The organism is Gordonia araii NBRC 100433, assembly GCF_000241265.1.
Lineage (GTDB): Bacteria > Actinomycetota > Actinomycetes > Mycobacteriales > Mycobacteriaceae > Gordonia > Gordonia araii.
In genome coordinates this window covers 113,875-203,878 of sequence record NZ_BAEE01000063.1, presented here as the reverse complement: position 1 = coordinate 203,878, position 90,004 = coordinate 113,875, and the positions used below count along the sequence as shown (strand labels likewise).

Here is a 90,004-nt window from a genome sequence, read left to right as displayed (position 1 = left end):
GGCTACACCCAGGAGACAGATGTCCTCGACACCTGGTTCTCCTCGGGTCTGTGGCCGTTCTCGACGATGGGCTGGCCCGACGACACCGACGATCTGCGCAAGTTCTATCCGACGTCGGTCCTCGTCACCGGTTACGACATCCTGTTCTTCTGGGTCGCCCGGATGATGATGTTCGGCACCTTCGTCGGTGAGAAGGACACCGCGGGACTCGCGGAGCGCGAGGCGAAAGTGCCGTTCACTGACCTGTTCCTGCACGGTCTCGTCCGCGACGAGCACGGCCGCAAGATGAGCAAATCGCGTGGCAACGGCATCGACCCGCTCGACTGGGTGGAACGCTTCGGCGCCGACGCACTGCGGTTCACGCTGGCGAGGGGCGCCAACCCGGGCAGCGACATCTCCGTCGGTGAGGACCATGCGCAGAGTTCGCGGAACTTCGCCACCAAACTGTTCAACGCCACCAAGTTCGCGTTGATGAACTCGGCCACCTGCGAGGGTGAGTTGCCGCCGCGCGAGCAGCTCACCGATGCCGACCGATGGATCCTGGACCGTCTCGACGAGGTGCTGGCCGTCGTTGACGAGGGATTCGAGGCTTTCGAGTTCTCCAAGGCCTGCGAGGCGCTCTACCACTTCGCCTGGGACGAAGTCTGTGACTGGTACCTGGAGCTGGCGAAGGTCCAGCTGGCCGACGACGCGCGGAAGGCTGCGACGGCCCGCGTCCTCGGTGCGGTTCTGGAACCACTGTTGCGTGCGTTGTCGCCGGTGATGCCGTTCGTCACCGAAACCCTGTGGAAGGCGCTGACCGGAGGCGACTCGGTAGTGATCGCACCGTGGCCGAAGCCGTCCGCCGCGCCTCGTGACGTCGAGGCCGCCACCCGAATCGAAGATCTGCAGAAACTGATCACCGAGGTCCGGCGATTCCGCAGCGACCAGGGACTGCGTCCGAGTCAGCGTGTCGCCGCCCAGCTCACCCGCATCGACGAGGCGGGTCTGGCGTCGTCGCGGCACTATCTCGACTCGCTGGCGCGGCTGGATCCCGCCGACGACGGGTTCACCGCGACGGCATCTATCGAGGTTCGGCTCAGCTCCGCGACCGTGCAGGTCGATCTGGACACGTCGGGAACCGTGGACGTCGAGGCCGAGAAGCGCCGAGTCGCAAAGGATCTCGCGGTGGCCGAGAAGGAGATGGCGACGACGACGGCCAAGCTGGGCAACGAACAGTTCCTCGCCAAGGCACCGGACGATGTTGTCGCGAAGATCCGGGCGCGCCAGGAAGTCGCGCGGGATGAAATCGCCCGTCTGGGGGCCAAGCTGGCTGCGTTGGGCGGCGCGTGAGCATCCCCGGCTCGGCCGCCTCCGATCCTGGCGATCTCGCCGAGCTTGCCGAGGTCGAGGCCGAACTCGACACGCGCTGGCCGGAGACGAAGATAGAACCGTCGTTGGCCCGGATCAGCGCGCTGCTCGATCTCCTCGGGTCCCCGCAGGAGGCATACCCGTCGATTCACGTCGCCGGAACCAATGGCAAGACGTCGGTGACGAGGATGATCGACGCGCTGCTGACCGCGTTGCACCGCCGGACCGGTCGCATCACCAGCCCGCATCTGCAGTTGGCCACCGAGCGAATCTCGATCGACAACGCGCCGATCTCGCCGCGCATGTACGTCGACGCCTACCGCGAACTGGAACCGTTCATCACCATGGTCGACGACTCGTCGACGGCGGCGGGCGGACCGAGAATGAGCAAGTTCGAGGTGCTCACCGCCATGGCCTACGCGGTGTTCGCCGAGGCTCCGGTCGACGTCGCGGTGGTGGAGACCGGCATGGGCGGGCGCTGGGATGCGACGAACGTGATCTCGTCGCAGGTCGCCGTCATCACACCGATCGCGATGGACCACGCCGACTATCTCGGTGACACGCTCGCCGCGGTCGCGGGGGAGAAGGCAGGGATCATCAAGGGGGCTGCACCCGACCAGTTGGTCCCGCTCGACCCGGTGACGATCGTCGCGCCACAGGTTCCGGAAGTGGCCGAGGTGCTGCTGCGGGCCACCGTCGAGGCGGGAACCATCGTCGCCCGGCAGGACTCCGAGTTCGCCGTTCTCGACGCGCGTACCGCCGTCGGCGGACAGCTACTCGAATTGCAGGGCCTCGGTGGCGTCTACTCCGAAGTCTTCCTACCGCTGCACGGTGCACACCAGGCGGCGAATGCGGCACTCGCACTGGCGGCCGTCGAGGCGTTCTTCGGCGCCGGACCCGACCGTCAACTAGACGTCGAGGCGGTGCGCACCGGATTCGCTTCGGTGATCAATCCCGGGCGGCTGGAGCGCGTGCGCAGCGCGCCGACGGTGTACTTGGACGCGGCCCACAACCCGCACGGTGCGCAGGCGCTCGCGGCGGCGCTCGCCGAAGAATTCGACTTCCAGCGCCTCGTCGGCGTCATCTCGGTACTCGGGGACAAGGATGTCGTCGGCCTGCTCGAAGCACTCGAACCGGTACTCGACAAGGTGGTGATCACCAACAACGGCTCCCCTCGCGCGCTGGACACCGGCGTGCTGGCCGATGCCGCAGAGGCCGTCTTCGGGGAGGACCGCGTCGTCGTGGAGCCGTTCCTGCCGGATGCCGTCGAGCAGGCCATCGCGCTTGCCGAAGAGGACGACGGAGCACCGTTGTCGGGGACCGGGGTCGTTATCACCGGTTCGGTGGTCACCGCGGGCGCCGCCCGGTCGCTGTTCGGAAAGGAACCCGCATGACCAGCGAGCACCCGAGATTCACCGCCCCGGCCACCGATCCGTGGAAGGGGCTGCGCGGAGTGATGTCCGGGCTGCTGATTCTGCAGGCGATCGTCGTCGGACTGGCGTTTCCGGTCGTCGCGAAGATCGGCGACGGACTGACCGTGTACTCGATCGCCTACTTGAGCCTGCTGATCGTCGCAATGATCCTGGCGTGCGGCCTGCAATCGCGCGCGTGGGCGCTGCAGATGAACTGCGCCCTGACATTGCTCACGATTGTGGGCGGAGTCTTCCACTGGTCGATCGCCGTCATCGGGCTGATCTTCGCGCTGGTATGGGCCTACGTCGTCTACATCAAGCGCGACGTCGAGCAGCGGATCGCTCATGGGCAACTCCCGGGCCAGGAGCCGATCGAGGGTTAATCGCCCAGGCGGTCCAGGACGAGATCGAGCTTTCCGCCCATCTCTTCGACCTGGGTTCCCAACCGGTCGACTTTGATATCGATGTGGTCGACCTTGGTGTCCAGCTGGTCGACCTTGGTGTCGAGTGTGTCGACTCTGGTGCTGAGGTCGTCGACTTTGGTGTCCAACTGGTCGACTCTGGTGCCGAGGTGGTCGACCTTGGTGTCCAGCTGATCGACCTTCGTGTCGAGCTGGTCGACCTTGGTTTCCAGCGTATCGAGTCGCACGGTGTGCTGACCGAGGACTTTGCCGTGATCGGTGAGGATCTCGTAGATCGCGCTGATGTCGTTGTCGATCCGGTTGAACTTCCGGTCCTGCTCGGCCGCTTCCATGGGGTCAGCGTACGCGTGCGAGGCGCGGCCGAATACCGCCCGGATTCACATTGTGGATAAGTGCCTCAGTACTATCGTCGCGTGACCGAACGCACCCTGGTACTCATCAAGCCCGACGGCGTGGCCCGCGGCCTCGTCGGCGAAGTCATCCGGCGCATCGAGGCGAAGGGCCTCGCCCTTGTCGCCTTGGATCTGCGCACCGCCGAGCGCGAGGTGGCCGCCGGTCACTACGCCGAGCACGAAGGCAAACCGTTCTACGGCGACCTGCTCGAGTTCATCACGTCCGGCCCGTTGATCGCGGCCGTTGTCGAAGGTCCGCGCGCGATCGCGGCCTGGCGACAGATCGCGGGCGGCACGGATCCGGTGGAGAAGGCTACGCCGGGCACGATCCGCGGTGACTTCGCGCTGGAGACTCAGAACAACCTCGTGCACGGATCCGATTCGCCGGAGTCGGCGCAGCGCGAGATCGCCCTCTGGTTCCCGGAGCTGGCCGACGCCTGACCGCTGGAAGCCGCGCCCGTCGGCGCGGGATTCTCCTTATCCCATCCCCATGTGGGATACTGGCCTGTGTTGCCGCCGACACACACGTGTCGGCTCCGCAACACATGGTGACGGTTCACCGCCCGCGACTGAGATTTCATCTGCGTCGCGTGCAGGCCCTCCCCACGGCGTTTGAATCCTCTTGAAGGGTTCGCCGCGGCGTCGAGGTCTGTGACCGACGCTCACCACGAGGAGCGCATCGCCTGTCTCGTCCGGGATTCCGGTCAGACACCGATCGCACCGAAAGACCAGCTCACGCGGTCGCAACCGGTGAACCCGGCGCGACCCACAACCACATACCGCATGAGCCCCCGAGTGGCCGCGTTGATGTTCGACGCGCCCGGGGGTGCAAGGAGAATACGTGACCGAGAACGGGTCGCCGACCGACGCCAACGCGTCGGGACCGGCAGCAGAACTTCCCGACAAGATGCGCGTCCACGCTCTTGCCCGCCTGATGGGGGCGACGAGCCGTGACGTGCTTGAGCACCTCGAAGCACTGGGATCGGCGGTGCGCAGCGCTTCTGCGACGATCGACCGCGACGTCGCTGAGCGAGTCATCGACCGAGCCGGCGGACTCCCGTCAGCCGAGACGCCCGAGACAGCCGAGGCGGCCCCGGCGCCCCCTGTTGCGGAGACGTTGTTCTCGGCAGCGGCAGAAGTTTCCGATGCCCCGATCACGACGGCGGCGCCGGAAGCCGTGAACCCGCTGTTTCTGCCCCCTCAGGCTCCGGAGCCGGCGCCGCGGGCCGACGACGATGCCGACATCGAACAGGCGGACGCGGATCGCGACGCGAGCGAGACCGAATCGTCCGACGACGAGTCCGACGATCAAGCCGGTCGATCCCGCCGCCGGCGTCGTGGTCGGCGCGGTCGTGGCCGCGGGCGCGGCGAGGGCAACGGCGAGGATACGAACGCCGACGACACCAACGGTGACGCCGACGACAACGCCACCGTCGACGCCGACAAGACGGCGGAGTCGTCGACGACCGACACGGCGACGTCGGATAGTGAGAAGCCCGAAGGCGAACAATCTGAGAACGGTGACGGCGAGGAGTCGGACGGGGAGGGCTCCGGCGCGACCGCCACGTCGAAGCGCCGCCGTCGTCGGCGCCGCCGCAAGGGCGGCGCGGACGGAGGCGAGGAGGCATCGCCGGACGATCCGCCGAACACCGTGGTGCATGAGCGGGAGCCGCGCAGCAAGCGCGCGCGCGACGAGGTGCAGGGCATCTCGGGTTCGACGCGCCTGGAGGCCAAGCGCCAGCGTCGTCGCGACGGTCGTGACGCGGGTCGCCGACGGCCGCCGATTCTGAGCGAGTCGGAATTCCTGGCCCGACGCGAAGCGGTGGAACGGGTGATGGTGGTGCGCGAGAAGGTGCACACCAGCGCCGAGCGTGACGCGGGCGCCCACGAGGATTACACGCAGGTGGCAGTCCTTGAGGACGGCGTACTCGTCGAGCACTTCGTGACGACGGCCAACTCGACATCGCTGGTCGGCAACATCTACCTCGGTCGCGTGCAGAACGTGCTGCCCGGCATGGAGGCGGCTTTCGTCGACATCGGTCGCGGCCGCAACGGCGTCTTGTACGCCGGCGAGGTCAACTGGGAAGCCGCGGGCCTCGACGGCGGTTCCCGCAAGATCGAGCAGGCGCTCAAACCCGGCGACAACGTGCTGGTGCAGGTGTCCAAGGACCCGGTGGGTCACAAGGGTGCCCGCCTGACCACACAGGTCTCGCTGGCCGGCCGCTACCTCGTATACGTGCCGGGCGGATCGTCGACGGGGATCAGCCGCAAGCTCCCCGACGTGGAACGCAAGCGTCTGAAATCGATTCTGGCCAAGATCGTCCCCGACGGTGCCGGCGTCATCATTCGAACCGCGTCCGAGGGGATCAGCGCCGACGATCTCGAAGCCGATATCAAGCGCCTGGAGGCGCAGTGGCGCAAGATCGACGCCGACGCACAAGGAGCGACGGGCAAGTCCGGCAAGTCGGTATCGCCCAAGGCGCTCTACGAGGAGCCCGACCTGCTGGTCCGGGTGGTTCGCGACCTGTTCAATGAGGACTTCCGCAAGCTGGTCGTCGAGGGGCAGACGGCGTGGAGCCTCGTCGAGCGCTACATCACCGACGTCGCCCCCGATCTGATGGACCGCGTTGAGAAGTTCGAGAAGCCCGGGCCCGACGCGCCGGACTCCTTTGTCGTGCACCGCATCGACGAGCAGTTGGCCAAAGCGCTCGATCGCAAGGTGTGGCTGCCCTCGGGCGGCACGCTGATCATCGAGCACACCGAGGCGATGACGGTGGTCGACGTCAACACCGGCAAGTTCACCGGGTCCGGCGGCAACCTCGAGGAAACCGTTACGCGCAACAACCTGGAGGCGGCCGAGGAGATCGTCCGTCAGATGCGGCTGCGCGACCTCGGCGGCATGATCGTCGTCGACTTCATCGACATGGTTCTCGAATCGAACCGCGACCTGGTGCTGCGTCGCCTCACCGAGGCACTGGCCCGCGACCGTACGCGTCACCAGGTGTCGGAGGTGACCTCGCTCGGCCTGGTCCAGATGACGCGCAAGCGGTTGGGCACCGGGCTGTTGGAGGCGTTCTCGACGACGTGCACGCACTGCGCGGGCCGAGGCGTGATCGTCCACGCCGACCCGGTGGAAGTCCGTGGTTCCGAGGATTCCGGCCGTGAGGGCGGATCGTCGAAGCGGTCGAGGCGCAAGGGGCGCAAGTCGGAGCCGGTGGCCGAGTCGAAGGCGCCAGCCCACAATCCGGCCGAACACCCGTTGTTCCGGGCCATGCACGCGCATATCCACGAGAACGACGAGATCGAGACGGTCGACGCAGACGAGGCCGACCTAGACATCGCCGCGACTGGGACGTCCGAGTCCACGGCACCGCCGGAGTTCGATGACGAAACGGCGTCGGAGTCCGTTGCGACCCCGGTGTCCGAGCCCATCGCGACGACGGCGGAACCCGAACTCGAAGTCGCGCCGGTCGAACCGGAACTCGAAGTCGCGCCGGTCGAACCGGAGCCCGAGGTCGCCGAGCCGGCCTCCGAGTCGGAACGGGAGCCGGTGGACCAGCCGGTCCGGAAGCCGCGCCACCGGCGTGTGCGGCGGGCACCGGTGTCGACCGGTTCGGGTACCACGATCGTGATCGGATCGGACGAACACGACGAGACGCCGGCGGTGAGCAGGACGACCGCGGGACCGATCGCGGAGCAATCCGACGTGGAGGCCGTGGCCGTCGTCCGACGCCCGCGTCGCCGGGCCGCGAGTCGGCCGTCAGGGGCTCCGCAGCACGAAGCGTGAGCGTGCTCACGTGGGTCGACCGGCATGCCGGTTTGACCCGCGACGAGGCACTCCCGTAACCTTGGAAAGTCGCCTACCTGCAGCGCAACGCGGGCAGGCATTTTATTTGTGACAACGAAGATTGAGGAACAATCCGATGGCTACGTACGCGATCGTCAAGACCGGCGGTAAGCAGTACAAGGTCGCCGAGGGCGACGTGGTGAAGGTCGAGAAGCTCGAGGGCGAGCCCGGCAGCACCGTCAAGCTCCCGGTCGCCCTGGTCGTGGACGGGGCCAAGCTCACCACCGAGGCCGACAAGCTGGCCAAGGTGTCGGTGAACGCCGAGGTCGTCGAGCACGTCAAGGGTCCGAAGATCCGGATCCACAAGTTCAAGAACAAGACCGGCTACCACAAGCGCCAGGGCCACCGTCAGCAGCTGACGGTGCTCAAGGTCACCGGCATCAAGTAATCAGACCAACAGCTTCCGCAGGAGGACGACAGACATGGCACATAAGAAGGGCGCATCGAGCTCTCGCAACGGTCGCGATTCCAACGCCAAGCGCCTCGGCGTGAAGCGGTTCGGCGGCCAGAAGGTCAACGCCGGAGAGATCCTGGTCCGCCAGCGCGGCACGCACATCCACCCGGGTGTAAACGTGGGCCGCGGCGGCGACGACACCTTGTTCGCACTTGAGGCGGGCGCGGTCGAGTTCGGCAGCAAGCGCGGACGCAAGACCGTCAACATCGTCCCGGACACCGCTTCGGTCTGATCCGGCGGCACTAAGCTCTTCACAGGGCGGGCGGGGATCACCGAGATCCCTCAGCCCGCCCTGTTTGTATTCGAAGTCGATTCAGGAGGCACCGATGTCGCGTTTCGTCGACCGGGTGACGATCCACGTGACCGCCGGCAACGGCGGCCACGGGTGCTCGTCGGTGCACCGGGAGAAGTTCAAGCCGCTGGGCGGACCCGACGGCGGCAACGGCGGCCGCGGCGGCGACGTGCGGCTCGTCGTCGATTCGCAGGTCCACACGCTGCTCGACTTCCATTTCCGCCCGCATGCCCGCGGTGGCAACGGTAAACCCGGCCAGGGGGACAACCGCAACGGTGCGCAGGGAGAAGACCTGGAGCTCGCGGTACCCGACGGCACGGTGATCCTCGACAAGCAGGGCCGCATCCTCGCCGACATGGTCGGCGCCGGCACGACCTTCGTCGCCGCCCAGGGCGGCCGCGGTGGTCTGGGCAACGCCGCCCTCGCCTCCAAGGCGCGCAAAGCGCCCGGCTTCGCGTTGCTCGGGGAACCGGGCCAGGAGCGCGAACTCGTCCTGGAGCTGAAGTCGGTGGCCGACGTGGGGCTCGTCGGGTTCCCGTCGGCGGGTAAGTCGTCGCTGGTGTCGGTGTTGTCGGCGGCCAAGCCGAAGATCGCCGACTACCCCTTCACGACGCTGGCACCGAACCTCGGCGTGGTGCAGGCGGCACCCGGGCGCGGCGGAGAACGCTCAAGTGCGATCGACACGTTCACCATCGCCGACGTCCCCGGTCTGATCCCTGGCGCGTCGGATGGCCGGGGTTTGGGGCTGGATTTCCTGCGCCACCTGGAACGCTGTGCGGTGCTGGCCCACGTCGTCGACTGCGCCACGCTGGAATCCGATCGCGATCCGGTCTCCGACATCGAGGCGCTGGAGGCGGAACTCGCCGCCTATCAGCCCGCGCTCGATGCCGACCACGGGCTCGGAGATCTCGCCGAGCGTCCCCGCATCATCATTCTCAACAAGATCGACATCCCCGAGGCCGCCGAGCTCGCCGACATCGTCGAGCCGGATCTGGAGCGGTTCGGCTGGCCGATCTACCGGGTATCCGCGGTGAGCCACGAGGGACTGCGGGAGCTGGCCTTCGCGTTGGCCAAGCTGGTGCGCGAGTACCGCGAGGCGAATCCGAAGGAAGAGGCGCGGCGCCCCATCATTAGGCCCCGGGCCGTCGATGAAGCCGACTTCACCGTCGAGCCCGACCCGCAGATCGACGGTGGGTTCGTCGTGCGCGGCTCGCGGCCGGAGCGCTGGATCCGCCAAACCCAGTTCGACAACGACGAGGCGGTCGGTTACCTCGCCGACCGGTTGAACCGTCTGGGTGTCGAGGAAGAACTGGTGCGCCTGGGCGCCGAGGCAGGTGCGCCCGTCACGATCGGCGACGTCACCTTCGACTGGGAACCGACCACCCCGACGGGCGACGACGTGCCGGTGACCGGCCGCGGAACCGACATCCGGCTCGACCGCACCGATCGCATCGGCGCCGCCGAACGCAAGGCGGCGCGAAAGCTCCGCCGGGAACACCATGAGGAGTGGGATCACCTCGACGTCGTCGAGGAGGACGACGAATGAGTGCACCGTCAGCGTTGTCGTCGCCGACCCGCGATGCGATCGCGGGGGCGCGCAGTGTCGTCGTGAAGATCGGATCGGCGGCCCTCACCGACCTCGACGACGGCCTCGACACCGCACGGCTGGACAAGCTCGCCGATGCCCTCGAGCACCGGATGCGGTCGGGCAGCGACGTGATCGTCGTGTCGTCCGGCGCGATCGGCGCCGGTCTCGCGCCACTGCGGCTGCGCAAACGGCCGGCCGACCTCGCCACCAAGCAGGCGGCCGCCAGCGTCGGGCAGCTCGCGCTCGCCCACGCCTGGGGGACGTCGTTCGCGCGTTACGACCGGGTCGTCGGCCAGGTTCTGCTCACCGCGCACGACATCTCGCGCCGCTCGCACCATGCCAACGCCCAGCGCACACTGGACCGGCTGCGCTCCCTCGGCGCGGTGGCGGTCGTCAACGAGAACGACACCGTGGCGACCAACGAGATCCGCTTCGGCGACAACGACCGGCTGGCCGCGCTCGTCGCCCATCTGGCCGGCGCGGAGGCCCTCGTGCTGCTCTCGGACATCGACGGTCTCTACGACGGTGATCCGCGCAAGCGGCCCGCGCACGACCCGGCCCGGTTCATCCCGGAGGTCGCCGGCCCCGACGACTTGGACGGAGTGATCGCCGGCTCCGGTGGTTCGCTGGGAACGGGCGGTATGGCGTCGAAGCTCGCCGCGGCGCGGTTGGCCGCGGACGGCGGGGTACCGGTGCTGCTCGCCGCGGCGGCCGACGCCGATGTGGCGTTGCGCGACGCGTCGGTGGGAACGGTGTTCGCGCCGCGCGCCGAGCGGATGTCGGCCAGGCGTTTCTGGGTGCGTCACGCCGCCGAGACCCATGGGCGCGTCGTCCTCGACGACGGCGCCGTCGCGGCCGTGCGCCGACGCCGATCGCTGCTGCCGGCCGGTGTCCTCGAAGCCCACGGAGGGTTCTCGGCCGGTGATGTCGTCGAACTCGTCGACCAGCACGGGGAACCATGCGCGCGTGGCGTGGCCGGATACAGCGCCGAAGAGGTGGTGCAGATGCTGGGCCGCCGGACGTCGACGCTCCCCGCTCAGCTGCAGGGTCCACTCGTCCACGCCGACGACCTCGCGCTGCTCTGATGCCGAGGATCATCGCCGGCGCCTACGGCGGGCGGCGTCTCGTGGTCGCCTCGGATGCGACGCGCCCGACATCTGATCGGGTGCGCGAGGCGCTGTTCGCGGCCCTCGACGCGCGCGTCGACCTCACCGGCATGACCGTCCTCGACCTGTTCGCGGGTACGGGCGCGCTGGGCCTGGAGGCGCTCTCGCGCGGCGCCGCGTCGGCGACCTTCGTGGACGAGGACCGGCGCGCGGTCGGCGGCCTGCGGGCCAACATCGCGGCGTGCGGCGCGGGGGAGAAGTCCACGGTGGCCCGCCGCGACGCGACGGAGTTTCTGCGCTCGGCGCCCGGCCAGAGGTACGACATGATCTTTTGCGACCCGCCCTACGATCTGCCCGACCCGGCCCTGACCGACATCCTGGCACTGGCCGGGCCCATGCTCGGCGACGGCTACTTCGTGCTGGAGCGCGCGAAGCGCTCGAAGCCGCCGTCCTGGCCGCCGACGCTGAGTCCCGTGCTGGACAAGGTGTACGGCGACACACGCGTGGCGTGGGCCCAGCCGTCCCAGACGAAGCCGTAGCCTGACCGCATGCGCGACTATTCCAGGCCTCTTCTCATACCGTTCGCCGGACTCGGAGATCCGTGGGGTGTGGCGGTGGATGCGGCGGGCGATCTCGTGGTGACCGACTTCGAGCGCGATCCGAACGCGCCGCCGGGGCTCGGTGTCACCAAGTGGGCGCGGGCGCGCCGGGTGCCGGCCGACGGTAGCGCACCGGTGCCGCTCCCGATCGGTGGGCTCGCCAGTCCTTTCGGGGTGGCCGTCAACGCCGGCGGCGACGTCTACGTCGCCGACAACAACTTCGCTACCGTCGTGGTCCTGGCGGCGGGGACCACCGCACCGACGTTGCTGCCCGGCATCGGCGACGACCGCAAGCTCGCCGACGTCGCTGTCGGTCCCGACGGCGCGGTCTACGTCGCCTACCAGCCGGGATTCATCCGCGGCGAAGGGAAGGGCGGGGTACTGAAAGTGGATGAGCGGAATCGACGGTTCGGCAAACCCAAACACATCGTCCTCCCGTTCGACGTTCGGTTTCCCAGCGGCCTCGCCGTGGACGGCCGTGGCTCGGTCTATGTCGTCGACGGCACCACGGTGTGGGAATGGACACCGGGGGAGCAGTCCGCGAAGGCACTACCGTTCCTCGGTGTGCACCGGCCGTCGCACGTGGCCGTGGACGCGGCCGGCGCGGTGTACGTCACCGAGGGCGCGGATCGCGGCCGCGTTGTCGTGCTCGAATCGGGATCTGGGGAAACGCAGGTGTTGCCGGTGGACGGCCTGCGTCAGCCACGTGGTGTGGCCGTCGATGCGACGGGCAACGTCTATATCGCCGACCTGGGGAACCGGCGTCTCGTGCGGGTGCCAGTGGCATGATCGTCGACGACCGCGTGGTGGGTACCCGCCCCGATCCCGACCGGCTGCTCCCGCCATCGGTGTTGCGGATGTGGACCGAGCGGGTGGCCGGGGCGGCTGGCGAGCAGTGCGCGACGTTGTTCGCGGCGGCGATGCGGCGGACACTGGCCCGGACCCTGTACCGCCTCGACGACGGCACCGTTTTCGTCATCACCGGCGATATTCCCGCGATGTGGCTGCGAGACGCCTCGACTCAGATGCGACCGTACGTGCGGTTGCTGGCCGCTGACGACAGCGGTCATCTGGATCTTCTCGCCGAGATGATCGGCGGGGTGGTGCGTCGCCAGTTCGCCTTTGTCGCTCACGATCCGTACGCCAACGCGTTCAACGCCGCCCCCAACGGGAACTGCCACGAGCCGCGCGACCTGGGCGACGATCCGTGGCTGTGGGAACGCAAGTACGAGATCGACTCGCTGTGTTTCGGGTTCCAGCTCGCCGACGACCTCGTCGCGGCCACCGGGCGCACCGATCACCTGGACGAGGCGTTCCGGCGCGCGGCACGCGCCGCGGTCGAGACGTTGACGACCGAACTCGACCACGAGAACGCCTCGCCGTACCGGTTCATCCGCCCCGACACCGGCGCGCAGGACGCCCTGGCCCGCGACGGGCGCGGGACACCGGTCGCGGTCACCGGGATGACCTGGTCCGGTTTCCGGCCCTCCGACGACGCCTGCGAGTTCGGCTATCTCGTACCCGCCAACCTGATGGCGGCGCACACGCTCGAGCGGATGGCGGTGTTGCTCCGGTTGGCCGAGGGCGCGGGTGGCCGGGCATCGGATGTAGCGAGTACTGAGGACGCGCTCGCCGACAAGGCGACTGCCCTCGCGAGCCGGTTGCGGGTCGGTGTCGCCGAGCATGGAGTCGTCGAGCATCCGCGCCACGGGGAGATCTGGGCGTACGAGGTCGACGGGCTCGGCGGCGTCCTGCTGGCCGACGACGCCAACATGCCCAGTCTGCTGTCGCTGCCGTTGGTCGCCGGGGTCAGCGCAGTGGATCCGCGGTACCGGCGCACCCGTGGCTTCGTGCTGTCGCCGGACAACCCGTACTTCTACGCGGGCACGACGGCCGCGGGACCGGGCAGTCCGCACACGCCCGTCGATCACGTCTGGCCGATCGCGCTGGCCGTCGCCGGGCTCACCACGCCGGATCGTGCCGAGTCGTTGGCCGCGTTGCGGACGATCGCGGCCACGACCGCGGGCACCGGGCACGTCCACGAGAGCTTTCACGTCGACGACGATTCGCGCTACACCCGGGACTGGTTCAGTTGGGCCGACTCGATGTTCTGCGAGCTGGCCATGCACGTGGCCGATGCGCACACGGTAGGTTCGTGCCCATGACCATCGCACTGTGCCCGGGTTCTTTCGATCCGTTCACTCTCGGCCACCGCTTCGTCGTCGAGCGTGCGGCCGCCCGATTCGACGAGGTGATCGTCACCGTCGTGGTCAACCCGAACAAACAGGGGATGTTCACCGTCGACGAGCGCATCGACCTGATTGCCGCGACGTGCTCCGATCTGCCCAACGTGCGTGTGGACCGCTGGCGCGGACTCCTCGTCGACTACATGCGCAATGAGGGCGTGACGACGATGATCAAGGGCCTGCGCTCGAGCACCGACTTCGAATACGAGGTGCCGATGGCGCAGATGAACCGCGAGCTCGCCGACGTCGAGACGCTGTTCATGTGGGCGGACCCGCGTTATACCCACGTGTCGAGTTCTCTAGTCAAAGAGGTGGCCAAACTCGGAGGCGATGTCGAACCCTTCCTCCCGCCGGTCGTCTATCGCGCGGTGATGGCGAAGGTCAACGGCGAGATGTCGGTCTAGGACCTTCGGCGACACGCCGACCACGTACTACCTCCCAAATCACATGAGCAACATTCGGCACAATGATCACAGAAGCCACATCGGTGGCATCGAGCCACTGTGAGATAGGGGTGTTGCTGTGTACCGCGTATTCGAAGCCCTCGATGAGCTGGTCGCCATCGTCGAAGAGGCACGTGCCGTGCCGATGACCGCGGGCTGCATGGTTCCGCGCGGCGACGTGCTCGAGCTGCTCGACGACATCAAAGACTCCATCCCGTCCGAGCTCGACGACGCGCAGGACGTGCTCGACCAGCGGGACTCGCTGGTCGGCAACGCCCGGCAGAACGCCGAGACGACCGTGTCGCAGGCCAAGGCCGACGCCGACGCGATGGTCGCGGCGGCACAGGCGGAGGCCGACCGGCTCGTCGCCGAGGCGCAGACGGCCGCCGACCGGATGGTCGACGACGCGTCCAACCACAGCAGGACGTTGATCGAGGACGCGACCGAGGAAGCGCACCGTCTGACGACCAGCGCTGCCCGCGAGCACGAGTCGCTGACCGGCCGCGCGCGGTCGGAGGCGGCCCGGATCATCGAGAACGCCAACGCGCACTACGAGCGCTCGGTTGCCGACGGCATCGCCGAGCAGCAGCGCCTCGTCGCCGAGGACGAGGTGGTCGCCGCGGCGAAATCGGAGGCGCAGCGCATCATCGACGCTGCTCACGCGGAGGCCGACCGGCTGCGCGGCGAGTGCGACATCTACGTCGACAAGAAGCTCGCCGACTTCGAGGAGATCCTCACCGGCACGCTGCGCTCGGTCGGGCGCGGACGTCAGCAGCTGCGCACCGGTGCGGGTACGCACGACTATGTCGAGTACCCCCGCGCGGTTGACGAAAAGGAGCGAGAGGCTCCGCTCGCCGGCTGACATGCTGGCGTATCGTGACGGACGTGGCCCAAGCAGTTGACACTCCGTTCGTATTCGACGTCCGTTCGTTGGGACGCCGGCCGGGTTCCATGATCGAGGCGCACCGCACCATCGTCACCCCGATCCGGATCGGCACCGAGATGGTGGCGATCGAGCCGGAGACCGAGATGGATCTCGACCTGCGCCTGGAGGCGGTCTCCGAAGGGGTGCTCGTGACCGGCACGGCCTGCGGTGAAACCGCAGGGCAGTGTTCGCGCTGCCTGGAGCCGTTGGAGGGCACGGTCACGGTCTTTCTCACCGAACTGTTCGCCTATCCGGACAGCGAAACCGACAAGACGACCTCCGACGAGGAGGTCCACCGCGTCGCCGACGACCAGATCGACCTGGAGCAGGCCTTGATCGACGCGATCGGGCTGGAGCTGCCGATGTCGCCGTTGTGCCGCGATGACTGCCCCGGACTCTGCCCGGACTGCGGCGTCGTGCTGGCCGTCGCCGAGCCAGGCCACGCGCACGAGAAGATCGACCCCCGCTGGGCGGGGTTGACCGACAAACTCGGCGCCCTGCGGGACGAGACTCCCGACAATGGCTGACGACCGCGACGCCGAGGCGCTGCTCGCCGCGCTCGGCACCACGATCGACGACGAGCTGCTCACCTTGGCGCTCACGCACCGTTCCTACGCCTATGAGAACGGCGGCCTGCCGACCAACGAGCGGCTGGAGTTCCTCGGCGACTCGGTCCTCGGCGTGGTGATCACCGAAAAGCTTTACCGCGACTATCCGGACCGCCCGGAGGGTGAGCTGGCCAAGATCCGGGCCAGCGTCGTCAACGGCCAGGCGCTCGCGAGGCTGGCGCGGACCCTGAGTCCGGGCGGGCTCGGCCGCCATCTGTACCTGGGCCGCGGCGAGGAGATGACCGGGGGCCGAGACAAGGACAGCATTCTCGCGGACGGGATGGAGGCCCTCCTGGGTGCCGTCTATCTGGAGCATGGGTTCGAGCCGACCGAGGCGGTGATCCTAGGCCTGTTCAGCGACGCCGTCGCCGATGCCGGACGCCTTGGTGCCGGACTGGATTGGAAGACCTCGCTGCAGGAGTTGTCCGCGGCGCGGTCACTGGGCCCCCCGGCCTACCTGATCAGCTCCACCGGCCCCGACCACGACAAGGAGTTCACCGCGACCGCGGTCGTCGGCGGCGAGGAGTTGGGCACCGGAATCGGCCGCTCCAAGAAGGAAGCCGAACAGGTGGCGGCCCAAGAGGCGTGGCGGGCCCTCGATGCCCGGTCGGGCGCGGGAGCGGGCGAGGAGACGAGTGCCTGAACTCCCCGAGGTCGAGACCGTCCGTCTCGGCGTCGAGAAACATGTCGTCGGCCAGACCTTCACCGACGTCGCCGTGCGCCACGACCGGGCGGTGCGGCGGCAGACCGGCGGCGCGCCGGAGCTGATCGGGCGTCTGCGTGGCAAGACTGCGGTAGCTGCCCGCCGGCGCGGCAAGTATCTGTGGCTCGATCTCGCCGACGCGACCGGCGCCGTCGACGAAGCGCTCGTCATCCATCTCGGCATGAGCGGGCAGTTGCGGATCGTCGACGACGACGAATCGTCCGACGGGAAGCATCTGCGGATTGCTGCTCGGCTGAGCGACCGCGGGTTCCTGTTCGTCGACCAGCGCACCTTCGGCGGCTGGCAGGTCGATGACCTGGTGCCCGATGTCCACGACACCGCTCGATCCGTGCCATCGGTTGTCGCGCACATCGCCCCCGACCCGTTCGACGAGGTATACGACGCGGGCCTTGTCGCGGCCGTGATGCGGCGCAAGCACACCGAAGTCAAGCGGGTGCTGCTCGACCAGACCGTCGTGTCGGGGATCGGCAACATCTACGCCGACGAGGCGCTGTGGCGTGCCCGCCTGCGCGGAACGCGCCTCACCGACTCGATCAGTCGGGCCAAGCTGGTCGAGTTGTTGCAGCATGCTCGTGACGTGATGGATGCTGCGCTCGCAGTCGGCGGAACGTCCTTCGACGAGCTGTACGTCAATGTCAACGGCGAATCGGGCTATTTCGCGCGCGCCCTGAACGCGTACGGACGCGAGGGCCAGCCGTGTTATCGCTGTGGTTCGCTGCTGCGGCGGGAATCGTTTATGAACCGCAGCTCCTTCTACTGCCCGAAGTGCCAGCGTCCGCCACACCGGGGCACTCGAAGCCGCGCCCCTTCGCTTGCTTGACCGCTTCGTGCTGCGTCACCTCGCCGACCCGGCTTGCCTGGGAGTGTCCGGGGAACGGTGTAACTGGCCCGACACGCCGGTGAGGATCGGCGGGGAAGGTCATGATGGCCGAGAAACTGACGGGCATGGGTTCGTCGATGAAGAAGTCCAGCCAGCAGAACGACGATCTGGCGGCGGTTGGTGCTGCCGATCAGGAGGCGGCACTGCGTCAGCTCGTGGCCGCTGCGCGGGCCCGCGGGGATGATGTGACCGGCCCGGACGGGCTCCTCAAGCAACTCACCAAGACGGTGCTGGAGACGGCGTTGGATGAGGAGATGACCGAGCATCTCGGTTATGACAAACATTCTGTGGCCGGCCGTAACGGTGGTAACTCGCGCAACGGCACGCGATCGAAGACGGTGCTCACTGACAATGCCGGTCCGGTGAGCATTGAGGTGCCCCGCGATCGGGACGGTTCGTTTGCCCCGCAGATCGTCAAGAAGCGTCAACGCCGCCTGGGCGAGGTCGACACGATCGTGTTGTCGCTGTATGCCAAGGGCCTGTCGACCGGGGAGATCTCGGCGCACTTCGCCGAGGTCTACGGTGCCTCGCTGTCTAAGGACCGCATCAGTGTGATCACCGACCGGGTCGTGGCGGAGATGGCTGACTGGACCAGCCGGCCACTGCTGCCGGTGTATGCGGCGATCTTCATCGACGCCATCTACATCAAGGTGCGTGACGGGCAGGTCGGGAACCGGCCGTTCTACGCCGCGATCGGGGTCGACCTGACTGGTCGGCGCGACGTGCTGGGTATCTGGGCCGGTACCGATGGGCACGGCGAGTCAGCGAAGTACTGGATGAGTGTGCTGGCCGAGATCAAGAACCGTGGCGTGGCCGATGTGTTCTTCCTGGTGTGCGATGGTCTCACAGGGCTCCCCGATTCGGCGAACGCGGTGTTCCCCCTGGCGAAGGTGCAAACCTGCATCATTCACCTGATCCGGGGCACGTTCCGGTATGCCTCCCGCAAGTACTGGGACCACATCGCCCGGGACCTCAAACCGATCTACACCGCCCCCAGTGCGGCGGCGGCGTGGGCGGCGTTTGAGGAGTTCGAAGAGAAATGGGGCAAACCCTATCCGGCGATACCACGGCTGTGGCGCGATGCTTGGGAGCAGTTCATCCCGTTCCTGGACTACGACGTCGAGATCCGCCGAGTGCTGTGTTCGACCAACGCGATCGAATCGCTCAACGCCCGGTTCCGCCGCGCGGTCACCGCCAAGGGCCACTTCCCGACCGAGCAGGCGGCGATGAAAACGCTCTACCTCGTCGTGAGGTCCCTAGACCCCAAAGGCACCGGCCAGGCACGATGGACGATGCGGTGGAAACCCGCGCTCAACGCATTCGCCGTCACCTTCGCCGACCGCATGCCCGCCGCCGAGAACATCTGAAAATTTCACCAAATGCCAGTTACACCGAAATCCGGACAGTCCCCACTTAGGAACGTATTCGCCACATCCTTCACAGCCCTTACATGGACGCGTATTCGCGGCGGCGGACAACCCGGAGTGGTGGACTACAACACGATGTCCTGCGGGCCGACTTCCTCGACCACTTCGTTGACGATCCAGCGGCATGGGACGCGGTGTAACCAAATTTGGCTAGCCCAGAGGTTCGGAGTAGGCTTTCGTGCAGTAGCCAAATTTGGCTACTGCACGCGGAGGGGGTTCGATGAAGCCGGTACGACTTCTGGTCCTGGGAGCGCTGCGCAGGCGCGGTCGCGCACACGGCTACCAGATCCGCGCGGATTTGGAGTCCTGGGGCGCACACGAGTGGTCCACCGCCACATCGGGTTCGGTGTATCACGCGCTCAAGAGCATGGCCGGACAGGGCCTGCTGGCGGCGACGTCCGATGCGGACCCTTCAGTCGCCGGGGGCCCGCCGAGGATCGAATACGAGCTGACGGACCAGGGGGAGCAGGAATACCTCAGCCTTCTGCGCGAGGCTTTGGCCGACCGCGAGCCGCGGCTGGACGTCCTGTGTGCTGCGGTGGGCCTGATCGAAGACTTGCCTCGTGGACAGGCCCTGCAGGTCCTGCGTACCCGAGCCGACGCAATGCGCGACTGGCGCACCAGTATCACTGCACACCTGCCCGCGGACACGGAGCTGGACGCCTGGGGTCCGGTGGGCGAAGTCATCTCGCTGTGGCTGGCGACCGCTGACACCGGCGCCCAGTGGACTAGGCGGCTGATCAACCGCTTGGAAGAGGGCGCATTTTGCATGGCCGGTGAGCCCGGTTCCCCCACCCGCAGCCCCGCACAGCAGGCCGAGTAGCGACCGCGGCATCCGCGAAACCTTCCCCTTCGAGACGGAGCAATGTCATGGCCAACGAGATAACCGTTCCGCTGCTTCCGTGTGGATCCATCGACGAGATCGTCGAGTTCTACACCATGCTCGGCTTCACCCGGACCTACCACCAGGTTCGTCCGAACCCGTGCGTGGGCCTGCAGCGAGAAGACCTCCAGCTGCAGTTCTTCGGCATGCCGGACTTCAGGCCCGAGGACTCCTACGGCAGCTGTGTGGTCCTTGTGCCCGACACCAAGCAGCTCTTCGAGGCGTTCGCCGCGGGCATGCGCGCGGTCCACGGCAAGCTCCTGATCTCCGGCATCCCGCGAATGACCCGCCCACGGAAACGCAAGAATGCCGACAACCACTCCGGGTTCACGGTCATCGACCCCGGCGGGAACTGGATCCGGATCTTCTCGTCCCCGGGTATGGGCGGTGCCGGTGCACCCACGGTCGGCATGCTGGCCAGGGCACTGGACAATGCCGTCGTGCTTGGCGACTCCAAGGGCGACAATCAGCAGGCGGCGAAGATCCTGGACGCCACGCTGGCCCGAGAGCGTGATCGCGCACCGGCCGCCGAGTTGGTCGAGGCGTTGGCCTACCGCGCCGAACTCGCCATGCGTACCGACGACACCACCGCCGCGGTCGATGCCCTTACCCGCGCCCGCGCTGTACCTATTACCGAAGCCGAACGCAGCGAACTAGCCGCGCACTTGGCCGGACTTGAAGACCTGGAGGCCGTCGTCGGGCTTGCGCCCTGATGTCGACGGGCGCGAGGTATACCGCTTCGGCGTGCACGAGAGGCTCTCGCCGAAACTTCCGAGATTTGGTCGGCCGGGGTCCGTGTATCCCTCGCTTCTCGTATTCGTGCAGCCAGGCGTCGCCGCCCTCGTGCCTGCCGTTGTACGGCGCAGCCAGGAACCCGAACTCCGGCGTGGACAGGTCGACGCGCCGTCCGACGGCTCGCCACGACTGACGGCTCAACGGTCCAACACGTGCAGCACAACCATGCGTTTCTCTGTAGCGACCGTCGGGTGATACCGAATGGCCGCGATGTCAAGCGCTTCCGCGGCTGCGGAATCAACGGGCACGTCGACCGTGTTGAATGGAACCATGACTGAACTGTGGGTGCAGCGGACCGGATCCCGGCGCTATGTGGGGCAGAGCTCGCGCGGGGCGAGTGTGCAGATCGGGTCGGACGACGTCGAGGGCGTGTTTACGCCGGGCGAGCTGCTCAAGATCGCCCTGGCCGCGTGCTCGGGCATGGCGTCGGACGTGCCGCTGGCACGGCGTCTCGGCGACAACTACGACGCGACCGTGCGCGTCAGCGGCGACGCCGACCGGGAGTCGGAGACCTATCCGGTGCTCGACGAGGTCCTCGAACTCGACCTGTCCGAACTCGACGCCGACGCGGCCAAGCGCCTGCTCGTCGTCGCCCAGCGAGCGATCGACCGGACGTGCACGGTCGGCCGCACCTTGAAGGCCGGCACCCAGGTCAACCTCGCGATCGAGACGGACTGACGACCACGATGACCGACGCGCCGGTACAGCGGCTCAGCGCCTTCGTGCACGGGCACGTCCAGGGCGTCGGATTTCGCTGGTCAACCCGGTCGCGCGCACTCGAACTCGGACTCGACGGCTATGCCGCGAACCTCGCCGACGGCCGGGTGCACGTGGTCGCCGAGGGGCCGCGCGGCGACCTCGAACAGCTGCTGGCCTTCCTGCGGGGTCCCGATACGCCGGGGCGCGTCGACACCGTCGTCGAAAGATTCGAAGCGGCGCGCGGCGAACTGCGCGGATTTGTCGAGCGGTAGATAGGTAGTCTGTACCGTCGTGCATCTGAAATCCCTCACCCTGAAAGGGTTCAAGTCGTTCGCGTCGGCCACGACGCTGCGCTTCGAGCCCGGGATCACCTGTGTGGTGGGCCCCAACGGGTCGGGGAAATCGAACGTCGTCGACGCGCTGGCGTGGGTGATGGGCGAGCAGGGTGCGAAGACGTTGCGCGGCGGGAAGATGGAAGACGTCATCTTCGCCGGAACCTCGGGTCGGCCGCCGCTCGGCCGCGCCGAGGTCACCCTCACGATCGACAACTCCGACGGCGCGTTGCCCATCGACTACTCCGAAGTCTCCATCACCCGGCGCATGTTCCGCGACGGCGCGGGGGAGTACGAGATCAACGGCGAGTCCTGCCGGCTGATGGATGTGCAAGAACTGCTCAGCGACTCCGGCATCGGACGCGAGATGCACGTGATCGTCGGTCAGGGACGACTCGCCGCGATCCTCGAATCGCGCCCGGAGGACCGCCGCGCGTTCATCGAAGAGGCCGCCGGTGTGCTCAAGCACCGCAAGCGCAAGGAAAAGGCCGTCCGCAAACTGGATTCGATGCAGGCGAATCTGGCGCGCCTGACCGACCTCACCGGCGAGTTGCGCCGCCAGCTCAAGCCGCTGGGCAGGCAGGCCGAGGTCGCGCGCCGCGCCGCGACTGTCCAGGCCGACCTGCGCGATGCGCGTCTGCGCCTGGCTGCCGACGATCTCGTCGCGCGGCGCGCCGAGATGGCCGAGCAGACCGCCCTTGAGGACACCATCCGCCGCCAGCAAGCAGAAGTCACCACCGCCCTGGACGCCGCGACCGCGAAGCTGGCCGGCCACGAGGCGCAGCTCGCCGAGATCGAACCGGCGGCGCAGACCGCGGGGCAGGGATGGTTCCGGCTGTCGGCCCTGGCCGAGCGCGTCGACGCGACGATTCGCGTCGCCTCCGAACGCAGCAAGCACCTCGCGACCCCGACGACGGTCGCGAGCGGACCCGACCCCGACGAGTTGGAAGCCCAGGCTGCCCGGGCCGCGGAACAAGAGCAGGAACTCGCCGCCCAGGTCGAACAAGCCGGCGCCACCCTCGACGAGGTGAAGGCCCGCCTGGCCGCGGCCGAGGAGCATGCCAGCGCCGTGGAACGCGCGCACGCCGCGGCCGTGGCCGCCGTCGCCGACCGTCGCGAAGGCCTCGCGCGCCTGGAGGGCGAAGTCGCCAACCTGACTACGCGCGCCGACTCCGTCGACGCGGAAACGGCACGCCTGTCGGCGGCGATCGCCTCGGCCGCCGAACGTGCGGCCAAGGCGCAGGCCGAGATGGACACCGTGTCGGCGTCGGTAGCCGAACTGGAGTCCGCGGAGCAGGGGCTCGACGAACATCACGAGCGGTGCACGGCCGCCGCGACCGCCGCCGACGAGCGGGTCGACTCGCTGCGCGCCCAAGAACGCGAAGCCGAGCAGAAGATCGCCTCGCTCACCGCGCGCATCGACGCCCTCGCCGTCGGTCTCGAACGCAACGACGGCGGCGCCTGGCTGCTGGAGCAGGCGACCGACGGCCTCTTGGCGCCGGTCTCCGACCTGCTCACCGTGGAGACCGGATTCGAGAGCGCCGTCGCGGGTGCGCTCGGGTCCGCCGTCGACGCGATCGCCACCGTGGACGGACTGGCGGCCGCGCGCGCACTGCATTCCCTGAAAGCGGGCGACGGCGGACGGGCCGCCCTGCTCGTCGGCGGGCTGCGCGCACTGCCCGCGCCAAGCGGAGCGAAACTGCCGTCTGGTGCCAGGTGGGCGCGCGAGGTGGTCACCTGCCCGTCGTCCATCCGCGGCGCGGTCGACACGCTACTCGACGGCGTGGTGGTGCTCGGTGCCGACGTGGCGGACGCCGCGGACGTCGCGACCCGGCTGGTGACCGAACACCCGCAGCTCGTCGTCGCGACAGCCGAAGGCGACCGGATCTCGGCCGCCGCCGTCGAGGGTGGAACGGCGCACCGGACGTCGAGCCTGGAGGTCCAGGCGGCCATCGACGCCGCCACCGCCGAACTGGCCCGCGCGAACCGTACGGCCGAAGAACTCGGCGCGGCGCTGGCCGGTGCGCTGACCGAACAGTCCGACCGCGGTGAAGCCGCCGAGGAGGCCCTCGCCGCCCTGCACGAGTCGGACTCGTCGTTGGGCGCAGCCTACGAGCAGCTCGCCCGGCTCGGCCAAGACATCCGCGCCGCGCAGGACGAGGCCGACCGGTTGACGCGCCAGCGCCAGCTCGCCGAGAGCGGCCACGCCGAGACGGTCGCCAAGCTCGCCGAACTGTCCGAGCGATTGCGGATCGCGCGCGAGGAGCCCGCGGCGGACGGCGACATGGCCGTCGTCGACGACGGGAAGCGCGACCAAGCGGCCACGGCTGTCTCCGAGGCCCGCTCGGCCGAAGTGGAGGCCCGCCTGGCGCTGCGCACCGCCGAGGAACGGCTGGCATCGGCCCGCGGCCGGGCCGATGCTCTGCGTCGCACCGCGCGGCAGGAGCGCGAATCCCGCGAACGGGCTCGTCGCGCCGATGCCGCCCGTCGCCATGCCGCGACGGTGGCCACCGCGGTCGCCGAGTCCGGCGCGCTCGTCGCTGCCCGCCTGACCGAAGCCGTCGCCAACGCGCAATCCGCCCGCGACCATCTCGATCAGGTGCGCGCCAGCCACAGCGAGACCGTTGTCGAGCTGAAGACCCAGGTCGCCCAGCTGACTACGCAGTTCGACGGTTTGCGCGACGCCGTCCATCGCGACGAGATGGCCAAGGCACAGGCACAGATGCGCATCGAGCAGCTCGAGGAGCAGATCGCCGACCAGTTCGCGATCACGCCCGAGGACCTCATCGCCGAGTACGGCCCCGAGGTACCGATGCCGCCGTCGTCGCTCGAGATCGCCGAATACGAGGAGGCCAAGGCGCGGGGCGAACTCGTCGTCGCCCCGGCGCCGATGCCCTACGACCGCGCCACCCAGGAACGCCGCGCCAAGCAGGCACAGAAGGACCTCAACACGCTCGGCAAGGTCAACCCCCTCGCGCTGGAGGAGTTCGCCGCGCTGGAGGAGAGGTACAACTTCCTCTCCGCCCAGCTGGAGGATGTGAAAGCCGCGCGTGCCGACCTGCTGCAGGTCGTCGAAGACGTCGATGCCCGCATCCTGGAGGTGTTCGCGCAGGCCTATGCCGACGTCGAGCGCGAATTCTCCGAGGTGTTCGGCAAGCTGTTCCCCGGCGGCGAGGGCCGGCTCGTGCTCACCGATCCGTCGGACATGCTGACCACCGGCGTCGAGGTCGAGGCGCGCCCGCCGGGCAAGAAGGTCAAGCGGTTGTCGCTCCTGTCGGGCGGCGAGAAGTCCTTGACCGCCGTCGCGATGCTCGTCGCGATCTTCCGCGCCCGCCCGTCACCGTTCTACGTGATGGACGAGGTCGAGGCCGCGCTCGACGACACCAATCTGCAACGGCTGATCGGGCTGTTCGAGCAGCTGCGCGAACGCTCGCAACTGATCGTCATCACGCACCAGAAGCCGACGATGGAGGTCGCTGACGCCCTCTACGGTGTCAGTATGCGCGGCGACGGGATCACCACGGTGATCTCGCAGCGGTTGCGCGGTCAGAACCTGGTCAGCACCGGCTCGGTCACCGCCGAATAGGGGAGCACTGTTGAACACTCCGGTCATCATCGGAATCGTCGTCGCCGTAATCGCGGTGCTGGCGCTCGTCACGCTCGGATTGGTGCTCGCGCGACGTCGCCGGGTGTCGCTCGGGTCCGCGCAGGACAAGGCTGTGGAAGGGGCACCCGAGAAGGGCGGCTACGAGACCCAGTCGGGATTCAGCTTCAGCCAAGGCAACGAGACAGCGGTCCTGGAGCCGGTCGACGAAACACCCGACGCCGAAGCGCCCGTGGTCGTCGAGCCGGACACGCGGGCAACAGCAGAGCCCGGTCCCGACGTGGAGGCCGGTGTCGAGGCCGAACCCGCCCCTGCCGAGCCGCAGCTCGACGAAATCGCCCCGACCGCCGGTCGACTCGGACGTCTACGGGGTCGGCTGGCACGTTCGCAGGGGGCGATCGGCAAGAGCATGCTCGGCCTGCTCGGCGGCGGAGACCTCGACGAGTCTTCGTGGGAGGAGATCGAGGACACGCTGTTGATGGCCGACGTCGGCACCTCGGCCACCACCGCGATCACCGACAAGTTGCGCGCCGAACTGGCGGCGCGCAGCGTGCGCGACACCGAGGAGGCGCGCACGCTGCTCAAGCGGGTCCTGACCGAGCAGTTGCATCCCGAACTCGACCGGTCGGTCAAGGCGTTGCCGCACGACGGCCGGCCCGCCGTCGTCCTCGTCGTCGGCGTCAACGGCACCGGCAAGACCACGACGACCGGCAAGCTGGCAAGAGTTCTCGTGGCCGACGGCCGACGGGTGCTGCTCGGCGCGGCCGACACCTTCCGCGCGGCGGCCGCCGACCAGCTGCAAACCTGGGGCGAACGTGTCGGCGCCGACACCGTCCGCGGCAACGAAGGCGCCGATCCCGCTTCGGTGGCCTTCGACGCCGTCGCGACGGGAATCGACCATGGTGTCGACGTCGTCATCGTCGACACCGCCGGACGCCTGCACACCAAAACCGGTCTGATGGACGAGCTGGGCAAGGTCAAGCGCGTCGTGGAGAAGAAGGCCGACGTCGACGAGGTGCTGCTGGTTCTCGATGCGACCATCGGACAGAACGGGCTCGCCCAGGCCAAGGTCTTCGCCGAGGTCGTCGACATCACCGGCGTCGTATTGACCAAGCTCGACGGCACGGCCAAGGGCGGCATCGTGTTCGCGGTGCAAGAGGAACTCGGTGTGCCAGTCAAGCTCGTGGGGCTCGGCGAAGGCGCCGACGACCTCGCACCGTTCGACCCGGGCGCCTTCGTCGACGCACTGCTGTAGGCAACCGGTCGTCCACAAGCGGATGAGCGACAAGGTCGATTTCAAGAAGAGCCTGGACTGCTACCGTGCGCAGGCCGGTCGCTTCCGGATCGTCGACGTGCCGCCGATGCGGTATCTGATGGTCGACGGGCACGGCGATCCCAACACCGCGCCGGAGTATGTCGCCGCACTCGAAGCGCTGTATCCGGTGGCCTACAAGCTCAAATTCGCCAGCAAGCGCGAAGTCGGGCGCGACTACGTCGTCCCACCGCTCGAGGGTTTGTGGTGGGCCGCGGACATGGCGGCCTTCACCGTGTCGCGCGACAAGACGCGGTGGGACTGGACGATGATGCTGATGGTCCCCGACTGGGTCGGCACCGACATGGTCGACGGAGCGGTAGCGCAGGTCGGCGCCAAGAATCCGCCGGCTCGACTGGGTGACGTGCGACTGCAGACGTTGAGCGAGGGCCGGTGCGTCCAGACTCTTCACCTCGGCTCCTTCGACGACGAGGGGCCGGTCTTGGATCGGATGCACCACGAGTTCCTCCCCGAACACGGGCTAGTTCCCGACGGAAAACACCACGAGATCTACTTCAGCGACTTTCGCAAGGTCGCCCCCGAGAAGCTGCGGACGCTGCTGCGGCAACCGGTCGGAGAAGCGCGCGGTCGCGGGAGCACTTGACCTTGACACCGTGTCAAGCTGTTGGGTGGGCGGTGAAGGAGGTGGTTGACGATGACCACGACGACACCGATCATTGCCGCGCTCGCCGGACGGGACTCATCGACGCGGCTGCGGGCGGCACTGGAGGCCGGCCGTTCCGCCGACGAACGGCTGACCGAAACGCTGGTGACGCGCTGCGCTGTCGAACCCGATTTCTTCGTCCGCGACATGTTGACGTGGGCGCTGTGCCGACTGCCACCGGCGATGGTGGTGCCGCGGCTGATCGCCGAGCTCTCCTCGCCGGTGCCGCAAGCACGCGCGCAGGCGCTGCACACGCTGTCGAAGATCGGCGACGCGTCGTCCTGGCCGGCAGTGTCGGAGCTGCTGGCCGACGGCGACGACGAAGTGGCGCGCAGCGCCTGGCGGGCCGCCGTCGCGACGGTGCCGGCCGGCGAGGAGGAACGATTGGCTGACGCGTTCGCGACGCAGCTCGGGCGGGGCGACCTCGATATGCACCGCAGCCTGAGCCGGGCACTTGCCGAACTCGGCGAATCGGCCATACCGGCGCTACGCGCGGCGGCGGCCAACGGCGATCCGCGCGTGCGGGACCACGCCGAGGCCACCGAGCGGCTGCGTCTCGACCCCGACAGCGGGTTCACCCCCTCGGTCGAACTTGCCCGCCGGATCGCCGCGGCCGGTGCCGACCTCGAATCCGCCCCGGGGCCAGAGGAGGACGAATGCTGATCGGTGAAGTGTCGCGCCGCTCGGGAGTCAGCACGCGCATGCTGCGCCACTACGACGCGCTCGGGCTGGTGCGGCCCTCCGGCCGCGCCAGCTCCGGGTACCGGGAGTACTCGGCAGCCGATTTCCGGCGGCTGTTCCACGTCGAATGCCTGCGAAGCCTCGGATTGTCGTTGCAGGACGCGAAACGCGCACTGGACGACCCGGCATTCGAACCGACGGCCGTGGTGTCGGCGCTCATCGACCACACCAGGGCGCGAATGGCCGAACAGCAGCGCGTCCTGGATCGCCTGGCCCAGATCGAGGCGGCCGCTCCAGGGCAGTGGGAGGACGTCATCGATACCGTCGGGCTGCTGCGGGCGCTGGAATCCGGGTCGGGCTCGCACCGCCAGCAGGCGGTTCTCGCCCAGCGCGAGGGAGGCATGCCCACCGAGGCGCTGGTCGAGGCCGTACTCGCCGAGGAGGACCTCAACGTTGCCGGTGCGCTGCGCTGGTCGTTGGCCCGCGCCGGTGACGACGCCGTTCCGGGGCTCGCTCGCGGCATGGCATCGGCGGATGCCGAGGTCCGCCGGCGAGCCGTCGTCGCGACCGCCGCGATCCCGACACCACCGGCCACGGAACTCTTGCTGGCCGCACTCGACGACGTGGACGCGGGAGTACGCGACCGGGCCGCGCTCGAACTGGGGCAGCGGCTGGTCCCCGCGGCCACCGATCTCCTCGCCGCGATGGTCGTCGCCGGGCGGCGCGACGTCGAGGCCGCCGAGGCGCTCGGGAAGCTCGGGGAAGCGACGGTGCCCACCGAAGCCGTTGTGGCCGCGCTGGAGGAGGCACTCGGCCCGTCGGATTCGCCGCCGGCCCGCCTGCGGGTGGCGCAGGCGCTGGCCGAGATCCCCGGGGCGAGTAGCGACGGCGCGCTGGCACGTCTGGCGGCTGACGACGACTCCACGATCGCGGCGACGGCGGCCGCGATCCTCGCCGATCGTGGCCGATAGCCGTCGAGCGGGCGGTGGTGTTACGCGTCTGAAACACCAGCCTCGTCAGCGTTCACCTCACCGAAACGCGGCGGGCACCGTCGGGGTAACAGCGGCCGAGCAGTCTTTGTCACATCACTGGAGCACCCAGGTGTGTGAGAGCAAGGAGGACGGCCCGTGGTGGGACAAACCGTGATGGCACTGCCGGACAATGTGTTCGGCGTTCCCGATAGCGGAGATACGGCTTGGATCTTGATCAGCGCGTCGTTGGTGTTGTTGATGACACCGGCGCTGGCATTCTTCTACGGCGGACTTTCGCGTGGGAAATCTGTGCTGAACATGATGATGATGTCGTTCGCGACGATGGGCGTGGTCGGCATCATCTACGTGCTGTGGGGCTTCTCGATGTCCTTCGGCAACCTGATCGACGGCGGATCGGACATCGCGGGCCTGTTCGCGAACCCGTTCTCGCTCTTCGGCTCGGATCAACTGGCGGCGACCAAGGAAGTCGGCGACGCCACGCATATCGTGCTGGCCGGCGAGGGCAGCACCATCCCTGCGATCGTGTTCCTCGCTTTCCAGCTGACCTTCGCGGTGATTTCCGTCGCGCTGATCAGCGGTGCGCTGGCCGAACGCGTGTCCTTCGGCACCTGGCTGGTGTTCGCCGGACTGTGGGCCACGGTGGTCTACTTCCCCTTGGCCCACATGGTGTGGGGCGGCGGACTGCTGTCGGGCTCGACCGACGGCATCGCGGCCAAGATGTTCGGCCTGAACGACGAGGGTGACGCCGCGGCGGTGGCACCGATCGACTTCGCCGGCGGCACCGTCGTCCACATCAACGCCGGTATGGCGGCCCTGATCCTGGCGATCATGGTCGGCGCCCGCAGCGGCTTCGGCAAGGTGGCCTACCGGCCCCACAACATTCCGTTCGTCATGCTCGGCGCAGCACTGCTGTGGTTCGGCTGGTTCGGGTTCAACGCCGGCTCGGCGTTGGGCGCCAACGGTTCCGCGGGCCTGGTCTGGGTCAACACCACCGTTGCTACCGCAGCCGCGATGATGGGCTGGCTCGGGGTTGAGTGGATCCGCGACCGTCACCCCACCAGCGTGGGTGCCGCATCGGGTGTCGTGGCCGGCCTGGTCGCCATCACGCCGGCCTGTGGCGCTCTTACCCCGGTCGGGTCGATCGCCCTGGGCGTGGTCGCGGGCATCCTGTCCGCGCTGGCCATCTCGCTGAAGACGAAGCTGGGCTACGACGACTCGCTCGACGTGGTCGGCGTCCACCTCGTCGCGGGACTGTGGGGCACTGTCGGGATCGGTCTGCTGGCCAAGGAGTCGGGCCTGTTCTACGGCCACGACCTCAAGCAGCTGGCGGTTCAGATCGTCATCGCGTTGGTGGCGGTCGTCTTCACCGGCGTGTTGACCGCGCTGATCGCCTTCGTGCTGAAGCCGCTGGGCTGGCGGATCAGTGCCGAGGAAGAGATGACCGGTATCGACGAGTCGGCACACGCTGAGACCGCCTACGACTTGGCGTGATCAGAAACTAGGCTGAAAACGGACCGAGAGGGACTAACACAGATGAAACTGATCACCGCAATCGTGAAACCGTTCACGTTGGAGGACATCAAGGCGGGGCTGGAACAGTCCGGGATCGTCGGCATGACCGTCAGCGAAGTCCAGGGCTACGGCAGGCAGAAGGGCCACACCGAGGTCTACCGTGGCGCGGAGTACTCCGTCGACTTCGTGCCGAAGGTGCGCATCGAGGTCGTCGTCGACGACGCGATCGCCGACCAGGTGGTGGACACCATCGTCGACGCCGCCCGCACCGGCAAGATCGGTGACGGGAAGGTCTGGGTGTCGCCGGTCGACTCGGTGGTGCGCGTGCGCACCGGCGAACGCGGACCGGAGGCACTCTAGGCCTCGGCAGGGGTCGGCGGGGGAGGCGCGAGCAAATGAGTGTGGGACCGGCTACCAATCCGGCGACCGATCTCGTCAGGGCCCGCGCCGCCCTCATCGGCAACCCCCGGCTCACCCCGGACAAACGTCCAGTGCCCGACGCGGCCGCGCTGCGCCGGGCACTCGGCGATCTCTTCGAACTCTGGCTCAGCGGGGCCGCCGGCCGCGCCGGGCTGACCAAGGGCAGCGGCTTCGCGCTCCTCGCCGTCGGCGGTCTGGCGCGTGGCGAGATGCTGCCGTACTCCGACCTCGATCTGGTGTTGCTGCACGACGGCGACCGCCCCGACCGCGTGCAGGCCGTCGCCGACGAACTCTGGTACCCGATCTGGGATGCCAATATCGGGCTCGACCACAGCGTGCGCACCGTGCCCGATGCGCTGCGGGTCGCCGGGGAAGACCTGTCGGCGGCGCTCGGGCTCCTCGAGGCGCGGCACATCGCGGGCGACGAGGATCTGTCCGACCTGTTGATCGGCGAGATCAGGCAGCAGTGGCGCATGCAGGCGCCGCGACGCCTGCCGAAGCTGATCGAGCACGCCGAACAGCGGTGGGTCCGGTCGGGCGAGGTCGCCCATCGCAGCGAACCGGACGTGAAGAACGGCCGGGGCGGGCTGCGTGACGTGCAGTTGCTCAACGCGCTCGCGCTGGCACAGCTGACCGACGGGCTCCGCCTCGCCGCCGACGACGCGCCAGGCGGAGGTCTGGGCACCGCGTACCGCCGGCTGCTCGACGTGCGTACCGAGCTGCACCGCGTCGCCGGACGCGGCCGCGAACAGTTGCGCGCGCAGGACGCCGACGAAATAGCCGCCGCATTGCACCTGGGCGACCGCTTCGCTTTGTCCCGGCTCATCTCCGATGAAGCGCGCACCATCAGCTATGCCGTCGAGGTGGGCCTGCGGACGGCCCGTGGTGCCGCTCCGCGGCGCGGCCTGTCGATGCGCGGATTGCTCCCCGTCCGGCGACCGTTAGACGAAGGCGTCGTCGAGCACGGCGGCGAGGTCGTGCTGGCGCGCGACGCGATCCCCAGCCACGACCCGGGGCTCGTGCTGCGGGCGGCGAACGCGGCCGCGCGATCGGGCCTGCCCATCTCCAGCTCCACCCTGCACCGTCTCGCCGACTACTCCCCGGAAATCCGCGGAACGTGGCCGGGAGCCATCCGCGACAGTCTGCTCGACCTGCTGTCGACCGGACCGGCGATGCTGGAGCCGATCGAGGCCCTCGACCGGATGGGGCTGTGGGGCAGGTTGTTCCCGGAATGGGATTTCGTGCGCGACCTGCCACCGCGCGACGCGATGCATGCCTGGACGGTCGACCGGCACCTGCTCGAGGCGGTCGCCCACGCCGCTCCGCTCACGACTCAGGTCTCCCGACCCGACCTCCTGCTGCTCGGTGCCCTCGTCCACGACATCGGCAAGGGGCGCGGAGGTGACCACAGCGAGATCGGAGCCAGGATGGCCCGGGTGATCGGGACCCGTCTCGGCTTATGGCCCGGCGATGTGGACGTGCTGGCCGAGATCGTCGCCCAGCATCTGCTGTTGGCGCAGACCATCGCCCGGCGCGACGTCGACGACCCGGAGACCGCGGAGTACGTCGCCACCAAGGTGGGAGGCAGTGCGGTACTGCTCGAGATCCTCGGCGCGCTCGCCGAGGCCGATGCCAAGGCGACCGGGCCGGGCGTGTGGAGCGATTGGAAGCAGACCCTCACCTCTAAGCTCGTCGCCAACACGACCAAGCTGATCACCGGGGAAGGGGTGGCCGAACCCGTGCCCCTCTCCGCCGAGGAGGTGGCCAGGTTCCGCGCCGACGAGGTGGTCGTCGAGATCGCGCCGACCGACCAGGCGCACCGATTCGAGGTGACGATGAGCGCACCGGACTCCGCCGGCATGCTCGCGAAGATGGCCGGGGTGCTCGCGTTCTCCGATCTGCGGGTGCTGCGGGCCACGGTGCGGTCCGAGGAGGGCACCGCCATCAACAGCTTCACGGTGGCGCCCTTCTACGGGGATCCTCCCGAGCCCGGATTGCTGCGCCAGCGCCTGATGGGTGCGCGCAGCGGATCGGTCGACGTCGCGGCCCGGCTGGCGGCGATGCGGACCATGTCGGTGCCGCGCACCCCGATCGAAGGCGTGCCGGGACAAGCGGTACTCGCCCCGCCGGTTGCGCGCTGGGTGCATGACGACGTCGCGACCCTCGAGGTGCGCGCCACCGATCGGCCGGGCCTTCTGTCCGCGGTGGCCTCGGTGATCGAGCGCAACAACGGGTCGATCCGCTGGGCGGCGGTCACCACGATGGGCGGCACCGTCGTCGACACGTTCGCGTTGACCTGGGAATCGTCGGTCGACGATCGCCGGCGCGATCGCATCCTCGACCAGGTGCGGGAGGCCTGCGCCAGCGTGTGATAGGCGGTGCCCCGTCCGCGCGGCGACGATCGGCGGATATGGAACACTGGACGCCATGTTCGACTCCCTGTCTGACCGGTTGACCGGTGCCCTCAAAGACCTGCGCGGCAAGGGGCGTTTGACCGACGCCGATATCGATGCGACCGCGCGAGAGATCCGCCTCGCGCTGCTCGAAGCCGACGTCTCGCTGCCGGTCGTCCGCACGTTCATCGAACGGATCAAGTCGCGCGCCAAGGGCGCGGAGGTCTCCGGCGCGCTCAACCCCGCGCAACAGGTCGTGAAGATCGTCAACGAGGAGCTCGTCGGGATCCTCGGCGGCGAGACCCGCCGAATCGCGCTGGCCAAGACGCCGCCGACGGTCATCATGCTCGCCGGCTTGCAGGGTGCGGGTAAGACGACGCTCGCCGGCAAGCTCGCGTCATGGCTGGAGAAGCAAGGACACACTCCCATCCTGGTGGCCTGCGACCTGCAGCGCCCCGGTGCCGTCAGCCAGCTCCAGATCGTCGGCGAGCGTGCCGGCGTTCCGGTGTACGCGCCCCATCCGGGCACCAGCGTCGGCGGCGAAGGCGAGATGGGCGTCTCCGCCGGCGACCCGGTCGAGGTCGCGCGGGGCGGCGTCGCGCACGCCCGGGACAACCATTTCGACACGGTCATCATCGATACCGCCGGACGCCTGGGCGTCGACGACGAGTTGATGCAGCAGGCCTCAGACGTGCGCGCCGCGACCGATCCCGACGAGGTCCTGTTCGTCGTCGACGCGATGATCGGTCAGGATGCGGTGACGACCGCACAGGCCTTCGCCGACGGCGTCGGATTCACCGGCGTCGTCCTCACCAAGCTCGACGGCGATGCTCGCGGCGGTGCGGCACTGAGCGTGCGCGAAGTGACGGGCAAGCCGATCCTGTTCGCTTCGACGGGTGAGAAACTGGAGGACTTCGACGTCTTCCACCCCGACCGAATGGCCAGCCGGATCCTCGGCATGGGCGATGTGCTCTCGCTCATCGAGCAGGCCGAGCAGCATTGGGACGCCAAGGAGGCCGAGCAGGCCGCCACCAAGATCATGGATGGCGAGCTGACGCTGGAGGACTTCCTCCAGCAGATGCTGATGATCCGCAAGATGGGTCCCATCGGGAACCTGCTGGGGATGCTTCCCGGCGCGGGTCAGATGAAAGAGGCACTCGCCCAGGTCGACGATTCGCAACTCGACCGCGTCCAGGCGATCATCCGGGGCATGACGCCCGCCGAGCGGGCCGATCCGAAGATCATCAACGGTTCGCGCCGCCTGCGCATCGCCAACGGCTCCGGTGTGGCCGTGTCGGAGGTCAATCAGCTGGTCGACCGGTTCTTCGAGGCGCGCAAACAGATGGCCGCGATGTCGGGTCGCATGGCCGGCCCCGGCGGGGGGCGCAAGAACACCAGGAAGAAGGGCAAGAAGGGAAAGAAGGGTCGCGGGCGGGGCCCGACGCCGCCGAAGATGCGCGGCGGCTTCCCCGGTATGCCGCCCGGTGCATTCCCCGGTATGCCGCCCGGCGGAATGCCGGACCTGTCCTCGATGCCGCCCGGCCTCGACGAGTTGCCGCCCGGACTGGCCGACCTCGACTTCTCGCAGTTCGATCCGAACGGCAAGGACAAGAAGTAGGGGCCGGCCGTGGGCGAGATGGCCGGTGCACTGCACGTCGGCGGGCGCGACGCGCTGACCGGCGAGCGGATCGATCGCTGGATCGTCGACGGCAGGTTCGTCACCGAGAAGGTGGCGGGGGCCGTCACCGTTGTCGACGACGGTTGGCTGGTGCCGGGCCTCGTCGACGCCCACAATCACGTCGGCATCGCGCCCGGACTGGGCGTCACCATCGAGCAGGCCCGCGCGTTCGCGTACGCCGACGTCGCCGCGGGGACGACCCTCATCCGAGAGGTCGGCTCGCCGGTGGACACCCATCCGCTCGATGCCGATCCGCGTTGCCCGCAGTTCGTCCGCGCGGGCAAACACATCGCCAGGCCGAAGCGCTATCTCCGCGACTACGGCGTCGATCTGGAGAATCCCGACGACTTGGCCGCCGAAGTGACCCGTCAGGCGCACGCGGGCGACGGCTGGGTGCAGGTCGTCGGCGACTGGATCGACCGCGACGTGGGCGACCTGGCGCCGCTGTGGACGAGGCCGCAGCTCGATGCCGCGGTCGTCGCGGCACACGATGCGGGCGCCAAGATCACCGCGCACGTATTCGGCTACGACGCGCTGCCCGACCTCATCGGCGCCGGCTTCGATTGCATCGAGCACGGCACCGGTCTGACGGCGGATCTGCTCGACGAGATGGTCCGGCGCGATATCGCGCTGGTGCCGACGATGATCCAGATCGAGAACTTCCTCTCCATCGCCGACGGGGCCGATCGGTTTCCCGACTACCAGGCCAACATGCGGAAGCTGCACGCACAGGCGGGCGGGGTGATGTCCGCCGCCCGGGAAGCCGGTGTCCGGATCTTCGCGGGTACCGATGCCGGCGGATTCGTCGGTCACGGCCGGATCGTCGACGAGATCGAGGCCCTCGTCGCGATGGGCATGCCTGTGAGGGATGCGCTCGATGCGGCCAGCGTGGGCGCGCGCCGATGGCTGGGAGCCGGTGTCTTCGACGACGGTGATCGTGCCGATGTCCTTGTCCTCGACGCCGACCCGCGCGAGGACCTCACGACGCTGCGCCGCCCGCGCGAGATCCTCTGCTCGGGCATTCCCATCGTCACGGGCTGACTTCCCGCCGACCGTGCCCAGATTTCCGTCGACCGTGCCCACATTTCCGCCGAGCGTGCCCACATTTTCGCCGACCGTGCCCAGTTTCTCGCCGAGCGTGCCCAGATTTCCGCCGACTGTGCCCGGTAGTTTGGGTACGGACGCCACGAGTGGCACAATGGATCCTCGGTTCGCCGGACCCGGTTACGCACCGACCGGCGGTCACACCGAAATCAATCGCAAAACCGGACTCGCACAATCGGTGCGCGTCGCTGAATTGCGCAGTGACCACTTGAAGGAAACATGGCTGTCAAGATCAAGCTTGCCCGTCTCGGCAAGATCCGCCACCCGCAGTACCGCATCGTCGTCGCCGACTCGCGCACCCGTCGCAACGGCCGCGTCATCGAGACCATCGGCAAGTACCACCCCAAGGAAGACCCCTCGTTCATCGAGGTGGATTCCGAGCGCGCCCAGTACTGGCTGAGCGTCGGCGCGCAGCCGACCGAGCCTGTCGCGGCGATCCTCAAGATCACCGGCGACTGGCAGAAGTTCAAGGGGCTGCCGGGCGCCGAGGGCACCCTGAAGGTCGCCGAGCCGAAGCCGAGCAAGCAGGACCTGTTCAACGCGGCGCTTGCCGCGGCCGACAACGAGCCCGCCGCCGAGGCCACGACGCCGAAGAAGAAGGCCACCAAGAAGAAGGCCGAGAAGGCTGAGGCCGAGCAGGAAGCTCAGGACGAGGCCACCGCGTCGGCGGCCCCGGAGACCGCCGAGCCGGAGACCGAGGCCGTCAAGGAGGATCTGGCCGCCGACGGTGAGACGGTGCCGGAGGTGCTCGCCGAGACCGAAGAGAAGGCGTGAGCGCCGTCGTCGCAGATGCCGTCGAACACCTCGTTCGCGGCATCGTCGCCAACCCCGACGACGTCCGCGTCGAACTGCTTTCCGGCGGTCGCGGCGGACGGTTGATCGAGGTGCACGTTCACCCCGACGATCTGGGCAAGGTCATCGGCCGCAACGGCCGCACCGCGACCGCGCTGCGCACCCTGGTCTCCGGAATCGGCGGCCGCGGATTGCGCGTCGACATCGTCGACACCGACCGCTGATAGGCAGGGGCCACCCACCGTGGACCTGGTGATCGGCCGCGTGATCAAACCCCACGGCGTCCGCGGGGAACTCGTCGTCGACATCCGCACGGATGCTCCGGACGAGCGGTTCGCTGCCGGAGCCGTCGTGCGCGGCCTGCTGCCGCGGGCGAAGGGGGCCCATCGGTCGAAGGAACAAGAGTTCACCATCACAGCCGCCCGGAACCATTCCGGGCGGCTGTTGGTGTCCCTCGACGGAGTCGCCGACCGCACTGCGGCGGACGAACTGCGCGGCGTGTTGTTCGTCATCGACGCGGCCGAGGTCGACTCCGGGGACGATCCGGACGAGTTCTACGACCACGAATTGATCGGGCTACCGGTTCGCACCGTGACCGGTGCCGACGTCGGGCAGGTGGCCGACGTGATCCACCTGCCGAGTTCGGACCTGCTCGCGGTGACCGCCGCAGACGACGGCCGCGAGATCCTCATCCCGTTCGTCACCGCCATCGTGCCGACGGTGTCGCGAGCTGAGGGCATCGTCATCGACCCGCCGGACGGCTTGCTGGAGGCGGACTGATGCGGCTCAGCATCATCACGATCTTCCCGGACTATGTCGCGCCGTTGCGCGGCGCGCTGCTCGGCAAGGCGATCGAGAAGGGAATCGTCTCCCTCGACGTCCACGACCTGAGGGACTGGACCCACGACGTCCACCGCAGCGTCGACGACGCGCCGTACGGCGGCGGTCCCGGCATGGTGATGAAGCCGCAGGTGTGGGGCGAGGCGCTCGACGAGGTGTGCGGCACCGACGTCGCCCACGACGGTGGCCTGATCCTCGTCGTGCCCACCCCGGCCGGTGTCCCGTTCACCCAAGCCACGGCGCAGCGCTGGAGCCGCGAGGAGCACCTCGTCTTCGCCTGCGGACGTTATGAGGGAATCGATCAGCGCGTCGTCGACGACGCGTCGAAACGGATGCGGGTCGAAGAAGTCTCAATCGGCGACTTCGTCCTCATCGGCGGGGAGGTCGCGACGATGGCCATGGTCGAGGCGACGACCCGCCTCATCGACGGGGTGCTGGGCAACCCGGTCTCGCACCAGGAAGATTCCTTCTCCGACGGATTGCTCGAAGGACCCAGCTATACACGCCCGGTCAGCTGGCGCGGACTCGACGTTCCCGAGGTGCTGCTTTCCGGCGATCATGCGAAAGTGGCCGCCTGGCGGCACGAGCAGGCGCTGCGCCGCACCGCGCAACGGCGGCCCGATTTGCTGCCACCCGATCACTCCTGACACAATAGAGCGGTTGCCACGCGGCAGGTCACGGCATGAGCCGGCCCCGCGTGGACACCAAAACGCTCGGAGTACGAACCGGTTGATCCAGCCCGATAGCGGGCCAGACGCCAGGTTCCTCTACTCACGCACACGCCAGATTGGAAAACGACCATGAACACCCTGGACTTCCTCGACAAGCAGTCCCTCCGCGACGACCTGCCCGACTTCGGCCCCGGCGACACCCTTGACGTGCACGTCAAGGTCATCGAGGGCGCCAAAGAGCGCGTCCAGGTCTTCAAGGGCGTCGTGATCCGCCGTCAGGGTGGCGGTGTGCGTGAGACCTTCACCGTTCGCAAGGTGTCCTTCGGCGTCGGCGTGGAGCGCACGTTCCCCGTGCACAGCCCCAACATCGCCAAGATCGACGTCGTGACCCGCGGTGATGTCCGTCGCGCCAAGCTCTACTACCTGCGCGACCTCCGCGGCAAGGCTGCCAAGATCAAAGAGAAGCGCTGACCCGCTAGGCTTTGGAGTCGTGTCCGACGATAACGATCCCGAAGACCGTCCCTGGCACTCCAAGGACGACGAACCCGAGGACAAGAAGTCCTTTTTCCGCGAGCTGGCGATCATTGTCAGCATCGTCCTGGTGATCAGCTGGGTCGGACAGACCTTCCTCTTCCGTCAGTACGTTGTGCCGTCGGAATCGATGGAGTCGACGCTGACGGGATGCGCGGGCTGCTCCAACGATCGCATCGTCATCGACAAGCTCGCCTACCGGTTCGGCGACCCCAGCCCGGGCGACGTCATCGTCTTCAAGGCGCCGAGCGAGTCGTGGGACGGTGGCGCGCCGCCGCGCGACTCCAGCACCATCGGGGGCAAGTTCCTCAACGTGCTGTCGTGGTTCGGCTATGCGCCGCCGAACGAGTACAGCTTGGTCAAGCGCGTCATCGCGACGGGCGGCCAGACCGTCGAGTGCCGCAACGACGAGAATGTCGGCGTCAAGGTCAACGGCAAACCGTTGACCGAGCCGTATATCGACCGGGCGATTCAGGTGCCCGATTCGGGTTCGTGTTTCGGCGAAGACTTCGGGCCGGTCACGGTTCCGGCGGGCAACGTCTGGGTGATGGGCGACAACCGCACCAATTCGGCCGACTCGCGCGCCCACATCTCCGACGAATTCCAGGGAACGATTCCGCGCGCCGACATCCGCGGCAAGGTCCGGTTCATCATGTGGCCGGTCTCGCGCATCGGCGGGGTCGGATCGGAGAACCCGCAGAAGTAGGGGCGGGCACGTGTCAGCCTCGTTGCGTTGGCCGCCGCGCCCACCGGTGCGGCGGGCCGCGGCGCTGCGCACCTACGAGTTCGCCCTGCATAACAGCGGGCTGGGCCCGGTGGCCGGGGTCGACGAGGCGGGCCGCGGCGCATGCGCCGGCCCCCTGGTGGTCGCGGCGTGCGTCCTCAAGCCAAACCAGCTGCGGTCGCTGGCCGATCTGAACGATTCCAAGAAGGTACCGCCGCCGACCCGTCGTCGCCTCTATGGCGCGATCCGCAAGCACGCGCTCGCGCATTCGGTGGTCGTCATCGAAGCCGAGGAGATCGACCGGATCGGCATCCACGTCGCCAACATCGAGGGGATGCGCCGCGCCGTTGCCGCACTCGCGACGGCCCCCGGGTACGTCCTCTCCGACGGATTCGCCGTTCCCGGGCTCCCCGTTCCGTCGCTGCCCATCATCGCCGGTGACGCCAACGCGGCATGCATCGCGGCGGCGAGCATTCTCGCGAAGGTGACTCGCGACGACATCATGGCGAGGCTCGACGACGAGCTGCCCGGCTATGACTTCGCCGTGCACAAGGGCTACTCGACCAGCCATCACATGGCCCGCATCGCCGACCTCGGCCCGTCGCCGCAACATCGCATGTCCTATCGCAACGTCGCCGCGCACATCGTGCGCGATACTCTGAACCCATGAGTGCCGAGGATCTCGAGAAGTACGAAGCAGAGATGGAGCTGTCCCTGTACCGCGAGTACAAGGACATCGTCGGCCAGTTCACGTACGCGGTCGAGACCGATCGCCGCTTCTACCTGGCGAACGGGGTCGAACTCGCGCCCCGCAACGTCGACGGCGAGGTCTATTTCGAGCTGCGCCTCGCCGATGCGTGGGTGTGGGATCTCTACCGGCCGGCGCGTTTCGTCAAGCAGGTCCGCGTGATCACGTTCAAAGACGTCAACATCGAGGAACTTGAGCAGCCCGAGCTGCGCTTACCGGAGTAATCCACATCTTCTCGCCGTCCCCAGGATGGTGTGCCGGGCACGGTCGCCGACGCTGATCCGTCGTCGTGGTCGAGCACGATGTCCGGCATGGGGGAGACACGGCAGCAGATCGGGGCGCTCGGCGAGGACATCGCCGTCGACTATCTGACGACACTCGGATGGCGCGTCTGCGCGCGTAACTGGCGCACCAGGTACGGAGAGCTCGACGTCATCGCACGGGAGCCCAACCCGAGCGGCCTCGCGGACAATCTGGTCATCGTCGAGGTGAAGACCCGTCGAGACGGCGCCGTGTACGACGATCCTGTCGCCGCGGTCACGGGCGACAAGCTGGCGCGCATGGCGAAGCTGGCGTGGATGTGGATAGCGGAACGACGCGAAGACGACAGCCTCGACTACTTCGACGCCCTGCGCTTCGACGTGATCTCCATCCGGCTCGACGGCCGCCGCGGTGCCCCGATCCTGCGCCATCACCGCGGGTTGGTGGAGTAGTGGCGCTGGGACGGGCGTTCGCCGCCGGCCTCAACGCGTTCTCGGCGCGGGTCGTGGAGGTCCAGGCCAACACGAGCCGCGGAACGCCCGGCTTCTGGATCACCGGACTGGCCGATACCGCGCTGCGCGAGGCGCGCGACCGTGTGCGGCCCGCGATCGTGAACTCCGGCAAGTCCTTTCCCGACCTGAAGGTGGTCGTCGCGCTGGCGCCGGCGAACATGCCCAAGTCGGGTGCCGCCTACGACCTGGCGATGGCGGTGAGCATCGTAACGGCCACCGGCGACGTGTCCGACGCCTTGGTGGGCGAGACCGTGTTCCTCGGTGAACTCGGTCTCGACGGCGCGATCCGGCCGGTACGCGGTGTTCTCCCGAGTCTGATCGAGGCGCGACGCGCCGGGTTCACCCGAGCGGTGGTTCCACTGGCCAACATCGCGGAAGCCGGACTGGTGGGTGATACCGAGGTCGTTGGCGCTTCCACGTTCGACGAGGTCTGTCGCTGGCTGGACGGGGCGATCGTGCTCGATACCCCGGTTCAGCAGATCGACGACATACCCAGTCTCACCCCCGACATGGCCGACGTCGTCGGCCAGGCGCAGGCGCGCAGTGCGCTGGAGATCGCCGCGGCGGGGATGCACCACCTCCTGATGACCGGTCCACCCGGGATTGGCAAGACGATGCTGGCGCGCCGCCTCCCGGGGATTCTGCCGTCACTCGACGAGAACGAGGCGCTGGAGGTGACCGCGGTCCACTCGATCGCCGGGACACTGCCGAGATCGCGGCCACTCATCGTCGAGCCGCCGTTCATCGCGCCGCACCACTCGGTGTCGATAACCGCGCTGCTCGGCGGAGGTACGGGCATCGCGGGGCCGGGCGCGGTGTCGCTGGCCCATCGTGGAGTGCTGTTCCTCGACGAATGCGCGGAGATGGGTGCGAAGGCGCTCGACGCCTTGCGACAACCGTTGGAGGAGGGCGAGGTGCGGATATCGCGGCGCGACGGGGTCGCGACCTACCCGGCCCGCATCCAGCTGGTGCTGGCGGCCAACCCCTGCCCGTGCGCTCCCGCACACGACGTCGACTGCGTCTGCTCGGTCGTCGCGCGCCGCCGCTATCTGGGCAAGCTTTCCGGACCGCTGATGGACCGCATCGACATCCGCGTCCGGATGAACCCGCCCGGCAATACCGCGCTGCTCACCGAATCGGGGGAGTCGAGTGCCGCGGTGCGCGCCCGGGTCGTCGCCGCGCGTGAGGCTGCGGTAGATCGCTGGTCCGAACACGGTTGGCGTACCAACGGCGAAGTGCCCGGTTCGGCGTTGCGCGGCGAGTTCCGGCTGGAGCCCGAAGCGATGCGACCAGTTGAACTGTTCCTGCGCGACGGCCGGGTGACCGCTCGTGGCGCTGATCGGGCGCTGCGACTCGCCTGGACGCTGAACGATCTGCGCGGCGGCGACGTGCCGACACAGGACGACGTCGCGCAGGCGTTGCTCTACCGCGACCGGGGAGGCTTCGCGTGACGCGGCCGGACGAAACGACGTTGCGGGCGTGGGCCTACCTCGGGCGAGTGGCCGAACCGCCGCATACGGCGCTGCGAGAGCTCGTCGAAGCGGTGGGTCCCCGTGAAGCGGCCGCCGCCATCCGGTCGCGGAGGGTGCCGGACGGTCACGCCGAGGTGCTCGGTGCGACGGCGGCGCGCGCCCACCTCGACTCGGCAGCCGAAGACCTCGAACGAGCGGCGCAGGTCGGCGCTCGGCTCGTCACTCCCGACGACGAGGAGTGGCCGGGATGGCAGCTGTGGTCCCTGCGCGCCGCGGACACGGTCGAGCGAGGGGGTCCGCCGCTGGCGCTGTGGGTGCGCGGCTCGAAAGACCTCGCAGCCGAGGTCACCGCCGGCATGGGCGTGATCGGTGCGCGCGGTTCGACGTCGTACGGGGAGTACGTCACCGGCCAACTGGTCGGCGGCCTCGCGGCCGAGGGGTGGACGGTGATTTCCGGTGGCGCGTTCGGAATCGACGGAACCGCGCACCGTGCGGCACTCGGCTGTGGCGGAAGCACCGTCGCGGTAATGGCATGCGGCATCGACGTCGACTACCCGGCGTCCCATGCGGCGCTGTTCTCCGCGATCGCGCGCGACGGGCTGATCGTCAGCGAATATCCGCCGGGTACGACGGCGGCTCGACATCGGTTCCTGACGCGCAACCGGCTCGTGGCGGCGCTGTCGACCGCGGTTGTGGTCGTGGAGGCCGGGCGGCGCAGTGGCGCCGCCAACACGGCGGCCTGGGCCCGCAAACTAGGACGGCCGCTCGCCGCCGTCCCGGGTCCGGTCACGTCGGCGATGTCGGTCGGCTGCAACCGGATGATCGCCGACGAGCAGGCGGCGCTCGTCACCGATGCGAAGTCGCTGATCTCCTTCGCGGCCCCCGATGGCGAGGGAGGTCCCGACAGGGGACCGGCGCGGAGCACCGACACGCTCGCCGGCGACCGTCAGCGGGTCTATGAGGCGATCCCGAGGCGAGGCGCCGTCACCGTCGACGAGATCGCCGTCAGTTCGGGCATCGTCGCCGGCGCGGTGCTGTCGGCACTGGCAACGCTGGAGATCGACGGCTTCGTGACCGCCGTCGGCGACGGCTGGGCGCTGTCGACGGGCTAGTTGAGTCGGCGCCCCGGCATCTCGGCTCGCCGGGTGCCGATTCCGCCGAGTGGGCACCTCACCTGCGCCGACTGGGCACCCGAGATACGCCGACTGGGCACCTCACCAGCGCCGAGTGGGCACCTCACGTGCACCGAGTGGGCACTCGCGTCAGCGCGGCGGGAGCGGTACCGGTGCACGCCCGCCGACGACGAGTGCGATCTCGGCAGCGCTCAACTCGATGGGTGTGCCGTGGCCGATGCGCAGGCCGGCGTCGGTGGCCTGCAAGGAGATGCCGTCGACGTGAACCCCGAAGTAGGCGAGCTGGCGGTCATCGGGATCGCCGATCGCGAGCGCGATGCGGTCCGGCGGCGCGCTCGGCAGCCCGAGCGGCTCGGTGATGTCGAGGCCGTGCAGCACGTCGTGCGCCAGGGCGCCGGCCTGTCCACCGCGCGGCGGCTTCCACGGGTGCTCGACGTTGACGCGCAGCGATCCTGGTAGCTCGGCGTCCGACGTCGCCGCCGTGTCCTTGCGGGCGATGCGATCGGCGAAGCGGTTGAAGTTGCCGCGCGCTGCGACGATCCCGGCGATCACCCGCGGCCCGGAATGCCGGTAGGCCAGCGTGATGTGTGCGACGACCTCCCGTACCCGCCAGCCCTCACACAGCGAGGGGTGCGCCCACTGCTCGGGCGTGAGGTCGGCGAGTAGGCCTGCCAAACGTCGGCGCTCGGCGAACGTCTCCTGTCGCAGGTGGTCTTCGATCATCGTCATCGCATGCCCTTTCAGTTCGGTGATCACGTGCTCATCACTTGTACGAAGGGGCGGCCCCAGAATCATCGCGATGCGTCAAAGCTGGTCGGGAAGACCGAATTCGGCGAACCGGGCCTCGGTGCCGAAGAATGTCGTCGAATGGCCGATCCGTCCATCGCGGAACTCGAGTGCGATCAGCGCGAACGGTCGCAGCACGCCGTCGTCATCCGGCCGGAACTGCCCGAAGCCCGGCTGCCCGTTGACGTCGATGCCGATAAGCCGGTCGTGTGCACACGCCTCGGATCGCCCCATGAGGGTGGCGATCGTTACTCCACCTCGCAGCCACCAGCGGAACGGCGGCATCGACGTCGTGGCGTCCTCGTGCAGCACCGCGATCAGACCGTCGACGTCGTGGGTCTCGAAAGCTCGGGCATAGCGGTCGGCCAGTGATGCGATCTCCTCGTCGGACAGGCCGCGCGAGGACGTCGACGTCGCGGCGAGTTCCGCCCTTGCGCGTTGGAGCGCGCTGTTGACCGACGCGGTGCTCACGTCGAGGATCTGCGCCGTTTCGAGCGCACTGAACGCCAGGACGTCGCGCAGGATGAGCACCGCGCGCTGCCTCGGCGTAAGGGTCTGCAGCGCGGCGACGAACGCGAGGCGAATCGATTCCTTTGCGACGACGCGCGCGGCGGGATCGGAGCCGGTGAGCAGCCGCGCGCTCGGCATGGGGTCGACGAACGTCCCGGGCGGGACAGGATCATCGAAGGCGTTGGCGGACGCTCCTTCGCCCAGCACGCTCAGATCCATCGGTGACGCCCGGCGTTGAGCGGACCGCAGGATATCGACGCATACGTTGTGCGCGATGCGGTGGATCCACGTCGTGAGCCGTGCTCGGTCAGCGTCGTAGGAATCGAATTGCCGAAACGCACGGAGCAGTGTCTCCTGCACCGCGTCTTCGGTCTCGCCAGCACCGCCCAGCATCCGGTAGCAGTATCCGGTGAGCGGGATACGCAGCGATTCGAGGCGCTCCGCGATAGGGGCGTCGTCAGCGGGCTGCACCGAGTCGATCATCATCGGCAGCGTAGCCCGGTTCCAGGCCTTGATGTGACCCCGCCTAGATTCGGAGGGCATGGACGACCAGCGGCCCGTCAGACCACCCGTGCTGAGTAGACGTCGAGCCGAAACACGCGAGCGGCTGTTGGACGCGGCGATGACGGTCTTCGTGGCAAAGGGATTCGGCCGCACCCGGATCGACGATGTCTGTCGGGCAGCCGGATACACGAAAGGCGCCTTCTACTCGAACTTCTCGACGCTGGAGGAGTTGTTCTTCGCGCTCTACGACCGTCAGTCCGAGTACGCCGCGACGACGACGTTGGCGGCGGTGACCCCCGGTGCGGCGGTTGGTGACTCTGCCGCGGAATCGGCACCCGACATCGTCGACGTGATCTCGTCGTGGGCGGCCACCGTTCGGATCGATCGCGACTGGCTGCTGATCAACACCGACTTCGTCTCCTATGCAGCGCGCTACCCGGATGTGGCCGCCGAACTCGCCGAGCATCGCCGACAGCTCCGCGAGGAGGTCGTCGACGCCCTGACGACGTTCATCGCGGCGACCGACGTGGCGCTGCCCGGATCGCTGCCGACACCGGCGCAGCTCGCGCGCGCCGTCGTGACGGTCTACGACGGCGTGATCTACCAGCTGCTGCTCGACATGGACGAGGGTGAAGTGCGGCGCCACTTCGTCGCGATCCTGACCGCGCTGGTCGACCGATAGCGCGAGAGTGCCTATAGCAACCCGGTCTGATACCTTTTGGTATCGAACTATGGAGGGGTGGGAATGCTGAGGAAGACTTCAGTCGTCGCGGCCACGTTCGCGATGGTGCTGTCGGCGATGGCCGGTTCGGCCGACGCGGCGCCGAGAACGGTCGATCGCGCGACGGGAACGATCGTGACCAAGACGTTGACCAACGCCGCGGGGACACGCGCGTATCAGGTGTACACCCCGAAGCGGCACGCTCCCGGACGACCGCTGATCGCATGGGTCCACGGGACCAGCAAGGTGCGCAACGGCGACCCGATGGAGTTGCGCCGGACGAACACCTTGCTCACCGAAGCCGACCGGCTCGGCTTCTCGGTGGTAGCACCGATGCAATCCTTGCGGGCCGACCAGGCCGGGATGTGGCACTTCTTCGAACCCGCCGGGCTGACTCGCGGGCAGGGCGAGATTTCCATCCTGGCCGACATCGTTCGGAAGACGGCCCGCGAACAGCGCGCGGATGCCCGACGGGTATTCGCCGTCGGACACTCCGCGGGCGGCGGCGCGGTTCACGTGCTCGGCGCGGTGTACTCGGATGTCTTCGCGGCGATCGCCGTGTCCGCCGGGTTTCCCTTCGTCGGTGACCCGAGCGGTTCAGCGGTACGGACCGCGCGCGACGGCCGACCGGTTCCGACCTTCCTGATCCACGGCGACCGCGACGACACCGCGGTGCCGGTCGTGGGTGCCGCGGAACTGTCGGCGGCGCGGACCGCCAACGGGATCGCAGGAGCGGCTCCGCGCGGCGCGATCGTCGTGCCACCGAGCCGCGACGACAAGTTCCCGACGCGAATCAGCCGTTTCGGCGCTGGACGCTCGGAGATCGTGCGCGCCGAGGTGCTGGGTGCTGGCCACGCCACCGGCCCGGGAGGAGTCACACTCAACGGCCCGGCGCTCGACCGGCGGGTCGTCGCCTTCTTGCTGTCGCACCGTCGACCCTAGGAATCGACGTGAGATCGGGCCGATCGCGTCCGATCCGGCCGGGCGATGTCGAGAATCGAGTTATGGCTCCGTCCCAGGGATGAGCGACTGACTAGGGTCGCCGACGAAGGGAGAATGTCATGGCCAAGTATCTGCTGCTCAAGCATTACCGAGGTGCACCGGCGTCGGTCAACGACGTGCCGATGGACCGGTGGACGGCGGCCGAGGTGGAAGCGCACATGAAGTACATGGACGATTTCGCAGCGCGTCTCCAGGAGAACGGCGAGTTCGTCGACAGCAACGCCCTGCCGCCGGAGGGTGCATGGGTACGGTCCGATGGGCCGGGCAAGCCGCCGGTCACCGACGGGCCGTTCGCCGAGACCAAGGACCTGATCGCCGGATTCATGATCATCGACGTCGACACCTACGACCGGGCACTCGAACTCGCCGGGGAACTGTCCGCCGCGCCCGGGGCCGGCGGCGATCCGGTCGGCGAGTGGCTCGAGGTGCGACCGGTGATGTCGTACCAACCGACCGTGCTCGACTGATGGCCGGCCACGCGGTGGACGGGGCGGCGCTGCGGGAACTGATCCCCGGCGTGATCGCCGTACTCGTCCACCGCGGAGCCGACTTCGCCTCCGCCGAGGATGCGGTGCAAGACGCTCTGGTGCGCGCGGTGCAGAAGTGGCCCGCGGATCCTCCAGCCGACGCGAAAGGCTGGATGATCACCACGTCGTGGCGATGCTTCCTCGATCAAGTCCGCTCCGACTCGGCACGACGGGCGCGCGAGGATCTCATCGACGCGGAGCCCACCCCCGAACCGGTCCCGGCCGGCGACGACACCTTGTGGCTCTACTTCCTGTGCGCTCACCCGAGTCTCTCGCCGGCGTCGGCGGTGGCCCTGACGCTGCGCGCGGTCGGCGGGCTGACCACCAAACAGATCGCTCAGGCGTATCTGGTGCCGAAATCCACGATGGCCCAGCGGATCTCGCGTGCCAAGCGGACCGTCGGCCAGGTGCGCCTCGATCAGCCAGGAGATCTGGGCACGGTGCTGCGCGTGCTCTACCTGGTGTTCAACGAGGGCTACGGCGGTGACGTCGACCTCGCGGCCGAAGCGATCAGGCTCGCGCGCCAGCTCGCCGCCGCCAACGACGATCCGGAGGTGTTGGGACTGCTCGTGCTGTTCCTGCTCCATCACGCGCGTCGGGACGCCCGCACGCGGCCCGACGGTGCGTTGGTACCGCTCGCCGACCAGGATCGCGGTAAGTGGCGCACAGACATGATCGCCGAAGGCGTCAGCATTCTGCAGGCAGCGTTGTCGCGGGACCGGCTGGGGGAGTATCAGGCTCAGGCCGCTATCGCGGCGTTGCACGCCGATGCCCGGTCCGCCGAGGAGACCGACTGGGTGCAGATCGTCGAGTGGTACGACGAGCTGGTCCGACTCACCGACAGCCCCATCGCGCGGCTCAACCGGGCGGTCGCCGTCGGGGAAGCGGATGGCCCGCGAGCCGGACTTGCCGAACTCGACCGACTGGATCCGACGCTGCCTCGGTATGCGGCGGTGTCGGCGCACCTCTACGAACGGTCCGGAGACCTTGCGGCGGCGGCACGGTTGTTCGCCGAGGCCGCCGAGCGGGCCGATAACGTGGCGGAGCGCAACCATCTCGCGTTGCGCGGCGCAGGTCCGCGAACGGATGTGACCCGATCTAGGCGGGCATCACGAACATCTCGTCGATCGCGACCGAGCCCGCACTTCGGCACCACAGCAAGATCGAACCGTCGCCGAGTGGGAAAACGCGATTCGCCGAGCCGGTCTCCTGCCGGCACGGACTCGCGATCAGCGAGACCCGACCTGGGCGAGGGCCGCGAATGCCGTCGCGGTAGACAGGGCCGCCTATGACTGTCGTTGGAGAGCGTTGCGGGTCGGCACGGCCGATCGTGGTCTTCGTGGGAAGTCGATAGCTGCCCGCGGTGACCGCGGCCGCACCGAATGTCTGTGGAATCGGTGCCCACGCGCCGGTGAGTCCGGACGGCGTAGATCGGGTGGGTGTGACGAGCGTCGTCACCGCCGCCTTTTCGTCCGTGGTGCGATACACGATGACCTGGAGTCCTTGGCCGTCCACCGCAGCGAAGGTGACGGATGCGCTCTCCAGGCTGAGGATCTGCCGAATCTGGAGTCCGTCCGGCGGGGACACGTCGGAAAGCGACACGTGGTAGTCGGGTGGCACCAAGGCGGCGGTCCCGCTGAGTCGTCCTGGGCTCTCCAGTGCCGCGGCAATCAGTATGGGCGTCGATGCGTCGAGGATGTCCACCTGCTCGGTGATGTTCCCGCCCAGCGCTTGCGCTGCGTAGTGCTCGTCGGCGAAGCCGGACTCTGGATCGAAGACGCTGATCCGTGGACCGGTGAACGAGCAGTGCTCGACGATCGCTAGTCTCTTGGCGAAGGCGGCCAACCGGTCCGGTGCAGCACATGTTTTGGGCCGGAATCGCCACAGGACTACGGCCTTTCCGTCGGCGCCGACACGCACCAGATCGCTTGTGGTGGCTTGGACCTCGCGGACATCGGTGCTTGCGGAGAGGGACTGACCGGTGTCCGATATGCGCAGGTCTTTGTCGCGGGAAGTCAATAGGAATGCGGAGCCGTCCACGAAAGCCGTATCGAGCACGTGTCCAAACCCAGCGCTCGTCCATAAGACCCGCCCAGTGGCCCCATCGAGTCCGTAGACGATGCGCTTCGCCGTGGCCTCGTCGTGGACCTGCGTGACGAGAGGGACTTGTTTCGCATCGTGGTCGAGAACGGGGGCCCACAACCCGTCGATGCTCGAGTGGAAGTCGACGGTCCAGTGTCGCTTAAGGCCCGTGTCGTACGCCGTGAGGACGGAGCCGTCGGCTACGGCCAATCCAGACATCACCGGAACTGCTCGTCGATGCGAGCCGGATTGTCGCGAGCTGTCTTCCTCATCAGCGGTCGGTCGAGGTGGGTCTGGAACGCGAAGTGCTCCCGCGCCGATGGCGTTGCCCACGTGATGTGGCTGCTGGAGGCTGCCGTAGGTGGTGACATTCGGGCTGTGTCGGTGTGACGGGGCAACCACGAGGGCACCGCCGGCCGCGACGACGATGGCCGCCACGACCGTCACGAAGGTGCCCGGACGTCCGATCCAGCGGTCGATGCGCGTACGGCTGAGGACGGCAAGCAGCACGATGGCTCCGACCGCTGCGGTGTAAGCGAGTCCGCGATCCAGGCTCGCTACTCCGGGCAGGGTATCGAACAGTCGCCGCTCGGCCCGACCGTTGGTTCCGGCACGCCACAGCAGGAACAGCGAGCTTCCAGCCGCCAGAGCGGCCGCAGCCGCGGCCAGGAGAACCCACCCGACGAATCGAGGTCTCCAGAAACCGGTCACGAGCAGAAGTAACACGGGCACCATCACGGCGCTGGCCATCAGCAATGCGTCGATGGCCAGCCCTTGCCCAGGAAAGGGAGCGGTGTCGAAATGCCAGTTCGGCGTGCGCCAGTTCAACATGACGAGTGCGGACACGGCCAAACCTATGGATGTACCCAGAAGTACGCCGCTCGCGGCTGACCGTTCTCGTCTCTTGATCTCGTCCTCTTCATCGTCGCGACCTGCGGGGAGGGGTGATGCCATAGCTGGACATCCTAGATTGGTGGCCTGTGCTGGACTGCGCCCGCCGGTGGAACTTAGGTAAACCTTGCGTAGGCTGGGATCGTTGACTCTTGGGAGGGCGCATGGCCAAACGGCTGAACACGATGCAGGTGCTGCGGACTGAGCGGTTGAGTCCGCATTTCGTCCGCGTCTATCTCGGCGGCGAGGGTTTCGACGACTTCCTCCCGGTTCGCGGTCGCGACGATGTGACCGAGGACTGGGACACCGACATGTACGTGAAGATCGTGTTCATGCCCGACGGGAGCGCCGTGCCCGCCGACGTCGACCCGGCTGACCTGCGCGGCGGTTCGGGTGAGCCGGGCGAACCCGTGCTGCGCACCTACACGATCCGCAGCTATGACCCCGTGCGTCGGGAACTCGCGATCGATTTCGTGGTCCACGGCGACGAAGGCATCGCCGGACCGTGGGCCCAGCGGGCGCAGCCGGGCGAGACCGTGCGGTTCCTCGGTCCGGGCAGCGGCTACAAGCCGCGCGCCGACGCTCCCTGGCATCTGTTCGCCTGTGATGAATCGGGGCTGCCCGCCGTCGCGGCGGCCCTCGCCGCATTACCCGACGATGCCCGTGGGCAAGCGTTCGTCGAAGTCGCCGGGCCCGAGGACGAGCTCCCGCTGACGGTACCGGCCGGTGTCGGACTCACCTGGATCCATCGCGGCGGGGGTGCGGGCGAGGTGGACGACGACCGGGCGGGCGACAACGCTCCGTTGATCGCTGCGGTGCGCGACGCGCCGTGGTGGGACGGTGAGCCGCAGGTCTTCATCCACGGCGAGGCGCAAGCGGTAATGCACAATCTGCGTGGCTACATCCGCAAGGAGCGCGGGGTCGGTGCCGCCAACGCGTCGATCTCCGGATACTGGCGGCGTGGCCGCACCGAAGAGGGCTTCCGCCGGTGGAAGGCCGACCTGCGCAAAGCCGAGGAGCAGGCGACCGCGTAACGGTCTGATCGCAACCGGGCGCGCCGGATTGCGGTGCGCCGGCATGACGCGTGGACTGATCGGCATGAGCGAGAACCGCGTCATCGACGAGTTCGCCGCCTACCTCCGCCTGGAGAAGGGGCGCAGCGAGCACACGGTGCGCGCGTACACCGGGGACGTGCGCTCCCTAATTACCTTCGCCGGCGCGCGCGGCGCGGCCGTCGCCGACATCGACCTTGCCCTGCTGCGCTCCTGGCTGGCCGAACAGACCCGCCGCGGAATCGCGCGCACGACGATCGCCCGACAGGTCTCCAGCGCGAAGACCTTCGGCTCATGGGCCGCGCGCGAAGGGTTTCTCACCACCGACCCGACCGTGCGTCTGCAAGCCCCCAAAGCGCACCGGGTGCTACCGCACGTGCTTTCGCCGGAGCAGGCGGAGGCCGTCGCCGCAGCGCCCGTCGCCGCCGGCGACCAGGCGATCGGCGAAAGCCCCACCCCGATCCAGCTGCGGGACCGAGCGATCGTGGAGTTGCTGTACGCCAGCGGGATCCGCGTCGGCGAGCTGTGCGGGCTGGATCTCGACGACGTGGACGATGCCCGCCAGGTCCTGCGCGTCATCGGCAAGGGAAACAAGCAGCGGACCGTGCCGTACGGGCGCCCGGCGTCGCAGGCGCTGGCCGAGTGGCTGCGCGACGGACGCCCGGGACTCGCGACCGCGGCGTCGGGGTCAGCGCTGCTGCTGGGCGCGCGCGGTGGCCGACTCGACCAGCGCATGGCGCGGACCGTCGTCACCAAGGCGGTCGAGGCCGTCGGAGGGCCGGCCATGGGGCCGCACGGGCTGCGCCACAGCGCCGCGACCCACCTCCTGGAGGGCGGAGCGGATCTGCGAGTCGTGCAGGAGCTACTCGGACACGCCTCGCTCGCGACGACTCAGCTCTACACCCACGTCAGCGTCGAGCGGCTCCGCGCGGTGCACGCGCAGGCGCACCCGCGGGCTTAGTGACTGCCGGTAGCGTGGTCGCCGTGATGAAGCTGACGATTCGAACTGCCATCGGAGCGGCGGCGGTTGCCGTCGGGATCACCGTCTTCGCGCCGCCGGCGCAGGCGGTGCCACCGGTCAGTCCTGCCGCCGCGGCCGACGGGCTCGTCGACGTGCGTTCCGCCGTTCCCGACGCGATCGTCGACCTCCGCTATGCGACGGCCGACAACTTCACGAAGGTCCGGCTCTACCCGGCGAACGCCCGTTGCCTCGTGCACAAGTCGCTGGTTCCCGGCCTGACCAAGGCGGCCGGGCAACTCCGCGGCAAGGGGCTGCGGCTCGTGTTCTGGGATTGCTACCGTCCGCAAGCGGCCCAGGTGAAGATGTGGCAGGTCGTACCCAATCCCGCGTGGGTCGCCAAGCCGGGCGAGAAGGCGACCAGCCACGAGGCCGGACGATCCGTCGATGTCACGCTCGCGCACCGGGATGCCCGCCGACTCGACATGGGCACCGGATTCGACGACTTCACGCCGGCGTCACACGCGAACGCCACCGGCATCAGCGCGGTGGCGCAGCAACACCGTGCGACGCTGCGCCGTGCGATGGAATCGGGCGGCATCTCCCAGTACGAGGGGGAGTGGTGGCACTACGACGGCCCGGGCTCGGGCACTCCGCGGCCGCATCTGAAGGCACCGGTCAACTGATCGTCGGCTCGACGGCGGTCACCGGATACAGCCGGACCCGAAGCGCGCCGACGAGGCCCAAGGGGTTGCGGTAGCCCGCCCGGGGACCGGCACCGGTCCGCGCGCCCCAGTGCAGACACCTCGGCACCGGGCATCCCTCGTGTAGACCGGTCACCACGCCGATCACCTCGCCCCGGCGAACGACGTCGCCGACGCGTACGCGCGCGTCGACCGGCTCATAGGTCGTCCACAACGATGACGAGTGGCGTATCGACACCACCGGCTTCCCGCCGACCCGCCCGGCGAAAGTCACCGTGCCGTCGCCCGCGGCCAGGACCTGCTGCCCGTCGGCGGCGGCCAGATCCACGCCACGGTGCCCGGTCAGCCAGCGTTGCGCCGGCGGATCGTATCCGGTGACGACCCGCGGACGCGGCTGCAGCGGCCAGGCGTAGCGGGCAGCGGTCGCGGCGCCCGGCGGAGCGAGGAGGGCGGCAGTGACGAGGATCAGCAAGGTACGCACACCCATAGGACGCAGTCGACTCAGCCTCGGTTCCGTTTCCCACCTGGTTTCGCCAATCCCGCACCGATCGATGCGGAATCCGCGAAACCGGGAAGGATTGCCGATTTGGTGGCCGCGACCTGCGCCGTTAGACTTATCAACGCACTTCGTCTCGGTCTGTCCGAGTGAGGTGACTTCGCACGCTCACTACCGATCTTCGCTGGTCGGCGCGGCGCGGGCAGTCCCGGAAAGCCGGGTCCGCCGTCGCGGTGAACGTCAGGATTACCCGCCAATCCCGGCGGGCGATGACAACTGCAACAAGAATGGGAGTCTCGACGATGGCTGTCGTGACCATGAAGCAGCTGCTGGACAGCGGCGCACATTTCGGGCATCAGACCCGCCGGTGGAACCCGAAGATGAAGCGGTTCATCTTCACCGACCGCAACGGCATCTACATCATTGACCTGCAGCAGACGCTGACCTACATCGACCGCGCCTACGAGTTCGTCAAGGAGACGGTTGCCCACGGCGGCACGATCCTCTTCGTCGGCACCAAGAAGCAGGCGCAGGAATCGATCGCCGAAGAGGCGACCCGCGTCGGCATGCCGTACGTGAACCAGCGCTGGCTCGGTGGCATGCTCACCAACTTCTCGACCGTCCACAAGCGCCTTCAGCGCCTGAAGGAACTCGAGACGATGGAGCAGACCGGCGGCTTCGAGGGACGCACCAAGAAGGAAATCTTGATGCTGACCCGTGAGAAGAACAAGCTGGAGCGCACCCTCGGCGGTATCCGCGACATGGCCAAGGTTCCCTCGGCCGTCTGGGTCGTCGACACCAACAAGGAGCACATCGCCGTCGGCGAGGCCCGCAAGCTGAACATCCCGGTGATCGCGATTCTGGACACCAACTGCGATCCCGACCTCGTCGATTACCCGATCCCGGGCAACGACGACGCCATCCGCAGCGCCGCGTTGCTGACCCGTGTGGTCGCCTCCGCCGTCGCCGAGGGCGTCCAGGCGCGGGCCGGCCAGGCCAGCGGCGACGACAAGCCAGAGGCCGGTGCCGGCGAGCCGCTCGCCGAGTGGGAGCAGGAGCTGCTGGCCGAGGCCACCGCCGCCGCACCCGAGGCCGCCGCCGACGAGGCCAAGGCCACCGAGGCTCCCGCCGACGGCGAAGCCCCGGCCGCCGAGTAGCGCCGCGGCAAAGAAACCATCCAGCCAATCCATTAAGGAGGCTCGCCACTCATGGCGAACTACACCGCAGCCGATGTGAAGCGGCTTCGTGAGGTAACCGGTTCGGGCATGCTCGACTGCAAGAACGCCCTGGCCAACAACGACGGCGACTTCGACAAGGCCGTCGAGGAACTGCGCATCAAGGGCGCCAAGGACGTCGGCAAGCGCGCTGAGCGCTCCACCGCCGAAGGTCTGGTCGCCGCCCGTGGCGGCGCGATGATCGAGCTCAACAGCGAGACCGACTTCGTCGCCAAGAACGACGAATTCCAGACGCTCGCCGACGAGGTGCTCGGCGCGGCGCTGGAGGCCAAGACCAGCGATGTCGAGGCGCTGAAGGCCGCCAAGCTGGGTGACGGCACGGTCGCCGACGCGATCGCGGCGCTCTCGGCGAAGATCGGCGAGAAGCTGGAACTGCGTCGCGTGGTCTACTACGACGGCCCCGTCGCGATCTACCTGCACAAGCGTGCTTCCGACCTGCCTCCGGGCGTCGGTGTTCTCGTGTCCTACGAGGGCGACGGCGAAGGCGCGGCTGAGGCCGCGCGCAACGCGGCGCAGCAGGTGGCCGCGCTCAAGGCGACCTATGCCTCCGAGGCCGACGTCCCCGAGGACGTCAAGGCCAACGAGCGTCGCATCGCCGAGGAGACCGCCAAGGAGGAGGGCAAGCCCGAGGCCGCTCTCCCGAAGATCGTCGAGGGCCGTCTGAAGGGCTTCCTCAAGGACGCGGTTCTGGTGAACCAGCCGTTCGTGAAGGACTCGAAGAAGACCGTCGGCTCGGTTCTGTCCGACGCCGGTGCCTCGGTGAAGGCATTCACCCGCTTCGAGGTCGGGCAGTCCTGACCGCCTAGCACCAACTCGCAGCGGGCCCCGTTTCCCGTCCGGACAGGTCGGGGGCGGGGCTCGCTGCTGTGCACCCTAAGATGAAACGAGTGCGCGAAGCGCCGCGGGCGCGGGAGAGCGGGCCCATCTGGGTCGGGAGAGCGAGGAGTCACATGGCGGGGTCGGAAGACGCCTCTACCAGGCACGGCTACAAGCGGGTTCTGCTGAAGCTCGGCGGCGAGATGTTCGGCGGGGGTGAGGTGGGCCTCGACCCCGACGTCGTGGCCGCCGTCGCCGATCAGATCGCGGAAGTTGTCCGCGACGGTGCTCAGATCGCCGTCGTCATCGGCGGTGGCAACTTTTTCCGCGGCGCTGAGCTGCAGCAGCGCGGTCTCGACCGCGCACGCTCGGACTACATGGGCATGCTCGGCACCGTGATGAACTGCCTGGCGCTCCAAGACTTCCTCGAGAAGCGCGGTGTCACCACGCGTGTGCAGACCGCCATCACGATGGGTCAGGTCGCCGAACCCTACTTGCCGCTGCGCGCGGTGCGTCACCTGGAAAAGGGCAGGGTCGTCATCTTCGGCGCCGGCATGGGCATGCCGTACTTCTCGACCGATACCACCGCGGCGCAGCGGGCACTGGAGATCAAGGCCGAGGTCGTACTGATGGCCAAGGCGGTCGACGGGGTGTACACGGCGGACCCGCGGGAAGACCCCGAGGCCACCATGTTTACCGAGATCAGCCACCGCGAAGTGCTTGAGAAGGGGCTCAAGGTCGCCGACGCCACCGCGTTCAGCCTCTGTATGGACAACAAGATGCCGATGTTGGTGTTCAATCTGTTGACGGAGGGGAACATCGCGCGCGCCATCGCCGGCGAGCGGATCGGCACCCTCGTCACTACCTAGGAGAACGTAGATTCATGATTGACGACGCGCTGTTCGACGCCGAGGAGAAGATGGAGAAGGCCGTCTCCAAGGCGAAAGACGACATGGGCTCGATCCGCACCGGTCGGGCCAACCCGTCGATGTTCAACCGGGTGGTCATCGACTACTACGGCTCTCCGACTCCGGTTACCCAGGTGGCCAGCATCAGCACACCTGAGGCGCGCCTCGTGGTCATCAAGCCGTACGAGCCGTCCTCGCTGGGCGACATCGAGACCGCGATCCGCAACTCCGACCTGGGTGTCAACCCGACCAATGACGGCAACCTGATCCGTGTCTCGATCCCGCAGCTGACCGAGGATCGTCGTAAGGAGCTCGTCAAGCAGGCCAAGGCAAAGGGCGAGGACGCGAAGGTCGCCATCCGCAACGTGCGCCGCAAGGCGGTGGAAGAGCTCAAGCGCATCCAGAAGGACGGCGAAGCCGGCGAGGACGAGGTCGTACGCGCGGAGAAGGAACTCGACAAGACGACCGCCTCGTACGTCGCGCAGGTCGACGAGATCGTCAAGCACAAGGAAGGCGAACTGCTCGAAGTCTGAGCAGACACCTCGATGACATCTCAGCAACTGCCCGCACCACCCGCCGACGCCAAGAAGTCGAAGGCGGGCCGCAATCTTCCCGCCGCGATCGGCGTCGGGGGCTTCCTGGGCGGTCTGTGCATCGCCGTTCTGCTGTTCGCCCCGCAGTGGTGGTACGCGCTGGTCGGTGCGGCCGTCGTGGTCGCTTCGTGGGAGGTCATCAAACGCCTGCGCGAGGGCGGGTTCGCGGTGCCGGTCGCACCGCTGCTCGTCGGCGGTGCCGCGATCATCGCGTCGTCCTGGTTCTCCGACGGCAACCCGGCCGGGGTGCTGGTCGCACTCGTTGCGACGGTTCTGGTCACGATGGTGTGGCGCCTGCTGAGCCAAGGTCTGTCGGCGGCCCCCGTCGGCTATCTGCCAGATCTGGCAGCGTCGGTGCTGGTCCTGCTGTGGATTCCGGTGCTCGCATCGTTCGGTGCCGCAATGGTTCTCGACGACCACGGTCCCCAGCGCGTCTTCACGCTGATGATCGTGGTGGTGTGCTCCGACGTGGGCGGCTATGCGGCCGGTGTCCTGTTCGGCAAGCATCCGATGGTGCCGGCGATCAGTCCGAAGAAGTCGTGGGAGGGCCTGGTCGGCTCGTTGACCTTCGGCATCATCGGCGCCGTGTGCTGCGTGGTCTTCCTGCTGGACAGCCACTGGTGGATCGGGGTGATCCTCGGAGCTGTCCTGGTGCTCTGCGCCACGCTCGGCGATCTGGTGGAATCGCAGGTCAAACGCGACCTCGAGATCAAGGACATGGGTTCACTGCTGCCCGGCCACGGCGGCATCATGGACCGCCTCGATTCGCTGCTGCCCTCCGCGTTCATCGTCTGGGCCGTGCTCTCCGCGCTGCTCTGACAGCTGGGTCGTCGCAAACGCGCCTGACTCCCGCACTGTTCTCCTAGTCGGGCACGACGACCGCGCGCTGCGGTCCGTGCGCCGTCCATGCCCGCGCGACGTCGGACAACCGATAGCTCGCGTACGGAATGCGAACGCGGCCGGCGTCAATCAGCCCGATGAATTCTGCGACGGCATCGAACATGGTCGCGGGATCGACGCTGCCCAGGCCGCTGCCGACGATCGTGTACGGGCGACTGCGCAGCAGGGAACCGGGGACTCGCGCTGTCGCGCCCGCGGACTCGCCGATGTCGATGTGGGTCACCTCGGCGTTTCCGGGCAGCGAGGCGATTGCGTCGAACGTCAGCTCGGCGACCGTTCCCCAGACGAAATCGATGACTGTAGAGGGCGCGATGCCGTCGAGTGCGCGGCCGAGGCGATCGGCGTCCCCTGAGCCGGTCAGCGCGACGGTGCGCACCTGGTCATTGTCGTCGGTGGCGATACGGGCGAGCGCATCGGTGTTGCGGCCGACGGCGACAACGGCGTTGGCGCCCAGGGTGAGTGCGTTGTCAACAGCGATCCGCCCGGCCATTCCGGTGGCGCCGAGGATGAGTACGGATCCGAGGTCCGCGCCGCGCGCGGTCAGCTCGGCGTGACGCATGGACAACGGCAACCACGACGCCAGGCCGGGATTGCATCCGGCGGCCACGGCGAGCGGGTCGACGCCGTCGGGGAGCGGTAGGCCGAACGCTGTTGGGACGGCCATTCGTTGCGCCATCGTCCCCCATGGCTGCGCCACCATGCCGGTGTAGATCAGTCGCCCGTCGTCGGTGCGTGCCACCGCGTCGACGCCGGGGATCAGGGGCCAGATGCCGTCGGAACTGTAGTGGTGTCCGGTCGCCCGCGCCCGGACGATGTTGTGGATGCCGGCCGCCACCAAGTCGACGATGCGATGGTCATCGCCGGCCACCGGCTCGGCGAAATCGGCGTATCGGGGTTGTTGATCGGGCCCGGAAATGACCGCTGCCTTCATGGTGACCTCCTGATTTAACGATGTTAAGGACGTCAACCAGGGTTCCCTAACAGTGTTAAGGTGTCAAGGTGCCAGCAAAACTCAGTCGCGAGACGATCGTCGATGCCGCCTTCGAACTCCTCGACGCGGCGGGGATCGATGGTCTGACCGTGCGAGCACTGGCCACGAAGCTCGGCGTGAAAGCGCCGGCGTTGTACTGGCATGTCGAATCGAAACAAGCGCTTCTCGACGAGATGGGCACCGAGGTCGCCCGGCGAATCGCCGAACGCGCGAATTCCGAGCCATACGGCGACTCACTCGCCGAAGCCTTGCGCACATACGCCGCCGTCGCGCGCGAGGAGTACCTGGCCCACCGGGACGGCGCGCGGACCTTCGCCGGTACGCGTCTCGTCGACCCCGAAGTGTTGCGCCGCCAAGAGGGCGCCCTGCGGCATTGGGCCGAGCGCGGCATCCCCCTGGAGCGGATCATCGACGCTTACGACATCGTTACGGCATTCGTCGTCGGATTCGTCATCGAGGAACAGGATCGCCAGGACGCGGCTCGCTACTCGCTGCCTGAGCGGGACGCCGCGGTCGGGGCCGATCACCCGCTGGTGGTGGCCGCCGGACACCATGGTTTCCGGCCGGCCCAGCAACGGTTCGACGAGCAGTTGGCCGTTATGGTGACAGCGGTCGCCGGGAGGTGATCAGGGCGGCGGGACCTTCGCGCGCCCACCCACAATGGCCACGGCGACGCTGGCGGCAACGATGACTAGACATACCACCAGGGTGAAGTAGGCCGACGGCCCTGCGCTGAATGTGTAGTTCGCGTCGATGTAGCGGCCGGACCGTTCGTTGAAGGTGATCGTCGTGAAGTCGGGTCGCAGGATGAAGGTCAAGGCCAGCAGCGCTGCGAGGATTGCCACCACGGTATTGATGATGGCGATCGGGCGTCGGCCGACATTGCACACGATGAGGATTGCGAGGATCAGCACGGGGAGCAGGACGAGCAGCGTCGGATACACACCGCCGAGGGTCATCGCGCTCGCGCCGAAGCGCAGTGGAAGCCCTTCGCCCTGATGCGTCCACCGGCCGAAGCCGTTGATCGTCGACGACGCGCCGGTCGAGTTGGCGACGACGGTGGTGAAGGTGGTGAAGCCGCCAACGATGATCGCGAACCATCCGATAATCGGGATCGCGCCGAGAACGCGCGTCAGCCCGACGTTCTTGAGCGGCGGCTTCGGAGCGGGCGCGAAACTCTGAGGCGGGTACGGGGGCGGATAAGCAGGGCGGACGAACTGCTGTTGGGGGTAAGGCTGCTGCGGCGGGCCGGGCATTCCCCCTGGAGTCGGCGCATTCATCGGTAGTCGTTCCCCCTCGCTGGTGTGGTCGTAGACGACACTAATCGGTGCGCGGCGCCGGGTTGGTGCATCACTCGTCCGACGTGGGAGAATCTGACTATGACTTCCTTGCCGCTGGTGTTCGACGCGCCCAAGCGCGGCAAGCCCCCGACCCACTTCGCCGATCTGTCGCCAGAGGATGCCGCGGCCGCGGTCGAGCGACTGGGATTGCCGAAGTTCCGGGCGAAGCAGCTGGCCAACCACTACTACGCCCGGCTGTCGGCCGACGTCGCGGAGATGACTGATCTTCCCGCTGCCGTCCGTGCCGATGTCGGTGAACATCTCTTTCCGTCGCTGATGACGCCGGTGCGCGCCATCGACACCGATGATCACACGACGCGCAAGACACTGTGGCGACTGCACGACGGCACGCTGCTGGAAAGCGTGCTGATGCGCTATTCCGACCGCAACACGCTCTGCATCTCGTCGCAGGCGGGCTGCGGCATGGCATGCCCCTTCTGCGCGACCGGACAGGGGGGACTGGACCGCAACCTCTCGACCGCTGAGATCGTCGACCAGGTTCGTTCGGCCGCCCGCACGCTGCGTGACGGCGAGTTCGGCGCGCCCGGCCGGCTGTCGAACGTCGTGTTCATGGGCATGGGGGAGCCGCTGGCCAACTACAAGCGGGTGGTGGACGCGGTCCGCAAGATCACGTCGCCCTCGCCGCACGGTCTGGGGATCTCCGCCCGGTCGGTCACCGTCTCCACCGTCGGTTTGGCACCGGCGATCCGGCGGCTGGCCGACGAGGGCATGTCCGTCACGTTGGCCGTCTCGTTGCACACTCCCGACGACGAACTGCGCGACACGCTGGTCCCGGTGAACAATCGATGGTCGGTCGCGGAGGTCTTGGAAGCCGCGCGCTACTACGCGGATACGACCGGGCGCCGAGTGTCGATCGAATACGCGCTGATCCGCGACGTCAACGACCAGCCATGGCGGGCGGACATGCTGGGGCAGAAGCTGCGCGACGCGCTCGGATCGCTGGTGCACGTGAATCTGATCCCGCTGAATCCGACGCCGGGCTCGGAGTGGGACGCGAGCCCCAAGCCGGTGGAGCGAGAATTCGTGACGCGCGTACGCGACCAGGGCGTCTCGTGCACCGTCCGCGACACACGGGGTCAGGAGATCGCGGCGGCGTGCGGGCAGTTGGCTGCCGAGGGATAGGTCGCGATCGTCAGCACGTACGCATTGTCAGCGCAGACGGGTACGCCTTCACGCCGCGTCGAGCAGCGCGGTCAACGTGGACTCGACGCGTGACCTGTTTGTTGTGGCGTTCTCCGGGGGTGGCTGCTCTGAAACGCTCTCGTCGCGGGGGCATTCCGCTTGTGGTGGCTGAGACGAGCGGGGCGGGCTGGTCGATCGAAGGCTGGCAGGGCCGGTGGATGCGCCGCCGTTGCTGGGCAGGTGTTTGAGGAAAGCTTCCGGGTGGTGGACGGGGTTCGTGCGATAGGGCTGGTCGCTACCGGCCATTCGCCAGCCGATGCGTCCGGCCTCGGGGCCGGACGTGATCACCGTGGTCTCCCAGTTGCCGGGTTTGTCGCCGACGTTGCGGTTGTCAGGCCCGCATGCGCCGGTCAGCTCGGCCGCGTCGGTTCGTCCGCCTTTGGCGTAGTCGGCTGCGGCGTGGTGCGCCTGGGTGCGGATGAACGGTTCCGTGCAGCCGGGCCGAGTGCAGCCGCGGTCGCGGCCGAACAAGGCGAGGCGTTGGCTGAAGGTGGCGATCCGTTTGCCGCGCCCGAAGTCGAGTATCTCGCGGGTCTTGTCGGCGAACACCTCGAGCCACGGGTTGGCTTCGGCGGCAACCTCGATCAGGTCGGCGACTGGGACCAGGGTGCCCGTGGTGGTCAGTGCCGCCCCATTGGGGTGACCGGCGGCCAACGAGGTCAACTGCGATAGCTCAGCTGTCACGACGAGTTGGGCGGGGATGCGGTCCGGGCGGCCCAGCGCCTGGTGTCCCAGGACCCATTCGCACAACGTGTCGAGAGCATCGTGGTTGCGCTGGGCCGGCGTGCGAGTATCGCGTTTCACGGCGTCGGCCAGTGCGTCGCGTTCGCTTTCGCCGAGGTCGGCGATCGAGCCTCGCACCGGGTGCTCGTCGTCGGGGTTATTCATGCCCGGGGCCGCCCAGTTGTGCAGGATCACTTCGAACTTGGCCCGCAGTGCCGGTGTCATTTCCCCCGTGATCTTGCTCATGAGCCGCCGGTCTTGGCGGCACAGCGTCAATCCGCGTTGGCGCTGCCGGTCGGTATCGTCGGTCAGCTTCCCGTCCGGGTCGAGATGGGCGAGCAGGCGTTGCCCGATTGGCTTCAAGTCCTGCGGTGCCATCGTGCGCGCGGCTGTAGCAAGTATGTCGACCGCACGGTCAGTGTCGGCATTTGGGCACAATGACGGCACTTTGGCCAGGATTGCTTCGATCTCGTGGATGTGGTCGGCGGAAATCTCGCCCTCGGCCACGCCTGCGGCCACCGGTTCCCGGCTCGGTGGCAATGGCTGCCCGCTCAGGGAAGTGAACTTGCCGATCGCCAGTACCGTCTCATAGCGCCGCTTGGCTTCGGTCGGGCCCAACCGCAAGTCCTGGGCCAGGAATCGCCGTACCGATGAATGGCCTTGGATTCGGTAGAGATTGCGGTCTGAAATCTCGACGAGTAACGCTGCGTCTACCCCGGCGCTCCGGCGGCGAGCTGTTTCGATTGCCTTGAGCGCGCCCATGACCTCCGCATCGGAGGCCAATCCCATCGCGACGTCGGCGAGTTTGGCCGTAGCCGCATCAATTAGTAGCGCCAGGGCGAGTGGAGTCTCGGGCAACTCGAATCCCTCGGCAATGTCGTAGTCCACACTGCGCTCGGTCCCTCCGGGCACGCGATTCACCCCCTTTGATCAGCCGCAACAGCCCCTAATCGAACATATGTTCATAGTACGGCCGCGCGCGCGTTGAGGCAAGGGAAAACCCCAATTAGTTGGGCATTGCGCTCCGATCGAACGTGGCGGCGGAGCTGCCCGGGAGGGCTTTGGGTGAGTACCCAGTCAGGCGGACTTGCTGCGCCCGGGGGAGACGGTGTTCCTGATCAGTAAGAACGCGATGACGGCTGCGGTGGCCACGAGGAAGATGTCTTCGACCTTGCCGGTGTGGTTGCCGATAAGCATGCCCAGCAGGGCGATCACTACGAACCATCCGGCGATCGAGCCGGTCTTGCGGCCGAAGCCGTGCCAGCCGAATCGCGCCGACGGAGCCTCGACCGGCTCGCGGACCCAACCGGTATCCACGCTGGGGTGATCGACCTCGGTGCTAGCCACTTGACGACTCCTTCGACGGTGCTGGTGCGTTGGCAGTCATCATAACCGCCGTGTGTCCGACTTCTCGTGATGGGGGAGAATGACCCGCGTGACCACACGAGTACTGCTCCTCGGGTCGACCGGTTCGATCGGCACCCAGGCCCTGGAGGTGATCGCCGAGCACCCCGAGCGCTTCACCGTCGTCGGGCTCGGTGCCGGCGGCGGAAATCCTGCGACGTTGATCACTCAGGCGCGCGAGTTCGGCATCCCGGCGTCGGCGGTCGCGGTCGCGGACGATCAGGCGGCCCGCGAGGTGTCCGAAGCCCTGGGGGACCAGGTGCTCTCCGGGGCCGACGCGATGGTCGATCTCGTCGAGTCGGTGCCCGCTGACATCGTGCTCAACGCCGTCGTCGGTGCTCTCGGCCTCGCCCCCAGCCTGGCCGTGCTCGCATCGGGGGCACGGCTCGCGCTCGCCAACAAGGAGTCGCTGGTGGCCGGCGGATCGCTTGTGGTCAATGCCGCATCGCCGGGGCAGATCGTGCCGGTCGACTCCGAGCATTCGGCGATCGCCCAGTGTCTGCGCGGCGGGAGTGCCGCCGAGGTGGATCGCCTGGTGCTGACCGCGTCGGGCGGCCCGTTCCGCGGCTGGAGCGCGGAGCAGCTGCGCGACGTCACCCCGGAGCAGGCGGGTCAGCATCCGACCTGGTCAATGGGCCCGATGATCACCCTCAACTCGGCCACGCTGGTCAACAAGGCGCTGGAGGTCATCGAGGCACATCTGCTGTTCGACGTGCCCTACGACCGCATCGACGTCACCGTCCACCCGCAGTCGATCGTGCACTCGATGGTCACTTTCGTCGACGGTGCCACCATCGCCAAGGCTTCCCCTCCATCGATGAAGCTGCCCATCGCCCTCGCCTTGGGCTGGCCCGATCGTGTGCCCGGTTCGTCGGCGGCGTGCGACTTCTCGACCTCGTCGCAGTGGACGTTCGAACCCGTCGACAACGAGGTCTTTCCGGCGATCGAGGTGGCCCGCGATGCCGGGCGGGCCGGCGGCAGTCTGACCGCGGTCTACAACGCTGCCAACGAGGTCGCGGCGCAGGCCTTTCTCGACGGTCGGTTGCGGTTCGACCGCATCGTCCCGACCATCGTCGACGTACTCGCCGCGGCTGACGAGTGGAGGGCCGAGCCGGGTACTGTGGAAGAGGTATTCGCCGCTGACCGGTGGGCCCGCGCCCGGGCCGCGCAGGTGGCGAGAGCAACGGAGTTGAACCAGTGAGTTTTGCCCTCGGGGTCGCGGCGTTCGCGATCGCATTGGTGCTGTCGGTGGCATGGCACGAGTGCGGCCACATGTGGGCCGCGCAGGCCACCGGCATGAAGGTGCGCCGGTTCTTCGTCGGGTTCGGTCCGACGCTGTGGTCGGCGAGGCGCGGCGACACCGAATACGGCTTCAAAGCGTTGCCCCTCGGCGGCTTCTGCGACATCGCCGGGATGACCCCGTATGACGAGCTGACGCCCAGCGAGCAGCCGCGCGCGATGTACAAGCAGAAGCCGTGGAAGCGGTTGGTCGTGCTGTTCGCCGGCCCGCTGCAGAACTTCATTCTCGGCTTCGTGCTGATCATCGTGCTCGCGGTCGGGTGGGGGCTGCCCAACCTCAAGCCGGAGCCGACGCCGGCGGTGGTCGCGTCGACCTTCTGCGTCGCGCCGCAACTGAACGAGAAGGGCGAGAACGCGGTGCCCTGCGCCGGTGCGGGCCCCGCCGCCGCCGCCGGGCTTCGTGCCGGCGACAAGATCGTGTCCGCCAACGGCAAGCCGGTCACGACGGCTGCCGAACTCAGCCCCCTGCTGGCCGAGGCAACCGGTCCCGTCCAACTCGGCGTCGAGCGCGGCGGACAGTTGCTGAGCCTGACTGTCACACCGACGCCGGTGACCATCACCGGTCCGGGGCCGAACGGCACCACGACCACGCAGAACCGCCAGATGGTCGGCCTGAAGTACCCCGCGCCACCCGCGCCGGTCAAACACAACGTACTGTCTGCGATCCCCGCGTCGGTCGCCTTCACCGGGCAGATGTTCGAGGCCACGTGGGATGCATTGCTCTCGCTGCCGACGAAGATCGGAGCCCTCTGGACGGCGGTGACTGGCGGTGAACGCTCACCGGACACGCCGATCAGCGTGTGGGGTGCCTCGGTCATCGGCGGCGACGCCGTGGAACGCGGCGTATGGGAGCTGTTCCTGGGGCTGCTGATCAGCATCAACTTCTTCCTGGGACTCTTCAACCTCGTGCCGCTGCTCCCACTCGACGGCGGCCACATGGCCGTGGTTCTCTACGAAAAGATCCGCGACACGGTCCGCCGACGCTTCGGTAAGACGGCGGCTGGACCGGTCGACTACATGAAGCTGATGCCGGTCACCTATGCGGCCGTCGCGGTGATGGGCGCGTTCATGGTGCTGACGCTCACCGCCGACATCATCAATCCGATCCAGCTGTTCTGAGGTTTGCCATGACCAGCCCATCGTCAATCCCCATCGGACTCGGTTTGCCCACCGGGCCGCCGCCGACTCTCGCGCCGCGCCGCAAGACGCGCCAGATCCGCGTCGGCAACGTCGGCGTCGGCAGTGAAAGCCCGATTTCGGTCCAGTCGATGACGACCACCAAGACCCACGACGTCAACGCCACGTTGCAGCAGATCGCCCAGCTGACCGCGTCGGGTTGCGATATCGTCCGCGTCGCCTGTCCGAGGCAGGAGGACGCCGAGGCGTTGCCGGAGATCGCGCGTAAAGCCAACATCCCGGTGATCGCCGACATCCACTTCCAGCCCAAGTACATCTTCGCCGCGATCGATGCCGGCTGCGCGGCGGTCCGCGTCAACCCGGGCAACATCAAGGAGTTCGACGGACGCGTCAAGGAGGTCGCCAAGGCCGCCGGCGACGCGGGCATCCCGATTCGCATCGGCGTCAACGCCGGGTCGCTCGACAAGCGGATGATGGAGAAGTACGGCAAGGCGACACCGGAGGCCCTCGTCGAGTCGGCGCTGTGGGAGGCGTCGCTGTTCGAGGAGCACGGTTTCGGCGACATCAAGATCTCCGTCAAGCACAACGACCCGGTGATCATGGTTGAGGCCTACCGGCAGCTGGCCGCCCAGTGCGATTACCCGCTGCACCTCGGCGTGACCGAGGCTGGTCCGGCGTTTCAGGGCACCATCAAGTCCGCGACGGCATTCGGCGCCTTGCTGTCCGAGGGGATCGGCGACACCATCCGCGTGTCGCTGTCGGCGCCGCCGGTCGAGGAGATCAAGGTCGGCGACGCGATACTGCAGTCGCTGAATCTGCGACCTCGCAAGCTGGAGATCGTGTCCTGCCCGTCGTGCGGTCGAGCACAGGTCGACGTGTACAAGCTGGCCGAGGAAGTGACGGCCGGTCTCGATGGCATGGAGGTGCCCCTGCGGGTGGCCGTGATGGGTTGTGTCGTCAACGGACCCGGCGAGGCGCGCGAAGCCGACCTCGGTGTTGCGTCCGGTAACGGCAAGGGACAGATCTTCGTCAAGGGTGAGGTGATCAAGACGGTGCCCGAGTCGCAGATCGTGGAGACGTTAATCGAGGAAGCCCTGCGAATTGCCGAGGAATCGGGCGACACTGAGAGCGGTACCCCCGTCGTTACCGTGACCTGACGGGGGCCTCTCGTCGGAGGAGGAGTCCGGCTCATGCTGACCAGGAGTCGACAGCCGCTGCAGACCAGCGATGCGCTGGCCGTCGCGCGCGCCCTGGCGGCCGATCCGGTCGCCTGCTGCATGGTCGCGGCCCGGGTGGAGTCCTACGGCATCGAGCCGCGCTGGCTGGGCGGTCAACTGTGGTCGGCCGACGATCCCGAGTTCTCGCTGTGTTTCTCCGGCGCGAATCTGATCCCGCTCGTCGGCGACGAGGCGGACCTGGACTATTTCGCCGAGACCGCCTTGACGAGGCCGAGGGAATGCTCGTCGATCGTCGGACCCGCGCCGCTGGCGCTGGGACTATGGGAACGGATGACCGACGCATGGGGACCGGCCCGCGAGGTGCGGCCGGTGCAGCAGTTGATGGCGCTGAAAGGCGAGCCGCTCGCGCCCGTCGACCCCGAGGTGCGACTGGTCACCCGCGACGACCTCGACGTTTACTTTCCGGCCGCGGTCGACATGTTCACCAGCGAGATCGGCGTCGATCCGTGCGGACTCGACGGCGGTCGTGCGTATCGCAAACGGCTCCTCGGGTTGATCGATGCGCAGCGAGTCTTCGCGCGTTTCGACGGCGGGCGCGTCGTCTTCAAAGCGGAGATCGGCGCGCTATCGCATGCCGCCGGCCAGATTCAGGGCGTGTGGGTGGCGCCCGATTGCCGCGCCAACGGTATGGGTAAGGCGGGCACCGCCGCCGTCGCGTCGGCCATTCGGTCCCACGGCCGGATCCCGAGCCTGTATGTGAACGACTTCAACGTGGGTGCTCGACGGGCGTACGAGGCCGTCGGCTTCGAGCAGGTAGGCACGTTCGCCACGGTCCTGATCGACTGATCGTCGTTCCTCCCGCACGGTTTCGCATTTCCCGACGCGATCCCGTCGGGAAACGCGAATCGGTGCGGGAGGAGTTGCCGACGATAGCGTGAACCCCGTGAGCGAGAACGTCTACACGTACCTGAGCCTTGATTGCAGCGCCGACGAAGCGCCGGCCCTCGTCACAGATATCGCCGACTGGCTCGTGAGCAGTGGGACGTTCCACCGCGACGAGGAGTTGGGTTGCCTCGTCGCCAATGAGGGCGCGCTGAGCATTCTCGACGAGGGCTTTACCCCTGGCCCGGTGCCGAGTGGGATCTACGGCCTCGTCTACCCGAGGGCGGGTTGGACCTCGGCGGACCCGGGTGGCAACTGGGAGTCCCCGCCGTGTCCTCGGTGTGGCACCGCCTTCAGAGTTCAACGCGAGCACGTAGACGCGTGGCAGGAGACCCAGGCCGAGCCGGATGTCGAGTGCACGAGCTGCGGGCACTCGGGTCCGCTCGGCGACTGGGAATCCGTGCGCACGGTGTACCTCTCGCACGCGACGTTCCAGTTTCGGGAGTGGCCGTGGAGTCTGAGTCCGGTGTTCGAGCACCAGCTGCTCACGAGGTTGGGGCCGCGTTCACGCAGCGTTTATGCCCGCTGGTAGTGGGCGACGCCTACGACGACGCGGCGACCGCGTCCCGGAACGCTTGCGGCAGTTCGTCGTCGGCCAGCTCGCGCATCTCGATCGGGCCGCCGGTGTAGGAGTCCTCGCCGATGATGTACAGGTTCTCGTCGAAGGGCCAGAAGATGATGTTGCGCATGGAGACCAGATAGGTCTTCGCGATGTCGGCGAAGGCGGCGGCCATCGGGTTCTCGGCGAGAAACGCGCCGGGCTGGATCATCGTCAGGATGCCCTCGATCACGATGCAGTCGTCGTCGACGACCATGCGCTGGCAGTCGAACTCCAGGATGTGCGCGTTCGATTCGACCAGATGCGAGTAGTAGGTGCGGACACCGTCGAGACCTTTGGGCCCGACATCGCCGGCAAGTTCCCAGAAGTGGTAGTCGGTGGCCGGGCCCAGGGTGCCCATCAGTCCTTTGAGATGCCCCTGATGCTCGAAGTGGGCATGCTCCAGCATGCGCTCGAGCATCGTGCGGTGACGCTCATTCGTCGTCGTCGCCAGGCGGGCCTTGATGAAGTCGCACAGCGACTCCTGGTTGATGTCGACCATGGTTGTTCGCCAGCTCGCGGTAGGCGTCGCCGACCAGGACGATCTGGCAATCGGTGCGCACCACGTCGTCGAGGAGTTCTGCCCCGCGCCGTGTCGGATTGATGCCGACGACGGTCGCACCGCAGAGTGCCGCGCCGCCGATCAGGAACAGGTACTCGGGATCGTTGTCCATCAGCACCCCGACGTGCCAGGGGCCGTCGCCGCGCAGGCCGGTCAGGGCCGCGGCGCGGATGGCGCATTCTTGGACGAACTGCTGCCAGGTCCATGATCCGTCGGCGTTGACGAGAGCGATGCCCGGGTCGTCCCGACGGGCGTGCAGCAGGTCGGCCGTGGTCACGGGCACCTGCTGTGGCGTGTCCGACATTGAGTCCTCCAACGTGAGCTGAGTTACATTACGTAATGCAACGGAACGTAATATGTCAGCGTGGTTCTGTCAACCGGGATCTGGAAAGATTCGAAGAACCGGCGAAGAGGAGGCGGCGTGACCACTGGGGACTTCGCAGTCGCGGGCCGGCCCCGCGATGCCCGCATCGACGGCGCGGTGCTCGAGGCCACCCGCGCTCTGCTCGCCGAGGTCGGCTACGCGGATCTGACATTGACGGCCGTCGCGGCGCGCGCGCGGACCTCGGTGCCGGCACTGCGGCGTCGCTGGCCGAGTAAGGCGCACGTCGTCCACCACGCGGTGTTCCCCGACGATCTCGCGGTACCGCCGCGCGCCCCTGATTCCGGGCTCGCCGACGAGGTCGCGACCGTGGTCGACAACTGCATCGCACTCTTCTCCGACCGCGCGATGCGGCGGGCGATCACCGGGCTGCTCAGCGACCTGGTGGCCGACGACGAACTGCAGCGCGAGCTGACCGCGCGGCTGCGCGAGGTCGTCTGGAACGACTTGGAGGAGAGGTTCACCGATGCGGCACGGCGCGACGGGGTCGACCTGACTTTCGACCCGTCGGCCATCGTCGAAACGGCGTTCGGGGCGACCCTGCTCGCCGTCGTGCTGCGCGGAACCGATGCCCTCGACGCCCAGTGGCGGGAAATGATGGCGGCGACCCTGCTTGCCGGTTGCCGGGTGGCTCCGCCCGCCTAATCGGGTGCGACGAGGGGTTCCCCGCGTGGCAACCGTGAACTCGCGGTTCACGCGCCTAACATCGGCGGTGATGAAGACTTCTCGAACAGTGGTACGGGCCGCCGCGATCGCGACGGCCGCCGTCGTGGGCGTCTCGCTGAGCGCCTGCGGCTCCGTCGACGAGAACCCGCGGCGCGTGGTAGAGCGCTTCATGGCGTCGATCGCCGACCGCGACGCCAAGGGCGCGGCCGCGCAGACCAACGACCCGGTGACGGCCGCGGGCGCGATCGCGGGCTTGTGGGGCGGCCTGACCGCGGAGAGGCTCGACTACTCGACCGGGCGCGTGCGCTTGTCGGTCGACAACGCCCTGGCCGACGTGACCTACACGTGGAAGCTGCCGGGCAACCGCGAATGGACCTACACCGCCCAAGTGGCCGCGAGCCGTAGCGACACCGGCTGGTCGGTGCGGTGGATGCCGACGAATCTGCATCCCGAACTCGGCGCCGACCAACGGTTGAAGTTTCGCGTCATCGAGGCGCCGCGCGCCGAGGTGAACGAGGCCGACGGCTCGCGCGTGATGGCGAACGGGACGGTTGTCGGGCTCAGCTTCGACGCGAAGACCGCGCAGCGAGCGGGTGCCGAGCCCGCCGAGTCCGCCGCGGCGGCCGTCGGCGCGCTGCGCCGTTTCGACCCGAAACTCAACGCCCAGCAGATCGTCGAGACGTCGACCGCCACCGGCAAGCCGTATTCGCTGATCAGGTTGAGCCACCGCGACTTCGACCAACTGCGCGACCAGCTGGCCATTCCCGGCGTGGTCGCGACCGACCAGGCCGAGTTGCTTCCCACCGAGCCGAACTTCGCACCCGCGCTGCTCACCCAGGTGCGCAAGGTCGTCGGCGACGAGACGGTCGGGGCGCCGGGGTGGCGCGTCGATATCGTCAACCCGAACGGTCTGACGGCCGGTGTGCTGACCGACCACTCGCCGACGCCGTCGCCGGCGGTCACGCTCACCCTGTCGCGGGCGGCGCAATCCGCTGCGCAGCGCGCGGTGAACGCGTCGGATCGCTTCAAGATCGCCATGGTCGTCATCCAGCCGTCGACAGGCAACATCCTGGCGATCGCCCAGAACAAGCGCGCCGATGCCGACGGCCTGATCGCCACCAACGGACTGTTCCCGCCGGGATCGACGTTCAAGATCGTGACTGCCTCCGCGGCGATCCGCGCGAATCTGGCCCACCCGGATTCGATCGTCCCCTGCCCGGGAGAGATTCAGATCGGCTCCCGCGTGATCCCGAACTACGACCGGTTCGCGCTGGGCGACATTCCGCTACTCGGCGCTTTCGCGCAGTCCTGCAACACGACTTTCGCGCATCTGGCCAGCCGGATGGGACCGTCGGACCTCGCCAACCAGGCAGCCGCGATGGGTCTCGGCGCCACCTACGACATCCCCGGCCTGACGACCGCGTCGGGTTCGGTTCCGATCGCGCCCGAACTCGTGGCCCGCAGCGAAGACGGATTCGGGCAGGGCAAGGTGCTGGTCTCGCCGTTCGGCCTGGCTCTCGTCGCCGCGACCGTGGCGCATGGCTCGTCGCCGGTGCCCAAGTTCATCGTCGGACGTGAGACGACGGTGTCGGGACCCCGGCCGGAGGTCGATCCGAAGATCTACCAGGAAGTGCGCCCGATGATGCGGGCGGTCGTCACGCAGGGCACGGGCACTGTGGTCAATGGCATGGGGCCGATCTTCGCGAAGACCGGTGAGGCCGAGTACGCCGGCGGGTCGCACGCGTGGTTCGCCGGATACCGCGGCGACCTGGCATTCGCGACGCTGATCGTCGGCGGTGGCGATTCGACCCACGCGGTCGGCGTCACCCGGGACTTCTTCTCGTCGCTGCCGGCCGGCTACGGTTTGGGCGGCCGTCGCTGACGGTCGTTCGATGGCTACGGCCGAGAGGCGCGGCGCTACAGTGGACGTCATGTCTGTTCGCGCCCCGCTAGCCCCCGGAGTCGTGTCGCCCAAGCGCGCCGTGCCCGAGCACATCGTGCGGCCGGAGTACGTCGGCAAGAAGACCGCGAAAGAGGGCGCCGAGCCGTGGGTGCAGACGCCGGAGACCATCGAAAAGGTGCGTGTCGCCGGCAAGATCGCGGCGAATGCGCTCGCCGCCGCGGGTGCGGCCGTCGAACCGGGTGTCACCACCGACGAACTCGACGGCATCGTGCACGACTATCTCGTCGCCCACGACGCTTATCCGTCGACGCTGGGTTACAAGGGCTTTCCCAAGTCCTGCTGTACGTCGCTCAACGAGGTGATCTGCCACGGCATCCCGGACTCGACGGTCGTCGCCGACGGTGACATCGTCAACATCGACGTGACCGCCTACTTCGACGGCGCGCACGGCGACACCAACGCGACTTTCCTCGCCGGCGACGTTGCGCAAGAGGCCGCCGATCTGGTCGAGCGGACGCGGATCGCCACCGAACGAGCGGTCAAGGCGGTCAAACCGGGTCGGGAACTCAACGTGGTCGGCCGGGTCATCGAGGCCTACGCGAGTCGGTTCGGCTACAACGTCGTGCGCGACTTCACCGGCCACGGCATCGGGGAAACCTTCCACAACGGCCTCGTCGTGCTGCATTACGACCAGCCCAACGTCGAGACGATCATCGAGCCGGGCATGGTCTTCACCATCGAACCGATGATCAATCTGGGCGGTCTCGCCTACGAGATCTGGGACGACGGCTGGACCGTGGTGACCAAGGACCGCAAGTGGACCGCCCAGTTCGAGCACACGCTCGTCGTGACCGACGACGGTGCCGAGATCTTGACCCTGCCCGACGCCGACGCTGAGAGCGGGGCGAGCGGGTCGGTCAGCAGCGGCATCGCCTGAATCCGCGATGCGCGGCGCGGTCCTGATCGGCGGTACGACGAGCGACGCCGGCAAGTCCATGGTCGTGGCCGGTCTGTGCCGATTGCTGGCCAGGGAGGGCGTCAGGGTCGCGCCGTTCAAAGCGCAGAACATGTCGAACAACTCGGTCGCGACCCTCGACGGCGGCGAGATCGGTCGCGCGCAGGCCGCACAGGCCGCGGCCGCGGGCCTGGAACCGTCGGTGCGGTTCAACCCGGTACTGCTGAAGCCGGGGTCGGACCGTCGCTCCCACGTGGTGCTCCGGGGACGGGACGTCGGCGAGGTCGGGGCGGCCGACTACGCGTCCTGGCGCTCGCGGTTGCGTGGCGCCGTGCTCGACGATCTGGCCGCGCTGCGCGTGGACTTCGACGTCGTCATCGTCGAAGGGGCGGGGTCCGTCGCCGAGATCAACCTCCGCGATTCCGACATCGCCAATCTCGGCTTGGCATCGGCCGCGCGTCTGCCGGTGGTGCTCGTCAGCGACATCGATCGCGGTGGATCGCTGGCGCACCTGTTCGGCACGACGGCGATTCTGCCCCCCGACGACCAGCGACTCGTGCGCGGATTCGTCGTCAACAAGTTCCGCGGCGACCCCGCACTGCTGGCGCCGGGACTGGAGAGCCTCACCGCACTGACCGGTCGTCCGACGCTGGGGGTGGTCCCGTTCGAGCCGCGCCTGTGGCTCGACGCGGAGGACTCGCTGTCCGCGCCGGTCGGTGCACGGCTCGGTCCACCGCCGGGTCGGGAACGTGCCGAGGAGCCGCTGCGGGTCGCCGCCATCCGACTGCCCCGCGTCTCCAACACCACCGACGTCGAGGCACTGGCGGCAGAACCCGGGGTCGAGGCGACCTGGGTGGCCGACGCGGCCAGTGTGCGCGCTGCCGATCTGGTCGTCGTGCCGGGTACGCGGGCGACCGTCGACGATCTGCAGTGGTTGCGGTCGAACGGTATCGGCGAAGCGCTGATCGAGCGGGTGGCCGCCGGCGCTCCGGTGTTCGCGGTCTGCGGTGGCTTCCAGATGCTCAGCAGCCGGATCGTCGACGATGTCGAGTCGTGCCGGGGAACGGTCGCGGGCCTCGGCATCGTCGGCCAGACGGTCCGGTTCGCGCCGGATAAGACGGTGCGACGCGCGGCTGGCACCGTGTGGGGCCACGATGCGCACGGCTACGAGATCCATCACGGCGTCGTCGAAGGCGCAACCGAGCCCACGTGGCTGACCGTCGGCGACGGCGCGGGCGAAGGCGTGGAGCGGGGTGCCCTGTGGGGCACTCATTGGCACGGGCTCCTGGAGAACGACGAGGTGCGCCGCGCACTGCTGACGCGGGTCGCCGCGGCGCGCGGGACACGGTTCCGGCCGGGCAGCGCATCGTTCGCCGCCGTGCGGGCACAGCAGTTCGACGTGGTGGCCGATCTCCTTGCCGCGCACCTCGACCGCGATGCGCTGCACACCATCGTCGAGGGGCCGAGCGGCGAGCCGCCGGTGATTCGGCACAAACTGGGCTGAGGTGCCCACTGGGTGAAGTTGAGGTGCCCAGTCGGCGAGGATGAGGTGCCCACTCGGCGAGGGTGAGGTGCCCACTCGGCGAGGGTGAGGTGCCCACTCGGCGGAGGGGGATACGGTGGGGACATGACGACGACGAAGAGCCAGATCCACCTCGGCGACCTTGCTTTCGATGTGGCCGTCGGAGGTCCCGAGGACGGCGCACCGGTCCTGCTGCTACACGGCTTTCCGCATGACAGCGCCTGTTTCGACGGGGTGCTGGAGCCGCTGCACGATGCCGGACTGAGAACCATCACCTTCGATCAACGCGGCTACAGCCCCGGTGCACGTCCGGCCGACGTCGACGACTACGGCCTCGACCACCTCGTCGGCGACGCGATCGGGGTGCTGGATCACCTGGGTGTCGAGCGCTGCCTGCTCGTCGGCCACGACTGGGGTGGGATCGTCGGCTGGCATCTCGCCGCCAGGCATCCGGAGCGGTTCACCGGCTATGTCGCGGTGAGCACCGGGCATCCGTCCGCGGTCTCGGCGGCGCTGGTGTCCGGCAGCGACCAGCGCGAACGCTCGGCATACATCAAGACCTTCACCTCCGACGAGGCCGAGGAAAAGCTGTTGGCGCGCAACGCGGTGCTGCTGCGCCGGACCTGTCCGCGCGATGCGGTGGTGAAGATGCAGGAGCCCGGAGCGCTGACCGCGGCGCTCAACTGGTACCGCGCGACGTTCAGCGGCGACATCGCGACGAAGACGGCGTGCGGGCGGGTGACCATCCCGACGACGATGGTGTGGAGCGACGCCGATTCGGCGCTGGGGCGCGAGCAGGCCGAGGGCAGCGGGGATTTCGTCGACGCCGACTACCGGTTCGTCGAATTGACCGGCGTCGACCACTGGGTGCCCGAGAACGCGCCGCAGGAATTGGCCGCGGCGATCATCGCGCGGGCGAACGCGTAACGGCGACGCGCGAGACCTCAGCGCGGAGCGACGGTCTTCTTCGGCGGTGTGGCCGCGGCGGCCTTCTTGGCCGCCGGTTTCGCCTTCGGCGGTTGGAGACCGTTCGCCAGCCACGCCTCGACCTCGGCGTACGCCTGCTCGCGCACCGCAGGCAGCGAGAGGAAGACGTCGTGCCGGGCGTCGGGGATCGGCACCGACGTGAGGCGCCCACCGAGGCAGCCCGCCCACCGCGCGATGTGCGTGACGTCGAGTACCGCGTCGGCGCGGTCGGTTTTCGACGAGTACTGCTTGGCGAAGTAGGACTTGTCCGACCGGAGGACCAGAGCCGGAACCGCGACGTCGAGACCGGCCTGCACGAGCGCGTGGCCGTTGCGGATGGCGCGGATCCAGCCGAAGGTCACCGGAAATCCGCCGAGCGGTTTGAAGTCGAGGTTGTATTTCCATTCGCCGTGCCGGCTGTCGTGGATGCTGTCGCCGTAGGCGGGCGAGAGATCCTGCGGCAGCACGGTGAAGCCGCGCGTGATGCCGACGCCGCGGATCACCGCGGTGACCGCCGGCGAGCGCATCGCGGCGCGACCCTGCAGGTCGAGCCACGGACTGTTGAGGACCAGGCCGCCGATGAGGCTGTGACGCGTGGGGTCGAGCCGGCGCAGGCGGTCGACCCACAGCGGTGTGATGAGTCCGCCGGTGGAGTGGGCCGCCACGATGATCTTCGGGTCGTCCGCACCGGGACCGATCCCGACCTCCTCGGCGATCACGTCGACGGCGAGTCCGAGTTCGACGTCGTAGAGCGCGAGGTCGGAGACGTAGTGGGCGGTCTGCCCGGTGCGTCGCGACCGGCCGCACTTGCGGAGATCCAGTGCATAGAAGTGATAGCCCTGCGCGGCGAAGAACTCCGCGAGGGGTTTCTGGAAGAAGTAGTCGGTGAATCCGTGGACGTAGAGGACCGCGCCCTTGGTCGAGCGCGGGCGCTTCGCGGCGCGCACGAGCGTTGCGGCGATCGGCGACTCGCCGTCCGGGTCGGCCCCCAACTCGAAGACGCGTTGGGAGTAGCCGGTCAACTCGGAATCGGGCTGCCAGTCCTTGGTATCGGTCACGGTTGCCGATCGTAGCCGGGACGGGCGCCGATTGTCCGTCTAAGCACAATCGGGTCGGCCGGTCGCGGGTGCGCTTGCGCGATGGGGAACAATGTGTGGGTAACCGCAAGGAATGGGAGTTTTCGTGTCTGCATCGGTGGTCAAGACGGACGTCGTGTTGGTGGGGGCTGGCATCATGAGCGCCACCCTCGGCGCCTTGCTGCGCCAGTTGGAGCCCACGTGGTCGATCACCTTGTTCGAGGCGCTGGACGCCGCCGCGGCGGAGAGTTCGGACCCGTGGAATAACGCGGGCACCGGTCACTCGGCGCTGTGCGAGCTCAACTACACGCCGCGCACCGCCGACGGCGACGTGAACATCGAGAAGGCCATCTCGATCAACGAGCAGTTCCAGGTGTCGCGCCAGTTCTGGGCGTATGCGGTCGACAACGGAGTGCTGCGCGACCCGAGCGAGTTCATCAACCCGATCCCGCACGTGAGCTTCACCCACGGCGACGCCGGCGTGGACTACCTGCGCACCCGGTACGACCTCCTCTCGCGGGAGACCCTGTTCGAAGGCATGGAGTTCATCACCGATCCCGGGGAGTTCTCCGAGCGGCTGCCGCTGATGGCGGCCGGACGCGACTTCAGCGACCCGGTCGCGCTGAACTGGTTCGAGCACGGTACGGACGTCGACTTCGGAGCCCTCACCCAGCAGCTGGTGAACTTCGTCGGCGAGGGCGCCGACATCTTCTTCGGTCACGAGGTGACCAACCTGTCCAAGCAGCGCGACGGCAGCTGGATCGTGAAGGTCCACAACAAGCGCACGGGCGAGAAGCGGAAGGTCCACGCGCAGTTCGTGTTCGTCGGCGCGGGCGGCGGTGCCCTGCACCTGCTGCAGCGCTCGGGGATCAAGGAGGCCAAGGGCTTCGGCGGCTTCCCGGTGAGCGGCGAGTTCTTGCGCTGCACCAACCCGGAACTCATCGACGAACACCGCGCGAAGGTGTACGGCCAGGCGGCCGTCGGTGCGCCGCCCATGTCGGTTCCGCACCTCGACACCCGCGTCATCAACCACGAGCCCGGCCTGCTGTTCGGGCCCTACGCCGGCTGGTCGCCGAAGTTCCTCAAGAACGGCCGCATCACCGACCTGCCGTTCTCGGTCCGTCCGGGCAACCTGTTGCCGATGATGTCGATCGCGCCCAAGGAATTCGGCCTGCTCAAGTATCTGATCAGCGAGTTGGCTGCCAGCCCGGCCGACCGGATCAACACGCTGCGCGACTTCGTGCCCGAGGCACTCGGCCCCGACTGGGAGACCATCACCGCCGGCCAGCGCGTCCAGGTCATCCGCGGCAAGGGGATCTCGGGTGCGCTCGAGTTCGGCACGGCCGTCGTCGCAGCCGGCGACGGCACGATCGCGGGTCTGCTCGGCGCATCGCCCGGCGCGTCGACCGCGGTGCCGGCGATGCTCGACGTGCTGAGCAAGTGCTTCGGGGACCGCTACGACACGACGTGGGCGCCCAAGCTGGGCGAGATGATCCCCTCCTTCGGCAAATCGCTCTCCGACAACCCCGCGCTGTTCCAGCAGGTGTGGGACTGGACCTCGAAGAGCCTGGAGCTGACGAGGACGCCGGCGAGCGCCTAGGCGGTCTGACCCGTGGCCCCCGATTCGACCATCCGATACCCGTTCAGTGCCGTCGTCGGCCAGGAGCGGCTGAAACTGGCGCTGATTCTGTCGGCGATCGCACCGGGGATCGGCGGTGTGCTGGTCCGGGGCGAGAAGGGCACCGCGAAGACGACGGTCGTGCGCGGGTTGGGCCCGTTGCTGCCGGTCGCGGCCACCGGAGAACCGCCGCGCGTCGTCGAGCTGCCCATCGGCGCCACCGAGGACCGGGTCGTCGGATCGCTGGATCTGACGCGGGTGCTGCGCGACGGCGAGGCCGTGTTCACCCCCGGGCTGCTCGCGCAGGCCGACGGGGGAGTGCTCTACATCGACGAGGTGAACCTGCTCGCCGACCATCTGGTCGACGTGCTGCTGGACGCCGCGGCGTCCGGTCGGGTGACCGTTGAGCGAGACGGCGTCTCCCATACGCAGGACGCGAGCTTCGTGCTCGTCGGGACGATGAACCCCGAAGAAGGCGAACTCCGGCCGCAACTGCTCGATCGCTTCGGGCTCGCGGTCGACGTGACCGCACCGGCCGACGTCGAAGACCGCGTGGCAGTCGTGGAACGGCGTATGGCCTTCGACGCCGACCCCGAGGCCTTCGCGGCTCGCCACGCAGACGAGGAGGCGGCGCTGGCGCTGCGGATCGCCGCGGCCCGCGAGCAGGTGTCGCAGATCGCGTTGCCGTCGGCCCAACTGCGCCGGATCGCGGGCATCTGCGCTCATCTGCAGGTCGACGGGCTGCGCGGGGACATCGTCGTCGCCCGAACCGCCGCCGCCCACGCCGCGTGGCGCGGAGCGGCCGAAGTCGACGAACGTGATGTCGCGGTGGCGGTCGAGCTGGCGCTACCGCACCGGCGTCGGCGCGACCCCTTCGACACCGGAGGCCTCGGGGAGGACGAGATCTCCGAGGCGATGGCCGCCGGCGACGAGGCGGCCGGTGAAACCGACCCCGATCCCGAGCCCGATCCGGACGGCGGTCCGGGAGGCGGCGCCCCGACGAGCGGTGCGGGCGGCGACTCCTTCGACGGCCCAGTGGACGGCGACGGCGGCGCCGGACAGACGCCGACCGACGACACTCGGGCGACGGACCAACCCGACGACGTTCAAGCGGGCGTCGACGCGCGCCGGTTCGGAAGCGCCACGAGTGGGACCACCCGGGTGGCGCGCTTGCGCGCGATCAGCGTCAGCGGGATCGGCGACGGCGATCCCGGCCGGCGATCGCGTGCCCGCACCACCCGCGGTCACACCACCCGCGCCGTCGACTTCGGTGCGGGTGTTCCGGTCCACCTGTTCGGCACGACGCTCGCCGCGGCCGGCCGCCTGGCCGCCGACCCCGACTCGGCGGCTGCCTGGAGGGCGACCGGCCGCAGCCCAGTGCGCGTGGAGGATCTACGCGGAGCCCAGCGCGAAGGCACCGAGGGCAACATGGTCGTCTTCGTCCTCGACCTTTCCGGTTCGATGACGGCACGGCAACGGTTGCGCGCGCTGACCGAGGCGTGCGTCGCGTTGCTGCGGGACTCCTACACTCGTCGCGACCGCGTGGCGGTGGTCGTGGCCCGCGGGTCGTCGGCCCGAGTCGTCGTCCCGCCGACCCGCTCGGTCGATCTGGCGGTCGCACGGCTGGCCGATCTGCGCGTCGGCGGGCGCACGCCGCTCGCCGAGGGACTGCTGGAGGCGCGCGCCCTGATCGAACGCGCCGGCGTGCGCGAGCCGCGCCGCCGCCCGTTGCTGGCCGTGCTCACCGACGGCCGTGCGACCGCGGGGCGGGACGCGGTGGCACGGGCGAATGCCGCGGCGCGGGCCGTGCGGCGCGACGGCGTCGACGCCGTCGTCATCGACTGCGAACAGGGCATGATCCGGCTCGGCTTGGCGGCGGAACTGGCCGCCCGACTCGGCGGGCGGCACGTCCCGATGGCCGAACTCTCCGCCGCCGGGATCACCGGGGCGGTTGCTTCGGCAGCGCCGTCGGGCGCGCCGCGCGTGGCGTAGCGTCAGACTCATGCCCAAAGGAGTTCCGCTCACCGTTCCCGACGACGGGTTGACCACCCGCCAGCGCCGCAACGCGCCGGTCCTCGGGGTGCATACCGGTGACGGCAAGGGGAAGTCCACCGCGGCCTTCGGGATGGCGATGCGCGCCTGGAACGCGGGGATGGACGTCGCGGTGTTCCAGTTCGTGAAGAGTGCGAAATGGCGCGTCGGCGAAGAGACGGCCCTGCGGGCGCTCGGCGAGGTCCACGTGACGACCGGCGCCGGCGGACCCGTGTCCTGGTTCAAGATGGGCAGCGGATGGTCCTGGTTGCGCGCCAACGATTCTGACGGCGACGACCACGCCGAGGCCGCGCGTGCCGGCTGGCGCGAGATCGCTCGCCGCCTCGCCGAGCAGGAGCACGATTTCTACGTGCTCGACGAGTTCACCTACCCGCTCGACTGGGGATGGGTGGACGTCGACGAAGTGGTCGAGACGCTGCGCGGCCGGCCGGGCAGGCAGCACGTCATCATCACCGGCAGGCGGGCGCCGGCACAGCTGATCGAGGCCGCCGACCTCGTCACCGAGATGGTGAAGGTGCGGCACCCGATGGACGCCGGGCGCAAGGGACAGAAGGGCATCGAATGGTAGGCGCTGCGACGGGTGGCCGATGACCGGCATCCCGACGGTCGTGATCGCCGCGCCGTCGTCGGGGAGCGGCAAGACCACGGTCACGACGGGGCTGGTGGGGGCGCTCCGCGCTGCCGGGAGGGTCGTCGCCCCGTTCAAAGTCGGGCCCGACTACATCGATCCCGGCTATCACGCGCTCGCAGCGGGTCGGCCGGGGCGGAATCTCGATCCGAATCTCGTCGGCGACGAGCTGGTCGCACCGCTATTCGCGGCCGGTGCCGCCGGTGCCGACATCGCGGTCGTGGAAGGGGTGATGGGCCTGTTCGACGGCCGCATCACCGCCGAATCGCCAGCCGGTGGATACGGGTCGACGGCACACGTGGCCAAACTGCTGGGCGCCCCGGTGATCCTGGTCGTCGACGTGGCCGGGCACTCGCAGTCGCTCGCGGCGCTGCTGCACGGCTTCGCTAGCTTCGACACCGGTGTGCGCCTGGCCGGGGTGATCCTCAACCGTGTCGGATCCGAGCGGCACGAGGAGGTGGTGCGCGCCGCGGCCGAATCGGTCGGGCTCCCCGTCGTCGGCGTGTTGCGCCGCGACGACGCCCTCTCGGTTCCGTCGCGGCATCTGGGCCTGATCCCGGCCGCCGAACGCACGCCCGAGGCGCGCGACGCGGTGGCAGCGATGACGGCGCTGGCCGCCGCCACGGTGGACCTCGATGCGGTGACCGCGCTCGCCCGGCCGGTGTCGGTGCCGCGGCCGTGGTCGCCGGCGGAGGCTGTGGGCGAGCCGGTGGCCGGTGAGCCCGTCGTCGCGGTGGCCGCCGGCCGCGCCTTCACCTTCGGCTACCCCGAGCACGCCGAACTCCTGACGGCCGCGGGGGCGCGGGTCGTCGAATTCGACCCCCTGGCCCAGTCGCTTCCCGCCGATACCGCCGCGGTTGTCCTCGGCGGCGGATTCCCTGAGGAGCATGCCGACGAGCTGAGTGCGAATCGTCCACTGCGCGAAGCGGTTCGGGCTCACGTCGCCGCGGGCCGCCCGGTACACGCCGAGTGTGCCGGCTACCTGTATCTGACCGGGGGCGTGATCCGCGGCGGCCGGCCGGGACCGGAATTGACCGCCGTGCTGCGGGCCACCGCCGAGTTCCGTCCGCGCCTCACCCTGGGCTATCGCGATGCGGTCGCCCTGCGCGACTCGGTGCTGTACCGCTCCGGCGACCGCGTGACCGGCCACGAGTTCCATCGGGCGACCGTCGATCCGGGGCCGCAGCCCGCCTGGGGGTGGCGGGCCGAGGCCGTGGTCGTCGACGGTCATGTCCACGGTGGCGTGCACGCGTCGTTCCTGCATGTCCACCCGGCGTCGGTGCCGGCCGCGATGAGACGATTCGTCGCGGCCGCCGCGGGTCACGGGGAGAACGCACGGGGCATGCCCGTTTCCCTATCGAGCGAGGACTGATGGAAATACCCGCGGCACCGACGGCGCTGGGGAACCTGCACGCGACCCTCGACACGCTGGCCAGGCACAGCCTGCGCCCGGACAAGGCGCGCGACCTGCTCGAATCAGTCCTGGTGGTCAGCCAGGGGCTCGACCTGGATGCGGCGCTGCAACGGATCGTCGACGTCGCCGCGCGAGTCCTCGACGCGAAGTACGTCGCGCTGGGCGTGCGCGCCTCCGACGGTGGTCTGCGCGAGTTCGTCTACACCGGTATCACGCCCGAGGTCCGCGCGACCATGGGGTCGCTGCCGCGAGGGCGAGGGGTCCTCGGCGTGCTCATCAACGACCCGCACGTTCTGCGCATCAACGACCTCTCACAGCACCCGGCGTCGGTCGGCTTTCCGCCGAACCATCCACCGATGCGCAGCTTCCTCGGTGCGCCCATCCTGATCCGCGGCGAGGTGTTCGGCAGCATCTATCTCACCGAGAAGCGGACGGCCCCGACCTTCTCGGCGGTCGACGAGTCGCTGATCGGCGTGCTGGCGGTTGCCGCCGGAATCGCCATCGACAACGCCAGAGGATTCGAGCGCGCGCGCACCAGGCACACCTGGATGGAATTGATCGCGCGGCGAGGCGCCGAACCCCTCGCCGGGGTCAGCCTGGTGGCCAACCTCAACAACATCAGCGCCGACGTCGCCGAGATCACCGGCGCGCGGGCGGTGTACGTCTACCAGACCGAGGATTCGGCGGCCACGTTGCGCGCGAACTCCGGCTGGCCCGGCGCGGTCGATGCCGTCCGCTTCGGCGAGGCGATTACCGAGACCGCCGAGATGCGGGTTCTGCCCGATTCCGAAGTCGCGGGGTGGGGCGATCGCGACGGTGGATGGCTCACCATCGTGCCGCTGGTGCGCGGTCCCTGGGTGTACGGGGCGATCGTCATCCATCAGGACTCGCGGCCGGACTGGGAGGCCGAGGAGCGCTCCGGCTTGGCGGGCGTCGCCGAGATCGCGTCGTTGGCCATCGCGTACGCCGAGCGCCGCGAGATGGGCCGACGGCTCGAGATGCTCGAGGACCGGCATCGCATCGCCCGTGACCTGCACGACCACGTCATCCAGCGCCTGTTCGCGATGGGATTGACGTTGCAGGCCTTGGCGGTCGCCGGGCACGGCGACGATGCCGCGCCGATCTCCGACGAGAAGCAGCAAGAACGGTTGACCCAGGTTCTCAGCGACCTCGACGGCACGATCGCGCAGATCCGCACCTCGATCTTCGATCTGCAAACGGCGGATCCCACGCGCACGCCGACGCTGCGCCGGCGGGTTCTCGCCGTCGTCGGGCAGGTATCGGGCCACGCGGAGGTCACGCCGATGGTGCGCTTCGACGGGCCCGTCGACACCGTGGTGATCCCCGAACTCGCCAGCCATGTCGACGCGGTAGTCCGCGAGGGACTGAGCAACGCCCTGCGCCACTCCGGCGCCGACCGTATCGAGCTGCGCGTCGTCGCCGAGCCGCGCGCCGGCGAGCTGATCGTCGAGATCACCGACGACGGTCGCGGAATCAACCCGGGCACGCGTCGCAGCGGCCTGGAGAATCTGCGAATGCGCGCCGCGGAGTGGGAGGGCGAGTTCGCCGTCGGGCCCGGCCTATCCGGCCGCGGAACGCGGTTGCTCTGGCAAGTGCCGCTCGTCGAGCGAAAGGGGCCTGACGTTCAGGGCTGAGCGAGGGTTACGAGCCCCGCTGGGAGGTCTTCGTCGCCAGCACGGCGACCTGGGTGCGGCTCTGCAGATCGAGTTTCGCGAGGATCCGCGTGACGTTGTTCTTGATCGTCTTCTCCGCGAGATGCATGCGCTTGGCGATAAGCCGGTTGGTGAGGCCCTCGCCGATGAGGTCGACGATTTCGCGCTCCCGCTCGGTCAGCTTCGCGAAGGGGTTGTCGCTGGCGGCGGTCCGGCCGCGGAGCCGTTCCATCAGAGCGGCAGTGCTGCGCTGGTCGAGCAGATTGCCGCCCGCCGCGACGGTGCGGACCGCTGACACCAGGTTCTGGCCGAGGATCTGTTTGAGAACGAACCCGGAGGCGCCGGCCATGACGGCGGCGAGCAAGGCATCGTCGTCGGCGTAGCTCGTGAGCATCAGGCAGTGCGTGTCGGGGCAGCGGGAGCGCACCTCGCGGCACAGCTCGACCCCACTGCCGTCCGGAAGCCGCACATCGAGGATCGCCACATCGGGCGGGTCGGCGACGATGCCGACCACGGCCTCGGCGACCGACGCCGCCTCGCCGATCACCGTGAGGTCCTCGGCGGTCCCCAGCAGGTCGCGGAGACCGCGTCGGACCAGCTCATGGTCATCGACGATGAAGACGCGCACCGGTGAAGAGGACATGTCTAGAAAGGTACTCGGGCACGTAAAGTCCCGCACTCAACGGGACGCATGTCGCGGTGCCGAGAGGACTTTCGGCTCATGCGACCGCCTCGGCCCGGCGGCAGTCTCGTTGCTATGACCGCTACAGATGTGACCTCACTGACCGAGAAGATGCGGGGCGGCGACCTGCTGCGGGAGCTGGAGCCCATCGCCGCGCGCGAAGTGGACCGCCACATGAAGGCGGCCGTCGACTGGATGCCGCACGACTACGTGCCGTGGGACGCCGGCCGCAACTTCGCCTTCCTGGGCGGGGAGGACTGGGACCCGTCGCAATCGGAGCTGTCGGAGACGGCCAAGGCGGCGATGATCACCAACCTGCTCACCGAGGACAACTTGCCGTCCTATCACCGGGTGATCGCCGAGAACTTCTCCCTCGACGACGCGTGGGGATTCTGGGTGGGCCGGTGGACCGCCGAAGAGGCGCGGCATTCAATTGTGATGCGCGACTACCTCGTGGTCACCCGCGGCGTCGACCCGGTGGAACTGGAGAACACGCGCATGGTCCACATGACGCACGGCTACGACCCCCTCGACCACGCCCGCGAGGTGCACAAGCTGGAACCCTCGTTCCACCAGAACACCGCTTTCGAGATGCTGCTGTCGGTGACCTACGTCAGCTTCCAGGAACTCGCCACGCGCGTCAGCCACCGCAACACCGGCAAGGCCTGCGGCGACCCGATCGCCGACCGGATGCTGCAGCGCGTCGCCGCCGACGAGAATCTGCACATGATGTTCTACCGCAACATCGTGTCCGCGGCCCTCGACGTCGTCCCCGACCTGGCCATGGCCGCGATCCACTCCATCGTGTCGAACTTCGCGATGCCGGGAGCGACCATGCCGAACTTCCGGCGCAACGCCGTACTGATCGCCAAGGACGGTATCTACGACCTGCCGCAGCACCGCACCGAAGTGCTCAAACCGGTGTTGCGCAAGTGGCGGATCTTCGAGCGCGACGACTTCGGCCCCGTCGGGCAGTACTACCGCGACGAGCTGGCGACGTTCCTGGCCGAACTCGACGTGAAGGTCGACAAGTTCGAGGAGGCGCGCGAACGGGCGCTGCAGCGCATGCAGGCCAAGGCCGATCGGGATCGTGCGAAACGAGCGGAGGCGGGCAGGTGACGGCGACGGTGAGCGAGATCGTGACCCCGATGATTCCCGGCTTCGACGCCGCCATCACCATGGCCGAGGCTGTCGCCTGCGACAACCCGACGTGGTGGAACGACGTGCGCAGTCACTCGCCCGACGCCGCCTACGCCAGTTCGGTGCTGCTGGCCGAACTCATTCGTGCGCACGCGCACCGAATGGGCGTGCCGGTCAGCGATATCTGGGAACGGATCCGCACCGCGGGCGAGTTGCCTACCTGAGACGTCTTCCCGCCACCAGCGCTCGCCGAGGGCGCCGGTACGCTTGTCGGCTATGGCAACTGACGATCGACCGGGCCCCGGGCACTACCTCGCCGGACTGAGTCTGGCGGGACGCAGGGTGGTCGTCGTCGGCGGCGGTTCGGTGGCCCAGCGCCGCCTGCCCAACCTGCTCGCGGCCGGGGCACAGGTCGTCGTGATCGCGATCGACCCGACGCCGGCCGTCGAATCGAATCCCCAGGTCGAGATCGTGCGGCGGCCCTACGCCGACGGCGACCTCGACGGCGCGTGGTACGCGATGGCGTGTACCGACGATCCTGCGGTCAACGCCGCGGTCGTGGACGAGGCACAGCGGCGACGCGTGTTCTGCGTGCGCGCCGACGACGCGCGCCTGGGCACGGCGGTGACGCCCGCGAGCGGTCGGGCCGGTGAACTGACCGTCGGTGTGCTCGCCTCGGGCGACCACCGCCGATCTGCCCGCATCCGCGATCAGCTGATGGCGGTCATCGGCAACGCCGGCGGGCCGGCGCCGCTTCCCACAGAGCCGCACGCACCGGGTGTCGCCCTCGTCGGCGGTGGACCGGGCGCGGCCGACCTCATCACCGTTCGGGGCCGTGCCCTGCTTGCCCGTGCCGACGTCGTCGTCGCGGATCGACTGGCTCCGCCGGAACTGCTGGCCGAGTTGGGACCCGACGTCGAGATCGTCGACGCCGCGAAGGTGCCCTACGGCCGGGCGATGCGACAGGAGGCGATCAACGCCGTCCTCGTCGACCGCGCGAAGGCGGGCAAGTTCGTCGTCCGCCTGAAGGGCGGCGACCCGTACGTCTACGGCCGGGGCTTCGAAGAACTCCAGGCATGCGTCGAGGCGGGAATTCCGGTGACGGTGGTTCCCGGTGTGACCAGCGCGATCTCGGCCCCGGCCCTGGCGGGAATCCCGGTGACGCACCGAGGCGTGACGCACGAGGTGGTGATCGTTTCCGGCCATGTCCGGCCGGACCACCCGGATTCGCTGACCGACTGGTCTGCGCTCGCACGGCTGCGCGGGACCATCGTGCTGATGATGGCGGTCGAGCGGATCGACGCCTTCACCAAGGCGCTGCTCGACGGCGGGCGAGACCCGGACACCCCGGTCGCGATGATCGAAAACGCGTCGATGTCGACCCAGCGGATGCTGCGCGCCGACCTCGCGAGTGCGGCTCGAGTGGCCACCGAGGAAGGGCTTGCGCCCCCGGCGATCGTAGTGATCGGCGCCGTCGCGGGCTTCACCGACGCCGACGCCGGGACGGCTTGAGAACCGGCAGGCAGGACTGCCGTCGTTCTCAGAGCAGGCGAAGGACGCCGATGGCCACCAAGAGGACGGCGACCAGGTAACCGGCGGCCCGGACGACCGCCTCCTTGTTGGCGCGTGCTTTGGCGAAGCCGCGGCTGACGAAAGAGTCCGGGGCGCGTCGTACCAGCCCGAGTAGCAGCGCGGTGATGATGGGCAGGCTGAGAGCGACGGTCGCGTAGAGGAACAGCCCCGAGTAGCGCTGCGCGGCTGGGATGTCGCTGGCCGAGAGCACGGCGAGGCCGGCGAAGAACGGCACGGAGGTCGCCGACTGGATCACACCCAGGATCAGGCCGACGACCACAGTCAGCGGTGAAGGGGAGCGGAGCGGTTCCAGGATCCGGTTCATCAAGGCCGACGAGTCGCCGCCGCGGATCGTGAGGATCGCGGTTACCACGCCCGTGAGAATCAGGAGGATGCCGAAAACGGCGGATTCGACGACGTGCTTGACGAACTCGCCGAGGCCGTCGAAGGCCAGCAGCACGACCAGCGCGAGCAGCAGCACCCCTAGCCAGTCGCCGAATATCAGCAGGCTGGCCACGCGAGCGTACCGGCCGGTGGCCGACATCATGGCGAGGGCGACGAGCACCCCGATGAGCAGGACGTTCACCGCATCGACGAACGCGTAGGCGAGGGCGTGGAGCATTGTTTGTTGCTCTCCGATCCTTCGTCAGTCGCATGCGGGGCAGCTGCCCGGCGAGAAGTCTAACGTCCCAGGGTGGTTCGGTCCGCATCGGCGACACGCGGTGTGACGGCGCGCACCCGGAGCCTGGGCGTCGTCAATCGGTGAGCACGACGACCGTGGTCGAATCGGCGATCTCCACGCGCTGGCCGGCGTCGGCGAGGACTCCGGCGACCGCGTTGACGTCGGCGACCTTGCGCCTCGTGCGCACCAGCTCGTGCGCGACCAGCCCCTTGTGGTGTTTGTTGAAATGGCTGACGACCGAGCGCGAGCCGTCAGGCTTCTCGGTCATGACCGTCACGGTCACCGCTCCGCGGACCTTCCCGAGATTCTGGTAGGCGCCCGAGCGCAGATCGACGACGAAGTCGTCGAGTTCGGCGAACACGTCGTGCAGCACGGGCTTCCACGTCGCCGTCAGGGTGGGCCTGCCGGGCAGCTTCGAGCCGGCGGAGAGCCGGTAGGCCGGGATCTCGTCGCCCGCGCCGAGCACGCCGAACAACGCCGAGCCGATCAGCAGCCGGTCGAGCGCCTTGGCCCGCGTCGCACGCGTCATCCCCGGGTAGTCCAGCGCGTCGTACAGCACACCGGTGTAGCGCTGGACCGCCGGTCGGGTCGGGGATTGCCAGAGTTCGGCATTGCGGTCGACCTCGGCGATCGCCATCGCACCGAGCCCCAACGCGGCCCGGCTGGCGTCGAGATCGGACGACAGCGCCACGAGGGATTCGACGAGGCTGCGGCGCACGGCCGTGGCGGCCGGGAACGAGAGGGACTCCAGGTGCAACGGGCCACCGGTGCCGCCGTCCGATTTGGTCTCCGATGGGGGAAGGATCACGCGCACCCCAGCACCCTAGCCAACGGCGATGATCACTAAGCTGGAGCCTCGTGATCACCCGTATGTCCACGCTGTTCCTGCGCACGCTTCGTGACGATCCCGCCGATGCGGAGGTGCCGTCGCACAAACTGCTCGTCCGTGCCGGGTATGTCCGCCGCACGGCACCGGGTGTCTACTCGTGGCTGCCGCTCGGGCTGCGCGTGCTCCGCGCGATCGAGAATGTCGTGCGGGAAGAGATGGACGCCATCGGCGGACAGGAGATCCTGCTGCCCGCGCTGCTGCCGCGCGATCCCTACGAGACGACCGGGCGCTGGACCGAGTACGGCCCTGCGCTGTTCCGGCTCGCCGACCGCAAGGGCACCGACATGCTGCTCGGCCCCACCCACGAGGAGCTGTTCACGCTGCTGGTGAAGGGCGAATACTCCTCGTACAAGGATCTGCCGCTCACGCTCTACCAGGTCCAGACCAAGTTCCGCGACGAGGAGCGGCCCCGCGCGGGCATCCTGCGCGGCCGGGAGTTCGTGATGAAGGACTCCTACTCCTTCGATCTCTCCGACGAGGGCCTCGAGGCGTCTTACCGGGCGCACCGCGCGGCATACCAGCGGATCTTCTCGCGGCTCGGCGTCGAGTACGTGATCGTGGCCGCCACCTCCGGTGCGATGGGCGGCAGCGCGTCCGAGGAGTTCCTGGCCGTCAGCGAGGTCGGCGAGGACACCTTCGTCCAGTGCCTCGAAT

At 68.4% G+C, this 90,004-nt stretch carries 90 protein-coding genes and 1 pseudogene (1 of these 91 cut by a window edge); 76 read left to right on the top strand and 15 right to left on the bottom strand.

The genetic code is table 11. From position 1 onward, the window contains the following. From GOARA_RS14095 to GOARA_RS14085, 3 genes are all read left to right on the top strand, one after another. Window positions 1-1,332: class I tRNA ligase family protein (locus tag GOARA_RS14095; protein WP_007323073.1), on the top strand; the 1,332-nt coding region annotated here is incomplete at its 5' end. Continuing rightward, window positions 1,329-2,744, top strand: coding sequence for a bifunctional tetrahydrofolate synthase/dihydrofolate synthase (folC, locus tag GOARA_RS14090; RefSeq protein ID WP_007323072.1), 1,416 nt, complete (start codon window positions 1,329-1,331; stop codon window positions 2,742-2,744). The genes GOARA_RS14095 and folC, both read left to right, overlap by 4 nt. Continuing rightward, complete coding sequence (locus GOARA_RS14085; RefSeq protein WP_007323071.1) at window positions 2,741-3,145, top strand: DUF4233 domain-containing protein; 405 nt, start codon at window positions 2,741-2,743, stop codon at window positions 3,143-3,145. The genes folC and GOARA_RS14085 overlap by 4 nt, the downstream gene beginning before the upstream one ends. On the opposite strand, the gene GOARA_RS19050 is transcribed toward GOARA_RS14085, so the two are convergent. After that, complete coding sequence (locus GOARA_RS19050) at window positions 3,142-3,516, bottom strand: coiled-coil domain-containing protein (protein WP_007323070.1); 375 nt, start codon at window positions 3,514-3,516, stop codon at window positions 3,142-3,144. The two genes, GOARA_RS14085 and GOARA_RS19050, sit on opposite strands and share 4 nt — an antisense overlap. An 81-nt stretch (window positions 3,517-3,597) precedes the next feature. Here GOARA_RS19050 and ndk point away from each other — a divergent pair, with 81 nt between their 5' ends. From ndk to dprA, 40 genes are all read left to right on the top strand, one after another. Continuing rightward, the gene (gene ndk / locus GOARA_RS14075) at window positions 3,598-4,017 is read left to right on the top strand and encodes a nucleoside-diphosphate kinase (protein WP_040523313.1); all 420 of its coding nucleotides are present in this window, start codon (window positions 3,598-3,600) and stop codon (window positions 4,015-4,017) included. 400 nt (window positions 4,018-4,417) lie between these two features. Continuing rightward, a complete protein-coding gene (locus GOARA_RS14070; RefSeq protein WP_007323068.1) occupies window positions 4,418-7,363 on the top strand; it encodes a translation initiation factor IF-2 N-terminal domain-containing protein in 2,946 nt (981 codons plus the stop codon). 136 nt (window positions 7,364-7,499) lie between these two features. After that, the gene (gene rplU / locus GOARA_RS14065) at window positions 7,500-7,811 is read left to right on the top strand and encodes a 50S ribosomal protein L21 (RefSeq protein ID WP_007323067.1); all 312 of its coding nucleotides are present in this window, start codon (window positions 7,500-7,502) and stop codon (window positions 7,809-7,811) included. Between the two features lie 34 nt (window positions 7,812-7,845). Next, entirely contained in the window at window positions 7,846-8,109 is a 264-nt protein-coding gene (rpmA, locus tag GOARA_RS14060) for a 50S ribosomal protein L27 (protein WP_007323066.1), read from the top strand. 94 nt (window positions 8,110-8,203) lie between these two features. Then, window positions 8,204-9,715 carry a GTPase ObgE gene (gene obgE / locus GOARA_RS14055; protein ID WP_007323065.1) on the top strand — a complete coding sequence of 504 codons (1,512 nt, stop codon included), beginning with the start codon at window positions 8,204-8,206 and terminating at the stop codon, window positions 9,713-9,715. Next, a complete protein-coding gene (proB, locus tag GOARA_RS14050) occupies window positions 9,712-10,842 on the top strand; it encodes a glutamate 5-kinase (RefSeq protein ID WP_007323064.1) in 1,131 nt (376 codons plus the stop codon). The genes obgE and proB overlap by 4 nt, the downstream gene beginning before the upstream one ends. Then, window positions 10,842-11,402 (top strand): 16S rRNA (guanine(966)-N(2))-methyltransferase RsmD, encoded by a 561-nt coding sequence (gene rsmD, locus GOARA_RS14045; RefSeq protein ID WP_007323063.1) that lies wholly within the window; start codon window positions 10,842-10,844, stop codon window positions 11,400-11,402. Before proB ends, rsmD begins: the two co-directional genes overlap by 1 nt. 9 nt (window positions 11,403-11,411) lie before the next feature. Beyond that, on the top strand, window positions 11,412-12,251 hold the full coding sequence (locus tag GOARA_RS14040; RefSeq protein ID WP_083834887.1) for an NHL repeat-containing protein: 840 nt from the start codon (window positions 11,412-11,414) through the stop codon (window positions 12,249-12,251). Further along, window positions 12,248-13,627 (top strand): glycoside hydrolase family 125 protein, encoded by a 1,380-nt coding sequence (locus tag GOARA_RS14035; protein WP_007323061.1) that lies wholly within the window; start codon window positions 12,248-12,250, stop codon window positions 13,625-13,627. Before GOARA_RS14040 ends, GOARA_RS14035 begins: the two co-directional genes overlap by 4 nt. After that, window positions 13,624-14,112, top strand: a complete 489-nt coding sequence (gene coaD / locus GOARA_RS14030; protein ID WP_007323060.1) for a pantetheine-phosphate adenylyltransferase — start codon at window positions 13,624-13,626, stop codon at window positions 14,110-14,112. Before GOARA_RS14035 ends, coaD begins: the two co-directional genes overlap by 4 nt. A gap of 118 nt (window positions 14,113-14,230) precedes the next feature. Continuing rightward, window positions 14,231-15,013 (top strand): DivIVA domain-containing protein, encoded by a 783-nt coding sequence (locus GOARA_RS14025; protein WP_007323059.1) that lies wholly within the window; start codon window positions 14,231-14,233, stop codon window positions 15,011-15,013. A gap of 23 nt (window positions 15,014-15,036) precedes the next feature. Then, on the top strand, window positions 15,037-15,603 hold the full coding sequence (locus tag GOARA_RS14020) for a YceD family protein (protein WP_040523407.1): 567 nt from the start codon (window positions 15,037-15,039) through the stop codon (window positions 15,601-15,603). Then, a complete protein-coding gene (rnc, locus tag GOARA_RS14015; protein WP_007323057.1) occupies window positions 15,596-16,327 on the top strand; it encodes a ribonuclease III in 732 nt (243 codons plus the stop codon). Before GOARA_RS14020 ends, rnc begins: the two co-directional genes overlap by 8 nt. Beyond that, complete coding sequence (gene mutM, locus GOARA_RS14010; protein ID WP_007323056.1) at window positions 16,320-17,228, top strand: bifunctional DNA-formamidopyrimidine glycosylase/DNA-(apurinic or apyrimidinic site) lyase; 909 nt, start codon at window positions 16,320-16,322, stop codon at window positions 17,226-17,228. The genes rnc and mutM overlap by 8 nt, the downstream gene beginning before the upstream one ends. 137 nt (window positions 17,229-17,365) lie before the next feature. Then, window positions 17,366-18,655 (top strand): IS256 family transposase, encoded by a 1,290-nt coding sequence (locus GOARA_RS14005; RefSeq protein WP_138947709.1) that lies wholly within the window; start codon window positions 17,366-17,368, stop codon window positions 18,653-18,655. Between the two features lie 280 nt (window positions 18,656-18,935). Then, window positions 18,936-19,538: a PadR family transcriptional regulator gene (locus tag GOARA_RS14000; protein WP_007323054.1), complete on the top strand. Its 603-nt coding sequence runs from the start codon at window positions 18,936-18,938 to the stop codon at window positions 19,536-19,538. Between the two features lie 47 nt (window positions 19,539-19,585). Then, a complete protein-coding gene (locus GOARA_RS13995; protein ID WP_007323053.1) occupies window positions 19,586-20,311 on the top strand; it encodes a DUF8817 family protein in 726 nt (241 codons plus the stop codon). Window positions 20,312-20,663: 352 nt separating this feature from the next. Beyond that, window positions 20,664-21,071: an OsmC family protein gene (locus GOARA_RS13990; protein WP_007323052.1), complete on the top strand. Its 408-nt coding sequence runs from the start codon at window positions 20,664-20,666 to the stop codon at window positions 21,069-21,071. Between the two features lie 8 nt (window positions 21,072-21,079). Then, the gene (locus tag GOARA_RS13985; protein WP_007323051.1) at window positions 21,080-21,364 is read left to right on the top strand and encodes an acylphosphatase; all 285 of its coding nucleotides are present in this window, start codon (window positions 21,080-21,082) and stop codon (window positions 21,362-21,364) included. A gap of 19 nt (window positions 21,365-21,383) precedes the next feature. After that, the gene (smc, locus tag GOARA_RS13980) at window positions 21,384-25,010 is read left to right on the top strand and encodes a chromosome segregation protein SMC (protein ID WP_007323050.1); all 3,627 of its coding nucleotides are present in this window, start codon (window positions 21,384-21,386) and stop codon (window positions 25,008-25,010) included. A gap of 10 nt (window positions 25,011-25,020) precedes the next feature. Beyond that, a complete protein-coding gene (ftsY, locus tag GOARA_RS13975) occupies window positions 25,021-26,283 on the top strand; it encodes a signal recognition particle-docking protein FtsY (protein ID WP_007323049.1) in 1,263 nt (420 codons plus the stop codon). Window positions 26,284-26,305: 22 nt separating this feature from the next. Next, complete coding sequence (locus GOARA_RS13970; protein ID WP_007323048.1) at window positions 26,306-26,944, top strand: GyrI-like domain-containing protein; 639 nt, start codon at window positions 26,306-26,308, stop codon at window positions 26,942-26,944. 51 nt (window positions 26,945-26,995) lie between these two features. Next, window positions 26,996-27,667 carry a HEAT repeat domain-containing protein gene (locus GOARA_RS13965; RefSeq protein WP_007323047.1) on the top strand — a complete coding sequence of 224 codons (672 nt, stop codon included), beginning with the start codon at window positions 26,996-26,998 and terminating at the stop codon, window positions 27,665-27,667. Further along, window positions 27,661-28,656 (top strand): MerR family transcriptional regulator, encoded by a 996-nt coding sequence (locus GOARA_RS13960; protein WP_007323046.1) that lies wholly within the window; start codon window positions 27,661-27,663, stop codon window positions 28,654-28,656. The genes GOARA_RS13965 and GOARA_RS13960 overlap by 7 nt, the downstream gene beginning before the upstream one ends. Before the next feature lie 174 nt (window positions 28,657-28,830). Further along, window positions 28,831-30,168 carry an ammonium transporter gene (locus GOARA_RS13955; RefSeq protein WP_040523310.1) on the top strand — a complete coding sequence of 446 codons (1,338 nt, stop codon included), beginning with the start codon at window positions 28,831-28,833 and terminating at the stop codon, window positions 30,166-30,168. 42 nt (window positions 30,169-30,210) lie between these two features. Further along, window positions 30,211-30,549 carry a P-II family nitrogen regulator gene (locus GOARA_RS13950; RefSeq protein ID WP_007323044.1) on the top strand — a complete coding sequence of 113 codons (339 nt, stop codon included), beginning with the start codon at window positions 30,211-30,213 and terminating at the stop codon, window positions 30,547-30,549. 35 nt (window positions 30,550-30,584) lie between these two features. Beyond that, window positions 30,585-32,981, top strand: coding sequence for a [protein-PII] uridylyltransferase (locus GOARA_RS13945; RefSeq protein ID WP_007323043.1), 2,397 nt, complete (start codon window positions 30,585-30,587; stop codon window positions 32,979-32,981). A 55-nt stretch (window positions 32,982-33,036) separates the two neighbouring features. Next, a complete protein-coding gene (ffh, locus tag GOARA_RS13940; RefSeq protein WP_007323042.1) occupies window positions 33,037-34,620 on the top strand; it encodes a signal recognition particle protein in 1,584 nt (527 codons plus the stop codon). An 18-nt stretch (window positions 34,621-34,638) separates the two neighbouring features. After that, window positions 34,639-35,721, top strand: coding sequence for an amidohydrolase family protein (locus tag GOARA_RS13935; RefSeq protein WP_040523395.1), 1,083 nt, complete (start codon window positions 34,639-34,641; stop codon window positions 35,719-35,721). Window positions 35,722-36,003: 282 nt separating this feature from the next. Then, window positions 36,004-36,558: a 30S ribosomal protein S16 gene (rpsP, locus tag GOARA_RS13930; RefSeq protein ID WP_007323040.1), complete on the top strand. Its 555-nt coding sequence runs from the start codon at window positions 36,004-36,006 to the stop codon at window positions 36,556-36,558. After that, window positions 36,555-36,800, top strand: coding sequence for an RNA-binding protein (locus GOARA_RS13925; RefSeq protein WP_007323039.1), 246 nt, complete (start codon window positions 36,555-36,557; stop codon window positions 36,798-36,800). Before rpsP ends, GOARA_RS13925 begins: the two co-directional genes overlap by 4 nt. Window positions 36,801-36,819: 19 nt before the next feature. Then, window positions 36,820-37,356 carry a ribosome maturation factor RimM gene (gene rimM, locus GOARA_RS13920; protein ID WP_007323038.1) on the top strand — a complete coding sequence of 179 codons (537 nt, stop codon included), beginning with the start codon at window positions 36,820-36,822 and terminating at the stop codon, window positions 37,354-37,356. Further along, a complete protein-coding gene (gene trmD, locus GOARA_RS13915) occupies window positions 37,356-38,063 on the top strand; it encodes a tRNA (guanosine(37)-N1)-methyltransferase TrmD (protein ID WP_007323037.1) in 708 nt (235 codons plus the stop codon). The genes rimM and trmD overlap by 1 nt, the downstream gene beginning before the upstream one ends. 153 nt (window positions 38,064-38,216) lie before the next feature. Then, window positions 38,217-38,558, top strand: a complete 342-nt coding sequence (gene rplS, locus GOARA_RS13910) for a 50S ribosomal protein L19 (protein WP_007323036.1) — start codon at window positions 38,217-38,219, stop codon at window positions 38,556-38,558. Window positions 38,559-38,577: 19 nt separating this feature from the next. Next, on the top strand, window positions 38,578-39,324 hold the full coding sequence (gene lepB / locus GOARA_RS13905; protein WP_007323035.1) for a signal peptidase I: 747 nt from the start codon (window positions 38,578-38,580) through the stop codon (window positions 39,322-39,324). A gap of 10 nt (window positions 39,325-39,334) precedes the next feature. Further along, entirely contained in the window at window positions 39,335-40,012 is a 678-nt protein-coding gene (locus GOARA_RS13900; RefSeq protein ID WP_007323034.1) for a ribonuclease HII, read from the top strand. Beyond that, a complete protein-coding gene (locus GOARA_RS13895) occupies window positions 40,009-40,314 on the top strand; it encodes a DUF2469 domain-containing protein (protein ID WP_007323033.1) in 306 nt (101 codons plus the stop codon). The genes GOARA_RS13900 and GOARA_RS13895 overlap by 4 nt, the downstream gene beginning before the upstream one ends. A gap of 87 nt (window positions 40,315-40,401) precedes the next feature. Further along, window positions 40,402-40,803 (top strand): YraN family protein, encoded by a 402-nt coding sequence (locus tag GOARA_RS13890; protein WP_040523390.1) that lies wholly within the window; start codon window positions 40,402-40,404, stop codon window positions 40,801-40,803. After that, window positions 40,803-42,314: a YifB family Mg chelatase-like AAA ATPase gene (locus GOARA_RS13885; RefSeq protein WP_007323031.1), complete on the top strand. Its 1,512-nt coding sequence runs from the start codon at window positions 40,803-40,805 to the stop codon at window positions 42,312-42,314. The genes GOARA_RS13890 and GOARA_RS13885 overlap by 1 nt, the downstream gene beginning before the upstream one ends. Further along, the gene (gene dprA / locus GOARA_RS13880) at window positions 42,311-43,447 is read left to right on the top strand and encodes a DNA-processing protein DprA (protein WP_007323030.1); all 1,137 of its coding nucleotides are present in this window, start codon (window positions 42,311-42,313) and stop codon (window positions 43,445-43,447) included. The genes GOARA_RS13885 and dprA overlap by 4 nt, the downstream gene beginning before the upstream one ends. 150 nt (window positions 43,448-43,597) lie before the next feature. Here the strand turns inward: dprA and GOARA_RS13875 are convergent, their stop codons facing one another. Next, window positions 43,598-44,197: a maleylpyruvate isomerase family mycothiol-dependent enzyme gene (locus tag GOARA_RS13875; RefSeq protein ID WP_040523387.1), complete on the bottom strand. Its 600-nt coding sequence runs from the start codon at window positions 44,195-44,197 to the stop codon at window positions 43,598-43,600. Between the two features lie 75 nt (window positions 44,198-44,272). Continuing rightward, entirely contained in the window at window positions 44,273-45,247 is a 975-nt protein-coding gene (locus GOARA_RS13870) for an RNA polymerase subunit sigma-70 (protein ID WP_040523385.1), read from the bottom strand. A 58-nt stretch (window positions 45,248-45,305) separates the two neighbouring features. Here GOARA_RS13870 and GOARA_RS13865 point away from each other — a divergent pair, with 58 nt between their 5' ends. The 4 genes and pseudogenes from GOARA_RS13865 to GOARA_RS13850 form a co-directional block, all read left to right on the top strand. After that, a complete protein-coding gene (locus GOARA_RS13865; protein ID WP_007323027.1) occupies window positions 45,306-45,950 on the top strand; it encodes a TetR/AcrR family transcriptional regulator in 645 nt (214 codons plus the stop codon). A gap of 63 nt (window positions 45,951-46,013) precedes the next feature. After that, on the top strand, window positions 46,014-46,931 hold the full coding sequence (locus GOARA_RS13860) for a CE1 family esterase (RefSeq protein WP_007323026.1): 918 nt from the start codon (window positions 46,014-46,016) through the stop codon (window positions 46,929-46,931). Window positions 46,932-47,050: 119 nt separating this feature from the next. Next, window positions 47,051-47,458 (top strand): YciI family protein, encoded by a 408-nt coding sequence (locus tag GOARA_RS13855; protein WP_007323025.1) that lies wholly within the window; start codon window positions 47,051-47,053, stop codon window positions 47,456-47,458. Continuing rightward, window positions 47,458-48,591, top strand: a pseudogene (locus GOARA_RS13850) (RNA polymerase sigma factor); the annotation flags it as partial. The gene GOARA_RS13855 and the pseudogene GOARA_RS13850, both read left to right, overlap by 1 nt. Before the next feature lie 25 nt (window positions 48,592-48,616). Here GOARA_RS13850 and GOARA_RS20630 read toward each other — a convergent pair. Further along, on the bottom strand, window positions 48,617-50,446 hold the full coding sequence (locus GOARA_RS20630; RefSeq protein WP_040523308.1) for a hypothetical protein: 1,830 nt from the start codon (window positions 50,444-50,446) through the stop codon (window positions 48,617-48,619). A gap of 209 nt (window positions 50,447-50,655) precedes the next feature. On the opposite strand from GOARA_RS20630, the gene GOARA_RS13840 reads away from it, so the two are divergent. From GOARA_RS13840 to GOARA_RS13830, 3 genes are all read left to right on the top strand, one after another. Then, the gene (locus tag GOARA_RS13840) at window positions 50,656-51,525 is read left to right on the top strand and encodes a siderophore-interacting protein (protein WP_007323023.1); all 870 of its coding nucleotides are present in this window, start codon (window positions 50,656-50,658) and stop codon (window positions 51,523-51,525) included. A gap of 64 nt (window positions 51,526-51,589) precedes the next feature. Further along, a complete protein-coding gene (locus GOARA_RS13835; RefSeq protein ID WP_040523379.1) occupies window positions 51,590-52,504 on the top strand; it encodes a tyrosine recombinase XerC in 915 nt (304 codons plus the stop codon). 26 nt (window positions 52,505-52,530) lie between these two features. Then, the gene (locus GOARA_RS13830; RefSeq protein ID WP_040523377.1) at window positions 52,531-53,187 is read left to right on the top strand and encodes a M15 family metallopeptidase; all 657 of its coding nucleotides are present in this window, start codon (window positions 52,531-52,533) and stop codon (window positions 53,185-53,187) included. Here the strand turns inward: GOARA_RS13830 and GOARA_RS13825 are convergent. Then, the gene (locus GOARA_RS13825) at window positions 53,180-53,692 is read right to left on the bottom strand and encodes a M23 family metallopeptidase (protein WP_007323020.1); all 513 of its coding nucleotides are present in this window, start codon (window positions 53,690-53,692) and stop codon (window positions 53,180-53,182) included. The two genes, GOARA_RS13830 and GOARA_RS13825, sit on opposite strands and share 8 nt — an antisense overlap. 311 nt (window positions 53,693-54,003) lie before the next feature. Between GOARA_RS13825 and rpsB the strand changes: the two genes are divergently transcribed. The 5 genes from rpsB (at window position 54,004) to GOARA_RS13800 (ending at window position 58,072) form a co-directional block, all read left to right on the top strand. Next, window positions 54,004-54,858 (top strand): 30S ribosomal protein S2, encoded by an 855-nt coding sequence (rpsB, locus tag GOARA_RS13820; RefSeq protein ID WP_007323019.1) that lies wholly within the window; start codon window positions 54,004-54,006, stop codon window positions 54,856-54,858. A 51-nt stretch (window positions 54,859-54,909) separates the two neighbouring features. Next, on the top strand, window positions 54,910-55,734 hold the full coding sequence (gene tsf, locus GOARA_RS13815) for a translation elongation factor Ts (protein ID WP_007323018.1): 825 nt from the start codon (window positions 54,910-54,912) through the stop codon (window positions 55,732-55,734). A gap of 152 nt (window positions 55,735-55,886) precedes the next feature. Continuing rightward, complete coding sequence (gene pyrH, locus GOARA_RS13810; RefSeq protein WP_007323017.1) at window positions 55,887-56,621, top strand: UMP kinase; 735 nt, start codon at window positions 55,887-55,889, stop codon at window positions 56,619-56,621. Between the two features lie 14 nt (window positions 56,622-56,635). Beyond that, a complete protein-coding gene (gene frr, locus GOARA_RS13805; RefSeq protein ID WP_007323016.1) occupies window positions 56,636-57,193 on the top strand; it encodes a ribosome recycling factor in 558 nt (185 codons plus the stop codon). A gap of 12 nt (window positions 57,194-57,205) precedes the next feature. Then, window positions 57,206-58,072, top strand: coding sequence for a phosphatidate cytidylyltransferase (locus GOARA_RS13800; RefSeq protein WP_007323015.1), 867 nt, complete (start codon window positions 57,206-57,208; stop codon window positions 58,070-58,072). 43 nt (window positions 58,073-58,115) lie between these two features. Here GOARA_RS13800 and GOARA_RS13795 read toward each other — a convergent pair whose 3' ends face one another. Next, a complete protein-coding gene (locus tag GOARA_RS13795; RefSeq protein WP_007323014.1) occupies window positions 58,116-59,084 on the bottom strand; it encodes a zinc-binding alcohol dehydrogenase family protein in 969 nt (322 codons plus the stop codon). Between the two features lie 68 nt (window positions 59,085-59,152). Here GOARA_RS13795 and GOARA_RS13790 point away from each other — a divergent pair, with 68 nt between their 5' ends. Further along, window positions 59,153-59,770: a TetR/AcrR family transcriptional regulator C-terminal domain-containing protein gene (locus tag GOARA_RS13790; RefSeq protein ID WP_007323013.1), complete on the top strand. Its 618-nt coding sequence runs from the start codon at window positions 59,153-59,155 to the stop codon at window positions 59,768-59,770. Here the strand turns inward: GOARA_RS13790 and GOARA_RS13785 are convergent, their stop codons facing one another. Beyond that, on the bottom strand, window positions 59,771-60,424 hold the full coding sequence (locus tag GOARA_RS13785) for a hypothetical protein (protein ID WP_040523371.1): 654 nt from the start codon (window positions 60,422-60,424) through the stop codon (window positions 59,771-59,773). 99 nt (window positions 60,425-60,523) lie between these two features. On the opposite strand from GOARA_RS13785, the gene rlmN reads away from it, so the two are divergent. Beyond that, complete coding sequence (gene rlmN, locus GOARA_RS13780) at window positions 60,524-61,627, top strand: dual-specificity RNA methyltransferase RlmN (RefSeq protein WP_040523307.1); 1,104 nt, start codon at window positions 60,524-60,526, stop codon at window positions 61,625-61,627. 48 nt (window positions 61,628-61,675) lie between these two features. Here rlmN and GOARA_RS13775 read toward each other — a convergent pair whose 3' ends face one another. Next, a complete protein-coding gene (locus GOARA_RS13775) occupies window positions 61,676-63,331 on the bottom strand; it encodes an HNH endonuclease signature motif containing protein (protein WP_050947292.1) in 1,656 nt (551 codons plus the stop codon). 156 nt (window positions 63,332-63,487) lie between these two features. After that, window positions 63,488-63,757 carry a DUF2631 domain-containing protein gene (locus GOARA_RS13770; RefSeq protein ID WP_007323009.1) on the bottom strand — a complete coding sequence of 90 codons (270 nt, stop codon included), beginning with the start codon at window positions 63,755-63,757 and terminating at the stop codon, window positions 63,488-63,490. A gap of 79 nt (window positions 63,758-63,836) precedes the next feature. Here GOARA_RS13770 and dxr point away from each other — a divergent pair, with 79 nt between their 5' ends. From dxr to GOARA_RS13745, 5 genes are all read left to right on the top strand, one after another. Next, window positions 63,837-65,015, top strand: coding sequence for a 1-deoxy-D-xylulose-5-phosphate reductoisomerase (gene dxr / locus GOARA_RS13765; RefSeq protein WP_007323008.1), 1,179 nt, complete (start codon window positions 63,837-63,839; stop codon window positions 65,013-65,015). Further along, complete coding sequence (locus tag GOARA_RS13760) at window positions 65,012-66,232, top strand: M50 family metallopeptidase (RefSeq protein WP_007323007.1); 1,221 nt, start codon at window positions 65,012-65,014, stop codon at window positions 66,230-66,232. The genes dxr and GOARA_RS13760 overlap by 4 nt, the downstream gene beginning before the upstream one ends. Window positions 66,233-66,240: 8 nt before the next feature. Further along, complete coding sequence (gene ispG / locus GOARA_RS13755) at window positions 66,241-67,407, top strand: flavodoxin-dependent (E)-4-hydroxy-3-methylbut-2-enyl-diphosphate synthase (protein ID WP_040523306.1); 1,167 nt, start codon at window positions 66,241-66,243, stop codon at window positions 67,405-67,407. Between the two features lie 33 nt (window positions 67,408-67,440). After that, the gene (locus GOARA_RS13750) at window positions 67,441-68,274 is read left to right on the top strand and encodes a GNAT family N-acetyltransferase (protein WP_007323005.1); all 834 of its coding nucleotides are present in this window, start codon (window positions 67,441-67,443) and stop codon (window positions 68,272-68,274) included. A gap of 97 nt (window positions 68,275-68,371) precedes the next feature. Further along, window positions 68,372-68,902, top strand: a complete 531-nt coding sequence (locus tag GOARA_RS13745) for a zinc ribbon domain-containing protein (RefSeq protein ID WP_040523305.1) — start codon at window positions 68,372-68,374, stop codon at window positions 68,900-68,902. Window positions 68,903-68,912: 10 nt separating this feature from the next. On the opposite strand, the gene GOARA_RS13740 is transcribed toward GOARA_RS13745, so the two are convergent. After that, window positions 68,913-69,470, bottom strand: coding sequence for a hypothetical protein (locus GOARA_RS13740; RefSeq protein WP_007323003.1), 558 nt, complete (start codon window positions 69,468-69,470; stop codon window positions 68,913-68,915). Next, window positions 69,403-69,834, bottom strand: a complete 432-nt coding sequence (locus GOARA_RS13735; protein ID WP_007323002.1) for an AMP-binding protein — start codon at window positions 69,832-69,834, stop codon at window positions 69,403-69,405. Before GOARA_RS13735 ends, GOARA_RS13740 begins: the two co-directional genes overlap by 68 nt. Window positions 69,835-69,951: 117 nt before the next feature. On the opposite strand from GOARA_RS13735, the gene GOARA_RS13730 reads away from it, so the two are divergent. From GOARA_RS13730 to GOARA_RS13710, 5 genes are all read left to right on the top strand, one after another. Further along, window positions 69,952-70,557: a TetR/AcrR family transcriptional regulator gene (locus tag GOARA_RS13730; protein ID WP_007323001.1), complete on the top strand. Its 606-nt coding sequence runs from the start codon at window positions 69,952-69,954 to the stop codon at window positions 70,555-70,557. A gap of 70 nt (window positions 70,558-70,627) precedes the next feature. Further along, on the top strand, window positions 70,628-72,460 hold the full coding sequence (locus GOARA_RS13725) for a penicillin-binding transpeptidase domain-containing protein (RefSeq protein ID WP_050947291.1): 1,833 nt from the start codon (window positions 70,628-70,630) through the stop codon (window positions 72,458-72,460). Between the two features lie 49 nt (window positions 72,461-72,509). Beyond that, the gene (gene map, locus GOARA_RS13720; RefSeq protein WP_007322999.1) at window positions 72,510-73,418 is read left to right on the top strand and encodes a type I methionyl aminopeptidase; all 909 of its coding nucleotides are present in this window, start codon (window positions 72,510-72,512) and stop codon (window positions 73,416-73,418) included. A 7-nt stretch (window positions 73,419-73,425) separates the two neighbouring features. Then, window positions 73,426-74,940: a cobyric acid synthase gene (locus tag GOARA_RS13715; RefSeq protein WP_007322998.1), complete on the top strand. Its 1,515-nt coding sequence runs from the start codon at window positions 73,426-73,428 to the stop codon at window positions 74,938-74,940. 123 nt (window positions 74,941-75,063) lie between these two features. After that, the gene (locus GOARA_RS13710; RefSeq protein WP_007322997.1) at window positions 75,064-75,885 is read left to right on the top strand and encodes an alpha/beta fold hydrolase; all 822 of its coding nucleotides are present in this window, start codon (window positions 75,064-75,066) and stop codon (window positions 75,883-75,885) included. A gap of 17 nt (window positions 75,886-75,902) precedes the next feature. On the opposite strand, the gene GOARA_RS13705 is transcribed toward GOARA_RS13710, so the two are convergent. Then, window positions 75,903-76,982: an alpha/beta hydrolase gene (locus GOARA_RS13705; RefSeq protein ID WP_007322996.1), complete on the bottom strand. Its 1,080-nt coding sequence runs from the start codon at window positions 76,980-76,982 to the stop codon at window positions 75,903-75,905. Between the two features lie 112 nt (window positions 76,983-77,094). Here GOARA_RS13705 and mqo point away from each other — a divergent pair, with 112 nt between their 5' ends. Genes mqo through GOARA_RS13680 form a run of 5 tightly spaced genes read left to right on the top strand, consistent with a single transcriptional unit; the run spans window position 77,095 to window position 84,367 of the window. Next, window positions 77,095-78,600: a malate dehydrogenase (quinone) gene (gene mqo / locus GOARA_RS13700; RefSeq protein WP_040523303.1), complete on the top strand. Its 1,506-nt coding sequence runs from the start codon at window positions 77,095-77,097 to the stop codon at window positions 78,598-78,600. Window positions 78,601-78,612: 12 nt separating this feature from the next. Further along, the gene (locus tag GOARA_RS13695; protein ID WP_007322994.1) at window positions 78,613-80,610 is read left to right on the top strand and encodes a VWA domain-containing protein; all 1,998 of its coding nucleotides are present in this window, start codon (window positions 78,613-78,615) and stop codon (window positions 80,608-80,610) included. Window positions 80,611-80,620: 10 nt separating this feature from the next. Further along, entirely contained in the window at window positions 80,621-81,238 is a 618-nt protein-coding gene (cobO, locus tag GOARA_RS13690; RefSeq protein WP_007322993.1) for a cob(I)yrinic acid a,c-diamide adenosyltransferase, read from the top strand. 19 nt (window positions 81,239-81,257) lie between these two features. After that, the gene (locus GOARA_RS13685) at window positions 81,258-82,670 is read left to right on the top strand and encodes a cobyrinic acid a,c-diamide synthase CobB (RefSeq protein ID WP_007322992.1); all 1,413 of its coding nucleotides are present in this window, start codon (window positions 81,258-81,260) and stop codon (window positions 82,668-82,670) included. Then, complete coding sequence (locus tag GOARA_RS13680) at window positions 82,670-84,367, top strand: sensor histidine kinase (protein WP_007322991.1); 1,698 nt, start codon at window positions 82,670-82,672, stop codon at window positions 84,365-84,367. Before GOARA_RS13685 ends, GOARA_RS13680 begins: the two co-directional genes overlap by 1 nt. A 7-nt stretch (window positions 84,368-84,374) precedes the next feature. Here the strand turns inward: GOARA_RS13680 and GOARA_RS13675 are convergent, their stop codons facing one another. Then, complete coding sequence (locus tag GOARA_RS13675; protein WP_040523302.1) at window positions 84,375-85,028, bottom strand: response regulator; 654 nt, start codon at window positions 85,026-85,028, stop codon at window positions 84,375-84,377. Between the two features lie 114 nt (window positions 85,029-85,142). Here GOARA_RS13675 and GOARA_RS13670 point away from each other — a divergent pair, with 114 nt between their 5' ends. The 3 genes from GOARA_RS13670 to cobA are packed head-to-tail and all read left to right on the top strand — an operon-like array spanning window position 85,143 to window position 87,719. Further along, entirely contained in the window at window positions 85,143-86,186 is a 1,044-nt protein-coding gene (locus GOARA_RS13670; RefSeq protein WP_040523301.1) for an acyl-ACP desaturase, read from the top strand. Further along, window positions 86,183-86,431, top strand: coding sequence for a hypothetical protein (locus GOARA_RS13665; protein ID WP_007322988.1), 249 nt, complete (start codon window positions 86,183-86,185; stop codon window positions 86,429-86,431). Before GOARA_RS13670 ends, GOARA_RS13665 begins: the two co-directional genes overlap by 4 nt. 52 nt (window positions 86,432-86,483) lie before the next feature. Next, a complete protein-coding gene (gene cobA, locus GOARA_RS13660) occupies window positions 86,484-87,719 on the top strand; it encodes a uroporphyrinogen-III C-methyltransferase (protein ID WP_007322987.1) in 1,236 nt (411 codons plus the stop codon). 28 nt (window positions 87,720-87,747) lie between these two features. On the opposite strand, the gene GOARA_RS13655 is transcribed toward cobA, so the two are convergent. Beyond that, on the bottom strand, window positions 87,748-88,401 hold the full coding sequence (locus tag GOARA_RS13655) for a GAP family protein (RefSeq protein WP_007322986.1): 654 nt from the start codon (window positions 88,399-88,401) through the stop codon (window positions 87,748-87,750). A gap of 133 nt (window positions 88,402-88,534) precedes the next feature. Continuing rightward, on the bottom strand, window positions 88,535-89,275 hold the full coding sequence (gene yaaA / locus GOARA_RS13650; RefSeq protein ID WP_007322985.1) for a peroxide stress protein YaaA: 741 nt from the start codon (window positions 89,273-89,275) through the stop codon (window positions 88,535-88,537). A gap of 56 nt (window positions 89,276-89,331) precedes the next feature. Here yaaA and GOARA_RS13645 point away from each other — a divergent pair, with 56 nt between their 5' ends. Then, window positions 89,332-90,004: the 5' portion of a proline--tRNA ligase gene (locus GOARA_RS13645; protein WP_040523300.1), read on the top strand. 1,064 nt of this gene lie beyond the right edge of the window; the window shows 673 of its 1,737 coding nt (coding positions 1-673); its start codon is at window positions 89,332-89,334; its stop codon lies off the right edge, out of view.

Bases quoted from the DNA above. Each gene is read 5' to 3' on its own strand.
- coaD (WP_007323060.1), top strand. From the start codon at position 13,624: ATGACCATCGCACTGTGCCCGGGTTCTTTCGATCCGTTCACTCTCGGC.
- GOARA_RS13890 (WP_040523390.1), top strand. From the start codon at position 40,402: ATGGGGGAGACACGGCAGCAGATCGGGGCGCTCGGCGAGGACATCGCC.
- GOARA_RS13870 (WP_040523385.1), bottom strand. From the start codon at position 45,247: ATGATCGACTCGGTGCAGCCCGCTGACGACGCCCCTATCGCGGAGCGC.
- map (WP_007322999.1), top strand. From the start codon at position 72,510: ATGTCTGTTCGCGCCCCGCTAGCCCCCGGAGTCGTGTCGCCCAAGCGC.
- rnc (WP_007323057.1), top strand. From the start codon at position 15,596: ATGGCTGACGACCGCGACGCCGAGGCGCTGCTCGCCGCGCTCGGCACC.
- GOARA_RS13855 (WP_007323025.1), top strand. From the start codon at position 47,051: ATGGCCAAGTATCTGCTGCTCAAGCATTACCGAGGTGCACCGGCGTCG.
- rsmD (WP_007323063.1), top strand. From the start codon at position 10,842: ATGCCGAGGATCATCGCCGGCGCCTACGGCGGGCGGCGTCTCGTGGTC.
- rplU (WP_007323067.1), top strand. From the start codon at position 7,500: ATGGCTACGTACGCGATCGTCAAGACCGGCGGTAAGCAGTACAAGGTC.
- GOARA_RS13895 (WP_007323033.1), top strand. From the start codon at position 40,009: ATGAGTGCCGAGGATCTCGAGAAGTACGAAGCAGAGATGGAGCTGTCC.
- trmD (WP_007323037.1), top strand. From the start codon at position 37,356: ATGCGGCTCAGCATCATCACGATCTTCCCGGACTATGTCGCGCCGTTG.
- GOARA_RS13825 (WP_007323020.1), bottom strand. From the start codon at position 53,692: ATGGGTGTGCGTACCTTGCTGATCCTCGTCACTGCCGCCCTCCTCGCT.
- GOARA_RS13865 (WP_007323027.1), top strand. From the start codon at position 45,306: ATGGACGACCAGCGGCCCGTCAGACCACCCGTGCTGAGTAGACGTCGA.
- GOARA_RS14040 (WP_083834887.1), top strand. From the start codon at position 11,412: ATGCGCGACTATTCCAGGCCTCTTCTCATACCGTTCGCCGGACTCGGA.
- rpsP (WP_007323040.1), top strand. From the start codon at position 36,004: ATGGCTGTCAAGATCAAGCTTGCCCGTCTCGGCAAGATCCGCCACCCG.
- GOARA_RS13710 (WP_007322997.1), top strand. From the start codon at position 75,064: ATGACGACGACGAAGAGCCAGATCCACCTCGGCGACCTTGCTTTCGAT.
- GOARA_RS13835 (WP_040523379.1), top strand. From the start codon at position 51,590: ATGAGCGAGAACCGCGTCATCGACGAGTTCGCCGCCTACCTCCGCCTG.
- GOARA_RS14000 (WP_007323054.1), top strand. From the start codon at position 18,936: ATGAAGCCGGTACGACTTCTGGTCCTGGGAGCGCTGCGCAGGCGCGGT.
- GOARA_RS13945 (WP_007323043.1), top strand. From the start codon at position 30,585: ATGAGTGTGGGACCGGCTACCAATCCGGCGACCGATCTCGTCAGGGCC.
- tsf (WP_007323018.1), top strand. From the start codon at position 54,910: ATGGCGAACTACACCGCAGCCGATGTGAAGCGGCTTCGTGAGGTAACC.
- GOARA_RS19050 (WP_007323070.1), bottom strand. From the start codon at position 3,516: ATGGAAGCGGCCGAGCAGGACCGGAAGTTCAACCGGATCGACAACGAC.
- GOARA_RS13995 (WP_007323053.1), top strand. From the start codon at position 19,586: ATGGCCAACGAGATAACCGTTCCGCTGCTTCCGTGTGGATCCATCGAC.
- GOARA_RS13860 (WP_007323026.1), top strand. From the start codon at position 46,014: ATGCTGAGGAAGACTTCAGTCGTCGCGGCCACGTTCGCGATGGTGCTG.
- GOARA_RS13785 (WP_040523371.1), bottom strand. From the start codon at position 60,424: ATGAATGCGCCGACTCCAGGGGGAATGCCCGGCCCGCCGCAGCAGCCT.
- GOARA_RS13795 (WP_007323014.1), bottom strand. From the start codon at position 59,084: ATGAAGGCAGCGGTCATTTCCGGGCCCGATCAACAACCCCGATACGCC.
- GOARA_RS13950 (WP_007323044.1), top strand. From the start codon at position 30,211: ATGAAACTGATCACCGCAATCGTGAAACCGTTCACGTTGGAGGACATC.
- GOARA_RS13675 (WP_040523302.1), bottom strand. From the start codon at position 85,028: ATGTCCTCTTCACCGGTGCGCGTCTTCATCGTCGATGACCATGAGCTG.
- GOARA_RS14085 (WP_007323071.1), top strand. From the start codon at position 2,741: ATGACCAGCGAGCACCCGAGATTCACCGCCCCGGCCACCGATCCGTGG.
- GOARA_RS13875 (WP_040523387.1), bottom strand. From the start codon at position 44,197: ATGACGATGATCGAAGACCACCTGCGACAGGAGACGTTCGCCGAGCGC.
- cobO (WP_007322993.1), top strand. From the start codon at position 80,621: ATGCCCAAAGGAGTTCCGCTCACCGTTCCCGACGACGGGTTGACCACC.
- proB (WP_007323064.1), top strand. From the start codon at position 9,712: ATGAGTGCACCGTCAGCGTTGTCGTCGCCGACCCGCGATGCGATCGCG.
- rplS (WP_007323036.1), top strand. From the start codon at position 38,217: ATGAACACCCTGGACTTCCTCGACAAGCAGTCCCTCCGCGACGACCTG.
- GOARA_RS13960 (WP_007323046.1), top strand. From the start codon at position 27,661: ATGCTGATCGGTGAAGTGTCGCGCCGCTCGGGAGTCAGCACGCGCATG.
- GOARA_RS13990 (WP_007323052.1), top strand. From the start codon at position 20,664: ATGACTGAACTGTGGGTGCAGCGGACCGGATCCCGGCGCTATGTGGGG.
- GOARA_RS13955 (WP_040523310.1), top strand. From the start codon at position 28,831: ATGGCACTGCCGGACAATGTGTTCGGCGTTCCCGATAGCGGAGATACG.
- GOARA_RS13685 (WP_007322992.1), top strand. From the start codon at position 81,258: ATGACCGGCATCCCGACGGTCGTGATCGCCGCGCCGTCGTCGGGGAGC.
- GOARA_RS13725 (WP_050947291.1), top strand. From the start codon at position 70,628: ATGAAGACTTCTCGAACAGTGGTACGGGCCGCCGCGATCGCGACGGCC.
- ffh (WP_007323042.1), top strand. From the start codon at position 33,037: ATGTTCGACTCCCTGTCTGACCGGTTGACCGGTGCCCTCAAAGACCTG.
- rpmA (WP_007323066.1), top strand. From the start codon at position 7,846: ATGGCACATAAGAAGGGCGCATCGAGCTCTCGCAACGGTCGCGATTCC.
- mqo (WP_040523303.1), top strand. From the start codon at position 77,095: ATGGGAGTTTTCGTGTCTGCATCGGTGGTCAAGACGGACGTCGTGTTG.
- rlmN (WP_040523307.1), top strand. From the start codon at position 60,524: ATGACTTCCTTGCCGCTGGTGTTCGACGCGCCCAAGCGCGGCAAGCCC.
- cobA (WP_007322987.1), top strand. From the start codon at position 86,484: ATGGCAACTGACGATCGACCGGGCCCCGGGCACTACCTCGCCGGACTG.
- rpsB (WP_007323019.1), top strand. From the start codon at position 54,004: ATGGCTGTCGTGACCATGAAGCAGCTGCTGGACAGCGGCGCACATTTC.
- GOARA_RS13970 (WP_007323048.1), top strand. From the start codon at position 26,306: ATGAGCGACAAGGTCGATTTCAAGAAGAGCCTGGACTGCTACCGTGCG.
- GOARA_RS13985 (WP_007323051.1), top strand. From the start codon at position 21,080: ATGACCGACGCGCCGGTACAGCGGCTCAGCGCCTTCGTGCACGGGCAC.
- GOARA_RS13750 (WP_007323005.1), top strand. From the start codon at position 67,441: ATGCTGACCAGGAGTCGACAGCCGCTGCAGACCAGCGATGCGCTGGCC.
- GOARA_RS13965 (WP_007323047.1), top strand. From the start codon at position 26,996: ATGACCACGACGACACCGATCATTGCCGCGCTCGCCGGACGGGACTCA.
- GOARA_RS13840 (WP_007323023.1), top strand. From the start codon at position 50,656: ATGGCCAAACGGCTGAACACGATGCAGGTGCTGCGGACTGAGCGGTTG.
- GOARA_RS13655 (WP_007322986.1), bottom strand. From the start codon at position 88,401: ATGCTCCACGCCCTCGCCTACGCGTTCGTCGATGCGGTGAACGTCCTG.
- GOARA_RS13670 (WP_040523301.1), top strand. From the start codon at position 85,143: ATGACCGCTACAGATGTGACCTCACTGACCGAGAAGATGCGGGGCGGC.
- ispG (WP_040523306.1), top strand. From the start codon at position 66,241: ATGACCAGCCCATCGTCAATCCCCATCGGACTCGGTTTGCCCACCGGG.
- GOARA_RS13715 (WP_007322998.1), top strand. From the start codon at position 73,426: ATGCGCGGCGCGGTCCTGATCGGCGGTACGACGAGCGACGCCGGCAAG.
- GOARA_RS13935 (WP_040523395.1), top strand. From the start codon at position 34,639: ATGGCCGGTGCACTGCACGTCGGCGGGCGCGACGCGCTGACCGGCGAG.
- frr (WP_007323016.1), top strand. From the start codon at position 56,636: ATGATTGACGACGCGCTGTTCGACGCCGAGGAGAAGATGGAGAAGGCC.
- pyrH (WP_007323017.1), top strand. From the start codon at position 55,887: ATGGCGGGGTCGGAAGACGCCTCTACCAGGCACGGCTACAAGCGGGTT.
- GOARA_RS13830 (WP_040523377.1), top strand. From the start codon at position 52,531: ATGAAGCTGACGATTCGAACTGCCATCGGAGCGGCGGCGGTTGCCGTC.
- GOARA_RS13740 (WP_007323003.1), bottom strand. From the start codon at position 69,470: ATGGTCGACATCAACCAGGAGTCGCTGTGCGACTTCATCAAGGCCCGC.
- GOARA_RS13800 (WP_007323015.1), top strand. From the start codon at position 57,206: ATGACATCTCAGCAACTGCCCGCACCACCCGCCGACGCCAAGAAGTCG.
- GOARA_RS13680 (WP_007322991.1), top strand. From the start codon at position 82,670: ATGGAAATACCCGCGGCACCGACGGCGCTGGGGAACCTGCACGCGACC.
- GOARA_RS14005 (WP_138947709.1), top strand. From the start codon at position 17,366: ATGAAGAAGTCCAGCCAGCAGAACGACGATCTGGCGGCGGTTGGTGCT.
- obgE (WP_007323065.1), top strand. From the start codon at position 8,204: ATGTCGCGTTTCGTCGACCGGGTGACGATCCACGTGACCGCCGGCAAC.
- dxr (WP_007323008.1), top strand. From the start codon at position 63,837: ATGACCCGCGTGACCACACGAGTACTGCTCCTCGGGTCGACCGGTTCG.
- GOARA_RS13735 (WP_007323002.1), bottom strand. From the start codon at position 69,834: ATGTCGGACACGCCACAGCAGGTGCCCGTGACCACGGCCGACCTGCTG.
- GOARA_RS14035 (WP_007323061.1), top strand. From the start codon at position 12,248: ATGATCGTCGACGACCGCGTGGTGGGTACCCGCCCCGATCCCGACCGG.